This window comes from Flavobacterium sp. W21_SRS_FM6 (assembly GCF_052119645.1).
Classification (GTDB): Bacteria; Pseudomonadota; Gammaproteobacteria; order Enterobacterales; family Alteromonadaceae; genus Paraglaciecola.
Genome location: NZ_JBGQOM010000006.1, coordinates 1 through 115,343 on the forward strand (window position 1 = coordinate 1; position 115,343 = coordinate 115,343).

Genomic DNA, 115,343 nt, shown 5'->3' on the forward strand with positions numbered 1-115,343 from the left:
CCCCATGCGAGAGTAGCACACCGCCAGGCTCCCATTAAGAACAAAGCCCGACTCGATGAGTTGGGCTTTTTTCGTTTCAGGGAATAAGAAAGATAGTGGAGAGATGCGAGCTACGGGCTCATCACCTGAGCGTACTGTGCGTCCTCCTTGCGGTGCTCCACCGCAAAAAAGACGCGGCTGTACCAGCACGTTATACCATTTCATATTAAGTGTTGCTCACCTCCAACCAGTCTCTATTGCACATTTGGGCGACGCGTTTCAAGTCACCAACAAAGTCATTCCATGCGACGGTCCAAGCGTCGAGTATTTTGTCATAGGATTCAAACAAAGATTGGCCAAATAAGGCTGCCAAACAATTGATAAAAACCAACAAATTAGCTAATTTCACTGCGTTAAATATATTAGCTTAGTTAAGTAAAGAATGAAGGAAAACGCCAAGCCATAAGCTTGGCGTTTGTCGAGCGATTTAAAACGCTAGCGACATAGACACTCGCACCGTGCGAGGTTCAAGCACATGATAGTGAATATCATCAATTTCATTACCACTTGGCTCATTGGCAAGTCTTGATGAATAGTAGTAGTCAATATCATGATCGTTACTGTCGAATATATTTAAAATATCCACCTTAAATGTAAGATCATCCATAGTATAACCGACTCTTAAGTTGGCCACTTTGGTCGGGTCGGATTTCACCGTTGCATCTTCAATCAAAGGGCGTTCACCAAAGTAACGAAGGCGCAAACTGCCAAACAAACCGTTATCAAATAGCGCACTTAAACCGGCTTGTAACACATTGTTTATTGCGCCAGGAATATGATTACCTTCCATCGCTTCATCAGTAAATTTGGCATCGGTGTAGGCATACTCTAAATCCGCTGTCAGATAGGGGCTTATCCTGTAGTAGGCAGTTAATTCTAAACCTTGACGTTGTGACTCACGACTTGCCTCAGTATTACCAGCATCACCAACAAACAATAATTCGCTGTCGAGTTTTAATACCCATAAGGCCACGGATGTATTGAGTTGCTCACTAATATGCCCACGTAGGCCAATTTCATAGCCCAAAGAAGCGACCAAAGGGTCAACTGGCGCGATATTCGTTCCATCAAGTGGGTCAACCTGAGCTATGGTGCCTCGTGCGTCGTTAGAATGGAAACCTTGACCAATAGAGGCGTAGCTTTCCCATTCGTCATTCAAGGTATAAATCAAACTGGCCTTTAAGGAGGTTATATCGTCGTCTTTTTTGCCACGATTGTCGCTAATATCAATACCGTAAAAATTAGTGTCGATGAGACTATTCACATCAAAGTTGAATGTATCGTAGCGCAGACCAACTTGTGTTCTGAGTCTATCGCTAAATTGGATTTGGCTTTGCCAATATAAACCGATACTTTGCTCGTCTACTGCGTCACTGCGGATCGCCCCAAGGCGAGCACGTTCATTAGTCCGGTAAAGGCCGACTTCAGCGATGTCGTCTACGCGCCACTGCACACCGAATTTATGTTGCGCTGTGTTGCCACCAAGCTGGTTATTAAATTGATAACTCGCTTCACCACCATATATCAGACGATCGTCCACTTGTTCAAATTGATCACCCTGAGTTTCATCATCCAAAAAATAAGTAAAATTTGACCATAAGTCGAGATCATAACTTATTGCGTAAAAGGACAGTTTGAGGTGTTCATTCTGCCACTGAGTATTGATGCTATAGCGGCTACTTTGGCCCCCTACAGTGGTATCCAATGAGCCAAGTTCATCAATCAAACCTTGTTCAACTGCCCGTTGTGGAATTTGATCAGCACTGTTCCAACTATTGTCATAAGCCATGCCTGAAATACTAAAGTCGCCGCCCGCCACCTTGCCCGAATACTTGAGTAATATATTGAGTTTGTTTAGGTCCTCGTTAATGTCGCTCCATGGGCCGTCGTAACGATTCAGTTCTAGGCCCCATAACACCTTACCTGAACCGGTATCTACACTGTCGACCGCCGCTAATCTTTGATAGTTGTTTTGGCCAAGAGTCAACTCCGCACTACCTTGTTTAGTTTGACTTTGGGTGATTAGGTTAGCACCACCTGCGCCACTAAAATCTCCATTCTCTGTATAATAAGCCCCTTTGTTATAGGCGATTCGTTCAATAGTTTCCGGAATAATAAAATTAAGATCGGTATACCCCTGGCCGTGACCATGGGTGCGCATATTGACCGGCATACCATCTATAAAGGTGGCGAAGTCAGTCCCGTGATCCAGATTAAAACCACGTAAAAAATACTGATTGGCTTTGCCCGTTCCACTGTGTTGCGTAACCACCATGCCTGGCACCCATTCTAGTATCTCACCACTACGTAACATGGGGCGAATTGCAATCTCGCTGGCGTTTACTTCTCCCTGAGAAGCCGACAGGGCTGTACCAATTAAGTTACTTCGCTGCTGCTGTATGGTTAAGGTTTCTATTTCAGCTTCTTTTTTTTCCATATCTGAAGCAAATGCTTGTGAACAGCCGGTGGAGTAAACAAACACGGCAAGATATACTGCTTTCGTTTTTGAAGTCATGTTAAGTCCTTTGTTAGCTAACTCACCTTGGATTGTTTTCATTTAAAATTAAAAAAGTGCATCCAATGTGTTGTGATGGACGTTAGTTTAAATACCTAAAGGGATACCGATAAGGGCTCGGTTTTGAATATAAATAATCGCGCAGCACAATTAGCCACATTTTTTGGCATCAAACAGAAACCGGCTCGCATGCCAGCGCTAGGGAGTCGAGAATTAGAAGTGCTGGAACTATTTTGGGCGAGGGCGCAAAATAGCTTATCGGTGCTGCAATCGTTGGATTTGTTGCAACTACAGCAAGGCGAGTGCATTGGCCTAAATACTATGCAAAGCACTCTTGAACGCTTGTACCGTAAAGGACTGCTGTTACGAGAAAAACAAGGGCGAGCTTTTGTGTATCGCGCAGCCTGCGCGAAGAAAGAAGTGATACAACGTTTATTTCATGATATCGCTGAAGACATGACCAATGGCGATATGTTGCCGATGATATCGGGTTTTATGGAATATATCGCTACACAAGATCCCGCTTTATCGACACGCCTCGAAAGTGCCTTGCAGCCCCGCCAAGCCGCTAGCTCTGCAAGTCAGGCTAGCACTGAAACCGAATGATCGATATCGTCGCCACTCTCGGGCAAAGTGTTTTCAGTGCGTTTTGTCTGTTGTTGTTTGCCTCTATGGTGAGTAGTTTTTTACACCCTATTTTTCAGCGTGTTAATCAAAGACTGCCTATAAATCACCAGTCGCTGGCAACTTTGTTTTTTGCTCTAATGGCACCTCTAAGTGCAATTTTAGCTGTTGTGGTACTCACTCATCCAGCCATTGCTGCAACCATCGTTTATGCTCATTGTCATGGTACAAGTTGCATACCTCATGTGCCTGCGCCCATTACGAGTTCTTTTTCGGGGGCCGTGTTGGTAGCATTAGCTGCTCTTGTTTCATTAATCGTTATTTATTTGATGAGCCAAACCCTGAAGTTAGCCCGCCGCAGACAAACTTACTTAGAAGCCTTGTCTCAACCCGGTGAAAAAAGTACAAGTAGCGCCTTTGCGTACTATAGACTTATAGAGTCAGATGCTCTCGCTGCATGGTGCGCTGGTTTGTTTTTTCCTCGCGTGTACATTTCTACAGGCTTAGTAAAAAAATTAACAACTGAACAGTTGCACGCAGTTTTAGCCCATGAATATGGTCATGTTATGAGGCGCGACAATTTACGCAAGTTACTTCTGAAATGGGCCAGTACATTTTGGGTGCCCAAAGCAAAGCATAGTTTACGACACAAATTTGCCGCTCAAATGGAAGAGCTAGCTGATTGTGATTCAGCCACAATTACTGGAAAAACAGAATTAGTCAAAGAGGTTTACGCGATGTTTCGCTCATCTGACGAAGTAACACAGGGCATTTATCAGCATCGGCATGTGTCTACTGGCAATATCGCGGGATTGAAAAGTGCAGCGCGTTTTTCGGTTGTACTGGTTTATCTATTGCTAGCGCTACTCTTTGTGGTATTAACGCTTGGTTTAACACTAGTGGCGCACGGATTACTCGAACAATTATAGTGTTACACACACCTAAGCCTTGTTATTAATAACCTGTAAGCTCTAAAAATCCTGTACCTGTGTGAGTGCCAGTGACGCTGACCATGCCTTCATAGTAGGCCATAAGGGCGGGATTCCATTGGTCATTTTTGGCTGTTTTAACCGCAATATCGACACCAAACTGCGGTATATTAACCTGCCAGTGCAGCGGTAATTCTAGTTGGTTTACTGCAATCATCGCACGGGGTGTAAGTGATAAATTCTCTTCTGTGAGCAGCGTTTGATTCCCGTCAGCGTGCACCAAGGTGCCGGTTATATAAGCTGGCTGGTCTTCAATGCGCATCCTAAAGGCCATTAACTTACTACCATCGTCTAAGTGCAAAGACAGCCAATCCCAGCCCAGTGTTTTACTATCAACCAGTTGTGAGGTCCATTCATGATCAAACCAGGCTTGTCCACTGAAGGATATGTGGTGCTTGTTATCTGTAGAATGGGCATTCTTAAAGGTAAACTTACCAGTAATATCGATAAACGGATTAGAATAGTAGTAGGAAGCATAGGCCCCGTCGGCCGATTTGATGCTATAGCCTTTATCACCTTGCAACACAAAAGGGCCATCTTGTTGCAACGTTGCCGAGACTGTCATAACAGGATTGCCTTTCTCGTTTTGAGTTATTAGCGGGAGAGTAAACGTTAAGTTTGCAGGCAGTAGGGCCTGCTGTTCACTTACAATTTGACTTGAGTTAGTCCAAGCCCAATCGTCAATAGTTAACGCAAAAGGGGCTAGGTTTACCCCTGCATTACCCACCTCACCACGGGCAAATTTTTCTGCAAACCAGTGTGAATCTAGGCTATTAACCGATGCATGTCCCATATAAATCTGATTGTTTGCCCAAGCAGAATGCCCAGCGCTGTGGGTTGGGTTTCTAAAGCGAAATAAGGTCCATTGCAAGCCATAGAGTCGACCTTGTTCGTCTTTGACATTTGCGGTCAGATACCACCACTCAATATCAAACAGCGGGTGTTCATTGTGATCATCGGGAAAGCGAACAGGGTAGTTTGCCACAACTTGTTGGCCGAGAGTTTCTGGTGCTGAGTTTGCAGGTAAGCCAAGGCGCTTGCTGCGTTCAGCTACCGCCTTTGGCGTTTTTGCTTGAGTATATCCCCCTTGTTTAATTAGCACAGTGCTAAGAGCTATCCCAAAGCTTACCAGCACGACGATAAGTCTATTTCGAGTTAGTTTAACCATCTGATATCCTCGATAAGGGGTTTACGGCTGGCTTTAAATGTGGGTATTAGTATGATGAGCAGTACTACGCTTAAACTAACAACATAAATATTCAGTAAGGTAAATACGTCAACTTTAAGAGGATACGTCCACTGAAAGGCGTGGTAATTGACGTCGTTAATTAATACCCAGCTAAGCAATATACCAAAGGGGGTAGCAAAAATTAATGCGACGAGACATAACAGTAAAAACTGAAATAGCCCCATGATTTGCAGTTTAAATCTCGAGACACCTAAACTTCTTATCAACATATTTTGCGGCTTTAGATCTTTGCTTAATACCACAATGGCACAGGCTAAAGACAATGCCGCCACTAATAGAGTGACTACGTTTAAGCCGTCGGTAATTAAAAAGGTTCGATCAAAAGTTTGCATTGACCTTGCTAATAACTCTGCTGTTTTGATTAAGTTATTTTGCACATCAATACCGTACGAACCTAGTTGTAAGCTAAACGCCCTGATTTGCTCTGGGCTGCCCTCAAGGGCATAAAGTGATGAAGCAGAAAGCTTTGCGTCAAAGCTGCTGATAGGCAATAGAACCTGTTTATTGGGGCTACCAAAGTCGTACACCACACCTTCGATTTTATAAGATGTAAGTTGTTCTGATATGGGGTGTGATAGACGAACAGTGTCGCCAAGGCCAACGTGATAATAAAAGGCAAATTGCTGGTTAACAAATACGCCCTGATGGTTTTCAAAGTTTTGCCATGCCTGCGTTTTATCATTTATCTGATAAAAGACCATGGCGTGTTTAAAGGTATCGGTGCTGGGGTAGCTATATAGCTGGATGCGTAAACCTTGATAGTCAATGTACTTCTCATATCGTTTACTAATACCAATATTTTCTTGTTTTGCGAGTTGGCTAAGATCTGTATCGCCGGTGTAATACAAATAATAGTCTGCCACCAAGCGAGTATCTAGCCAGCTCAATGTGGCTGCACGAAAACTATCTACCATTAAATTCATGCCAATATTACTGGTTGCTGCAATAAAAAACGCACAGCAGGCAATTTTGGCCTTTGATGAAAGCGCAATGCTTTGTTTAACACTAAGGCGAAGTAAGACTAAGCGTGCTGGGATAAAACGGCAAAAGATCGATAACATAGCCGAATAACTGATAAGTAAAAGTGCACATCCACATAAAATCAGACAAGCAACGGCAATTAATAGCAGCCAAAGTTGAGTGGCAAAAGACAGTAATAAAAAGCTAACAAGTGCCAAAAGCAGGCCAAGTCCAAAGGTGACTATTTGCCACTGTCGTTGTTGCTTGCTACCTAATGGCGGTGTTTTAACATGGCTTAATGTTTTATTGAGTTGTATAACAGGCAAGGCGAGGGCTACGAGCGAGCCAAGTAAGCTAATAGCTAATACCTGAATGAATAATGACCAAAACGAGACATGCCCAAATCCGACATCTACGTTATACAGGTTTGCTAAGGTGGCTTGTACGGTAGGAGAAACGAGATTAGCGAGGTATATTCCCAGTACTATTCCTAGACTACAGGCCACAAGGTTAAAGAGTACTAACTCGGCTATTTGCACCATAAATACGGCTCTGCGACCTATCCCTAATTGGCGACTGATTTTAAGCCAAGGCATTCTTGCATTGAGCAGTAAATTAACGGCGTTGAGTACAATAAATAAACACACCACAAACATCAGCAAGGCCATGGCGAATAAATTGAGGTGAAAGCTCTCAGTTAACTCACCTTGTTGCTCACCTGATGTCATAGCAAGCACCGTAAGGTGCTTGGGCAGTTGCGCAGACAACGAGCTTAATCGTGCATCATTATGTTGAGGCGATTGGCTCACCCATAGCAAGCCACTAAGCTCAGCCTCAGGGAGTAGGCTAAAATAGCGGTTAATATCAAGTACCACATCATTACCTAAGCCTGCATTATCAAGGGCTTGTAGCCTAGGTAAAATAGGGCCTTGCGGGCTGTCTAAGGTTAATTTAGGATTTGTTGTACCACTAGCTGGCGCTAAATTGGCGAGTAAACGTGGATGACTAAAGGCGATATCACTTGAAAATGCCAAGCTCAGTAAATTTGCGTCAGGGGAAGTTTGCTTGCCTTGCATGCCCTGTTGAAACCCCAGCATGGTCAATGCGCTAACAAAATCTATCCCAGTAACAGACACTCTGTTGTCGAGTCCCAATGCATTATTGTGGTAAATACGATGTTTGCTAGTGGCATAAGCCACTAATTCATTAAATCCGCGTTTTTTTAGTTCTGCGTAATCTTGTTTGGTGAGTTTTTGGCTTGAATTTACGGCCACAATTTGATGACTAACATTAGGCAGTAAATAAGTATTGTCTTGTTGGTAACTTTGCTTGGCACTGTGATTGATGATTAGTACGGCTGATAAACCGCTGGTGGCAATTATTAAAGCACCCATTAACATCAGCACACTAAATGTTGTTTGCCGGTAGCTTTGCAGCAGTAAACGGGCAAAGTAAAAATAATCGGTGTTGATGTTCATCGCAATTATTTACTACTACTTAACTGCAGGGCGCCATTCACCAAGCGATATTGATAATCTGTTAAGTTGGCAACTTTTTCGCTGTGGGTGACTAATACCAAAGTGGTATTTAATTGTTTGCAGGTATCTACTAATAAGCGGCTAACGATTGCAGCGTTTTTGTGATCGAGGTTTCCTGTGGGTTCGTCGGCTAGTACCAATTGAGGTTGGTGTGCAAGGGCGCGGGCAATGGCAACTCGTTGTTGCTCTCCGCCTGATAATTGTTCTGGCAGTTTATGTATATAAATGGCAATCCCAAGGGTGCTTAACAGACCTTGCAAATAGCTGGGATCAAGTTTTTGACTAAGGTGCGCTGGTAGCAGCACGTTTTCATAGACAGAGATGCAATCAATCAAATTGTATTTTTGAAAAATAATGCCTAATTGGCGTTTTCGATATTCATCTGCTTGTGATTCACTCAAGTTGAGTAAATTGAAGCGCTGATCGCCGCTTTGCACGATCAGTTCGCCGCTATCGGGTTTATCGAGAGTGGCTAACAAGTGTAAAAGAGTGGATTTTCCTGAGCCAGACTCACCTTGTATTGAAATACTGGCGCCCTGAGCCACTTCAATACTTAGGTCTTGCAAAATAAGCCGTGTTTCTTCGGCGTCTTGGTAACTTTTATACAGATTTTTAATGCTTAACATGTATTCTTCGTATGTAAAGTAACAGAGGCTATCTGCTTGGTGGGTTTAGCCTAGCAAAAGAATACGTGGTTTGGATAATTAAAGATTTTAAATTTACTGTAGATTTTAAGGCACAAAAAAAGGCGCTGAGTAAGCGCCTTCTTTAGGTACAACAAACTATTATTCAGCACTTGTCTTTTTAGACAAAGCAGTAAAACGTTTGTTGAATTTCTCGATACGACCACCGGTATCAACGTTACGCTGTTTGCCAGTATAGAACGGGTGGCAAGCAGAACATACGTCAAGATTGATTGGCTTTTTAAGAGTTGAACGAACTTTGATTACGTTTCCGCAGGCACAAGTTGCAGTCATTTCTTGATAATCGGGATGAATACCTTCTTTCATGGGGTTACCTCTCAGTTAAGGCCGTATCGCTAACCAACCCGAAGTTGGACACCATACGAAAATTAAATTCAAATAGGAAGCTTTGTGGCTTGCCGCAAAGTGGCGCGCATATTAATGTACCTGCCTCAAGTGATCAAGGGCTTTGCTGCTTTTTACAGCAATAATGCCGCTGAAAACCCCGGTTTTGTGTTTTAAAGTGAGTTAGTAGCAAGTTAGATGACAATTCTGCGTATCGCCCTGCCTATTCCTAAACGGCAACTATTTGATTATAGCTATCAAGGCCCAGCGCCAGAGCTTGGGGTGAGAGTGCAAGTGCCCTTTGGTCCCAGAACCATGGTGGGGTTGGTGTGGGAAATTGCTGACACTTCGCAGTGGCCAGAAGCTAAACTCAAACCGATTATTCAACTACTCGATGACAAACCGGTATTTAATACTACACAAATCACATTGTGTAATTGGCTTGCCACTTATTACAAGCACCCTATTGGCGATGTGGTTCAAACGGCCTTACCTGTGGCATTACGCAAAGGGGGAAGTAACGAATCTAAGCTGCTGCAATATTGGACGGTGACTGACTTAGGTCAACAAACAGACCTCAATGACTTATCCCGCGCGCCCAAGCAACAAGCCTGCTTAGTACAATTAAAGGCAGGCGAGTTAGAAAAATCACAAGCTAATCAGCAATTTGGTCCAGCAAGTTTAAAAGCACTGGCTGCCAAAGAATATATTACCCTTAAAGAAAAAAAACGAGAGCAACTTGAACCATGGGCAAAACAAATTTGCATTAGTGATAAACCACAAGCCAATACTCAACAAGCCTTAGCCATTAGTTGCATTGAAGCTAGCATCGGTAAGTTTGCCAGTTTTTTGTTAGAAGGCATTACCGGCAGTGGCAAAACTGAAGTGTATTTGCAGGCTATTGAATCGGTATTACTACAAGGCCAGCAAGTACTGATTTTAGTGCCTGAAATCGGCTTAACCCCGCAAACAGTTTTTCGTTTTAAACACCGTTTCGGCATTGAGGTTGGTGTATTGCATTCGGCCCTGACGGATAACGAAAGATTAGCGGTATGGCAACAAAGTGCAGCGGGACAACTGGGTTTAATTATCGGTACCCGTTCAGCCATTTTTACTCCTATGCTCACGCCCGGTTTACTGATTGTTGATGAAGAGCACGACGCCTCGTATAAACAGCAGGATGGGTTACGTTACCATGCGCGCGATTTAGCGGTTATGCGAGCCCACACCGAGAATATTCCGCTAGTACTTGGTACCGCAACGCCAGCCTTAGAAACCCTCAATAATGCCTTAACAGGCAAGTATCAGCATTTACATCTGCCCTTGCGTGCCGGTAATGCCGTGGTGGCCAAACAGCAGGTGTTTGATATTCGTCAGCAACCGCTCGAATTTGGTTTAGCCAAAGGCATGCTTGAACGCATCGCCTTGCATTTAAAACAGGGTAGTCAGGTGATGCTGTTTATTAACCGTCGGGGCTACGCTCCAGCGTTGATGTGTCATTGTTGTGGGCACGTTGAGCAATGCCACAGCTGCAACAAACCTTTTACTTTGCATAAGAGTTTGCACAAATTGCAGTGCCATCACTGTGGCGGGGCCAAAGGTATTCCCAAAGTCTGTGAAAATTGCCATTCAAGTGAATTGACTTCGCAGGGCGTGGGCACAGAGCAACTTGAACAAGGTTTAGCGGGGTATTTTCCGCAATATAAAAGTGTGCGTATCGACAGCGACACCACCCGTGGTAAAAACAAACTCGATAAGATGCTTAACCTTATCAACAACAATGAATACCAGATTTTAATTGGTACGCAAATTTTATCGAAGGGTCATCATTTTCCGAATGTGACCTTAGTGGTGATCATGGATGTGGATGGCGCTTTGTTTAGTGCTGACTATCGCGCGGCAGAGCATTTGGCTCAGCTGATTACGCAATTAGCAGGCCGGGCAGGCCGGGCGCAGAAGCCCGGCGAAATGTGGTTGCAAACCTATGATCCTGCTCATCCTTTATTACAAGACTTGATTAATAATGGCTACGGTCATTTTGCGCGCTATGCTTTGTTAGAGCGTCAGCAAGCTAACTTACCCCCCTATACTTATCAGGCCTTGTTTAAAGCCCAAGCTTTAAGTGCTCGCGATGCCCACGAATTTTTACAACAGATTGCCGACTTGTTTGTTCATGAAGCTAGTGTTGCGTGTTTGGGGCCTATTCCTGCCTTAATGGAAAAACGCCAAGGCCATTATCGCATGCAGTTGTTATTACAAAGTCAACAACGCAGCACCTTGCAGCAAGCCATTAACCAACACATTAATCAAATAGAAAATCTAGGTTTAGGCCAAAAAGTACGTTGGGCTTTAGACATCGACCCACAAGATTTTAGTTAATAAGAATTCGGATTCATTATTGTGATCATACTGCGTGACTACCAAAAATCAGATGCCCCATTATTGGTTGAGTACCTTAATGATCCTAAGGTGCTGCGTTATTTAACCAGTAGCATTTCTTCGCCCTTTACTGAAAAAGAAGCCCGCTGGTGGATTAAAGACGGCACTTTAAATAAGTATATTCGCGCCATTGAATATAAAGGTACTTTTGTCGGTACGATTGGTGCAGTGCGCGAAGAGTTTGAACGGTCTCGCTCAGCCGAAGTCGGCTACTGGTTGGCCACCCCTTACTGGGGTAAAGGCATCGCTACTGAAGCGCTACAACAATTTAGCCAAAACCTATTTGAGCAAACAGACTTAATGCGTTTGTTTTCACAGGTGTTTGAAGGTAATAAAGGCTCGTTGAAAGTGCTCGAAAAAAACGGTTTTGAACTCGAAGGACGCCTTAAAAAAGCGGTCTACAAAGACCATAAATTTTGTGATGCGTTTTTGTACGCCAAAATCCGACCTTATACCCTTCACCCTTGAAACTGCAATTGCAATGGTTTTGGATATAAAATAATTATTGCGGACTAACGACTTTAACCAAAGCTTGCTAGTATACTGTTTTTTTATCCAGTTTATTTTTTATGATCCTCTATATCGCCGAAAAACCGAGCTTAGGCCGTGCCATTGCCACGGGTTTTGATGGTAATCAAAAAAAACACGACGGTTATATTGAACTTGCTAATGGCGATTGCATTACCTGGTGTATCGGTCATTTATTAGAGCAAGCCGAACCAGATAAATATGATGCCGCTTACGCCAAGTGGTCTTTGCAGCACCTGCCCATCGTGCCCCACAAATGGCAACTGGTACCTAAAAAGAATACCCAAAAACAACTCACCGTGGTCAAACGCCTACTGAAAACCGCCAGCCATATCGTTAACGCTGGCGACCCTGATAGAGAAGGTCAATTGCTGGTAGATGAAGTGATTACCTATTGCGGGGTTAAAGCAGCGTTAATTGAAAGTGCTGGGCGCTTATTAATTAATGACTTAAATACCTCTGCTGTTAAAAAAGCCTTGCAAAATATGCGTGCTAATCGAGAGTTTTTAGGTTTATCTGTCTCGGCCTTGGCCCGCTCCCGTGCCGATTGGTTATACGGTTTAAATCTTACTCGGGCTTATACTTTGCTCGGACAGCGCGGTGGGTACAGCGGCGTATTGTCGGTCGGCAGGGTGCAAACGCCAGTATTAGGATTAGTGGTGCGCCGAGACGAAGACATTGCAAATTTTGTATCGAAACCCTTTTTTGAGGTTATCGCTACCTTAGAAACTCACAGTAAAACGAGCTTTAAAGCGAAGTGGCACCCAAGTAAAGCGTGTGAACCTTACCAGGACGAAGAAGGCCGGGTGTTATCGCGCAAATTGGCGCAAACTGTGGTCAATAAAACCGAAGGCCAAGCGGCGGTCGTGACCGACTACAAGGTACAAAACAAACAAAGTCCGCCGCCACTGCCTTACAGTCTATCCATACTGCAAATTGATGCGTCTAAACGTTTTAATTTATCGCCCAAGGCAGTGTTAGATATTTGTCAGTCTTTGTATGAAAAACACCAATTGATCACCTATCCCCGCTCCGATTCACGGTATTTGCCCAAAGAACAATTAGCTCAAGCGCCTAAGGTACTCAGCGCAATTAAAAGCAATATACCCAGTTATGCAAGTGCGGTTGATAATGCCAATCCTAAGTTAAAATCTAAAGCGTGGGATGACAGCAAAGTGGATGCGCATCACGCTATTATTCCTACTCATCGAAGTAAAGCCATCAGCAGTTTAACGCCTGACGAGGCCAAGGTTTATCAACTGATTGCCACCCAATACCTGATGCAGTTTTATGGCCCGCATAAGTATTCGGAGCAAATTGTCAAAATTGATATTGCTGGTGGTGAATTTGTTGCCAAAGGTAAAGCTACTCAGGAACTCGGTTGGTTAGCCTTAAACAAGAACGACAGCAAACCCGAAGTGGTATTACCCACGCTCACCAAAGGCGAAGCCTTACGATGCAGCAACTCCGAGCTCTTAGAAAAACAAACCTCGCCTCCTAAACATTTTACCGAAGCCACACTGCTCGCCGCCATGACAGGCATCGCCCGTTATGTACAAGACAGTGAAATCAAAAAAATCCTCAAAGACACCGACGGCCTAGGCACCGAAGCCACTCGGGCTTCTATCATCGACTTATTATTTAAACGCCAGTTTATGCAAAAAGTCGGCAAAGACATCCGTGCCACCGATACCGGCAAAGCGCTAATAAACGCCTTACCCAGTGAAACCACCCACCCCGATATGACCGCAATTTGGGAAGCCAATTTAGACAAAATCGCCCACAAGCAGATGCGCTATGAGGCTTTTATGTTGCCCTTAACCAATTCAATTACCCAATTAATCAACAGCAGTCAAAAACTGGATACCAGCCAATTTGCGGGGTTAAAGAGTAGCAAGCCTGCAGGTAAGAAGAGCTGGGGTAAAAGGGCTGTTAAGAAAAAGAGGTAAAGGATTTCTAAAGCTAAAAGGCTAGCGTGCACAGAGCATGCGCGTTGCTTACTAAGCTTTTAGAGCATGACTCGCGCGGCGACCGCTGAGGCCACTAAGATTATCGCTGCGCGACCGCCATCCGTGGCTATGTATCAAGCCAAGTCCCTAGGCTCAACTCACTTCTTTTCAACAGCAAAAAGAAGTAAGCAAGAAAGACCGCCCCACTAAGCGTTCTAATCCTGACTGGTTTGAATTGACCAAGCCGCTTTAACTTGTTCCCGACAAGGCAAGGCTAAACTGGCTATCCTTGGCAGTTTGCATAGCCAATTTAGACGCAACTCAGGGAATGTTTATATGGGGATAGAAAGCAAGTTTTCTTCGGATTAATCGAGCATTAAGCTACTCATATTGTTATGCATGGCGTTTCTTAGTGATATAACATTCGTTTTAATTAAAGAGGGTCGCAACTCCTTTTTGCTGGATAAGTATTATCGACTCAATAATTTAAGGGAAGTATTATGGATTTAAAATCACTAGAAAATACCTTGCCAACTGTGTTGTAAATAGCTTTGGTTGCATCAATTTTTGACCAAGATTGACGTTATAAACAACATGAAAGTTGCTAATGTCATGGGCTTATGATCTGCCGTTGATTATGGATTGATTGGACCAAAAAATATAAAATTAACACTCTGGTTTATCACTGACAAAAGGACATGTTAATGCGTTATTTCCCCTCCTCTGTTTTACTCATTTTGTGTCTTTTTAGCTGCTTTGCTCCTCTTTTTGCGCAAGAGTCTGTGGTATCACCAGAGGCATTTAGACAAACATTCATTGCTACTTTAGCAGAAAAAATTCCTGGCGTGAAAACCGAAATTAAGGGGGAGATGGAGGTGCACATCCTTGAACCTGAAGAATTCGCTTTTATCAATTACTTGGATAACGTGTATATCCGCTATCAAAACAACCCGCAAGATCTGGCTATTTTAATGGAGGAATATATCGATTCCATTTTAGCGATGAATCAGCAAAAAGCATCGAAAATGGTGTTAGAAGACTTAGTCCCAATTTTAAAGGATATGGCCTACATCGAGACTATTAAGCAAGTCATGGGTAGCAAGACAAATAAGAAGGGGCAATCTAATCCGACGTTGTTTTACGAACCTATTAATAGCGAATTAGTCATGTTATTTGCCTTTGATTCACCAAGCAGTTTGCGTTTTGCTAGCGTTGATGACCTTGCTGAATTTAACTTAGATACTAAAGCCTTAAAACAAGTGGCCATCGAAAACTTATTTAATCGCTTGCCTGATATTCACATTCAGGGAAATGACGATATCAAGTACTTGGTAGCTGGTGGCATGTTTGAAAGCTCCTTACTGCTAGTGGACGCAATGTGGAACAAAGACAATTTTCCCTTCGAAGGTAATTTGCTTGTATTTGTTCCGACTCGCGATGTGGTGTTAATTACCGGCTCCAAAAATCAAGCAGGTATTGCGCAAGCACGTAAAATTATCATGGAAAATCAATTTGCTCATATGGTGAGCGAACATGCCTTCGAGTTTGTTGATGGACAGTGGCGCTTATTTATTGAATAGCGAAAAATACTCCCCTTGTTTTTAGGAATAAAGGCTACATCTTCCCCGTAGCTTGCTTTCTTAAATGGATGATAGTTATGCATCATGTTTTCGTTTTCTTTTGTTTTTTCATTACCTTTAGTGTTTCAGCTACTGCGCTGCCTGACAGCAAATCACATCATCGAATGCTTTTTGTGGGCAACAGCTTGACGTATGTTGGTAATTTACCGGCTGTTTTTGATGCGCTAGCGGCTAAAAATAACGTTTTGACTGAAAGCGATATGATTGTACGAGGAGGCGCAACTTTGACAGAGCGGGTTGCTGACCATTCAGTTGAACTAGCTTTAAAATCAAAGGTTTATGATTTTGTTGTTTTGCAAGAAAGAGGCGGTGACATCATTTGCGGCTTTGGGCCTGAAACCTGCGAAAATGCGGATTCAGCTATGGCTGAACTAAGCAAAATTGCCTTACAAAATAACGCAAAACCGATATTACTTGGCACCTACCAAAAGCCCGCCCATGTTTCTGAAGAGCTAGTTGCGGAAGAAGCAAAACTAGCAAAACGATACTCTGCAATTTATGTTTCTGTGTCAGATAAATTACAAAAAGCCATGCAACACGCACCAAATGCAAATTGGTTTTACACAGACAATGGCCACCCTGGTCATGACCTAGTGTTGTTAGAGGCTATGCTGTTATATAAGCAGTTATTTTCAGTGCAAGATTTCACTGGCGAACTTATTGTTAATGCACCTTTGTACAAACCCAATACTCAATTTTCAGTTCCTTCACCCTTGAGTCTGCCGATAGCTTCAGATGACTCACCCTTCGGTTACACATACACAAAAAAGCAATTGTCTAAGGTGCACTCTCTTATCTCAAAATAAGAAATGTACAAAAATAATTGAAAAAAAGTAATGCAAAAGCCATTTTATCAAAAGAACGCTACCGCTTTTACAATCAGTATCGTGGTGCTTTATTCTATTATTGTTACTGATGTTGAAATTGAAAGGATACACATGCTTTTTATGATAAATCTGAGCAGTGTTTTATTCGCATTACATACCGAGAAGAAATTAAACACGCATTACCCCAATATGGTCGAAAATCCTCTTCGTTATGTGCGGTTTGAGAATAATTTACTTTGGATCGGCGATACCTCAGTTAATGCACGTGAGGTGCAAAAAATTGCCCTAGATTCCGCCGGGAAGCTGGGTTATTGCTCTCTACCGTTTAATCAAGAATCAGGGGGGGTTCCGCAATTTAGCTTTCCTGCTGAAGACATAGAACGCCTGCGGGCTCATTTTAAGCAGGTTCTAGCTAATGTGGAGTTTATTACCTAAAGAAATATATTTGAATAACCTTAAACAACAGCCCTACGCAGTTAACTGCTTTAACTAAAAGTAAGCTGAATTAATAGGAGTGAGAGATGAAAATTCGATTACGTTTAGTGTTACTGATTTGCTCTTTAGTATCTTTTGCTGGTTACTCCAATGACTCGATCTTACGTCAAGCCTATCAGCAGCATAAAAGTGATTTGCAAGTTAAGGGGGCGGGAGTGGTAGAGCGATTATTGCCAGACGACACTCAAGGCGATAAACACCAAAAATTCATCATTCGCTTGGCTAATAGACAATCTATTTTAATAGCGCACAATATTGATTTGGCGCCCCGGGTTGCCAATTTGCAAGTAGGCGATGAGGTTGAATTTTATGGAGAATACGAATGGAGCCAACAAGGTGGAGTGATTCACTGGACGCACCACGATCCCAAAAAATTGCACGTTGGCGGTTGGTTAAAACATAATGGAACGACTTACCAGTAAAAACGAGTTGAACAGCAACTACGTTCACTGGGGTAATTACTACCGAGTAAAAAATATTTCGTACGAATGTCATTGAGGATTTCCGTAGCCTAGGTAGAATCGTTCGCCCTGTAGTAACAATGACTTTTGGATTTTTTGATTCGTATGGCGCACAAAGATTACGTAGCTCGTGGTCGTGGTAAAAAAGCGGCTCCTCCACCCCCACCAAAACGTTCCCTACCTTGGTTACGCATTATAGTGACTTTATCTTTAGTTGCGGGTTTTATCGTTTTTTTGTGGTCTATCAAAGGCACGTCACCCGATTCGCCCGAAACTGAGGTAGTCACTAAGGTTGCACCGCCTAAAGAGGATGCCCTGCCTGACATGCCTGAAGAAGAGTGGGAATTTATTAAATCGTTGCCAGAGTACACCGTCGAGGTTGAGGTGGAAGAGCAGGCCAAGTCGACTAAGCGATATTTAATGCAGTGTGGCTCATTTAAAGTGGGCTCACAGGCCGAAGAATTGAAAGCAAAAATTGCGTTTCAAGGCTTAGAAGCGCAAGTTCGTAAAAGTGAAGGTAGCTCGTGGTACCGCGTTATTTTGGGCCCATATGAAAGTAAACGCAAAGCAGAAACGGACCGTCATCAATTACAAAAATCAAAAATAAACGGCTGCCAAATCTGGAATTGGAATTTATAGACCAAACTCATTCGGCGAAATTGCTAAGCGAAGCGTAAGCAAAATTTCAGAATGACGTTTGGTCTTTCTTTGCTTTGGATTTTACTCATTCGGCGAAATTGCTAAGCGCAGCGTAAGCAAAATTTCAGAATGACGTTTGGTCTTTCTTCGCTTTGGTTTTTACTCATTCGGCGAAATCGCTAAGCGAAGCGTAAGCAAAATTTCAGAATGACGTTTGGTCTTTCTTTGCTTTGACTTGTGCCAGAGGCTTATCGCTAGTCATTACTATTAATATGTAAAAGGTGGGTTCGTACGGTGCAAAATAAGATTGAGTTTCGTTTTTTGCAACTTAATAAAATGCAGGCTATTACCCTGAGTAGAGAAATTCAGGGGGCAACTTATGCGGCACATGAACATAATTCTATTTTTATTGGCAGTGTACCGTTACACGAAAAATACTTGGATGATATTAATCATTTTTTTATCCGCCAAAAAGTGGTGGAAGCTCAGTGTGACATTTTAATTTCGACCCAGTCGGCAGTTGCAAACACCATCATAAACGTGCCTCCCATCGTTAATCGTATATTAAAGGACATCGATTGCCCCCTCACGATTTCGTTGACTCTGGCCTAACATCTTCAAAGCCCATAAATAGTGATGTATCTATTCGTTTAGAGTAAACCTCGATTTAACGCTATACCCTGCTCCTTGGCGCACGTAAAAGTCTACACCTTTGGTGTTTTCAACGGGTGTCTGCCATTGGATTTGTTTAAGATTGAGGGATGCAGCGATACTTTTTACCTCTGTAAATAACCGCGAGCCAAGGCCTTGTTGACGATAGTCTTGATGTAAAAAAAGACAATCGAGATGCAAATACGGCTCAACTGACCAGCTTAAGTAATTTTGAGTAACAGAAAAGCACCCTACCAAGGCGCTATCTAAAGTAGCAAGCCAGAATTGTATGATTGAAGCATCACTTAATATGCTAACTCATTTATCTATTGTGATAGAAGGTTCAGAGGCTTGTTCAAACTCAGCATGCTGATGCATTAATGCTAATAAAGGGGCGCCATCATCCGGCATGGCCGGACGAATATTAACGGCGTTTGCTGACACCACCTTACTCAGTTTTTGCTAATTCAAAGCCTTCATCGAGCCAACCAGTAATACCGCCAGCCATCAGTTTTACCTTTCTGCCTAATTTTGCCAAGCGCACTGCGCCTCTGGCTGCGCCATTACAATGGGGCCCGGCGCAATAAGTCACAAACAGAATATCCTGTGGCCATTGACTGAGTTTCGATTCAACGATTTTTCCGTGTGGCAAAGAGACTGCACCGGGCACATGGCCTTGGTCGTAAAGCGCTTTGCTGCGTACATCCAGTAATACAAATTGCTCAGGTGATATTTTTAAACCCTCATGGGTATCCCAGCAATCAGTTTCAAACTCAAACGCTTTACTAAAATGTGCCAGGGCATCTTCTGATGATGCGGCAGGGATGGCGATAACTGGATTTTGCATTTTATGGCTCCGTTGAAAGTTGACGGACTCATCATTACAGAATCATGTGCAATTGAATATTGGCAATAATGCCATTAATCGTAAAAAAAGCGCCAAAATGTGCCAAAGTCGATGATAGGGCGAGATATCACTACTTTTCGCTATGGTGGGACAGGGTTGCTGGCTGTTGTTAGATAAACAGCCAAAGCATGCTTAGCTCTACTCTACGCGATTAGCGAAGGTCTCGCCATTCTCCGACTGGTAAGTCAGCTAAGGTATATTGCCCAAATTGTTCCCTGTGTAGCGAAACAACGTGATTGCCACATGCAGCAAACATTCGTCGAACTTGATGGTACTTACCCTCGTTCAGCGTCACTTTGGCGGTGTGGCTATCAATGATGTTTAATGTGGCGGGTAAACATACTTCGGTTTCACTAATCAGGGCCACACCTTGGGCAAATTGCTCGACTAAAGCGGGTTCGAGTGGGCGCTCAACAGTGACTAAGTACACCTTATCAACATGATGTTTCGGAGACGTAAGTTGTTGCACTAAGGCTGATTGGTCGGTAATTAAAATCAAGCCCGTAGTGTCTTTATCGAGTCGTCCGACACTGACGACTTGTGGATTTCTGGCTTGCCAACGCTTGGGCAATAAATCATAGATGCGTTGGCCTTCGCGGGTATCGTGTGAGCAAACATAGCCCAAGGGCTTGTTTAGCATAACTAAGATGTCGCCAGGGTGATCTAGGCTCTCACCATCTACACTAACCGATGCGGGGTCGACCTTTTGCGCAGGGTTTGTTGCTAACTGCTCTGCTATCTTAATACGCTTGTCTTTCAGCCAATATCGCACCTCGCGGCGAGAACAGTAACCAAGGTTACTTAATGTTTGATCGAGGCGTTTGAGTGCGGGCATTAAAGCTTATCCATATGAATCACAGTAAAGTATAAGTTTACATGGTTTAACGCGCTTTTGTCTGAATCTCATTGTTGCTTAAGCCAGTATTTCGTTACCATAGACGTATTTAAAGCGAAAATAAGGTGATGCATGCAATTTAGTGGTATTGGTACTAAAACAATTGAGCAAGCGTTAGCTGAACTATCGGATATGAGCCTTTGCGCAATCCCTACTCAAGAAGGTGAATACCGCGCAAGGATGGCAAAGGCGCAGGTCTATATGCGTGAGCATAATATTACAGCAATTTATCTGAATGCGGGTACTAACCTTAGGTATTATACTGGTCTACGTTGGTATGCCAGTGAACGTATGGTAGGGGCGGTTTTGCCTGCCCAAGGTGAGGTAATTTATATCGCACCGCATTTTGAGATTGATACTATTAATGATTACATGGTCATAGCGGGTGAAATTAGAGGCTGGCAAGAACACGAAAGCCCCTACGCACTTTTCTGCCACATTATTGCTGGCATTAGCGAAGCGACTGAGGTCAAAGTGGGGATCGACGAATCCACCGCATTTTTCATGGTGGACGGAATTCAAAAACAGCAACCTGGAATGCGTATAATTAATGCCAGCGAAGTCACGGCGCACTGCCGCATGCATAAATCTGCGGCCGAAATTGCCTTAATGCAGTGTGCTATGGATATGACCATTGCGGTACATAAAGCAGCGGCTAGTATTTTAAAAGAAGGCATCTCGACTAAAGAAGTAGAAGACTTTATACACCAGGCGCACAAAAAAGTGGGTGCAGCCAATGGGTCGTATTTTTGTATTGTGTTGTTCGGTAAAGCAACATCATTTCCTCATGGGGTTAAAGATCCTCAAATATTAAAAAAAGATGATTTGGTATTGATAGATACAGGCTGTCAATTACATGGTTACATATCAGATATTACCCGAACTTATGTATTTGGCACTGCAACTGAAAAACAAATCGATATTTGGTCTAGTGAAAAGCGCGCCCAACAGGCGGCATTTGCCGCAGCTTCAATCGGCGCGCGTTGTGGTGATGTGGATGCAGCAGCGAGACAGTCCCTTGAACAAGATGGCTTAGGCTCAGACTATAACCTACCGGGCTTGCCCCATCGCACAGGACACGGCATTGGCATGGATATCCATGAATGGCCTTACTTAGTGAAGAACAATCCCTTACCCTTAGTTAAAGGCATGTGTTTCAGCAATGAACCAATGATAGTGGTGCCAGGTGAGTTTGGCGTAAGATTAGAAGATCATTTTTACATGACAGAAACTGGCCCTGCTTGGTTTAGTCAGCCGTCAAAATCTATTTATGAGCCGTTCGCGTAATAGCCTCTTCATTCCAATACCCTAGTTTAGGGCATTAGAGCCTATGTTATGCATGATGTTTCACATTAATTTTGTGACCACGTATCTGGATTAACACACGTATCTGGATTAACCAGCACGCAATCTGACAGAGAAATATGTTCATTTACCGTTCGTATTCCGACGTAATGAGAACGATCCCAAATAGCAGAAAGCAGACATAACTATCAAACTGAGGGACATTGTTTTCTAATCCATCAACCTTTTTAATGCCACGTAAAAACAAGCACCCCAACTAATTAGGATGTCTTAAGTCAAAATAGTATATTAGCGAAAAATAAGCGTGTTGACCTGATTATGCTTTATAAAACCACTATTAAAAAAGGATTTTATTAATGAAGCATCTTATTTTTGTACTAGTAATTTTGCTGTGGTCTTGTACTCCAGATAACAGGCCCGAGTGGGTAAAGCCTAAATCCGTTGTCGTTAGTTGCGATGAATACTACAACTTAGAAACAAAATATGGCGTTTTAACAAATAATGTTTGGAATAAGCATGCCGCAGAGAACGATTCGTGGGAACAATGTATAGAGAAGCTGAATATTGATGGCATTGTACAATATGGCTGGTCTTGGTCATGGCCTTTTGAGCGAAGAGTCATTTATTCTCAACCACAAATTAAAATGGGCGCTTCACCTTGGGCCCCAGAACCAAAATTTAACGATTCGTTTCCACTTAAAATAAGTAAACTAGAAAAACTAATAATAACCCATGAACTTGATATTTCATCCAATGGTGAGCATAACAATGTCACCACCATGTGGTTGTTGTCTGAAGCTTATAGAGGGGATAAGGTTAGGCCTGACCTTATTAAGGCTGAAGTCATGATCTGGACCTATTCGACAAAGAATCATTTTGATCCCGCTGGCAAACGACATGGTGAGCTGAAGATAGGAAGCGATGTTTGGGAAGTGTGGTATCAAAAAGATTGGCACGATAAATCAGGTGTAAACGATAACCAATGGATAAGCCTATCTTTCAAAGCGCAAAAATCATCTATGAAAGCCTCTATACCAGCGCTTGAACTTTTGCAATTTGCTGTCGATAAAGGGCTAATAAGTAAAGATTTATATATCGCAGATATAGAGTTAGGAAACGAGATAATGAGTGGTTCTGGCATAACTTGGATTAAAGAACTCTCGGTTTCGTTTAACTAAAATCTAACATTTTCGACTGTCTGCTTCATCAGTAAACCAGTAATGGCTTTGACAACCTTTTTATCGCTCAAATGGTCTTGTCAAATTGAGCTAAGACTTATCAGTCCAAATTATTAATTATTACAACTTATCCTATTTTCGCTTTTACTGGGCTTGAGCCGACAGTTCATCCTTGAAAATAATACATTCCTCCCCACATCTAGCTCATGGTGCGCTTTTAAGGTGGGTAGGGGTCGCAGCTCATTCTATTATTTAGCGTTAATCCGACAAACTATTTGTCTAAAATTTTTAAGGAAGTCTAGTGACTACTATCGTATCAGTACGTCGTAATAATCAGGTGGTTATTGCTGGAGACGGCCAAGTATCGCTTGGTAATACCGTAATGAAAGGCAATGCCAAGAAAGTGCGTCGCCTGTATCACAACAAAGTGTTGGCAGGGTTTGCTGGTGGTACCGCCGATGCTTTTACTTTGTTTGAACGTTTTGAATCAAAACTCGAGATGCATCAAGGGAATTTAACCCGTGCGGCTGTTGAACTGGCTAAAGACTGGCGTACCGATCGCATGTTACGCAAGCTCGAAGCTTTACTTGTTGTGGCCGATGAAACGGCTTCTTTTATTATTACCGGTAACGGCGATGTGGTGCAGCCCGAACAAGACTTAGTTGCTATTGGCTCGGGTGGAAATTATGCCCAAGCTGCGGCTACTGCTTTGTTAAACAATACCGACTTGTCGGCTAAAGAAATCGCTGAAAAAAGTCTTACCATTGCTGGTGATATCTGCGTATTTACCAATCATCATCACACTGTTGAGTTACTCGAGTACTAATTAGCGCCAGCTGGTTTGCAAAAAACGAATCATGGCAAACCCATTATTTACGCTCACAAAATATAGGTTGAGATTATGTCAGAAATGACCCCCAGAGAAATTGTTCACGAATTAGATTGCCATATTATTGGCCAGAAAAATGCCAAGCGAGCAGTGTCTATTGCCTTGCGTAATCGCTGGCGCAGAATGCAATTGCCGGCTGAGCTTCGCCAAGAAGTTACCCCAAAAAATATTTTAATGATTGGTCCAACAGGTGTAGGTAAAACCGAAATTGCTCGTCGTTTGGCTAAACTCGCCAATGCGCCGTTTATTAAGGTAGAAGCCACTAAATTTACTGAAGTGGGTTATGTAGGTAAAGAAGTCGACTCTATTATTCGAGATTTAGCGGATATCGCGGTAAAGATGACCAAAGAGCAAGCTACCACACGCGTTAAATTCCGCGCAGAAGAAGCAGCCGAAGAGCGAATTCTTGATGCTTTGCTGCCACCTCCGGAAAACGTTTGGGGGGAAAAAGAAGAAGCTCAAGGCAAAAATACCCGTCAGATTTTCCGTAAAAAATTACGTGAAGGTCAATTAGACGACAAAGAAATAGAGATTGATGTTGCTGCGCCACAAATTGGTGTAGAAATTATGGCGCCTCCTGGTATGGAAGAAATGACCAACCAGTTACAAGGTATGTTTCAAAATCTAAGCTCTGGTTCGTCGAAGAAAAAGAAAACCTTAAAAGTGAAAGATGCCTTTAAGTTATTAATTGATGACGAAGCGGCCAAATTAGTGAATCAAGAAGAGCTCAAGCAAACCGCCATTGAGTCACTTGAGCAAAACGGCATTGTGTTTATTGATGAGATAGACAAAATCTGTAAGCGCGAAGGTGCCGGTGGCAGCGGTGGTGATGTATCACGTGAAGGTGTACAACGCGACTTACTCCCTTTGGTTGAAGGCTCTACGGTGTCAACTAAACATGGCATGGTGAAAACTGACCATATTTTGTTTATCGCGTCAGGGGCGTTTCAAATGTGCAAACCCTCTGACTTAATTCCTGAGCTACAGGGGCGTTTACCTATTCGTGTCGAATTGTCAGCGCTCACCGCGCAAGACTTTGTACGTATTTTAACTGAGCCTAACGCTTCACTGACTGAGCAGTATATCGCACTAATGAAGACCGAAGGGGTAGATATTGAATTTACCGATGAAGGTATAGAACGCATTGCAAATGCCGCTTGGACTGTGAATGAACGTACCGAAAACATCGGCGCACGTCGGCTGCACACTGTGATGGAAAAACTCATGGAAGATATCTCTTTTGATGCTTCAGAGAAAAACGGTGAAGCACTGACCATCGACGCTAAATATGTGAATGATCATTTGGATATGTTGGTAGAAGACGAAGACTTAAGCCGCTTTATTTTATAAGACGTGTTGTTCGCTAAAAAATGCCACTCAACTTGAGTGGCATTTTTTTATCGATGATTACTTATTAATAATTTCTAGCGCTCTACATTCAAAAATAATGATCGTAGGCGCTCTGGCTCAGGCCAATCTCCCTTGATTTTGAGCGTCTTAAATGGCGTCAATTTACACCAATTAAACATAAAAATACTACTTGGCAAAAACTTGCACACGGCGGTAAATAGTTCATAATGTTGATAAATTTTAGTAACGAGCTTCCTTAAATGTCCTTAAAAACGAAACATTCAAGCACGCGAAATACTGTAAAGATTTATTCCAAATTAGCGTGTGTCATTGCCGTTCTGCTATCTGTATCACTGTCAAAGGCAAATGCTGTCGAAGTACTGACTGCTCAAGAATTAGCTTCTCATTGTGCACTGCTTAGTAGCAATCCAGAAGGGGCCGACGGCCAATACTGTGTGCGTTACATTCAAGGTTTTATTGATGGGGCAATCGCTACTGATGCTCGGGTAATGTTAAGCGCTGAAAATGCCATTTCTGGTAATGAAACCTTCACTGAGCGTGCGATGCGTACTCGTATGCCGGGCCGAGTTGATCTTTCTCGGGCAGCGAAATTGGCAGGCTTCTGTCTTGGTGATCCCTTGCCACTGCGTGACGTAGTCGATGTCATTGTTGTAGATTTAGCGGCAGGTTTAGCCACAACGGCAAAAGATGAGCCGGCGATGGAAGTTGTCTACAAATCACTTATGAAAAATTATCCTTGCGAACAATGAAACGTATGAGAGCTAAACGCGTGCTACAACGAGGCGAGGCACGACTTTCCTCTATCTTACTATTATTGCTTGTTCTTGCCATTTCGTGGTTGCTTTGGTCAGGCCTGTATAAGCCTTTGGTTATGGGCTTGGGTGCATTTTCTTGTGTGTTGAGTGTTTACCTAGCCCATCGAATGGGCTTTTTTAGGCATCATCAAGCGATGTTTAAAGTGTTACATCGTTTACCGGGTTACTGGTGGTGGCTATTAAAAGAGATTGTGACGTCCAGTATCGATGTGGCCAAGCTGATATTGAGCCCCTCATTACCCATTAGTCCTACCGTGGTTGTGCTAGATGCAGCGACCAAAACAGATGTGGGTCATGTCATCTTAGGTAATTCAATTACTTTGTCTCCGGGCACAGTTACGCTAGATGTTCACGAAGGAAAGTTACTCATTCACTGCTTAACCATTGAAGGCGCCAAAGAAATACAAAAAGGCGAGGCAAATCGTCGGGCCGCTGCTTTGGAGAAGAAATAAACATGTATTTTGTTGTCTCTATCGCTATTTTGGTCACTATGGTGCTTGCGTTGGTCCGGGCATTGATGGGGCCTAGTGTTTACGACCGAGTGTTGGCGGCCAATGTGTTTGGCACAAAGACAGTGTTACTCTTGTCGGTTATTGCATTTTTGTACGGGCGACCAGATTTCCTTGACCTTGCGCTGGCCTACGCCTTGGTGAATATGGTGGGGATACTTGCCGTTTTAGAGTATTTTCAAAATCGCGCCAAAAAAACGAGGGCAAAAGATGATTGATCTCGTGCTAGATATACTGAGTTGGATACTTCTAGTATTAGGTGGAATGTGCGTATTGATTGGCGGTATTGGTGGGCTGCGTTTACCTAACTTTTATACCAGAATCCATGCTGCCAGTTTGACTGATACCATGGGCACTATTTTAATTTTTGTAGGCATGATGCTGCAGGCTGGCTTATCGCTGGCTGCGTTAAAGTTGTTTGCCATCATGTTGTTTCTCTTACTTACCGGTCCAACTGCCACTTATGCGCTGGCAAATGCCGCGCTCTTATCTGGGCTTAAACCTGATGCAGGCTCTGCAAGCGATGACCCCAAGGAGAAAGAGTCACAATGATAATTATCTTTGCGGTTTTTCTGCTGTCTTTATTGGTTATTACTGCCGTTGCTATTGTACGTGCCAAAGATTTGTTTGTTGCGGTAATGCTAACCTCTATCTTTAGTTTGCTTATGGCGGCAAATTTTTTCATCTTAGATGCCGCAGATGTGGCCTTAACCGAAGCAGCAGTGGGTGCGGGTATCACTACCGTTATTTTCCTGTGCGCCTTGGCTTTAACTGACGATCGGGAAAAACCCCGAGAAGGCGGGCGTTGGATCACCTATGGCACTGTGGGAGTATTGGCCTTACTGATTATTTATGCCACCTTTGACAAACCAAGACTTGGCGACCCTGATGCACCAGTACATCAGCATGTAGCGCCTTGGTATATTGAAAAAACAGCTGAATATATTGATATTCCCAATGTGGTAACCGCAATTTTAGGTAGCTTTAGAGGCTACGATACTCTCGGCGAAGTTTTTGTGGTTTTTGCTGCTTGTATCGGCGTGTTATTTATTCTGGGGGTAAAACCGGCGCGAAAACCTCAGATAAAAGAACAGAGCCTTGGGCTGCGGCATCATTTGATTCCTCAAGTGGTTGGTCGGTTCCTGATCCCCTTTATTATTTTGTTTGGTCTCTACGTGCAATTTCATGGCGAATATGGCCCTGGAGGGGGGTTTCAAGCCGGTGCCATTGTAGCCACTGGTGTCATTCTTTATGCGCTTCTTGAAGGTGAAACCGCTGCCTTACTTGCAATTCCTCGCGGTGTACTGTTGGGCATGGTTGCTGGTGGAGCTTTGTTGTATGGCGGCGTCGGCGTCCTATGCATTATAAAGGGAGGCTCCTTCCTCGAGTATTCTGTGTTGGCCGCAGACCCTATATTTGGGCAACATATGGGCATTTTGTTTATTGAAGCAGGTGTAGGTATGGCTGTATGCGGCGCGCTGTTGTCGATTTACCATGCTTTTGCATCTCGGGAGAATTTTTCATGAAGCTGTTGGAGCTGCTGGGTTATTTCAATTATTGGGTTTTTGCCATCATTCTTACGGTGGGTTTGTACGCAGTCATTAGTAAATCAAATTTAATTAAGAAGTTGATTGGTTTGTCTATTTTTCAATCAGCGGTTTTTTTAATGTACATCACCATGGACAAAGTCGAAGGCGGTACTGCGCCAATTATCCAAGCTGGTGTAAAAGATCAGATATTTTCCAACCCCCTGCCTCAAGTTTTGATTCTGACTGCTATCGTTGTGGGGGTATCAACCTTAGCTTTAGGTTTAGCAATGGTGGTACGTATTAATGAGTGTTACGGCACCATAGAAGAAAACGAAATTTTGGACGCTGACTGAATACTATGGATTTATTAGCACATCTTCCTGCTTTGCAAGTGATCGTGCCGATGTTATCGGCTCCTCTAATCGTGTTGTTGCAGCCTCGAGGTTTAGCGTGGGCAGGGGCGACGGCATCAGCTTTAGTCAGTTTTGCCATTGCTGTCACTTTAACCTTGGCGGTTCTTGACGGACAAACTCTCGAATATGCAATGGGTGGCTGGCCCGCTCCGTTTGGTATTACGCTTGCTGTTGATGCGTTAACGGCTTTGATGTTGCTTATCGTGACAGGTGCGAGTGCAGTAGCTTTGTTAGCGGCTAAACCCAGTATTGATCAACAGATTGAACTTGAACGCCAACCGCTGTTTTATTCGGCTTGGCTACTCGCGCTATCTGGCTTGGTTGGTATAGTTGTCGCAGCTGACGCATTTAATATCTTCGTGTTCATGGAAATATCGTCACTGGCCAGTTATATATTGATTGCCGGTGGTCCTGACCGCCGCGCTCTGCCAGCAGTGTTCAAATATTTGATGATGGGTACGATCGGCGCCACCTTTTACTTAATTGGTGTAGGCCTAATTTACATGATGACCGGCACCCTAAACATGGCAGACATGGAAGTTCGCCTTGGTGATGTGACCGATATCAATCCTGTATTAGTTGCCGCTGGTTTTATCACTATTGGCTTAGCACTGAAAGCGGCTGTGTTTCCTCTGCATGTATGGGTACCCAATGCCTATACCCATGCCCCCCATATGGTAACGGTGTTTCTTGCAGCGTGTGCCACCAAAGTGGCCTTATACGTGCTGATTCGCTTTGATTACATGATATTTCAAGCGGCACTTGATGACCATCAAATCCAGTTTGCCTTGTTTGCCATGCCCTTGGCCATTTTAGGCATATTGGTGGCCTCCGCAGTGGCGATGTTCGAGGGGCACCTCAAACGGCTACTGGCGTCATCTTCCATCGCACAAATTGGCTACATTTTGCTTGGTGCAAGTTTTGTAAGCATAGCTGGTCTTAGCGCAAGTGCAGCTCACCTGTTCAACCATGCATTGGCCAAAGGTGGTTTGTTTCTCGCGGTTGCTTGTCTTGCCTATCAATATCGCGATTTACGTTTAAGTCAATTAGGTGGTGCTTCTACGAGAATGCCTTGGACCTGTGCTGCTTTTGTGGTGTGTGGTTTAAGCCTTATTGGTGTGCCAGGTACCGCAGGATTTATTAGTAAATGGCTACTCATTAATGCGGCTTTGGGAAGTGGCGCTTGGGGATGGGCCTTAGTGGCAATTATTCTGCTCAGCTCTTTGATGGCGGTGGTTTATGTCTGGCGTATTGTCGAAGCTTTGTACTTTCTGCCACCCAAAGAAGGCGAGGTTGCGGTTTCTGAGGCGCCCATGCAATTACTGATTATTACCGGCTTCGTCGCTGTGCTTAATATTTACTTCGGTTTGTTTCCGCAGGTGCCTTTAGATCTTGCAAATAGTGCGGCAGTTCTACTTGTGGAGGGCACAAAATGACACCAGAAACCGCTATTTTGGTGGCTATTATTGTGCCCTTGGTTGGCGCATTAGCCATTGCTCTTGCAGGGCGTTTCAGTGCTAATTTACGTGAAACCGCTACTGCTATTACGTCGATATCGTTAATATGGGTTGTGTGGGGTTTATTACCAACGCTAATGGACGGTGGTCGTCCGTCAATTGAAGTCAGTGAGATAATGCCCGGACTCAGTATTGCCTTCACCGTTGAGCCCCTTGGTATGTTGTTTGCTGCGCTGGCATCCGGACTTTGGTTGATTAACTCTATTTATTCTGTTGGCTATATGCGAGGCAATAAAGAGAAAAACCAAACACGGTTTTTTGCTTGTTTTGCATTGGCCCTATCCGCCACAATGGGTATTGCTTTTGCTGGTAATTTATTCACTTTATTTTTGTTTTACGAGCTCCTGACTTTATCAACATACCCGTTGGTTTCGCACAAAGGTGATGCCGCGACAGTGCGCTCAGCGAGAATTTATTTAGGGGTTCTACTGAGTACGTCTATTGGTTTATTCCTACCCGCTATTATCTGGACTTACAGCCTTGCTGGTACGGGCGACTTTACAGCTGGGGGGATCCTCGCTGGCAAACTCGATGATCCTGAAATAGGCTTACTCTTAGGCCTATTTGTATTCGGTATTGGTAAAGCAGCGGTCATGCCCGTGCATAAATGGCTGCCAGCAGCGATGGTGGCGCCTACCCCAGTAAGTGCCTTATTGCATGCCGTAGCGGTGGTTAAAGCGGGTGTGTTTGCCATCACTAAAATTATTGTTTACGTGTTTGGTATCGACTTTTTGTTTGATGCGCCGAGTTCTCAATGGCTTGTTTATGTTGCGGCGTTTACTATCGTTACTGCCAGCCTTGTGGCCTTACGCCAAACCAACATCAAACGCCTGTTGGCCTACTCTACTATTGCCCAACTATCCTATGTGGTTATGGCCGCCGCGATTCTTAAACCGTTGGCTGAAGTAGGTGCTTCACTCCACATGGTTGCTCATGCGTTTGGTAAAATTACACTGTTTTTTGCCGCTGGTGCAATATATGTTGCGTCGAAAAAAACTGAAGTTCACCAGCTAAGAGGCATTGGTCGACGAATGCCGTGGACCATGGCAGCCTTTACGATTGGCGCACTGAGTATGATAGGTGTGCCACCTACTGGGGGCTTTGTTTCAAAATGGTACATACTGGCTGGTGCTTTTGAGGCCAATAATCTTGTTGCTATATTTACCATTATTGCCAGTACTGTACTTAATGCAGCATACTTTTTACCCATTTTGTATATGGCTTGGTTTGAACGAGAGCCTGTTGGCGGTAAAGAGCACGGCGAAGCCCCATTTCTGGCTGTGTTAGCCTTGTGTATCACCGCTATATTAACACTCGCTTTTTTCTTGTTTAACGGCCCTGTTATTGAATTAGAAAGCCAAGTTGTAAAGGGGCTTAACTAATGAATACTGATGAAAAGCAATTACATTGGTTGGTTCGTCCTTCTACCATTCGCAAGCTTTGGATAGGATTCATTATTGTGCTTGCCTTAGTGGTTGCGGCGCAGACTGTGGTTTACATCAAAGGCTATTTTGGTTTCGATGCGTGGTTTGGTTTTGGTGCTGTTTACGGCTTTGTAAGTTGTTTAATTATGGTGTTAGTGGCTAAATTATTAGGTTTTGTATTGAAACGTCCTGAAAACTATTACGATCAGCCCTTTGCTGGGCCCGACGTGGAGACAAAAAACGATACAGTAAAGGAGGACGGTCATGGGGTTTGATGTTTTTCCACCTGCATTTGTCCTACTCATTGCTGCTGCCCTGATAGGTTTGGTCAGAGGGCACGCTAGAACCGCTGTTATTTTGATAGCGCCTTTACTTACATTGTGGGCGATTTGGCAAATTCCTGATGGTGTACAAAGCACGGTTAAGTTTTTATCGTATAATATTGAGCCTGTTGAAGGCAGTCCATTAAGACGGCTGTTTGCTACTGTATTTGCCATTATGGTTTTTGTCGGTGGATTGTATTCATTTCGAATAGCCAAATGGTATGAACTTGCTGCGGCCTTTGCATATGCCGCTGGTGCCATTGGGGTTTGCTTTGCTGGAGACCTGATTACCCTCTTTTTGTATTGGGAAATGATGGCTATATTTTCCACTATCGTGGTGTGGTGTGGCGGTACTCCTGGCGCTCGGGCCGCTGGAATACGTTACGCCATCATGCATCTTCTTGGTGGCGTGATATTAAAAGTTGGCATCGAAGGCGTTGTCGTAGGGACAGGCTCTATTCAAATTCAGGCCATGCTGGCAACCGACTTTAGTACGTGGATGATACTAATAGGTATTTTAATCAATGCGGCTGCTCCACCGGTATCGGCCTGGTTGTCTGATGCCTACCCTGAATCAAGCCCCACCGGTTCGGTGTTTTTATCCGCATTCACCACTAAGACGGCAGTCTTAGCGCTCATTTTGTTATTCCCAGGTGAACCGATATTAATTGGCCTTGGCTTATTTATGGTGATGTACGGCATCATCTACGCCCTTTTAGAAAATGATGTACGGAGAATTCTGGCTTACTCTATTGTTAACCAAGTCGGCTTTATGGTTGTTGCGGTGGGTATTGGTACTGAAATGGCGCTTAATGGCGCGGCAGCGCATGCCTTTGCCCATATTGTATACAAGGCCTTACTGTTTATGAGTGCGGGTGTAGTGATTTATCGCACCGGTAAAAACAAATGTATTGAGTTAGGTGGATTGTTTCGCACCATGCCAGTGACGGCTGTTTGCGGCATCATAGGCGCCTTAGCCATTTCGAGTTTTCCGCTGACTTCAGGATTCACCACCAAGAGTATGATTTCTCAGGCAGCCGTTGATGGCAATCTTATGTGGGTTTACATGGCACTTACTGCGGCATCTGCTGGCGTATTTTTACACGCAGGGATTAAGTTTCCGTGGTTTGTGTTTTTCCAGCGTGACTCAGGACTAAGACCTAAAGATGCGCCTTGGAATATGAGCCTTGCAATGATTCTGTTTGCCGGCTTATGTATTCTTTTGGGTGTCTTTCCTGAATTGCTATATGCCTTATTGCCTTATCCGGTTAATTATGAGCCTTACTCTATTGGTAAAGTGCTGTTCTATTTACAATTATTACTTTTTTCTGGCTTAGCATTCTTCGTATTGTTGCCTTTAATGAAACGTACCATGACAATCAGCTTGGATACCGACTGGTTATGGCGTCGTGTGGCTTTTTCACTGCTTAAGTTAGTTGAAAAGGTCTTGAACTTTATGGGCGAGTTACTGGCTCAGCAGCGTCATCGTTTGCAGCAGTTCATGCACCGGATGGCAGTGCGTTATTTGGGGCAACCTCATACGGCTGATAGTAAAGAACGTGGGATGTTTGCTCGTTCATGGCCTATCGGTACTACGGCCCTATGGATAGCTGGCTTACTCTCGGCCTATGTTCTGCTGTACTATTTTTAGTATTTGCAATGAGGGTTGGAGCTGGTATTAAGGATCACTAAACAAAGTCATAAATTAGGTTTTAAGTGATTTTTATCAACAAGATAACTACAAAGAATTAACGTAATTGTTTCTTTAGTCGTACTTTTATCTGCAACAAACCCTGATAGTAAAAAACAGCACAAATATTAACCAGTTCGACTCGACATTTTGCCCATCTTTATATATAGTGCGCGCCGTTTTGAACTGAGTTGTGTTGCACGGTAAATCCGGCATTTCAAGTGTACCTTAGTTTGTTTTAGTCTTTTTACTATCTGGAATTCCGTTTTGATATCTACCGCAAACATCACCATGCAGTTTGGCGCTGAGCCTTTATTTGAAAATATTTCAGCAAAATTTGGTAATGGCAATCGCTATGGCCTAATCGGAGCTAATGGCTGCGGTAAGTCTACCTTTATGAAAATCCTGACTGGGGACCTTGTGCCTTCATCAGGTAACGTCTCAATCACTCCTGGTCAAAAAGTTGGTAAGCTAAGCCAAGACCAATTCGCCTTTGAAAAATACTCCGTAGTTGATACGGTGATTATGGGTGATATGGAATTATGGAAGGTTAAGCAGCAGCGTGACGAAATTTACGCCAAACCTGAAATGAGCGATGAAGATGGCATGTTAGTAGGCGATTTAGAGTCTCAATATGCTGAAATGGACGGCTACACCGCAGAAGCGCGTGCGGGCGAAATATTATTAGAAGCAGGCATAGAAGAAAGCTTTCACTATGGCTTGATGTCGCAGGTTTCTCCCGGTTGGAAAGTTCGGGTGTTATTAGCGCAAGCCTTATTTGCAAACCCTGATATTTTGTTACTCGATGAGCCAACCAACAACTTAGATATTTACACCATCAACTGGTTGGCTGAAGTACTTAATCAGCGTAAATCCACCATGATTATCATTTCGCACGACAGGCACTTTTTAAATTCTGTGTGTACCCATATGGCAGATATCGACTACGGTGAATTGCGTATTTATCCGGGTAACTATGAAAAATTCCAAGAAGCGTCTTCGTTGATTCAAGAGCAGTTGTTGCGTGAAAACGCCAAGAAAAGCGATGAAATTGATGAGTTAAAAGCCTTCGTAGCGCGTTTTTCTGCCAATGCTTCAAAAGCAAAATTAGCCACTTCACGTGCTAAAAAAATGGACAAAATTCAACTAGATGAAGTGAAAAGTTCGAGCAGACGTACACCACGTCTTAGTTTTAAACAGCATCAAAAACTGCATCGTCAAGCCTTGATTTTAGAAGACATGAGTTTTGGTTTTGAACAAGAACCTTTGTTTAAAGGTGGCAATGTTTTGTTAGAAGCAGGTGCACGCTTAGCTATCATTGGCGAAAACGGCGTGGGTAAAACCAGCTTTTTGCGTTGCCTCATGAATGAATTGCAAGCTGAAGGTGTGGTTAAGTGGTCTGAAAATGCCGCTGTAGGATATTGTCCACAAGACAGTACAGCTGATTTTGATGGCGATCTCACATTGTTTGATTGGATGTCACAATGGCGTACCCCTAAACATAACGACTTAATGGTGCGTGGTTTGTTAGGCAGTTTATTATTTAGCGCTGATGACTTTAACAAAAAAGCCAAAGTATGTTCAGGTGGTGAGAAAAACCGTCTGTTGTTTGGTAAGTTAATGATGGCCGATTTAAACGTATTGGTCATGGATGAGCCCACCAACCACATGGATATGGAAGCCATCGAAGCCCTAAACAATGCCTTAAAGCAGTTTGATGGTACATTGATTTTTGTCAGCCATGACCGTGAATTTGTATCGTCGTTAGCCACTCGTGTAATTGAAATTAAAGATCAGAAGATCATTGATTTCCAAGGCACTTATGATGAATATCTATCTCATCAGGGTTTGCAAAAAGCCGTTGCCTAATACTTGCTTCTATCATCAATAAGCCGTCATTTGACGGCTTTTTTGTGAGCCTAATTAATTATGGCCACTGATTTAATTTGCGCCCAAACCTGCATACCTACGCACAGCTTGAGTTGGCTGAATGAACGTTGAGTAATCCGTGCCAACAGGCTGCAATTCTCTATTTGCAACTTTACTAATATCATGGCGTCATCTGGGTCGCTTTGTGTGGCAATGATGTTACAAGCGATGCGATTAGCTATGCTGCTATCTCGATGATCATCAAGAGCAATGCTCAAATCTTTGGCTAGTAGTCTGAGTCGTAAGGTTTGACCAATTTCTTCGCCACTATCTCGCAGCCATAAATAACTTTTTGGGCTATTAGTCAACTTCACTTGGAGCAGGTGCCACTGCGTATCACGGGCGAGCACCTCTGCGCTTAATACCACCGAGGCTTCTTCTGCTAAGCCTTGCAGTTGAGATATATGCGGCAATACTTGCCCAACTGGGCCTTGCATCGCTACTTTGCCGTGCTCAAGTACTACCACATAGTCGGCCAACCGAGCCACTTCATTGATGTCATGGCTGACATAAATAATTGGCACGTGAGTCGCGGTTTTTAGTGTTTCTAAGTAAGGCAGTATTTCTTGCTTGCGGGCTGTATCTAGAGAAGCCAGTGGTTCATCCATCAATATGAGTTTTGGCTGTATGATAAGACTACGTGCCAAGGCTACTCGTTGTTTTTCACCCCCTGATAATTGATCCGGAAATTGCCTCAGTAAGGGCCTTAAACCCATTAAGGTGATGATTGCAGTTAGATTCTCAGTTGCCAGTTTTGAGGCGCGTTTAACGGCATAATGGAGATTAGCTTGAACGGTTAAATGGGGTAACAGGCTGGCTTCTTGGAACACATAAGCGAGTTGGCGTTGATGGGTCGCAATAAACGCATCAGCGTGTTGCCACACTTCACCATTAACCGTTAATTCACCCTGTTGGCTATATTCTAAACCGGCAATACAGCGCAAAAGGGTGGTTTTACCTGAGCCTGAGTGGCCAAACAACGCAATAATGCCTGAGCCTGGCAGTGCCATATCTACATCAAGCGCAAAGCCCTGTGCGTTGCCGTTGTAAAAGTCGACAGTAAAGCGGGCGTTGATAGCGGCGTGTGTCATGTTGTACTCGTAAGCTATTTGGTTGGTATAGGGTTCTAATGATTATTGTCACCAAAGAGGCATATCATTCAACTCATTAGCCTCAATTGCAACATTCACTGTCGGATAATTGAAAATATCATGCTAGAAGGTTACGGTATATTAAACCGTGATTAACCGTGGTTAGTAGATTTTACATAACCTTAGAAGAGAGCTCATGCCCAATTCAATCGACCCAAGAGTACTATTTGCAGCAGAACGCACCATATTGGCGTGGAACAGAACCAGCATTGCCCTCATTGCATTTGGATTTATTGTCGAACGCTCGGGTTTGTTGTTAATACTGCTCATGCCAGAGCGCATGGGCTCATTGTCGCTGCACTTTACCTTGTGGACGGGTCTAGGTTTTATCTTATTAGGCGTAATCAGTGCACTCTATTCATCTAAACAATATGCCGGTGTACTCAGAGTGTTAGACCCATCAGACATCCCTCAAGGTTACAACCCTAAGTGGGCCATGTTGGTTAATGCGGTGGTGGCCTTTTTAGGTACCTTGCTGATTGTGGCTTTGTATATTGGCCATCGTTAGTTTTACAAGCCAAATCGCATATTGGCACCGGCCTTTTTGTACTGCGAATAATATAAAAACAGCAACACCATAAACGAAAAGAGCAACATACTGCCAGCTAACCAATGAGCTTGCTGATATTGCAAAGCCTCGACGTGATCGTAAATTTGAATAGAGACGACCCGAGTTTGACCGGGAATATTGCCACCTATCATCAAAATCACGCCAAACTCACCGATGGTATGGGCAAAGCCCAGAACCGATGCGCTAATAAAACCAGGTTTACTCAGTGGTAACACAACCGTAAAAAAACGGTCTAAGGGGCTGGCGCCAAGGGTTGCAGCAACTTCGAGAGGGCGTTGACCAATGGCCTGCATGGCGTTTTGAATAGGCTGTACAACAAAGGGTAGGGAATAACACATTGAAGCTATCACTAAGCCCCAAAATGTAAAAGGCAATAACCCTATGCCTAATTGTTGAGTAAGTTGGCCCAGCCAGCCGTTTGGGCCCATTGATAGCAGGAGATAAAAGCCTAATACGGTGGGTGGTAAAATTAAGGGCAGGGCAACTATCGCCGAAACAAAACCGCGAAATTTAGAACGACTAGTAGCCAACCACCACGCCAACGGCGTACTAATCAGTAGCAACAAAATAGTAACGGTGGTGGCTAACTTTAAAGTTAAGCCAATGGCTTGCCAGTCATCATTTGACAAGCCAATCATGACGCTGGGCCTTGCTGATAGCCAAAGTCACGCAAAATCGATAGTGCTTCAGGGCTTTGTAAAAAACGCATAAAATGTGACGCCCCTTTTTTATTGTTGCTACGAGCGAGTACAACGCCATCTTGTTTAATCGGGCGGTGTAATGCGCTAGGTACAATCCATGCTGAGCCATTGCTCAACTTTCCTTGATACTTAATCTGCGATAAGGCCACAAATCCGATATCCGCATTTTTGGTAGCAACAAATTGGTAAGTTTGGCTAATGTTTTCGCCTTGTACCCAGTGACTTCGACTTGCATCAAGTAAGCCCAAACTTTCTAAGGTATCGAGAGTTGCTAAGCCATATGGCGCGAGATTGGGGTTGGCAAGTGCTAACTTATTGTACTGCCCACTGAACAAAATATTGGCGTTTGCATCAATTGCATCGGCAGACGCCGACCATAGTGCGAGTGCACCGTAAGCATACGTTAAGCGGCTATTGGGCTCAGTAAGTTGCTGGTCGATTAACGTTTGTGGTTTATGTTGGTCGGCAGACAAAAAGATATCAAAAGGTGCACCGTTGACGATTTGTGCATACAGTTTACCCGACGATCCATAAGACACGCGAAGCTCGATATCATTTGTTTGCTTGTAGGCATCCACTAATTGCTGCATCGCCAAATTAAAGTTAGAGGCCACCGCAATTGTCAATGACTCCGCTTTAATAGAGTTGATAAAACAGAGCGTGAATAACACAGCGAGGTAACGCATTTGTAAGGGTTTAATTACCATGAATGTCTTTTATAAATTTAACAATTGCTGGCCAAATGACTAACAAAACTCTATATATAATCAATCACATAGGGGTTTAATGCTACTTTTTATTGAGCATTTTAGCATGGCGATTAAGTACCTATCCTAGCCACTTGCTATGATACGCGTGTTTACGTGTATGTGAATATTTAACTAAGGAAAGAAGATGCAACACCACGACGCTTGCCCCTTAAACGATTTTATCGAGTATGAACCTAAGATCATGCTTGAGCGTTCAGCGCAATTTTATGAACAAATTAAACGTCGGCACAGTATTCGCCAGTTCAGTAGCCGTAGCGTTGATCAACAAATTATCGAAAATTGTATTAAGGCAGCAGGCACTGCGCCAAATGGTGCAAACCATCAACCTTGGCATTTTGTGGCAATTAGTTCGCCTGACGTCAAACAACAAATTCGCCAGCAAGCAGAAATCCATGAACAGGGTTTTTATGCTGGGCGTGCCAACGAGGAATGGCTCGATGCTTTAGCGCCACTTGGAACCGATGCCGATAAACCTTTTTTAGAGCATGCACCTTGGCTGATTGCAATTTTTAGCCAAAAAAACAGCGTTGAAGAAAATGGCCATAAACAAAGTAATTATTACGTGCACGAATCTGTTGGGATTGCGTCGGGCTTTTTAATTAATGCTTTGCATCATTCGGGTTTAGTGACCTTGACCCATACACCCAAACCCATGAGTTTTTTATCCAAAATTTGCCAGCGTCCTGATAACGAACGAGCGTTTATGTTGTTGGTGGTCGGTTATCCCGCTGACAACGCAACGGTTCCCACCCATGCTCTAAATAAAAAGCCGCTTACAGAAATTCTCAGCGTATTATAGGATTAGTGATTTGCTTGAATTAAATCAGGGTAGACCAACTGATATTTTTGTACGAGCTGCTGGTACGCTTCGCTAACACTAAACTGTGTAAACGCGGTATCAAACTCAGCCATAAGTGCTGCATCTTTGAAGGCTGCCGAGTAACGAGTTGTCGGGAAAAAGCTTTGTACATTAACATTTTCCATTTGACTGCTTCCTCTTATAGCTTGACTAAAGTAGTTAAAAATATTGATGTCCATTACCACCACATCAACACTGCCAATGAGTAACATCTCAACCTGACGGCGTTGGTCGGGCAGTTCGATATAAAGTAGGTTTGACTCAACCGCATTGGCAAAACTACTGCCTAATATTTTGCTAGCATTTTGAAACGCAATCACACTTAAGGCTTTCAAATCGCTCAATTTGTCGAATTTAATGTTGGCGTTTTTTAAACTAATGGCCACATTTTGATATACCACATAGGGTTGGCTGAGGCTATTTGGGGGAACACCTGCCTTAACAGTAAGCGTTAAGCCGATGTCTGCGTTTTCATGTAAAAAGGTTTCGTAAGTGCGACCATAAGGCACATACAAAACGGTTATTGAGTGCTCAAGTTTGGCTAACACTTGGCGCATTAGCTCTATTTCAAAGCCCGCGTTTTCACTGGCGATAACATACGGTGGTTTTTCCCAACCTGCTACCAGCACCAGTTCTTTAGCTTGGCTATGAAATGAAAGGCCAACCACTAAGTAGCCCAATATTAAGAGGGACTCTTTAAATTTAAAATCTGCCCACGGCACCATGATAATTAGGATTCTTCCTTAGACATTAATGCCAATAACTGGCCTGCGGTCACTGTTGTACTTTCTGTCTCGCTCATCCGAAATTTATCCCTTTGTTGCACCCTTAGCAAATGAAATTGGCGCTATTGAATCTTAAAGGCTTGCCATTTTTTATACGTTAAGGAGCGCCATAACCATTCCAAAGGGCCAAAGTGATAAGACCTTAACCACCAACGAGATAAGGGAATTTGTACAACAATGATGGCGATGACAATCAGCATTTGGGGCGCTCTATCCACCTCACCATATAAGCCGCCAGCATAACCATAAAAAAGGCTTGTTAAAATGAGTGAATGCATCAAGTAGTTGGTTAACGCCATACGACCGAGGGGCGCTACATGTGACAAAATCTGATGCCAGCGTTCTACAAGCAATAGGCTCATGATCAAACCCAAATAACCTGCAGTCATAAATAGTTGACCTACAGCAAACAAAAAGCCTCCGACCAATTCAAATAAACCTAATTGTTCAGAGGCGGGATGTGAAGAAATTATTAAGCCCGCTACCGTGGTGAATAAACCCACGCCAAGACCAATGCGTCGCAGGCCAATGAACAAAAGCCTGTGTTGCTGGTAATTGGCCATGATGCCGGCAGATATTAGCCAATAGCCCAAAATAAAAAGGGGTAACAACATGCCAAAGGTAAATGCGGGTGTTAGCAAGAGGTGTTCGATGGCTTTTTCAGCGCGATATTCTGTTACCTGCCAATAGTCACCTTGTTTTAAGGTGGTTTGTTCTTTTTCTACTGCTTGTCTATTTTCTTCATAGAAATCAACAATCTCTTGCGCTTTTTGTGCGGGGGTTAAATCAGCTGCTGAGTCGACGCCAGATAGCGCTTGCTGGGTCGATTCGTTTGTTTCACTAGCTTGGGTATCGCTATCTTGTTCATCGATAGGTGTAGACGCTATTGAGCCAAAATCCTCAGGCTCATTATCAGTTGCGAAGTGCTCAGTTTGTTCCACTGCGTTAGCGAGTAGAGTTTGCTCTTCTAATTGTTCAACTAAGGTTTTTACATGCTGACTTTCTTGCCATTGGCTGCGAAGCGACTCTTTATCGTGACTAACACTAAAACCAATGCCCACAAACATCCCGATGAGCATTGGCGCGAGTAGCCACCATAAGCCCAGCTTTAAAAATGTGTTTGGATGGTTATATTTTTGCAGGCGCTTAGCACGAAATAAATAAACTAACAGCAGTAACATTAAACCTGCAAACGCATAGTCATGCAGAATATCGCCTTCCCATAAAAACACTAAGTGCAGTAACCCTATGATAAATAGCACTATCATGCGACGAACAAACCAAGCACCAAAAGGTCTGCTTTTTTCAATAGCATTATTGAGCATAACCGCAAAGCCCATACCAAACAGCAAGGCAAATAATTTATAAAATTTGCCTTCAACAAAACACCTTATCAACCACCCCACAGCATGGTCTATACCACTCAATGCACTGTTAAATGAACCGAGTTCGCTTATCGGTCGGTTAAACCACTCAATATTCATCATTAATATGCCAATAAGGGCAAACCCTCGCAGTATGTCCATGGCATCGATGCGCTTTACCGCACTTATTGGCTCAAGCTCTATAATTGGTGTATCAGTGGCATGTGGCTGCGCAATGATCTCTGGAGCTGGCGTCATTTTTCATCCTTGCATGGGCGTGTTCACTGTTTGGTATAAAGCAGGTTATGCTGATTGAAGAAAAAAGTCAGGGCTTTGCCGCAAATAGTTTCTGATTGACCTTTTAATAAGCATGGGCTTAGATACTGGCTCACAACACAACAAGTAAAATTAACTATGAAAATTAGCATCGAAATGGACATTAATGCCTCATTGGCGCAAATATGGTCGGCATGGACCACGCCAACACACATTACGCAATGGAATTTTGCCTCAGAAGATTGGTGCTGTCCCAGAGCACAAATTGACCTACAAGTAGGACAAACGTTTAACTACCGTATGGAAGCAAAAGACGGCAGTATGGGTTTTGACTTTGAAGGTGAATTTACAGAGATTAAGATCCAGCAGGGTATTGTTTTTAAACTAGAAGATGAGCGCGAAGTCAGCATTGAATTTAGGCCAACAGCACATGGGGTAAAAGTTGTTGAGACCTTTGAAGCGGAAAGCGCAAATACTGCTGAGTTGCAACGACAGGGATGGTTAAATATTTTATCAAATTTTAAGAAACATGTTGAAAGCTTGAGTAATTAAGGCTTGAGCGACACACAAAATTAACGTTGAGGGGTCTCGCTCCTGCGGATGTCAAACATTAAAAATGGAGATTTACATGAAAAGTTGGCTGTTTGCTTTGCTGTTTTTTGTTTTTTCAATGTCAGTCGTCGCTGAAGATGAGCGTAAATTTGATCTCAAACAGTTTGCCCAAGTCTACTTCTCGACCATGGTTTCTACACAAGCTCCTAATGCTACCGAGAAAGAACTTGAGGCGTATTTGGCTTTATTAACCGATGATGTGGGGCATGCTCATTTACCCTACGTAACCGACGATTCACGCAGTCCTGATGGTAAACAAGCCATGCGCAACGGCATGACGTTTTATTTGGGCGCCCACACTGAGTATCAGGCCGAGTTATTAGATGTGTTCATCTTTAATGATTCTGCGGTCGCGATTCGCTACAAAAACAGTGCGAAAGGGTTTCATCCTCAACTGAAAAAAGCGTTTTCATTTACTCAGACCATGATGGAAGTATTGGAAATAGAAAACGGCAAAGTAGCTGTTATTCGTAAATACCATGAATAATTAACCTCACACTGGCTGCATTTTTTTAATCAAAGGCTCTTAGCCTGCTTAGGTTATTGTGTAACTTCATATTGTTGCGCTTGATCTAATTGTCATCAATTGTCTTATAAAATACGCAAACTAATATGTAGGTGTTTCACTGGCCGATTGCTCATTTAGCGTGGTTTTTGCAAATATTGGTCTGCTAATTTGCCAAATAGCCAATGCTGGTCAACTATCTAAGGAGGGTAAACAAGAGTTAACAACTGGCTGTTTATCAATAAAGCAGTCAAGAAAAGCAGTTGAGAACGTATGCAGACAATCAAAGCGCTCATTAATCGATACAGACTTCATAATCCCCAATATGATGATTTACTTAAACAGTTTGTAGAGTCGGTTGCGACCTTATATAGCATGCCTTGTGCCTTTTTAGCGATAGCTGAAAACGATCATTTTTGGTACAAAGCAAAAGCGGGAGTAACAATAGACAGAATCGACTTAGCGAATTCATTTAGCCACCAAGTCGTAACAAGTAATCAATCGCTACTTATCGAAGATACCCTCAATAAACCTGAGCACCAAAACAATCATTATGTGGTAAACCCTCCCCATATTCGTTTTTACGCCGCTGTTCCATTTCGACTCAACGGAGTCGCAGTAGGAAGCTTTGGCTTGTTTGATGACGCACCTCGTAAGGGTTTTCAAAAAGAACTCATATTGTTAGAAAACCTAAGTCAGCATTTAAGTGAATGTGTTGAGCTAATTTCTAATAATTTGCGCACCAGTGAAGAACACCAATTGCTGAATAACTCACCTGCTGCGCTGATACACTGGCAAGTGCGGCCCCGATTAAGTACGACTTTTTTGTCTAATAACGTGGGTACGTTGCTGGGCATAGCGTATCCGGAAGACCTTGGGGCTTTTAAATTAGACGAACACATCAAAGAAAACGACCTCGACGCTTTTTTGTTTTCAATAAAAAATCATCAACAAGGGGCGCTTAATTGTGAATGCGATATTCGAATAAATCGAAGTTCAGGCCAAGCCCATTGGTTTAAAATGATTTCTCGAGGTGTATTCGAAAATAAAACTCTGGTGGCGATTCAAGGTTTACTCATTAATAACGCCGAACAAAAATACCTCGAAAAACGAATTTTAAACACTAATGAACGCATGAGTTTGTTGTTAGAGGCATCCGGATTGGGCACCTCAGATTGGGACATTCAAAATGATAACCTCAGGGTAAACAATCGCTGGTGCGATATTTTGGGTTTGCATCCCGACAGTGTGGATTCCAGTGTGCTATTTTGGAACCAATTGGTCCATCCGGCAGATAAGCGCAGATTGAGTGAGATAGTGCAGGATAACTTACGTGGTCATTCTGAGTTTATGAGTTTTGAATATCGCATTAAACATGCAAGGGGTCATTGGCTTTGGGTAGAAACCTACGGAAAAGTAGTAACCCGAGATGAAAATGGTAAGCCACTGCGCATGGCGGCCACACACCGAGATATTACCGAAAAGAAAACGGCAGAATTACAAACTGAGCGTCAACGACGCTTATTCAGCTTTATCAATCACGCGCAAAATTTGTTTGTTGCTCAGCGCGATATACAGCAAGCTTGTGAAAAGATTTTTCCTGAGTTACTTGAGCTTGCTGACAGTGACTATGGCTTTATTGGTCGAGTGCTTGAAGAAGATGGAGCGCCTTGTTTACATATTCATGCCATCTCTGATATCAGTTGGAGTAGCGACTCCGCCAAAGAGTACGCGCGTTTCAAAGAAGGCAATTTGCGTTTTACAAATTTAAAGAATCTGTTTGGTCATGTTGTCACATCACAAGCCCCAGTGATTGCCAATCAGCCGTCTAAACATCGTTCCTCGGTGGGCACACCTAATGGCCACCCACTTTTAAAACGATTTCTGGGCTTGCCTATTTCCCGTGATGGGCAAACAGTAGGAATGATTGGTTTAGCAAATAAATTAGAAGACTATACCCAAGCTGACGTAGATTTTTTGTCACCATTGACCAACACTTTGGCGTATTTGTTTAAGGCTGTTGATGTTGAACAAGCTCGTTACGATGCTGAAAAGCGCCTAGAGTACTTAGCGGCCACAGATCCTCTGACTAGTTTGATGAATCGTAGGGCGTATTTCGCCCAAATTGATAATATTAGTCATTCACGTAATACAGAAATATGTATAGCAATCTTTGATGTGGATAATTTTAAACATTTAAATGATACCTATGGGCACCCTGTAGGTGATATTTGTTTAGTTGAAATTTCTAACGCTATTAGGCAGCTTGTTCGCGAATCAGATGTAATAGCTCGCTTAGGTGGTGAGGAATTTGGTTTGTATATCGACAGCCAGAATCAACAATTTTGTCAAACCCTGCTCGATGAGCTTCGAGAAAGCATTAAAAAGGTCGTTATTGAAACGGATAAAGGCCCATTAACAGGAATATCTATCAGTATTGGCGCAACCATGGTACCAAGTTTAGCCAATGAATATGGCGTGCCGCACATTGAAGAGCATATGAAAAATGCCGATGACGCCCTGTATATTGCCAAGAGTGAGGGAAAGGATTGTGTGCGCTGGTTTGTCACTAGCCAAACTACTGAAAATGCTCATCCTAACAAGAAAAGCATGAAATAAATGAGCCCCTAATCCATAGTGCGGATTAATTCATCTTAAAAAAATCGCGAGTACGTCAGCATGACCCTGATGCTGCTGTCTGTGTCGGTCAATGGACTGTCGGCGATGGCATCGTCGTACCAAATATTCTCAACTGAAAATCGCGTCATTCCGTTAAAAAAGACGGGGGTCATGACCGATACACCAATCGTTTTATTCAGGGCACTTTTGCCAGTGTACTGCGCACGGGTGCTGGTGGCTTCACTGGCCTGAACGCCATAGTAATAATCAACATAATGACTGTCTTGATAACCTAGGCTGACTGAAGGCTCGATAAACACTGGGCCGTGACGATACACTTTGCTCATGCTAAACCCCATTTCATAACCGTCTGAACGATTAAGTACATCGTGGGCGCCATTTACTTCAAACTTGAGATCGCCGAACTGGTAACTCGCCCCTAAACCCAATGCCAACGAAAAGTCTCGGTCTTGCATACCAATAAATACATCGCTATCGGACTCATCATAACCTTCAAACACTGGCACAAGGCGGGCCGAGAATTCGAAACCTGCTTGACGGTAAAAATGATAATTCACAAAGGGGCCAAATACCGTCAAATTTTCGCTTCGATAACCAATTAAAGGTAGGGGCAAAACACGGGTGTCAAAGCCTTTATACACACCTTGGTCAAGAGCAACTCCTAGACCATACAACCAGCCGTGCTGTTCAACTTGACGGCGATTCTCACCTTCACTTTCTTGCGCCAAAACACCGCCACTCAATAATACATGTGTGAATAATACAGCGCCTAATTGCTTGTATGTCATGTTTGCTTCCTTGGTTTTTATTGGGCAGCGAATAATATGACAAAAAAATTGCCTGACTCAATCGCGACTCAGTACATTGAACTGCTAATTAACATTACCCCAAGGGATAGTAGTTAGATCATTGTTCGGCAAAATGAACCCAATATTGTATGCCGATTAAAACACATGCCATATTTAACATGTTGAGTGATACCATTCCATTTAAATACCTTTCTAGCTGATATGGCGGCATAGCAATGAATCTAAGTGACAACCTACTAAGTGACTGGTTACCCGTTGTTATAACCTTGCTGTTTTTTGCAAGTTTGACGTGGCTGGCTCAAGTTTTTTTATTTAATAAACTCAAGCATACCGGTAACGAAAACATATTCGCTCGTCAGTTAGTCATGTTGTTATTAATGCTAGTGGGGCTAATTAGCGTAGTAATAGCCTTACCCTTGTCTGAAAACCTTGAACTGCAAATTCTCAGTTTGATAGGCTTAGTCCTATCGGGTTTATTGGCTTTTTCGTCTACCACGATATTTGGTAACTTAGTCGCTGGGGCCATGATGCGTTTTACCCAGCCTTTTCGGACCGGTGACTTCATTCGATTTGACGACACCTTTGGACGAGTCACCGAGCTAGGCTTATTTGATTGCGAGATTCAAACCGAAACCCGTGAGCTAGTTTCTATCCCCAATAGCATGTTGATCAGTAAAGCGGTCAGCGTTAAACGCCGCTCAGGGACCATTGTTTCAGTTGAGTTATCATTAGGCTACGATTTACACCACAGTCGTATCGATGAGTTATTGCTGCAAGCCGCCAAACAAACCGGACTTGAAGAGCCTTTTGTTCACGTAACTCAACTTGGTGATTTTTCGGTAAGTTATAAAGTCAGCGGTTTACTGGTAGAGATTAAGAACCTGTTAACCGCTCGGTCGAACTTGCATCGTAATGTATTGGATTGTTTGCATGACAAAGATATTGAAATCATGTCGCCTAACTTTATCAGTCAGCATGCAGGACCTGATGCCAAACGCATGATTGCGCATTCTCCAAGCTTTAAAAAAGCAGTGAGCGAATCAAATGCTGAAGATCTTATCTTTGATAAAGCAGAGCAAGCGCAGCAGCTTGCGATGGATAAAGAGCAATTAATTCAGCAGATTGAAGCACTTGAGTTGCAACTTTCAAGTGCTGATAAAGACCAGCATGAGGCGCTAGAAACACGAATGGACCAACTAAGAGTGAAAATCAGCGAAATAAAAAAGGTAGTAGACGTACCCGAAGATAAATAATGATATTTTTTATTGAATATCAATTTTGCGCCCCCATTTTTAGCCCCCGGTGCGGATGGGGGTGCGCAGTGTAGTACCCCCTTAGGAAAAGGAAGAGAATAAGTGATTGAAGTTGTATTTTTGGCAATTGCCTTAAGCATGGATGCCTTTGCCGTCTCTATTGGCTTGGGTGCGAAGCAAAAAATCTCACCATTGGGTTTAGCACTCAAAGCAGGTATCTATTTTGGTCTTTTTCAAGCACTTATGCCATTAATTGGCTATATGGCTGGTAAAGGTGTTTTAGGCTGGATTGAAGATTATGCCCATTGGGTGGCCTTTGTCTTATTGGTGCTTATTGGCGGCAAAATGATTTACGAATCGTTTGCAGAGGGTATTGAAGAAGATATCGCCAAGATCACCCACCGAGTGATGTTAATACTCGCTATCGCCACCAGTGTTGATGCAATGGCAGCAGGTTTTAGTTTAACCTTACTTGAAATTAACCCCTTTGTTGCCTGCGCCATGATTGGAGTAGCAACCTTCGCTTTTAGTGTGTTTGGCGTGTTTATTGGTACCAAAAGTGGTACATGGCTTGAAAGTAAAGCTGAGCTGGTAGGGGGGATCACGCTTATATTGATTGGCGTCAAAATACTATTTCTTTAATAAAGGGTACGAGATCGGTCAGCCCTCGTTTACTCGTTTTGGGCTGACCTAATGAGCAAGAAATAGAACCTTAAAAATTAGGTTTATAGTCAAAACCCGCTTCGGCTTCACTGTCGTTAAAGGTATGCAACGTGCTCTTTTTGTTCAGTAAACTGTTGACCAGTGAATGAGGAAACATCTCTATACCGTTATTAAACGCTTCTACGTTTTGGTTAAAAATACGAATGGCAGCGCCGATATTTTCTTGTTGTTCAGCTATTTCACGCATCAATTTGCCAAACAATTCGTTGGCTTTGAATTCGGGATAATTTTCTACCGCGATGTGCATGCCTTGTACTAGATTGCGGGTTGCACTTTCAACTTCTGCAAGTTTGGCGGTGTCCATTTTTTCACTGCTTAAACCACCAAGCGCACTGCGTAGTGCGGCGATTTTTTCTTGTACTCCCGATTCGAACTGTTGGTATTGATCTGTGATAGTTTGTAAGTGAGGGATAATCTTATTCTTTTGCCGCTCTTGGGTAATTACATTGGCCCACGCGCGCTGCGCGGCATTGGCGCGGCTGATGATGCCGTTGTAAATTAAAATGACAGCTAAAATCACTACACCAAACACGATCAAAAATACCAAACTGCTGTTCATATCAAGCCCTATTGTTTAAAAGTTGTTGTCACTGTGACGCATAAGAGTGTGAATTCGCTCTAGTGTTTTCTGTAGTGTAGCCAGTTTTTGGTCGCCTTCTATTTCCTGTAAAAAGGCATCCGGCTCATCTAAACCATGTTGGCGTTGCCACTGACAAATATTCTGTTCAAAAGAAATACAAAGCTCACTCGCGGCATTAAATTCTAGGTTTAGTCCTGATAAGGCTTTGCCCAAATCTTCAATTTCAACCACCACTGCGGGTTTTAAAAATTTCGCGGCGGCTAATTCGTCAGACGCGCTTACTTTAAACTTGCGATTAAACTCTACCGAAGCTGGTTTATAGCTGCTACTAAAAAAACCTCCAAACCAACTATTATTGGTAATGGCGATATTTCGCGCAAAGCGAAAAGGTAAATACAGACCGTAACGGTGAAAATGGTCGTAAACTGTGCGGGTAGTGACGCGTACATTGCCTTTTGAGTCTCTACTTGTACTGGTGACTTGTCGTTGGTCAACATAATGAAAGTGATAGGCGTGGTAGTCAAACTGATGATCTGTTCCTTGGTAAGTGCCTTTTACCAACCATTCAATTTCTCGCGAGTGATTACCCCGTTTAAACTCGCTAAATTGGCGGCTAAGTTGGGCAGCCAGTTTTTTGCCATGATAGGGCACACTTTGCCAATTGTTGTCTAAATACACATCTTGTTTAAATAAAGCGTCAGACAAGTCATTAACTTTACTGCGGCGCATATAGATTAACACGGCGAAAATTACACTAGTGAGTCCGCCAGCACCAATTAACCAGGGGGCTGACACGCTGCTTGGATACCAATAGGCATACAATATGGCGAGCAGGCCAAGCAATATGCCCATGCTAAAACCCAGCCAATAAGATGTATTGTTGTAACACAATGGCCGGCCAAAAGACCGCACGGTATGCAATACATGGCGCAAATCCTCACGGGTTTTCGCGTGATAAATCTGGGTACGAAGCGATTGTAGAAAAGTCGCTAGTTGCTTATTCTCAGAAGACGGTGAAGCCTTATCCATACTGATTAACTATGCTTTTATGAGATCCAACTATGCGCTCAACAGTATCATCACGATGAAGCTTAACCAAGCGTGTGTGTTAATGAAATATCAGTGCGCAAATGAGCCATCGCTAATAAAACACCTTATCTAGCCATAGTAGTTTTCACTGGATTAAGGTTTTGAAGAATGTATCCACGTCCTGCCCTGTATTAACCTCGCCGGCAAACCAAGGATGCAGTTTCAACAAAATATTGATGTGATTAATCTGTGTACCATACACCTTAGTTTGTACTACTTGCCCCTTTGATTGCAACGCCGCTGCCAGGTCTTGCTGATTAAACAAACCCACGGTGCTGTCGCCTTGTGCATGCAGCAACAACATAGGCGGTTTATTACCGTCAATGTGAGAACTCACCTTCATGGTTTGAAAATTCTCTTCACCAAAGGTGGCAATATATTGTGCTGATTTTGGCGTAAACGTATAAGGCCCAGCCAGTCCAGCAAAGCCTTTGATGTCATCAATTGACATACCTACATCGGCTAAATACTGCTGATCACTTACGAGTAGCGCCCCAGTATGAGCGCCCGCTGAATGCCCTGCTATAAATAATTGATTTGGGTCTCCATTATATTGGCCGATGTTAGCTTTTACCCAAGCCAGGGCCAAAGCGCCGTCTTTAATAAAATCAGGAAAATGACCTTGCGGGTATTTTATGTAGTCTGGGATCACAACCGTATATCCGCGTTTAACAAAGGCTTGAGCAACAAAATAATTCATTTCTTTATTGCCCCAGCTCCATCCGCCGCCGTAAATAAACACCAGCACGGGAGCTTTGATTTTTGTGTTGGGGCTGGGATAAACATCAAGCTTTTGCCAAGGCTGTTTGGCAAACTCAAGGTCTCTAACCACCTCGATGCCTTGGCTTATTTTTAGTGCAGAATTAAGGATAAATAAGCCAGTGCGACTGCTGTCTTTATAAAGGCTAATGGCTAAGCCAATGAGTAAGGTGATCAGAATGAAAAGTAGGGCTTTGAGCATGTTTTTGATAGCTTCCTTTGCGAGTTTATCTCTGATTATTACTTAATTGACTGGGGATAAGATCGCAAGCCTGACAAAAAGAACGCGTAAATCCTTAGCCTTTATCGCCCTTGGCCGATGTTATTTGCATTCGGCAAACCCACGAATATCTTGTGTCTAGGTGCTAAAAACCATTTGAGTAAACCGCAAACGAAGTTTAATACTTAGCATCCTCAAACGGCTTTGTTAGACTCAATGAATATACAATAGCCTTGGAATGATGATATGAGTAAGTTAACAAGAAGACAGTTTATTGCCGCCAGTGGCGCTGCATGTTTGGTTGCATCTGCAACAGGAGAGGAAGTCATGAGTACAAAAACTCAATTAATACACACTGCTTATTTTTGGTTAAAGAACCCTGATTCTGTTGCTGATCGCGAGCAACTTATTGCAGGTTTACAAACACTTAGACAAGTACCCACTGTCAAAGCCCTGCATATTGGCTTACCGGCTTCAACTGAAAGCCGCGACGTGGTTGATAACAGTTTTCATGTTTCAGAACTGATGTTCTTCGATGACCTCGCCGGACAAAGTGAATACCAAGATCATCCTATTCATCAGGCCTTTGTTAAAAATTGCGCTCATTTATGGGCTAAAGTTGCAGTTAAAGATTCTATTACTGTTTAGCCGGTACAAAGCCACCGTTCCTACTAACGCTCCATGACAAGTAACAAACTCTTGTATGGGGCTTGTTGCGCGAGTTCCCTGCTAAACAAGCGCTTGCTTTCGCTATCACACGCCCTCAGATCTTACTCCATGCAAATATGTAGTAATCCTTAAGACAATGAGAATACGCGTTTCATACCGCTGACTGTCTATTGTCTAGGACACATGACAAAGGAGAGCAACGATGAGCAAAGTGAGAATTGAACAAGACAGTATGGGAGAGCTAGAAGTTCCTCAAGATGCGCTTTATGGTGCGCAAACTCAGCGGGCCATTAACAACTTTCCAGTCAGCGGGCAAACGATGCCAGAGGCTTTTATTCAAGCCTTAATCCTGATCAAAGATATGATTGCTCAGGTCAATGTCTCACTAGGTGAGGTGCAAGCTGATACAGGGCAAGGGATCTCAGCGGCTTGCCAAACATTGTTGGCTGATCCACAGCTGATGCGCCACTTTCCGGTTGATGTATTTCAAACGGGTTCAGGTACCAGTACCAACATGAACGCTAATGAAGTTATTGCTAAGTTAGCCAGTCAGCTTTCAGGCTTAAGTATCCATCCCAATGATCATGTAAATTATGGTCAAAGCAGTAACGACGTTATTCCCACGTGCATCCATGTGAGCGCCGCTTTAGCGCTTGAACAAAAACTCCTTCCCGCTTTGCAGCACTTACTAGACACCATTAACAGCAAAGCCAAAACCTTAGAATCGTTTTGCAAAACAGGTCGCACCCATCTAATGGATGCTATGCCCGTTAGAATGGATCAAAGCTTGCTCGGTTGGGCTGCGCAAATCCAGCAACAAATAAGCACCTTAAAAAGCATCCAATCTGCGATACAAACTTTGGCGCTAGGCGGCACAGCGGTGGGTACAGGGGTGAACGCCCCCAAACACCTTGCAATAAAATTCAGCCAAGTGCTAAGTGAGCACACCGGTTTGCAATTTACGGTGGCTGATAATTTTTTTGCCTTAATAGCCTCTCAAGATACTGCTGTGACCTTGTCAGGAATGTGTAAATCCTTAGCCGTGACATTGATGAAAATCGCCAACGATTTGCGCTGGATGAACTCAGGCCCTTTAGCGGGCTTGAGTGAAATTTCTTTGAAGGCTTTACAGCCAGGCTCGTCAATTATGCCCGGAAAAGTGAATCCTGTTATACCCGAAGCGGTAGCCATGGCAGCGGCACAAGTGATGGGCAATGACACAGCCATCACCCTTGGTGGCCAGTCAGGTAATTTTGAATTAAATGTGATGCTACCTATGATTGCTCATAACCTGCTAAGTAGTATGTCATTGTTAAGTCATAGTGCCACCTTATTGGCTGATAAGGCTATTTGTGATTTTACGGTGAATCAAGAGCAAATAGCACACGCGCTGCATCGCAATCCAATCCTAGTAACGGCACTCAATCCTCTAATCGGATATGCCAAAGCGGCAGAAATTGCCAAGCTGGCCTACCAACAAAAACGCCCGATCATCGATGTGGCCGAAGAACATACTGATATTTCACGGCAAGAACTGGAGCAATTGCTCGACCCAATGCATTTAACTAAAGGAGTGAATTAAGCTTAGCCTCACTATTATCAGATAAGGAGTAAGTGAGTTTTTATTGTTCACCCAAAGGGAATAACGCTTTGTCGAGCATACCCGTGAGTAAAACTTCACCTTGTTGATTAACTCTAAATTTACCGTATTGCGCAGCGTCATAAATGTCAGCACTGCCTTCTGCGAAAAAGAAGGCATTAGTAGCAAATTTGACTTGGCCATTGCGCACACGATATTGCAGTTTGCGCTGCTTATCGCCAAGCGCTTGTCCTGAATCTAAAGCAACAAAGCGGGCTATTCCTTGGGTATCTATTTCTACAATGACCCTGCCATCAAGGTTAGCGAGACCTGAGTCCCAAAACGTCTGAGATTCTAGTTTGGGCAGGGCTTCATAAATGGCTTGCGACAATTCAAAACGCAGGGCCATGTAGTCGCCTTGCATCAAAGATCGCGGATCAACCGGTGCTAATTTTAATTTGACGATATCGCCGTGGATGAGGTGCTGTTCTTTAACATAAATCGACCAGTTAATTAATCCAAGGGCTAAAAGCAAGCCCAACAGCGCAATGATTTTATTCATGCTGTGATGATCCTCGGCTTAGCCACCAATTTAAGGTTTTACTCATGGCTATCAAGGTCACCCCCACCAAGGCTAAGCTAAGGGCCTTTTCGTTTAGGCTAAGCTCGAGTGAATAGTAGTACTTTGATAGGTAAAACAAGCCAGCGATAGTGCCCAGCCCCATGAGTGTTGCATGACTGGACGAATACCCTAATATGATGAGCATCATGGCAACGGCCACGCCAGGTGTTTGCAGCGACGCTAAACCAAGCAACAAAGTTGCAACTAAGACTAAGTTAGCGTGAGCTGAAGGAATAGCGATGTCATAGCGTTGTAATAACTGCCAACTGATATACAGCAAAATTAAGCAATTTAGCCCCTCGTCTATCCATTGGTTAATCGTTGCACTTTCGAGTTCTGGCCACAAGTCAGAGGTGTTGCTTGAGGCTTTTATGGCGATTAAGCCAAGGGTAATACCATAGGCAATAGCCCGAGTGCGTGAAAGCGATTTAAGTCTAAACTCGTGTAACCACAGCCAGGCCGCGCCCATCATTAATATACTGCTAAACAAAGAAGAAAGACCGAATATTGCCAGTAATAGGCTCAGTGCAAAAGCGGCGGCGAGGGTTGAAAATAAACGGTGTAAGAAACTCGGCATGAGCCATGCCAGAGCTGATTGAAGCACCAAAACTATGGCCCATAGCAGCGTGTCTTGGGAGGCAAAATAATCAAACAAGGCCCAGCCTATTAAAGCCTGGCCGTTTAAACTCACCGCCAAGCCAATATGTTCAAAAAATTCTGACTGTGGCGCTTTGAGAATAAAAAACGCTCCGAAGATAGTGATGACTCCAATAATGGCTCGCACCACGTTATTATCGACTAAATCAAGCAAGGTAATGGCAAAAAAGCCAAAGCAAAACAAAGCAGCCAACCAGCCAGCAATGGCTAAGAGTACTTTGATAAACCAAGGAGATTGGTTGTCGTTGGTCAGCGTTATAGGTGGGATAATGAGTTGCTTTTCAGTTAGCAAACTTAACAGCTTAGCTGGCTCATGCATGGCTAAACTCCTTCATTAACTTTTTAAGCCACATTGTTGCTGCGGTTGTTAAGCCGATTGTAAGTAAAAATAACAGTGAATAAACGTCAAGCGCGTTTTCAAGCAGGTGAGCAAACCAAGCAACTACAACAACGATAGTTGATAAGCAACACAGGGCTAACATGAATAAGTCGGGGCGCCGTTTCCAGTAAAACCAAAATGCGAAGGCCATCAGAGCTATCCACAGCAGGCCGCCGAAACTTGAAGTATTAAACGAAAAAATGGCCATCATGGCTAAAGCACTAGCGTTGAACACCGTTGCCACGGCAAGGGTGCGACCAAACCAGGTTTGATTGAGCCATGGGTGAACATGCCGGCGTAATTCCCAAACCAGTAAACTGCTATTATTCAGTAGCCACAGACTCCAAATTAAGCTGTTTTCTCGGCCGATGCCAAAGGGTAAAAGAGCGCCAAGCGCATCGTGATATAAACTCAGACTTAGATTAAGTAGCACTAAAAACAGCAGCCACAAGGGCGTGAAGCATGCAATGATTACCCACGGTAAACCAAGCAAAGCCCAATTAAAAAACAGTTGCCAAGGGTCAGCGCCGGTTTGATAGGTTTGGCCGAAATAAGCCATTAAAGCGCCCAGCAAAATAAAGGCGCTGGTGAGTGCAACTTGGCTAAATAAGGTTTTTTTTTCTAAGCGTAAATAGGCAATCACGCTGATGACAATCAAACTTTGCAAAAAAACAAATTTGACCACACGACCCATATCTTGCCAATTAGCCGCGATAAAAAATATCACGCCACACACTACGGCTAAGCTGCCAAACCATAGCAGCAGCTGAATAATGAAGGCCGGCCATGCATGGGCCGAAGGGTAGACTTTACTGGTATGTAAGGCCTGATCAATATCGTGGTCAGCGATTTTTTGGTGTTCGACTAAGTGACTCAACACTTGACGTTGCGACATGTATTGTCCTGTACGAAGAAGGTTTCCTGCCCCTAGGATTGCAACTGTGATAGCAACGTAATGAAAAGTCAATTAAGCAACAAGATCAGACACTCATTTAAGAAGAACACCGCTTGAGTTGTTAATCAAAAAAGCCCGCATCGACGCGGGCTTGATATAATTTACATGGTCACAAATTCTTCAGAAGAGGTGGGGTGAATGGCGACGCAAGCATCAAAATCAGCTTTAGTTGCGCCCATTTTCATGGCCACGCCAAATCCTTGAATAATTTCGTCCATCGCAAAGCCAATACCGTGTAGGCCCACCACTTTTTTCTCTTTGCCAGCGCACACCAGTTTCATTTTGGTGACTTGACGGTGAGACGTAACGGCGGTGTACATAGCTGCAAAGCTTGAATTGAACACTTCGATATTATCTTCACCATATTTTTCAATGGCTTCTAATTCAGTCAAACCAATAGTGCCAATTGGCGGGTGACTAAATACCACCGTTGGGATCAACTCATAATCCATGTGGGCATCGGTTTTGCCATTAAATAAACGTTCTGACAATAAGCGACCTGCTTTGACGGCCACCGGCGTTAATTCGATTTTGCCAATGTTATCACCAACCGCATAAATATTTTTAACGCTGGTATTTTGAAATTTATCGACCTTGATATACCCTTTTTCATCGAGCTCAACGCCGATCTTATCTAAGCCTATTTTGTCGTTTGCAGGGCTACGACCAATGGCCCAGATGAAGCAGTCAGTTTCGATGACTTCGCCATCAGATAAAATCACGGTTAAGCTGCCATCATCATTTTTGATAATTTCTTGAATGACTTTGTGCGTATGCAGGGTGGGGCCTTCTTCTTTCATGATGTCGACTAAGGTTTCTGAAATCATCATATCGAAGTTACGTAAGGGCGAGTTTTTACGTACAACCAAATGGGTTTCGCTACCCAAACTATGTAATACGCCTGCAAGCTCAACAGCAATATAACCTGCGCCTGCTACCACTACGCGCTTGGGTTGTTCTTCTAAAGCAAAAAAGCCGTCAGAGGTAATGCCATGCTCTGCTCCAGGTACATCATCAATATTAGGACGACCACCGGTAGCAATTAAGATGTGTTTTGCCGTGTAATGTTTACCATTCACTTCAACGGTATTTTTATTAACGAAGGTGGCAAAGCCGTTAATAACGGTAACATTATTATTGCCTAATACGCGATCGTAAGAGCCGTGTATGCGTTTGATATAGGCTTCGCGACTTGCTACCAGTGTTTTCCAGTCAAAATTATTCACGGTAATATCAAAGCCATAATCAGGAGCGTAAAGATTAATCGCTTCAGCGACTTGTGCTCCGTACCACATGGCTTTTTTGGGTACACAACCTACATTCACACAGGTACCACCAATGGCTTTGGCTTCAATGATAGCGACCCGTTGACCGTACTTAGAGGCGCGATTTGCCGATGCGATACCACCGCTACCACCGCCGATACAAATATAGTCAAAATCGGTTGTTTGATTGTCTGCCTGAGTTGTCATTGTTTTTACCTTATAAAGTGATCTAAAAATCTGTGTCCAAGATAATGGTCTTGGCGTAAAAATAATAGTGTAATTAATCAATCAAGCTAATCGCTTTCATTGGAGCAGTGGGTTGGCAGCAAGTGAATTTTGCTTCATACCTTGAGTTTTCACCGTATTATCCCAACTTCTAAGCCACTAGGACTGAATAAGAGCCCACTATGACTGAACAAACACGCAATCCCTTACGAGATTTATCTGGCTTACCCCGTTTTTCTGAAATTAAGCCTGAGCACATTCAACCGGCCATCATGCAGGGAATAGAAAACTGCAAAGCTAAAATTAACGAACTGCTCACCCAAACAACATTTACGTGGGATAACTTAGTTGCTCCTCTTGAAGAAGTAGATGACCAATTGAGCCTAATGTGGTCACCGGTATCTCACATGAACTCTGTTGTAAGTAATGATGACTTACGTGAAGCCCACGATGGTTGCTTGCCAGCCTTGTCTGAGTTTTCTACTTGGGTGGGGCAAAACACTGATTTGTACAATGCTTATGTGCAAATTCAGCAAAGTGCTGAATTTGGTCAGTTGTCACAAGCTCAGCAAAAAGTGATTGAGCATGCTATCCGTGATTTTAAGCTCTCTGGTGTAGCCCTTGACGGCCAGAAAAAGCAACGTTACGCAGAAATTCAAAGTCGCTTATCGGATTTAGGCTCAACCTTTAGTAACAATGTGATGGACGCCACGCTCGGTTGGCACAAGCACATTACTGATGAAAGTATGTTAGCAGGTTTACCCGAGTCAGCCTTAGCTGCCGCCGCGCAAGCCGCTGAACAAAAAGAATTAGACGGCTGGTTATTTACCCTGGATATCCCTAGCTATTTACCAGTAATGACCTACGCGGATAACCGTGATTTACGTGAAGAAATGTACCGAGCCTATAGCACACGTGCATCTGAGCAGGGCCCCAATGCTGGGCAGTGGGATAACACCGATATTATCAATGAAACCTTAGCGCTGCGCCAAGAAGAGGCCAGACTACTGGATTTTGCCAACTACGCAGACTATTCCTTGGCCAGCAAAATGGCTAATTCAACTGAACAAGTTAACGGCTTTTTGCTCGACTTAGCCAAGCGTTCTCAACCTCAAGCTCAGCAAGATATGGCGGAACTGCGTGCGTACGCACAAGAATTGTTTGGCGCAAGCGACCTACAAGCGTGGGACATTGCGTATTACAGCGAAAAACTTAAAGAACAAACCTATAAAATTTCTGATGAACAATTACGTCCGTACTTCCCTAAACCAACAGTACTAAAAGGCTTGTTTGAAGTGGTATCTCGCTTATATGGATTGACCATAACTGAGCAGCAAGATATTAATACGTGGCACCCTGATGTCAGTTTTTATTCAATTACTGACAGTGAAGGCGAGCTGCGCGGTAGCTTTTACTTAGATTTATACGCCAGAGCAAAAAAACGCGGTGGCGCGTGGATGGATGTGTGTCAAACCCGTCGCATTAAAGCCAACGGCGAATTACAAGCACCGGTAGCATATTTAACCTGTAATTTTTCAGGTCCGGTAGGGGGTAAACCTGCCCTATTTACTCATGATGAAGTGGTGACCTTGTTCCATGAATTTGGTCACGGCATTCACCACATGCTGACAAAAGTTGAAGTGGGCGGTGTATCAGGTATCAGTGGTGTTGCCTGGGATGCCGTTGAATTGCCTAGTCAGTTTTTAGAAAACTGGTGTTGGCAGCCAGAAGCCTTAAATTTTATATCGGGGCATTTTGAAAGCGGTGAGCCTTTACCGCAATTGTTGCTCGATAACATGTTAGCGGCGCGGAATTTTCAATCGGCCATGCAAATGGTGCGTCAATTAGAATTTAGTTTGTTCGATTTTAATTTGCATGAGCAATTTATTGATGCTGAGCAAACGCCGGTACAAGACCTATTAAACAAGGTACGTTCACAAGTTGCAGTGAATATTCCACCAAGCTTTAATCGTTTTCAAAATAGTTTTGGACATATTTTTGCTGGTGGCTACGCTGCAGGTTATTACAGCTATAAGTGGGCCGAAGTACTATCGTCCGATGCCTTTAGCCGCTTTGAAGAAGAAGGTATTTTTAATCCGAAAACGGGCCGTGACTTTTTAACACACATTTTAGAAATGGGTGGCAGTAAAGAGCCGATGGAATTGTTTGTGGCCTTTCGAGGCCGTGAGCCAGAAGTGGATGCTTTGTTGCGTCATAGTGGGATAGCTGCCTAATTTACGCGTCATACTTGACCTTGCAACTGCATTGTCTGCGTTCACTCACCCCAATCGAGCATGAAAAATACACTCAGGGGGGGGAACTTGACGGCTTTGTTGCAAGGCCAACCACTTAGTAAAAAGAACTAACCTATTATTTAAGCTAAAAATAGCGTGCTTGTTAAAAGCTAAAAATATTGTTGGACATATGCAAAAATTAGAAAAGTTTCAGGCGATTTATCAACGAGCATGCGAGCGCAAAGGCGGCCCAAAGGTGCTTGATAGCCTCTTGAGTAAACCGCTGAGTGACAGCCAACTGGCTAAAGTAGGGGATGACCGTTTTTTAGCTGAATTGACTAAAAAAGTGTTTCAGTCAGGGTTTGTATGGCGCGTTGTGCGCAACAAATGGCCTGATTTTGAACGAGTGTTTTGGCAGTTCGACATTGACAAGTTGTTAATGATGCCTGATGAAATGCTGGAGTCCAAGGCGCAAGACCCTGCCATTATCCGTAACTTTTCCAAGGTAAAAACAATACGTGAAAATGCCTTGATGATAGACAGTATCAGACGTGAACACGGCAGTTTTGCAAAGTTCATTGCCAAGTGGCCCACCAATGACATCATTGGTTTATGGCATTTTTTGAAAAAAAGCGGTGCACGCTTAGGTGGAAATACAGGGCCTTATGCCTTGCGCGCTTTGGGTAAAGATACGTTTTTACTTACCAGAGATATTGAAATGTATTTTCGTCAGCGAGATGTGATTTCGGGCGGTTTACAAACCAAAGGAAGCCTTAACGCTATTCAGGATAGCTTTAACGAACTACAGCAACAAAGCGGTCGTTCTTTACAAGAAATCAGTATTATCATCGCTAATAGTGTGGGAGATAATTACGCTTAGCTATGCGCTACCATAAGGCGAGGCGAATTTAATTGGCATTCGTTGCCAATAACATCGCTTTTAAAACAAAGCCTATATAGCGCGATAGGGCGTAGAGTATTGATTTAGCGATTGATAATATGCATTGGCTAGAGTCGTAGGCCAGGGCCGAATAATGATTGCAGCCCTTTACTCCTAAAATGGACGTTTAGCCATCGAGGCTCTTGCGCCTAATGGTGGTTCGACAAAGACCAAGTGCAGCGCTGCAATTAATAAGGCAGGCCGGCAATTGGGCTGTCGATGGTGAACAGTTTGCCACCGGCAGTTAGCAGTATGGTTTTATGATCGGGGCCGCCAAAGGCAATATTGGTTAGTTGCGGCGCAACATCGATGACAGCTAACGATTGTCCTTGTGGAGAAATGACATGTAATTGCCCTGCAGCATGACTGGTAACATACAAATTACCTGCGCAATCCATGCCCATGCCGTCGGGACCGTCGACCTTAGCAAATTCGTCTCGCTGCCCAGTGCTCCCATCGCCCTCGATAGTGTAGCGACCAATTTTACCATCAACATCACCTACATACAGAACATGTTGGTCGATAGAAAGCGTGACACCATTGGGTTTTTGCAAACTTCCATCGACTACGGCAACCTCACCTTTGCCGTTGAGGTGATATACCCCTGTCATGCCCGTTTGATTTTCTCTGCTGCCTAGTTGCCAATCAGGATCACTAAAATAAATATCTCCTTGAGCAGAAATAGCTAAATCGTTGGGTGAATTAAACTGCTTACCTTGATAGCTATCGAGCACTTCAGTTCGCGCTTTGTTGGGTAGACTGTAACGAGTTAAACCCTGATCATCGTGGGTGGTTGCTAATAGGTCTTTACCATCGGTAGCAAGGCCATTACTGCCGGCATTATCAATAAATACCTCTATTTTGTTTGGCAAGCTTAGGCGATGAATCACAGACCGGGGGCCCTTGTCTTGCGGTCCGTTAAAGTCCATTTCAGAAAATAAAAAACTATTGAGTGACTCAATCCAAACCGGGCCTTCGAGAAAGACAAAATTATCAGCTACCAGATTAACGGCGCTGTGCGAATTGACCGTACCTGAGCCTGCGTCATGACAAAAAAGAGGTAAAGGGCTAGCCATTGATGCATCAAGAGCGGAGCTAGGTTGGCAAGCGCACAGCACAAGACTGGCAACAAAACAGGAGTAGATTGATTTCATGGATTTACATGTCTTAAGAAAACGATTTCTTAAGCTTAAGTGTTTTGCACTAGTTCGCAACGGTTTTGCAAAACTAGTGCAATTTATAAGAAAAAAAGACCCTTACGAACCAAATATCACAACTAGGATGGCAAAAATAAACCCTGCACCTGCGATTTTAAGGCCATTTTTAAACAAACTGCTGCGGGGCATAAACATTAAAAATGCCGAGATAACAAAAAAGAGTAGGGTTACACCAAAACTAATATTGAGCCAATAAAGCGGGCTGTTGGTGGTCGCTTTGTGCAGTTTAACCAGATGTTTGATAACCGGTGGGTAGTCTTTAAGTTGCAGGGTGGCGATGCCTGAATTGCGATCATAACTGCCTTGATTAAAACGGATAATGCCGTCTTCTTGGCCCGTGACACTAAAATTTCGTAAGCGTAGTTCACTTGCTAAGGCATCAGCGTTCAAATTGACTGCAAGTTGCTTTATTTCTTGTTGATCGTATTTGAGCGTATCCGTGTTTCTAAAGATAAGTAGTACACCGCTGCTAGCGTAAACCATCATGATGCCTGCAAGAAAAAAGCCCAACCAACGATGCAGTTGACGAAAAGTATTATGAGTTTTAGGGGATGCCATAGTGAATAGTGTTTTTTACAAATTAATGATAGCGCTAGGTTAGCGTAATTTAGGGGGGGAATCGATGACCTTTCCACCCGCTCTATCATCGTTATAGGAATAATATATGTCAGTGTATTTGTTTCACTTATTGTTTAGCAGTAATAAAGATGATTTGGTCAGCGCTCTACTCAGTGGTTTGATGTCGACCGAGATAGTTATTTAATAGGAGTTGCAGAATGTTTAGTCATGTCATGATCGGTGCAAATGATGTTGCCGAATCAAAAGTGTTTTATGACGCTATTTTAGGTGCCTTGGGCCATAAACCTGGTGTAATTGACGATAAGGGCCGTTGTTTCTATTTTACTGAAGCAGGTATTTTTGCCCTGAGTAAACCGATTAACGGCGAAGCAGCCTGCCATGGTAATGGCAGTACGATCGGATTTGCCGCAAGCTCAACAGAATTAGCTGATGCTTGGTATAAAGCAGGTTTAGAAAACGGCGGTGTGAGCTGTGAAGATCCTCCCGGTATACGCAGTGGTGGTGGGCGTCAGTTGTACCTTGCTTATTTACGCGATCCTTCAGGCAACAAAGTATGTGCTTTACACCGCGTGGTTTAAGATAGTAAGCCCCAAAGGGGAAGCAATGTCTGTTTCCCTGCTGCTTGTGTGACACTGCTGGTTTTATTTCAATTTTGATTTTTCTATGCTTCGGCGGTTGACGTATCAGCCCCAGTTAATCTCTTTCCGACAAATTTCATTCTTCACTGTTGACTGACTCGCAATTTGGGTAAACTAGCCTCTCGTTTAGGAAGGAAAAGTCATGATCGTGAGTAATAACCCACAAGCAACTGAACAAAACAATCAAGAACAAACTCACTTTGGTTTTAAGACGGTTGATAAAACCCAAAAAGTGAACATGGTAAAAGACGTATTTCAGTCGGTTGCGGCTAAATATGACATCATGAATGATCTAATGTCTATGGGCATTCACCGTTTATGGAAACGTTACACCATTGATTGCAGCGGTGTACGCGCCGGTCACAAAGTGCTTGATTTAGCGGGTGGAACCGGTGACTTAACGGCCAAGTTCTCACGTATTGTAGGCGAGTCGGGACAGATTGTCTTGGCGGATATAAACGATGCAATGCTCAAGGTAGGTCGCGATAAACTGCGCGATTTAGGGGTGGTAGGTAACGTTGATTATGTACAAGCTAATGCCGAAGAATTGCCTTTTCCAGACAATACCTTTGATATTATTACTATCGCCTTTGGCTTACGTAATGTCACCGACAAAGATAAGGCTTTGGCGTCAATGTACCGTGTTATCAAGCCTGGCGGACGTTTATTAGTACTAGAATTTTCTAAACCGACCAACGAGCTGTTGAATAAAGCGTACGATGCGTATTCATTTCATTTGTTGCCTAAAATTGGACAATTGGTGGCCAACGATGCAGATAGTTATCAGTATTTGGCTGAATCCATTCGCATGCACCCCGAGCAAGAGGTGCTAAAAAGCATGATGGAAGCGGTGGGTTTCGAGCAAACCACTTACCAAAATCTGACCGGAGGCATTGTTGCCTTGCACCGAGGGTTTAAGTTTTAATGCCTTTTGCCCAGTTAGTCAGCTCGGGTCTAGAGCGTGCCCTGAATAAATTACTGCAACTTGACCCTGACAGCGCCGCTAAATTGCGAAAGCTTAAAGGGCGCAATCTACAGGTGCGAGTACGTGAATTACCTTGGCCTCTCATTTTCCACTTTTCTGATGAAATCAGTTTGGGTGTAGTTGTATCAGAAGGCAGCGAAAGTGCCCGTCCAGATTGTTTAATTGAGCTGAACCTTGAGACGTTACCGTTGTTACAAGACAGCAGCCAATTATCGGCGCTTATTCAACAACAAAAATTGATTCTCATTGGCGATATTTATGTGGCCCAGAGCTTTAGCAACCTTATAAAAGAACTGGATATTGATTGGGAAGAACAATTAGCAAGAGTGACCAATGATGTGTTTGCCCATCAAACTTTCCACAGCGCTAAATCAGTCATGTTGCAAAGTCAGGATTTTATTCAGCAAAGTCGTGAAATTTGGGCAGAGCGTTTAACCAAAGAAGGGGCTGTGGGCATTAATCAACAGACCCTCGATCAATTTAGTGAAGATGTGGTTAAGTTGCGCAGCGCCACCGACCGTTTAGCGGCCAGATTGGCAATTCTTGAAAAAGCACACAAGGCATAATTCTGCAATGCGAATTTTACGTTTATACCATATCAACAAGGTGCTTCTACAACACGGTTTAGATGAACTTATTCCACCCAGTTGGCTGCCTTGGTATGCCAAATTAGGGCGTTACGGCTTTTTTTGGTTACGCAATAAGCACCCTGAAAAATCTCAGGGCGTAAGAATTCGTTTAGCGCTGCAAACCCTAGGTCCGGTGTTTATTAAATTTGGTCAAATGCTGTCTACTCGCAAAGATCTACTCTCCGTAGACATCGCCAGTGAATTAAGTATTTTGCAAGACAAAGTGGCGCCTTTTGATAGTGCTGTCGCTGAGCAAATTATTTTAAAATCTCTTGGTTTGCAGCAAATCACGGATTTGTTTACTGATTTCGATCCTAAGCCTTTAGCGTCGGCGTCTATAGCCCAAGTTCATACTGCCACTTTGGCCGGTAACGAAGTGGTAATCAAAGTGATACGCCCTGACATTAAGCGCACCATTGAATCTGATATTGAGCTGATGCGCACGGTGGCGGCTGCCTTACAAAATTTGCTGCCTGACGGTAAACGTTTGCGCCCAGTAGAAGTCGTTGAAGAATATAAGCGCACCATAATCGATGAACTTGATTTAAGCCATGAAGCGGCCAATGGCATCCAATTTAAACGTAATTTTGAAGGCTCAGAAGCCTTGTACGTGCCTACTATTTATAGTGACTACAGCCATAAAAATGTGATGGTGATGGAGCGAATTTACGGCACGCCCATTTCTGATATTGCTCAATTGAACGCTCGCAATACCAATATGAAAAAGCTAGCCGAGCGCGGGGTGGAAGTATTTTTTACCCAAGTATTTCGTGACAGTTTTTTTCATGCGGATATGCACCCGGGCAATATCTTTGTTTCGCCTTTAAATCCTGATGACCCGCAATATATCACCATTGATTTTGGCATAGTCGGCACCTTAAACAGCGAAGATAAACGCTATTTGGCTGAAAACTTTATTGCCTTTTTTAATCGCAATTATCGAAAAGTGGCTCAGCTGCATGTCGATTCAGGTTGGGTGCCATCGAATACTGATATCGATGATTTTGAAGCATCAATTCGCCGTGTATGTGAACCTATTTTTCAAAAGCCGTTGGCTGAAATTGAATTTAGCAACGTGCTGTTGCAACTGTTCAATACTGCGCGGCGCTTCAATATGGTGATCCAGCCACAATTGGTCTTGCTGCAAAAAACCTTGCTCTACATCGAAGGTTTAGGCCGGCAACTGTATCCTGAGTTAGATTTATGGAAAACCGCTAAACCCTTCCTTGAAAATTGGATGAGAGAGCAAATTGGCGTCAAAGCCATGTACAGTAAAATTAAAGCGAACTTGCCTTATTGGTCTGAAAAGCTACCTGAAATGCCTGATTTAATTTATGACACTTTAAAGCAGGTTAAAAAATTGCCAGAGCAACAAAGGCAACATTTTGAAATATTACAAGCTCGGCAACGTCAGCAAACTAAGCGCATACAGTACTTATTGATTGGCGCTACGATGTTTATCGTTAGTGCCATCGTGCCCCTTTATCAAGACCATTGGTGGTGGTGTGCAGCGCCTGCAATGGCAGGGCTTGTTAGCTGGTTTATTGCGCTTAATACCCGTATCGATTAGCTTTGGCCAAAGTAGCCTGCTACTCGTAAACCAATGCCATAAGACGCTGAAAAAGCTTCGTCTTTACGCCATGTAATGTAAGGCTCAACTTCAAAAAATAGCCAGTCTCGTAAGGCATTAACACGCCAACGTGAACTGGCTAGATATTCATTTAAGTGGTAACTCGGCTGACTCAGCCCTTCAATATACAAACCACAAATTAGGGCATTTTTTTCGTCAAGTTGTACTAAGTGCTGCCAACTGTGCTGCCACAGCCAGTCATTGGTCTCATCCCGAAAGTAAAAATGATTATTAAAGCGAAACATTGAAGCCGGGTTAATAACATAACTGTATCGCCCTGAAAACTCAGCGCCAAAACCATCACTACTGTAGTAGTAAACGGAGCTTTCTAAACGAATGTCAGCCTGTGTTCCTATGCCTGCCACAATGCGATAACGACTTTTAACAAAGGGTTGTAAACGACGGCCAATACCGATGCGATGCGACAGACCACTGTCGGGTTTGGCTTTCCATTGTAAGGCTAAATTAAAACGGTTTTGCTCATTACGGCTGTCTATTCTGGTGTTTTGTAGCAGGTTATCTGGCTGTTCGTCATCGTAATCTGATAAGACCAAGTCCACCCGATTTTTTAAATTGGGTAACTTGTAACGTATTTTAAAACGGTTCTCGAATTGGTTTAATTCGCGACTACGTGGGTTCCAGCCTAGTTGTATTCTTGCCTCTCCCAAGGCTTTTTCAGATAAGCTATTTTGGTCAATCATAAAAAACTCATCAAACCACAAGGCTGACTCATTAACTGATTCTGATATGTTTTCATGTAAGGCGTCCAGCCATGGCTTTTCTTGCTCATCGCCCAAGCAAGGTTTACAAAAAAATGTAATTACAAAAAGCGGGAAAAACGTGATTAACGGTTTCACTTTGTTACTGATCCTGTATCGTAAGCGCTTCTTTAGACTATCTTATTTTTTTATTAACGTTTAGAAATATTATTAAACATCAAATCCAGTGACGTTTTGATAATGCTACGTATAATAGGTTCCAAGTGAATTAGGAGTGACTTATGTTTGGAATTAGTGTTCCGCAATTATTGATTATTTTGGGCATCATTGTCCTTTTATTTGGCACTAAAAAATTGCGCAGTTTGGGCGGTGATCTAGGCTCTGCGGTAAAGGGCTTCAAAAAAGCGGTCAGTGATGATGATAAAGACGACAACGATGATGCCGATTTTCCATCAAAAGAAAAAGTGGAAGACAAATCTAAAGTCGCTGCTGATACAACTCAAACCCAAAAAAGTGCACAAAAAGAGCATAAGTAATGTTTGATATTGGCTTTTTTGAGCTGGTTGTTATTAGTGTTGTGGCCCTTGTCGTACTTGGGCCCGAAAAACTCCCTGGCGCGATTCGTTCAACACTCAGAACGGTTCGCTCAATTAAGGGTATGGCCAACGGCTTTCGGCAAGAAGTTGAACAGCAATTCAAAATTCAAGAATTGCATGAAAATTTGAAGAAGGCTGAAGAGCAAAATATGCAAAATTTATCACCTCAGTTACAAGAGTCGGTAGATGAACTGCGAAATGCGGCGAAGTCCGTACAAAAACCCTATTCAAAAGAGTAATCCAAGATGGCTGAACCCAATAGCTTGATTGCTCATTTAATTGAGCTAAGAAGTCGAGTGCTCAAAGCGGTAGCCAGTGTGTTTATCGTTTTTTTGTGTCTTGTTTATTTTGCCAATGATCTCTATCACTGGTTAGCGACACCTTTGCAAGACGTGTTACCCGCAAATGCCCAAATGATTGCAACCGACGTGGCCTCATCATTTTTTGCCCCCTTCAAGTTAACTATCGTATTGTCGTTTTTTATCGCCATACCAATGGTGCTGTATCAAATTTGGGGTTTTGTGGCGCCTGGGTTATATAAAAATGAAAAACGACTCGTTGCACCGCTATTGCTTTCGAGTACCTTACTTTTTTATGCCGGTATGGCATTTGCTTACTATGTGGTCTTTCCGCTGGTGTTTGCTTTTTTCACCAGTGTTGTTCCGGAAGGCGTGGTGAATAATACCGATATCACCAGTTACCTTGATTTTGTATTAAAGATGTTTTTTGCCTTTGGTTTGTCATTTGAAATCCCGGTAGCCATTGTACTGATGTGCTGGACAGGCATGACAACACCAGCGTCATTAAGAGCAAAACGCCCCTATGTCATCGTTGGTGTTTTTGTGATGGGGATGTTGTTAACGCCGCCAGATATTATTTCACAAACCTTGTTAGCGGTACCTATGTGGATACTGTTTGAATTCGGTGTGATTGTTGGTGGTTTTTACACCAAAAACGCAGAAGCCGAGACGGACGAAGAAGAGGAAGTGTGATATGAAACGAACAATCTATGCCTTGTTTTTGCTTGTAAGTGCAGGCGCTTTGAGTCAAACACTTGATAAGCAGTTGGCTGATTGTCGTATTATTAATGATGCTACAAAACGCTTGGTCTGTTATGACAATATCGCAAAACCGGCAACGCCGGTAGAGAACCCTCGGCCAGTAGAGGCGCTAACTGAGTCTGCTTCGGTTAAGCAAGTAGAAGCACAGAGCCGCACTGACGAAAGAGTAAAAAACTTCGGTCTAGAGCAGAAAATAGCCGCAGAGCAAGAGCTTGATGAAAAGTTATATTCTACGATCAGCAAACTTAAAACCGACTTGCGTAAAAAGCTTATTTTACAGTTAGAAAATGGTCAAGTTTGGCAACAATCAGACTCCCAAATTTTTAGAATCAAAGAAGGGGATAAAATTTATCTTGAAAGGGGAGCGCTAGGTTCGTTTTTCTTAGGTAAAGAGGGTATAAATAAAAGAATACGTGTGAAGCGAATTTCGTAACGATGGGCTGGGTCGACGTAGGCGTTAACATCACCGAAAAACCATTAGCATTTGATGATGTAGTGCAGCGTTCGTTTGAAGCGCAAGTAAGTAAGTTGATTCTTACTGGAACCAATGTACTAAAGAGTAACCAGGCTATCGAATGGTGCTCTAAATATCCGCAGAACCTTTACTGTACTGCTGGTGTTCACCCCCACTATGCCAGTGACGTTAGTGCTGATGTTATGCAGCAACTGCAACACTTAGCCACTCATGAGTGCGTCAAAGCCATAGGTGAGTGTGGTCTTGATTTTAATCGAAATTTTTCCACCAAGGCTGACCAACTCAGGATATTTGAACAACAACTGGAACTTGCGGTGCAGAGTAAAAAGCCCGTCTTTTTACATGAACGTGATGCGTTTGATGAACAAATCCGATTATTACAACACTATCGCCCTCAACTCGTTGGTGGAGTCGCGCATTGTTTTACTGGCAACACCGCGCAAATGCAGGCCTATTTAGATCTGGATTTATATATCGGCATAACAGGTTGGGTATGTGACACCAAGCGTGGACTCGACTTACAAGCGGCAGTTAAAACCTTGCCATTAGACCGTTTATTGTTAGAAACAGACAGTCCGTATTTGCGTCCTAAAGGCTTGCCAAACAATCGTAAAATAGACGGTGGAAGTAACGAGCCTGCCTACTTACCATTTATCGCCGAGCAAGTCGCGCAATTGATGGGTGTGGAGATTGAGGCGATAAAAAGCCAGAGTATTATAAATAGCCATACTTTGTTCAGTATGGCCTTATAAGGCTACCACCATGCAATCAGCCCCACTACAGATAAAAATAACCAACAACTGGCTATTTGTTGTGGTAGCACTGTTTTGTGTGATCATGGGTTTTATTTATCCCAGCATTCAAGCTTCAACAAGTTCCGTTTATAGCCGGGTAACAGGTATCGAATATATTGTTGATGATCACAGTCAATTTACCTTAGATTCCATTATTAAGCAGCGCGGCCAAGTGTGGCAAAGTGACTCTCAAGGAAATTATTCTTTCGGAATGGCCGCTTCACCTCATTGGTTTAAATTGACCTTACCGCAGATAGATGTGCAGCGAACATGGTTACTGGAGGTGGGTTATCCATTGCTGGATAACGTTTCAGTCTGGTTCGAAGATAACGGTCTTGTATTAGCTGAATATCATAGTGGTGATCGCTTACCTTTTAACCAACGACCCATCGAAAATGAGCGTTTTATCTTTCCTGTCCCCCAAGCTAAGCAGCTTATTACCGTTTACATACGCGTAGAAACAACGGGGGCCTTACGTATGTCAGTTGATGTATGGCCACAAGCCAGCTACCTGAGTTTTGCGAGCGAATACAATATTGTTATGGGGCTGTTTTTTGGCTTTATGTTAGCAATGGGCATTAGCAGTTTATTTAATTTTGCTACCACTAAACTCGGTGTTTTTGCAGCTTATTCTGGATATGTTTTCTTTTTGGCTTTGTCTTTAGCGGCTTTACATGGTCTTGGCTATAAACATCTATGGCCAAACTCACCGTGGTTTCAACAACATGCTTTGCCTATTTTTGCCAATTTAACTGTGGCTTTTTCTATTATTTTTTGTGATTTATTGCTTGATGTTAAACGCTATAGCCTGAAATTAAGCCGTTTATTACGCCTATTAGCACTGTTGTATTTTTTATCAGTGTTGCTCAGCTTATTTGTGCCCTTACCCCTATTAAATAGTGGCTTTTTGTTCATGCTGTTGGCCAGTGGCGCGCTAATTTATGGCGTAGGTATTTGGCTATGGACAAAAGGTGTGAGTTTGGCTGGGGTCTACACTTTGGCGTGGAGCGTATTATTTTTTGCCGGGTTTATCATCTGTTTAGATAATTTAAATATCGCTAAATTTGACCTGCCGTCTGACTACCTAATGGTGCTTGGAGCCGCCATTGAAACGTTGTTATTAGCGCTGGTGTTGGCCATTAATAACAACCAACAAAGACTAGCCTTGCAACAAACTCAAGATGAGTTACTGGCAAAGACGATAGAAGAAAAACAAACCCAAGAAAGCATGCTGGCTTTACAAGAAAACACCCAAGAAGAACTGGAGTACAAGGTTCAAGAGCGCACGCTGGAACTTGAAATTGCCTTACGAGAGTTATCTGAGATTAACCGTGAGCTGCAAGAGAAAAATACCTTAGACGCGTTAACAGGTGTGCGTAATCGCAGCTACTTTGATAAAAAATACATCGCAGAAACTCGCCGTAGTCGCCGCGAGCGAACGCAATTATCTATTGTCATGTTAGACATCGATCATTTTAAGAGCGTTAATGATAAATACGGCCATTTGGCCGGTGATGAATGCATAATAGCCGTTGCTCGCATGCTTAAAGGCGCTTTAAAAAGGCCCAGTGATGATTTATGCCGTTACGGTGGCGAAGAATTCGTGCTGATCTTACCCAGTACTGAACTAGCTGGTGCGACTGCTCTGGTTGAGCAAGTAAGAGAAAAAATTGAAAAACAGATAATCCAATTTGATGGTCAGAATATAAGTTTGACTATTAGTGCGGGAATTGCCACGGCAGTAGTTAATCCGCAAGATGCTGAAGACACCCTTTTAGCCGCGGCTGATCAGCAGCTTTATTCAGCTAAAAAGGCAGGCCGCAATAACGTTAAAGGCATCTTTTTAGATGCTAATGATGAATACCTATAGGACACAATCATGGCAGAACATTTTCCTTCGACCCGAATGCGTCGACTTAGACAGCATCATTATACTCGCCAACTGATGGCAGAAAATATATTAAGCGCGCAAGACTTAATATATCCGATGTTTGTTATTGAAGGCACAAATCAGCGTGAAGCAATCCCGTCTATGCCCGGAATTGAGCGCGTGACGATTGATTTGCTTATAGAAGAGGCAAAAGAATTAGTGCAATTGGGTATTCCTGCGCTAGCGCTCTTTCCCGTCACCCCAGCTGAATTAAAAACCTTGTGTGCCAGTGAAGCTTTTAATCCGCAGGGTTTAGCACAAAAAGCAGTACGAGCGCTGAAAAAGGCTGTGCCAGAGATTGCAGTGATTACAGACGTTGCTCTTGATCCGTTTACCATCCATGGTCAAGACGGCATTATCGATGACAATGCTTATGTATTAAACGACACCACCATTGAGATATTGGTCAAGCAAGCCTTGTCGCATGCTGAAGCGGGTGCGGATATTGTGGCCCCTTCAGATATGATGGACGGCCGGATTGGGGCTATTCGTCAAGCACTGGAAACCCACGGTTATATTAATACCTGTATCATGGCTTATTCGGCCAAGTATGCTTCAAGCTACTATGGACCCTTTAGAGATGCTGTTGGCTCGGCAGGTAACATTAAAGGGGGCAATAAAAAGAACTACCAGATGGATCCCGCTAATTCTGATGAGGCGATGCGTGAAATTGCCTTAGATATTCAGGAAGGGGCTGACATGGTGATGGTTAAGCCCGGTATGCCATATTTGGATATTGTGCGCCGCTGCAAATCAGAATTTAAGGTGCCTACCTTTGCGTACCAAGTCAGTGGGGAATATGCCATGCATAAAGCGGCATTTGCTAATGGTTGGCTTAAAGAAGACGAGGTGATTTTGGAGTCTCTTTTAGCTTTTAAACGTGCCGGAGCCGACGGGATTTTAACTTATTTTGCCAAACAGGCAGCCACCCTTCTTAAAGCTTAATCCTTAAACTTAAACCAAGTCACCACATTGCTAGTTATTAGGTGATGGCTTGGTTTATACCAACAGATATTAGTGCCACAAAAACGCAGAAATCTGACGATCAAATAGCCAACCTGAAAATACTTTTTCAGCGCTAGTACTATGCTTTTTTGCGGCGCCAAAGCATACATGCAAAGGCATAAGATGTTCTTCACGAGCATGACAGTATCTCGCCGCTGGGGCCGCTTCCCAATTAAGCAGGCGCTGCGAAGTTTGCTCTACAGGCCGTAACAATAAGGTGCTGGTTAGCCATTCGTCAAACACGATACTGTGTTGTTTTGACGCCGCTCTACCATGAAACGACATACCAGACCCGACGATTAAGATGCCTTGTTCACGCAATGGGGCAAGGGCTTCACCTAACTTTATATGTTTAGCGGGGTCGAAAGATTTCAATAAAGAGACTTGCACCACTGGAACGTTCGCTAGCGGATACATCAGCATAAGCGGTACAAATGTGCCGTGGTCAAAGCCTCTGTGTTCATCCAGTTGACTAGCGATGCCTTTGTTCGCTAACAGCCTACTGATAGTCTGTGCCAGCTCAGGATTACCGGGAGCGTCATACCGATATTCATACGTTTCTGGCGGAAATCCACCATAGTCATACATCATGTCCGGAGCGGAGGATGACGAAATACGGACATCGTTACTTTCCCAGTGAGCACTGATCATTATAATGGCTTTAGGTACTGGTATCCGCTGTGGTATGTCACGCAAAAACGTCACCAAGTTTGCATGCCCTGGTTCACCGAGCAGAGGCATCGGCCCTGCTCCGTGAGGTAGGTACAAAACAGGCATTAGCTCAAATGAGTGACTCATCTTAGGCAGCTTGTTGCTTACGTAGAGCAATGATGCCACCTAGTAAGGCGATCAAAATTATCGCAGGCACTGCGTTTGCAACGCTTTCATAAGCAACGTGAAAGTAGGTGGCGCCTAGCATAATGATAATCAAGCCAGATGCTGCATAAACACTCAGTTTTCGTAACCATAAGCCAATTGCACCGGCTAATTCACTTGCACCAATAAAATAACCAAACCAAACGGGCAAGCCCATTAAGGCAAATGATTTATGTAATTCTTCAACGCCGGCTAACTTTCCTAATCCTGCGGCTAAAAAGGCAAGAGTGCTAAGGCCTAACAAAACCCATAAGGTGATTTTTTTTGCTTTACTCATAATTAATTTCCTAACGATTGAATCTGTTTTTAAAAAAAGTTTGGGTACAGCCTTATCGACCAAGTTACGTGTTGATGGATAAGTGTGAATACTTGCAACAGAGTGTAATGAAGTCATAACTTAAAAAATATTGAACATTTATTAATTAGTTATAAACTAAATATTTATGAGTTGGGGTGATAATGAAACTTGAACAGTTAGTGATGTTTAAGGCGGTAGCGGATTTCGGCTCTTTAAGCCAAGCCAGTCAAGCCTTACATAAAACCCAGCCCGCTATCAGTCAGGGAATTCGGCAATTAGAATCAATCTTAAATGTGCAATTATTTAGTCGTGCAGCATATCGTTTAACTTTAACTCAAGCGGGAAAAGCGGTGTATCAACATGCACAACGTTTGCTTGATGAAGCGGCGTCGTTAAAACAAGCGGCAAACAATATTGCTGCGGGCAATGAAATCAGTATTACTATAGCCATTGAAGCCGCTTTCGACTTAAAAGGCATATTGCCCTTACTTGAGAGTGTGCAAAGTCAATTTCCTAATACTCAAATTGTGTTAAAGCAAGAATACCTATCAGGTGCTTTGGATTTATTGCAGAAAAAACTGGCAACTTTATGTATTTCTCCCTCAGAAGGAGGCGTATTTCACCAAGGACATTTCGAATGTCATCTTCTTAACTCTGGTGTGCTGGTTAATGTTGCTTCACCCCGTTTAGTCGCGCGCCATCCCCAGCTAGCTACCCGTACTGAATTGATTAATGAATACCAGATAGTGGTGCAAGATTCTGGCAGCGGTACACGGGATCGAGATTTTGGGGTGCAAGTAGGTCAACGCCGTTGGTATGTAAATGATTATGCGACTAAGCGGATGTTGATAGAAAGCGGCATGGGCTGGGGTAAATTACCGGGCAACTATGCTGAACAAGGCTTACAAAATGGCAGTTTAGTAAAACTTCAACTAACAGACATACAAAACGAAATAAAACTGCATTATCAAATTATGAAAAACAAAGATCAAACCTTAGGACCAGTAGCACAAACTTTATGGGAGCGTTTCAGGGCCTATACCTTTAATCAATTTTAATGGTCTGTTATGACTGACAAAGTAGTTTCCAGCCGACTTTATGCTGCTGCCACTTTTCATTGGCCAGTTCCGCATCAATCAGTGGGTGCGCTTTTAACCACCCTTCAGGAAAGGTTAAAATCCAATCATTGTCTTCAATGGTCAGTTTAATCTTGGGTAACAATTTATCTTTACGTCGAATTGATAATAAACATGCCAAGCGACTGAGGCGCAAAAGCACAATAAGTTTTTCACGTACTTCACTTGCAAAGGGCTGAAAATCATTCAGGTTTATATCACCCCGGTGATTCAATACTAATACTCGTATACCATTTTGCAGTTGTTGGGTATAGCCCACCATTGGCACATGAGAGAGAATATAAGCGCCGTGTTTATGGTGTTGCTTGTATTCAATATGCAAACCCAATTCATTCAACATACTTGCCGCAATTAATGACGCTTCACAATCCACTTTCTTTAAATCTAACTGCTGCTGCACCTGTTTAAACAGCAGCAAAGCTAGATTTTTAACACGATGGGCGTGTTCTGCATCAATGTGAAATTGCTTCATCATCTGCTCTAGGGTTTCGGCCCTACGGTCATTCTGCTGCATATTATCCAACATGCCATAAATTAACCCTTCGCGCAGTGCGCCAGCAGAAATCTGCATGTTCTGAATATTAAGTTCTTCAAACAAGGCAATTAAAATGGCTAAGCCACTGGGAAATATCGCCCTGCGCGCTTCGGTCAGCCCAACAATATCTAATGCGTCAATGTTAACGCAATCAATACACTGCTGTTTAAGGTTATATAGATAATCTAAGCGTATAGAATCGCTAATGCCTTGAGTAATTAAGATTTCAGTGATCGCTTGGGGTGTGCCTGACGCCCCTAAACACTGTTGCCAGTCGAAACTGATAAAATCATCTTTAACAGGGGCAAGTAATGCTTTAGCGTTGTGAATTGCCTCTGTAAAGGCTTCGTCGGTCACCATGCCATCAGCGAAATAACGCTCTTTGAAAGTTACGCAGCCCATGTTTAAACTGGTAAGATGGATAGGAGTCATATCGTTACCAACAATAACTTCGGTACTAGCGCCACCAATATCGATGACCAAAGAATTACCTTGGTTAGCAGAAGTATAAGCAACGCCTAAATAAATTTGCCGTGCTTCTTCTTCGCCTGAGATAATATCGATTTTGTGTTGCAGTATGTCTTCGGCTTTGTCTAGAAACTGCTGGACATTAGCAGCGAGTCTTAAGGTTGCGGTGCCAACGACTTTAATATTCGCTAAAGGAATATCCTGTAATCGTTCAGCAAAGGTACTTAAACACTGCCATCCTCTTTCAAGGCTTGCCTCATCGAGATTCATGTTCTCATCAAGGCCAGCAGCTAATCTGACTTTTTGTTTAATTTTACCAATAATAGAAACACTGCCAGCAGCGACTCTGACGATAACCATATGAAAGCTGTTAGACCCTAAATCAACCGCGGCATAAAGTTGCTCTGGTTGATTAAATGGGCTGACTATTTCGTTTCTGTTGTTCATCTATTTCGCTGTGGTCTTGGTCCTGATGGTCGTTTATTGGGGTGATTTCGTCCGCTTTGCATACGCTTTTTAAAGCGAGGCGCTGGCGGCGTAACATCCCGGATTAAACTTGTAGGATCATATTCTGTTACTGGAATTGAATGTTCCACATAGGTTTCAATGGCCGGCAAATTTAAGGCATATTTCTCACAGGCAAAACTGATAGATTTGCCACTTTGTCCAGCTCGACCTGTACGGCCAATGCGGTGCACATAATCTTCAGCATCGTCAGGTAAATCATAATTAAATACATGACTTACCATAGGAATATGCAGTCCACGAGCTGCAACGTCAGTAGCAACTAATATGTCTAATACACCAGAGGTGAAGTTTTCCAAAATCTTCAGGCGTTTATTTTGCGGTACATCCCCACTTAACAAACCCACACGATGGCCATCAGCTTGTAGCCAATCGGCTACTTTTTCGCAACTATGTTTGGTGTTAGCAAAAACAATCGCTTTATCAGGCCATTCTTCTTCCATCAAACTAAGCAACAAAGGCATCTTGTCTTCGTCAGAAGGATAAAATAACTCTTCCTGTACGCGTTCAGCGGTTTTACGCTCAGGCTCAATTTGTACATGAGTTGGATTATTCATGTGCTCATATGCAAGTTCTTGCACGCGATACGATAGCGTGGCGGAAAATAACATGCTTAAGCGTTCAGTGGCTTTAGGCATACGGTTAAACAAAAAGCGTATGTCTTTAATAAAGCCTAAATCAAACATGCGGTCAGCTTCATCAAGTACAGCTACTTGTATACCCTCAAGGGAGAATATATTTTGTTTATAGTAGTCAATGATACGACCCGTAGTGCCGATAATAATATCTACACCTCGTTGCAAACTATCACGTTGACTTTCATAACCTTCGCCCCCATAAATGAGTCCAAGGGATAAGCCCGTGTGTTTGCTAAGCAATTCAGCGTCATTAAAAATTTGCACTGCTAGCTCACGAGTTGGTGCCATAATAATGGCCCGCGGTTGTTTTTTATTTGGCTGCGGATTTGCCAGTAAGTAGTGAAATGTTGCCACTAGAAAAGCAATGGTTTTACCTGTACCCGTTTGGGCTTGGCCTGCGATATCGTGGCCAGCTAATAAAGGTGGTAAACTTAATGCTTGAATAGGCGTGCAATGATTAAAATTCGCTGCACTTAGCGCCTTGACGACTTGCTCGTTAATCGGCAAGTCTGAAAAATTTGTTTCGGTTAAATGTGTTGTTTGCATAGCTTATAGCTTATCTGTGCTTGCATTAAAAACCAGTTTCTATATAACAATCATGACCGCGCTGAATAAAGTCAGCGAGAGAAAAAATTACGGAGAAAAGAATGAGCGACAAAATTATCCAGTTGACTGACGATAGTTTCGAGGCCGATGTTATCAATGCTGCTGGTCCTGTGTTGGTTGACTTCTGGGCGGAATGGTGTGGTCCGTGTAAAATGATTGCGCCAATATTGCATGAAGTTGCTGACGAATTCGAAGGCAAAGTAACAGTTGGCAAGCTTAATGTCGATGAAAATAACGAAACACCACCAAAGTTTGGTATTAGAGGTATTCCAACTCTTTTATTGTTCAAAGGTGGGAATGTCGCCGCTACAAAAGTGGGTGCGTTATCTAAGTCGCAATTAGTAGAGTTTATAAATAGCAATATTTAATCTCGTTAAAGCCAAATTACAGAGCCTAGCTATGCTAGGCTTTTTTATTCGAATGTATCTGCAATAATGTGCCGCTTGATTCTGCTATTTAATCTTGCACAACTCAAGATGTTTTAAATTTTGAACAGTTTATTTGACACAAGGCAAGACAAGGCGCATATTTTAGCTAGACGTTGCTGTTTTTTGGTGATAACTTTTAAACGTTCGTCCATGAACAGCCAGTTTTTGCTCAAATCAGAAATATGAATTAGTAAATACCCTTGAATTATTCAACCAAAGTTGCCAACAGGCAATCTTCAAGCATAAAGACCCACCAATATGAACCTAACGGAACTCAAAAAAAAACCGATCAGTGAACTTGTAGCCTTAGCCGACGAAATGAAGTTGGAAAATATGGCACGAGCTCGTAAACAAGATATCATTTTTTCAATTTTAAAATCTCATGCCAAAAGCGGTGAAGATATTTTTGGTGACGGCGTATTAGAAATACTGCAAGACGGATTTGGTTTCTTGCGTTCCAATGATGCATCATATTTGGCCGGCCCAGATGATATTTATGTATCCCCAAGTCAAATTAGACGCTTTAACCTGCGTACCGGGGACACCATTTCTGGAAAAATACGACCGCCAAAAGACAGTGAACGTTACTTCGCGCTGCTTAAAATCAGTGAAGTTAACTTTGACCGTCCTGAAAGCTCTCGTAATAAAATTCTTTTTGAAAACCTTACCCCTTTACATGCCAATGAACGTCTAACGATGCAACGTGGAAATGGCAGTAGTGAAGATATTACCGCTCGTGTATTAGATCTTGCCTCACCCATTGGCCGTGGTCAGCGTGGCTTAATAGTGGCACCGCCCAAAGCCGGTAAAACATTATTGCTGCAAAATATTGCTCAATCTATTGCTGCAAACCATCCTGAATGTGTGTTGATGGTATTGCTGATTGATGAGCGCCCTGAAGAAGTCACTGAAATGCAACGCCTCGTGCGCGGCGAAGTGATTGCTTCAACCTTTGATGAGCCAGCCAGTCGCCACGTGCAAGTTGCTGAAATGGTTATCGAAAAAGCCAAGCGCTTAGTTGAGCATAAGAAAGATGTGGTTATTTTATTAGATTCAATTACCCGTTTAGCCCGTGCTTATAACACGGTTATTCCTTCTTCAGGTAAGGTACTAACCGGTGGTGTTGACGCTAATGCGTTGCACAAACCTAAGCGTTTCTTCGGTGCGGCACGTAATATTGAAGAAGGCGGTAGTTTAACTATTATTGCCACTGCTTTGATTGATACCGGTTCTAAGATGGATGAAGTTATCTACGAAGAATTTAAAGGTACCGGTAATATGGAATTACACTTGAACCGCAAAATTGCGGAGAAACGAGTGTTTCCTGCAATTGATTACAACCGTTCTGGTACAAGACGTGAAGAGCTTTTGACTACCCAAGATGAGCTACAGAAAATGTGGATCTTGCGTAAAATTGTGCATGAAATGTCTGAAATTGATGCGATGGAATTTCTTATCGATAAATTATCGATGACAAAAACCAATGATGAATTTTTTGCCGCTATGCGCCGTCAAAAAAGCTAGTAGTCAAACATCAGTTAACTGATTTTAAAATCCGCTGAAATTAAATTTTCAGCGGATTTTTGCTTTTTGAGGCTGTAGCCTTTTACGTGTTTGCTTAAAAATCAAGCTGATGCGGACTTTAAGCTTTAAGCACACGGTCGACTTAGGCTACAATCTGCGTCCCTAAATTTTACTTAGTCAGCTAACGCTTCAATTTGCGGGCTAAACTTTCAACGTAAGTGAGAAGAATATGCCAAAAGTGGCAATAGTGATGGGCTCTAATTCAGATTGGCCAACCATGCAACAAGCGGCGATTATGTTAGATAATCTAGGTGTTAGCTATGTCGCCAAAGTCGTATCAGCGCACCGCACACCTAACCTTCTTACTGAGTTTGCAGAGCAAGCAGCAGAGCAGGGTTTCCAGGTCATTATTGGTGGGGCAGGCGGTGCCGCACATTTGCCGGGCATGATTGCTGCGCATACTCATTTACCGGTTTTTGGTGTTCCGGTGCGTTCTAGCCAACTTAATGGTATTGACTCGTTATTATCTATTGTTCAAATGCCTAAAGGCGTGGCGGTGGGTACGTTAGCCATTGGCGAGGCTGGGGCTGCGAATGCAGGTTTGCTGGCAGCACAAGTTGTAGCCTTACACGATAAAGACGTGCAACAAGCCATTATCAAATTTAGAGCTGAACAAACTGCCAAAGTGCTCGCTATCGAAGAATTAACGCTACCCCAACAATAACGTGGTGCTTTTGAAATGAGTATATTAATTTTAGGTTCTGGGCAACTTGCCAGAATGATGGCGTTAGCGAGTTTTCCTTTAGGATTACAAGTAAGAGCTGTAGATGTTAATACCCTTGAAGTTGTTGACCCTATTAGCAAAATAGTCAGTGAGCAAACTTTAACACAAGCAATAGATTCTGCTGTGGCCATTTCGGTTGAGTTTGAACATATTCCGCAAGATTTACTTGAAAAAGTGAATGCTAGCGGCAAGCTCAAACCGAGCATAGAAGCCATTATGGCAGGTGCAGACAGAGTTAAAGAAAAACGCTTATTATCAGGCCTCGATATCGCCAATTGTCCATATCAAGTTATTACTCATGTTGAGCAACTAGATGCAGCGGTTGAACTCTTAGGCGAAAAATTGATAATCAAAGCCAGTCGCGATGGCTATGATGGTTATGGGCAATGGCGCTTAAGTGCTACCAGCGAATTACCCGCGCTAAAAGCGCAGTTGTCCTCGCTAGATCTGGTAAAAGTGCCTTTAGTGATAGAAAAAATGCTGCACTTTGAACGTGAACTTTCACTTGTTGGTGTTCGCGATGGAAAAGGTAAAGTAGCCTATTATCCACTAGCAGAAAATTTGCATCATCAAGGCCAGCTCAGTGTCTCTGTAGCTCCAGCGCCTTATGTTGATGAAAAACTAGCAGAGCAAGCTAAAACAATTTTTAACAAGCTAGCCGAAGAACTGGATTATGTTGGTGTGTTGGCCGTTGAATTTTTTCAGTTAGGTGAGCAACTCTTGGTTAATGAAATAGCGCCCAGAGTACATAACTCTGGCCATTGGACTATGCAAGGTGCCGATACCTGCCAGTTTGAAAATCATATTCGTGCCATAGCCGGACTGCCTTTAGGCTCAACTGAAGTAACTAGCCCTACAGCGATGATTAATATTGTAGGTTGTAATGATTTCTCAAAAGAACTATTAAGCGTTGCTGGTACTCACCTGCACTGGTATGACAAAACAGTGAGACCAAAACGTAAAATGGGACATTTAAACATTTGCGCTAATAGTTATGCGGGTTTAGGTGAAAAACTGCAGAGTCTAACAGCCTATCTGCCAGCCCAGCACTTTCCGTTGCTTGAAAAAGAAGCAAACAGACTGATTTGTGTTTAAAAATTGAGCGAAAACTCGGAAAGGTTTTGACAAGCACAGCGTGATGAATAAAATGGCGCTCGCTTTAGGGCTACCGCCTTCGTTGGCAGTTACCAACATCCTAACGCAGCGTCACAAAGCGATATTTAATACGTTAATATCGCCAGTAAGGGTTACACCTTGTGCCGACTTAGCTCAGTTGGTAGAGCAACTGACTTGTAATCAGTAGGTCACCAGTTCGATTCCGGTAGTCGGCACCATTCCTCTCTCTTTTTAAAAACCAAGATATGCGCTGTGCGCACCAAACTTATCGCTTCGCGACACAGCATGCGCTGCGCTTATGGCATCTATGCCGTTTTTCAAACCTCGTCCCGAGGCTCGCCTCACTTTTTGCCAACAGCAGCAAAAAGTAAGCGTCAGCGCATAGATTTAGCGTAGCGTTTAAACTTACCGTTTTATCCCAGACACTCGTGCCCAATCCCCTTGTATCGCAATCGGTTCCATATCGAATTCTTGGCTGTAAAGGTCGTTAATTTCTTGTGCTTGGTTGTCGAGGATGCCTGATAACACCAGCTTGCCACCGGGTTTGCAGTAGCCACTAATGATGTGACGTAGTTCACGGATGGGCGCAGCGAGAATGTTGGCGAGTACTACGTCGGCTTGTAATTCTGGCTGGTTAGCCGGTAAATAGAGTTCTATTTGAGCGCCTACGTTGTTGCGGTTGGCATTGTCCTGACTGGCCAGAATCGCTTGGGGGTCGATGTCGATTCCGACCACCCGTTTGGCACCTAATTTTAAGGCTGCGATGCCCAGTATGCCGGAGCCACAACCAAAATCGACCACGGTTGAATCGTGTAACGTTAAGCCGTCTAACCACGTTAAACATAATGCGGTAGTTGGGTGTGTGCCTGTGCCAAAAGCTAAACCAGGATCTAACATCACATTAACTGCGTTTGGATCGGGTACTTCGCGCCAGCTTGGGCAAATCCATAAGCGGGTGCCAAATTGCATAGGATGAAAATTCAACATCCACTCACGTTCCCAGTCTTTGTCTTCTAACTGTTCGATTTTATGCGCAAAACCTTTGCCTAAAATTTTTGATTTTTCTAGGCGTGTTATAAGGGCCGCCATATCGTAATTAGCGTCATATAAACCTACCACCTCAGTATCAGGCCATAACATGACTTCGCCAGGTTTAGGTTCGTACATAGGCGTGTCTTTAGCATCAAAGAAACTAACGGCTTGAGAACCATTGGCGCTGAGCATATCGCCTACTTGTTCGGCGTATTTAGCTGGACTACTAATTTTTAACTGGATCCATGGCATGGCAAAATTTCACTGACTGGCAAAGGGCGTATTATATCAGGTCAAATTTAAAAATGGTTTTAAAGAAAGGGAAATACTGAATTGAGTTAGGGGGATAGGCAAAAACGCTAGGTAAAATAGGATTATGGTGCGTCAACACCATAATCCTCATTTTATTTAGTGACCACCCATACCGAGTTTTTTCTCAAGATAATGGATGTTAGCGCCACCTTTGGCGAAGGCTTCATCAGCCATTATTTTTTTCTGCAGTGGGATGTTGGTTTTTATGCCAGTGATGATTAATTCATCAAGAGCATGTCGCATTCGAGCAATTGCCACTTCACGAGTTTCACCGTAGGTGATCAGCTTACCTATCATCGAATCATAATAGGGAGGGACTTTGTAATCCGCATAAATATGCGAATCCCAACGTACGCCTAAACCACCAGGTGAGTGGAATTGGTTAATTTTGCCAGGACTTGGTATAAAGGTTTCTGGATCTTCAGCGTTAATACGACATTCAATAGCATGGCCGCGGATCTGAACCTGTGACTGATCAATTGACAGTTTATTTCCAGCAGCAATACTTAATTGTTCTTTAATTAAATCAATGCCGGTTATCATTTCAGAAACAGGGTGTTCAACCTGAATACGTGTATTCATTTCAATAAAATAGAACTCACCATTTTCGAATAAAAACTCAAAGGTACCCGCGCCACGATAACCAATTTCAACACAAGCTTGGCAACATCTTGCGCCAATTTTTGCTCGCATTTCAGGGGTAATGCCAGGCGCTGGCGCCTCTTCTACCACTTTTTGATGACGACGTTGCATAGAGCAATCGCGCTCACCTAAATGGATAGCGCCACCTTGGCCATCAGCCAATATTTGTATTTCTACGTGGCGTGGGTTTTCTAAAAACTTTTCCATGTAGACAATGTCATTGCCAAAGGCTGCGCCAGCTTCAGCTTGCGTGGTTGCTATTGCGCTAATCAGCTCAGACTCGCTGCGTACAACACGCATACCTCGACCACCGCCACCGCCAGCTGCCTTAACGATAATGGGGTAACCAATACGCGCTGCAGTTGCTTTGTTGACGGCTTCGTCACTGCCTAGTGGGCCATCAGAGCCCGGAACGCAAGGTACGCCTGCCGCTTTCATTGATTTGATTGCAGATACTTTATCGCCCATAAGGTTAATGGTATCGGCTTTAGGACCAATAAAAATAAAGCCACTTTTTTCTACTGCGTCAGCAAATGCTGCATTTTCAGCCAAAAAGCCGTAACCAGGGTGAATGGCATCTGCGTCAGTGATTTCAGCAGCGGCAATAATGCGGGGAATATTTAAGTAACTTTCGGTGGCCGAAGCTTTACCGATACAAATCGTTTCGTCGGCTAACAGTACGTGCTTGAGCGATTCATCCGCGGTTGAATGCACAGCAACTGTTTTTATGCCTAACTCTTTGCAAGCGCGAAGAATGCGCAAGGCAATTTCTCCACGGTTGGCAATAAGAACTTTTTTAAGCATGCTAATCTGCCTTTATTCAATCACAAACATGGGTTGATCAAATTCAACCGGGTCTTGGTTATCCACTAAAATCTGTTTAATCACACCAGCTTTATCTGATTCGATTTGATTCATCATTTTCATGGCTTCGATAATACATAGCGTATCACCCACGTTTACTTTCTGGCCCACTTCAACAAATGCTTTAACGCCTGGTGATGATGAACGGTAAAACGTTCCTACCATAGGAGAGCGTAATATATGGCCAGAGGGTGCTGCCGCTGCTGCGGTTTCAGCTGGTGCAGCAGGGGCGGCTGGAGCAGGTGCGGCAGAATATTGGGGCTGTGGTGCATACTGCACAGGTGCGTACTGAACGCCAGCAGACTGTCCGCGATGAATTCTTACTGACTCTTCACCTTCAGTGATTTCTAGTTCAGATATGCCTGATTCTTCAACCAGTTCTATCAATTTTTTAATTTTACGTATATCCATGATAATTCTCTCTGTTCAATTTGTATTTGTATTTGGTCTTGGTAGATCGTTATTTGTTCTTAAGGTACTGCTGCGCTGCTAATAAGCCAAATTCGTAGCCTTGAGTGCCAAAACCACACATGACCCCTTGGGCAACGTCACTTAAATAAGAATGGTGTCTGAACGATTCGCGAGCGTGAACATTAGAAAGGTGTATTTCGCTAAAAGGGATATTGACACTCAACAAGGCATCTCGTAATGCAATACTGCTATGCGTGAAGGCGCCAGGATTAATTAATATATAATCAACCTTGTTAAACGCAGCATGAATAGCATTGATAAGTTCATGTTCAGCATTTGACTGGACATGCTCAAGTTCAATACTAAGCTCAGTTGCTCGATGCTTTAGCCTAAGGACAATTTCATCTAAGCTCTCTGCACCGTAAATATGAGGCTCTCGCTTCCCGAGCATATTTAGATTGGGTCCGTTTATGAGTAATACTTTCACGCTGTTGTCACTTAATTAGATATCCTATTTTGTAATCAAAATAGCTGCTTGAACGTTCAAAGAGCAGCTATTATAGGGAGCATTTAGAATATAGCAGCAAAATACTGGTCTTATCAGCGAAGTTTACCGCAAAGTTTTAATTTTTTATCGTCAAATAGAGTACATTTTGAATTATATAGCACACATACATATCGCCAATCATACGCAAACCAGTTTGCTTGGTAATTTCCTTGGCGATTTTGTTAAAGGCTCGTCTTTGATTCATTTGCCTAGAGAGCTCGCTATTGGTGTGCAACTCCACCGTAAGGTCGATTCATTCACCGATAACCATGAGTTAGTCAAAAATTTGCGTAAAATGTTCCCTAGCGAACTGCGCCGAGTCGCGGGGATTATCATTGATATCACCTTTGACTATCTCTTGATGCAGCAATGGGACGGTTTAACCTTGCAAACAAAAGAACAGGTGTTAACGCGTTTTTATCATCAACTGAGCGTCTTCGATGGGATTGATACCCATCACTTTAAGCGCTTGTCTCATAGCTTAGTGACTGACCGCTGGTTGTTGGAATATCAGCAAGCTGATACTTGTTTGCGTGCTATGAAAAGTATTGAGCGAAGACTAAACAATAAGATAATTTTTGCTGATACCGCCTACGTTTTTTTCCTAGCAAATTTGCCAGAATTTGAAACGACTTTCACCGCTTTTTATCCAGAATTACTTATTCATGGAGTACACTACAGTCAGCAATTACGTTCTATTTAATTTAAACGAGTATTAACCATGGCTATAAAAGAAATCAATCATCCCTTAGTGCAACATAAACTTGGTCTTATGCGAGAAGCGGGCATAAGTAGTAAAGATTTTCGCGAATTGGCCAGTGAGGTGGGCAATCTACTTACTTATGAAGCAACCCGAAATCTAGAAACAGAGCTAGTAAGTATTAAAGGGTGGAATGATGAGACAATTGAAACGCGCAAAATAAAAGGAAAAAAAATAACCGTTGTGCCAATTTTACGTGCTGGTTTGGGCATGTTAGATGGTGTGATGAAGTTAATACCTAACGCTAAAATCAGTGTAGTGGGTTTATATCGTGACGAGGAAACTTTACAGCCGGTCGCTTATTTTGACAAAGTCGTCAAAGATATCGCCCAGCGCACCGCCTTGATTGTTGATCCAATGTTAGCCACTGGAGGCACACTGATTGCTACAATTGACTTGTTAAAACAAAAAGGCTGTACTGACATTATGGGTTTGTTTCTTGTGGCAGCGCCTGAGGGAATAGCGGCAGTGCAAGAAAAACATCCAGATGTCGATATTTATACCGCGGCCATTGATTTAAAGTTAAATGAGCAAGGCTATATCCTGCCTGGCTTAGGTGATGCGGGTGACAAACTATTCGGTACTCGCTAGGTTAACGTTGAGTTAGGCGAGGCGGGAAACCAAGGCGAATGATTGCCAAAGGCTGTTGCTGTAATGATTAGAATACGTGACATTTTTAGCCTAGTGGATTTTACTATTACAGGTTGAGTTATTAACTAAAACGAGAGTTATTAGAATTGATGGCAGCAAAACATCTGCGGTATCTACAATCCATAAAGCGGATTCGTTTTCTTCGTTACATTAAAAGTCCAGCCCCGAATTTTTTAGTGGCACTGTTATGTCTGGTTTTTTGTGCCTTTGCGCAGGCTAATCCTTTACTTTCTGAACCGACATTTCTTCGGGTATCTACTGAGCAGGGTTTATCTCAAGACACTGTTAATACCTTATTAATCGATCAAAATGGCTTTTTATGGATTGGTACTTACGACGGGCTAAACCGTTACGATGGATATAGAGTAGAGTCAATTGCGGGTAATAATAACGAGTTACTTAATGTGCCAATCAACAGTTTATTCCAAGATTCAAAGGGAAATCTATGGATAGGCTCTGAAGATAGGGGGGTCTTTCAGTTAAATTTACAGACCGGTAAAAACCAAAAAGTGGTCGATTTTCAGAGCCTTTCAGATCCCAATTTTCAGCAAGTCAATTATCAAATTTTTGAAGATAAACAGGGCGATATTTGGTTTGTGATGGAACAAATGGTGGTCAAATATTCTTATCAAACTCAGTCTCTAACGACTGTGTATCAAATGAATGATAAAGATATTGAGGCTTACGATATTTTTCGATGGGCTTTATTGCAAGATACCACCTTATTTTTAGCCACAGCATCTAAATTATTAGCTGTGGATAGTGAAACGGGCAAAGCGGTCAATGTTGACTATCTGCAGCAAGTCGCTCCTAGCTTAGATCAGTTAAACAGTAAATTTTTATACACAGACAAGCACCGTTTGTGGATAGGCACGGTGGAGGGGCTCTATAGCTTACCCTTAACAGAGACTCTGGCTTATGTGCATGGTAAGAGCGCTTTGCCACTTTCGACTCGTCATATTGAGCATCGCAATATTTGGCGTTTCGCACAAGCGTCAAACGGACTCTTTTATATCGCCACCGATCAAGGATTATATAGCTACAACCAACAAACGTCGCAGTTACAACATTTGTTTTTACCCACCGACAGTCGTGAAAGTCTGGCCTCGGATGTACTACTGGATATTCTTATTGATAAAAAACAAAATCTGTGGCTTGGTTCGGAAGCAGATGGCGCTCTTTATTGGTCACCTAAAACGACCTTATTTACTAATGTATTTAATGCTCGAGGGGGACGTGATAACAAAATACTTAGTAATAACAATGTTTTAAGTGTTTATTCAGACAACAATGATGAGTTATGGATAGGCACTCGAAATGGTCTTAATGTTTACAATCTGAATGAAGGTGAATCACAAAGTTTTCTCAGTACCTCTAATGAAAAGTCCCAATATTCTTCAGCAACTATCAGTCGTATTTTTAAAGACAAAGAGCAAAACCTATGGCTTTTTGCTGGCGCTTCAATTGTTCATTTTGATGCTAAAGCTAAGCGTACTATCCCCTTAAATGTTAAGAATCCTACGGATCAAAAGTTACTTAATGAGGGCGTGTATGGTATGCGTTTGCTACCAGATGGTGACATCCTATTTTTCACCGTAAACAGTCTCTATCGCTATAAACCCAAAACTGGAGAAGTACGGCCATTAGAAACACCCAGTGCAGTCAATATTGCTCAAGCGTACGCGCTTTTGCCGCCGTTAGCTGATAGGCCCAATACGACCTTGTTGAGTTTACTTGGCCAGCTATGGGAACTTGATAATCAAACAAGCCAGTTCACTTTGTTACACAGTTTAAAGGCAAAGCAGCATCGTGCAAATATATACCCTGATAGCGCCGTGTTAGATGAGCATGGCATAGTATGGATTGCCTATACTGGCTATGGCTTAGTGGGTATAGATAACAAAACGCATGAACAAAAGTTTTTTTATGACAAGGACAACTTGTTACCGACAAATTCTATTTATGGTTTGCAGTTGGATGAGTTAGGCAATATTTGGATGAGCTCTCATGCAGGTATTTTGAAATTTAATCCTGTGACTCAGTACTTACAGAAATTTGGTGTGGCACAAGGCTTAAAAAATCTAGAATTTAATCAGTTTACTAATACCACCCTACTTGACGGCAAAATGGTATATGGCTCGCCTAAAGGACTAACTATATTTGCTCCTAAAAAATTAACAGAATCGAGTTCAGATACTATTCAAAATCAAGTGCGCATTACCAATGTTGAATTATCTACCCGATTACTGAGTATGCCAAAAACCAGTCTTAATGGTCAGCATATTGAGCTAAACCATGAGGACGTGGGCTTAAAAATCTATTTTTCGACCCTGCAATACGAAAATCAAACGAGCACTCGCTACGGTTATCGTCTCTCAGGAGCCAGCGAAATTGCGTTTACCGAAACGCGAGTGCCAGAGGTCTTGTTTCCTAAACTGCGTCCTGGTGAGTATACCTTTGCCGTAGTGGCTTTTGATTCTGGAACAGGGGTTAAAGGAGAAGAAGCTTTTATTACTATTCATGTTGGCTATGCACCTTGGCTGTCACCGTGGGCCATCGCCTCTTATGTTGTGGTTCTAAGTTCGTTTTTATTGCTACTTGCATGGCGCAAACGTAAAAATGATCTCGCTTTGCGCGCGGCCCACAATGAAGTGGTTGAAAGTAAAAATAAGCTTACCCTTGCTCTGACTGCCAGTAATAGTGGAATTTGGGAGTTTGATGTGACCAAACAGTTATTTTTTACTCCAAGACTGACGGATGAGTTGGGGCACGGTAATGCGTCTGAAAAAGTAAAATTCCAAGAACACCTTGCTCTTATTCACCCTATAGACTGCGGCTATTATCAAAACCAATGGCAACGATTTTTTAGAGGGACAGATTCAGAGCTCGACGTGACATTTAGAATGCATGCCGCCGATGGAAGTTGGATTTGGTATCGAGACTTGGGCAGTATAGTGCAGTCAGATGCACAGGGTTTACCCTTAGTGGTTACTGGAACCTACACTAACGTAACAGACAATCTAGCCAACCAAGAAAATTCCAGACTGTTTGCTGAGGCCTTTAAACATACTCATGATTGGGTATTGATATACGACAGTCAGCAATTACCTATCGCCGCCAACGACGCTTTTAAGTCTGTATTTAATATTCCGAGTGATAATGCATTGCAGGCATCTTTGGCAAAAATTCGTGATGTTCAATCACCTGAGTCAATTAAGTTTTGGGATAAACTGCAACATTTAAAAGCAAACAAATACTGGAAAGGTGAAGACAAAATTGTCTTTTTAGACGGCTCGGTTTGCGACGTACTAATTCATATTAATGCGATAGCAAGCAGTCATGATGCCAGTCGCATTGAATACTATTTGCTGATTGTTTCAGATATTAGTGAACAGAAAAAAGCCGAAGAAAAACTCAGACGTTTGGCTAACTTCGATTCATTAACAGGTTTACCTAATCGTGCTTTATTGCTTGATCGTGTTGAACGCGGCTTAGAACACGCCAATCGACACCACCAAAGCATGGCTTTATTTTTTATTGATTTAGACCGCTTTAAGCAAGTGAACGACAGCTTAGGCCACAAAGCAGGCGATGAATTACTGAAAATTGTGTCTGACCGATTAATCAATAAATTACGCAAAGAAGACACTGTCGCGCGCTTAGGTGGTGATGAATTTGTCATCATGATTGAAGAGGTCAGCTCAGCTGAAGCGATCAGTGCCTTAGTGGTAGAAATAAGTGCATTAATAGACCTACCTATTGTAATCATGAACCAAACCGTGAGTGTGTCATCGAGTATCGGTATTGCCATGTATCCGGGTGATGGAGCAACTGCAGAAGAGTTGCTCAAAAATGCTGATATTGCGATGTACCATGCCAAGGAACAGGGAAGGAGTAATTTTCAATTCTTTACCGAACGCATGGATGCCATTGTTAAAGAACGCATGGCTTTGGAAAATAAATTAAAAGCCGCACACAAACAAAAGCGTTTCCAAAATTACTATCAGGCCATCGTCAATGTTGACTCCGGTCGGGTTGAAGGTTTTGAGATCTTAATGCGCTGGCCGACTCGCAACGGCATGGTGCCACCAGACAAGTTTATTCCAATCTCCGAAGAACTGGGCTTAATTGAGTACATGACCTTAGATGCTTTTGAGCGCGCGATGCCGGTGTTGAAAAAATTAAACAACCAAGGCTTTGACGGCTATTTATCGGTTAACTTGTCAGCGCGGCATTTTGAAACTCAGTCTTCTATTGACCGCATTATGTTCCTATTGGAAGCGCACGAGATCCCGATATCGTCTATTCGTTTTGAGATCACGGAAAGTGCCTTAATGAGAGACTACGAAAAAGCCCTCGATTACATGATGCAAATAAAACAAAAGGGCTTTTTGATTGCATTGGACGACTTTGGCACGGGCTTCTCTTCACTAAAATACTTGAAAGAATTCCCTATCGACGTCATCAAGGTGGATAAAAGTTTTGTTGACGATATTGGCAAAAATAAAAATAACGAAGCGATTATTTTAACCACCTTGAGTATGGCAAAACAGCTAAGTATGTCCTGCGTAGCAGAGGGCATAGAAGAGCAACACCAAGTAGACTTTTTCAAACAACATGGCTGCTATAACTTACAGGGTTATTTTTTCTCCAGACCTGTTCCTGCAGAAGAATTGGAACAAGTGTTAGAAAAACGGTGGTAGACACGCCAGCTAGTGCACACCCGGTAGCAAACAAGCGGACTCATGGCTTAGAGTCTGCTTACTACTTGTACTAGTTGAATATCTGATTAACGTGAGCTGCAAAGGGCTGGGCTTTCATAAAACCCGTGACGCGAGCTGATTCGACTTCTTCGCCCTGTTCATTAAAAAATAGAATGGTAGGTAATCCTAATACTGAAAAATACTCCTGAAATTGTAAGTTAAGCGGCGTATTGTCAGTTAGGTCAATTTGCATCCAAACACTATTACTCAGGGCTTCAACTACTGGTGGGGCGGGAAAGGTAAATTTTTCGAATTCTTTACAAGCCACACACCAATCAGCGTACAAATCTAACATCACGGTTTTGCCCTGTGCATTGGCAGCAGCGACTTTAGCCTTAAAGTCTTCGAGGTCTTTCACTAAGATGAAATCGGGGTGTTGTACTGGTGCCTGTTGAGATTTAACAGCGTTTGACAAAGTTTGATGACTAAAAATAGGCGCAATAGTGAGGTAGGCGTATAAACCTGATGCCATCAGCCCGACAAAAATAACCAAAGCTCGTAATCCTTTAAAGAAGGATAATTTGCTTTCTTGGTTCATTACAAAAAAGTAACTAAAACTGGCGAGTCCAAGCACCGCCCAAGCAAGATCAATCGCAACGTGTGGAACATAACTTTGTAAACGTTCAACAAAGATTAACGCCACGGCTAACATCATAAAACCAAAGGTCACCTTGACAATATTCATCCAGTTACCCGCTTTAGGTAAGAGTTTACCGCCTGTAATGCCAAATAATATGAGCGGAATGCCCATGCCTAAACTCAGCGCGTACAGGGCGCTAAAGCCAAGTACTAAATTACCACTTTGGGCGATATACAACAAAATGCCAGTAAGCGGAGCGGTGGTGCAAGGGGATGCAACTAAGCCAGAGATGGCACCCATAACAAACACCCCAATGTAGCTGCCACTTTTTTGTTTGTTACTCATGGCATTGAGTTTTTCTTGCCAGCTTGAGGGCATTTGCAACTCGTAAGCGCCGAACATTACAATGGCCAACAAGACAAAAATCACGATTAAACTGATTAATATAGCTGGGTGCTGCAAAGTTGCTTGAAACTGTACGCCAGCTGAAGCCACCACTAAACCCAATATGGAATAGGTCAGCGCCATACCTTGCACATATATAAACGACAAACTAAATGCCTTTGAGGTACTAATTCCCTTACCTTGTCCTATCACAATCCCGGACAAAATGGGGTACATCGGAAACACACAAGGGGTAAATGCTAAGCCAATACCCAACAAAAAAAACAAAAATAAACTCCAAGACATGCTTTTATCGCTGGCGAGTAAATCAGCAAGCTCGAACTGTTGAGATACAGGTGCGCTATCTTGGCTGTTAGTCGAAGGTGTCGATTTGGGTGTAGGATTTTCAGCCGAGCCGCTGGTTTGGGTTAAAAGGGCAGGCCCATCGACTTCATCTAAATAAACCACCTTTATGGTGGGTGGATAACATAAACCGGCATCGGCACAGCCTTGGTATTGAATTTTTACTACGCCATCTTGAACAGACTGGACGATGGGGTAAGTGATATTTAATTGGTGACGAAACACCTCTGATACACCAAAAAATTCATCTTCAATTTGTTCAGATTGAGGAAATTGAGGATCGGCTAATTCAGCATTTTTAACCACGGTTTTAAACTGCTTCTTATAAAGATAGTAACCATCGGCGACCGTCCAACTCAATACGAGTTGCTTATCCATTTGAGTAAATTCAAACTGAAACGCCTCATCTACGGGCAAAAACTCAGGCTCTTCAGTGAACAAATCAGCAAAGGCATCCGACTGCTGAGCGTTAAGGGGAAGAGCTAAAAATAGGTAGGCCAAACAGGCTAATAACCAGTAACTTTTTGTGTTTAACATTGTTTTATTCATTTCCGTCATTAAATAGTTTCGCGTTTAAAAAAATGAAAGTGCTGAGCTGACGTTTATATAGCCTCAATACCTTTAACGGCCTTAGTCTACTCTTTGATTACTTAACACAAAATTAAATGTGCGTAATTTAAAGTCTCACCGCATTATCATCTACGTTTGTCTGTGACTTTTTCTTTTCAGACCAAGGTGACCCGCTTAACCGCATTGAACTTTCATCTTATTTTAGGCTCTCTTGTATGTTACCTTCTTAACAAAGCGCTTTTGCTTTTTTGTTTAATTCACTTTAGCTAAATTGAGACCGCCGTGGGCAAATTATTCCTGTTATTCGCCATCCTTCCAATATTAGAAATTACCTTACTTATTCATGTAGGCGAAATTATTGGCGGGTGGAACACCGTTGCTATCGTTATTATTACCGCCTTTTTAGGTGCGCATTTAGTCAGGCAGCAAGGCTTGCATACCTTAATGACTGCCCAACAAAAAATGCAGGGTGGTACATTGCCCGGTCAAGAAATGGCGGAAGGGCTATTGTTGGTTATCGCCGGCGTGATGTTGGTTACCCCAGGATTTATTACTGATATTTTTGGTATCGTACTGTGCTTGCCCTTAACGCGTCCTTTGATTGCTAAAGCCATGTTAACGCGCTTAGTAGTCAGGGTGGTGCAAAACGGTTCCGCTCAAACAAATTACAGTCACTCGCAAACTGAATATACCAGCAGGTCTTCGAATGAGGGTGACATCATTGAAGGTGAGTATGAAACAAAGGACGAGTCGATTAAGCAAGGCTTAAGAAAACCAGACTAATCTATCCCCCTGTTTCGTGATTGGGGTGGTCGTTGATTATGTTGTGCCGCGTATGTTTGATGTGTCTATTCATGGCGCAGAGCCTTAGTGTTTGGGCCCATGACGAGGCGGTGTCTGCATTGTATGAAAACTGGCAGAATTCTACTGTCTTTAATTCCCAAGAGCTTGATAAAACGCTGTTGCAACAGTTTGTCAAAGACGCACAAATTTTAAGTAAGCAAAATCCCAACGACCCCCAAGCCTCAGCTATCAGTGGTTTAATAAAAGCATTTTACGCCAGTCAATTTCCCGGTATCGAGGGGCTAAAGCTCGCTAAACAGGCCCGCGATGAATTGCAACATGCTCTACGTTTAGATCCCCTAGTGTTTGCCGAGTTAACCTATGCCGAATTGGGCCATTTATACCACAATACTCCAGGGTGGCCGTTCTCTTTCGGCAGCCAGCCTATGGCAGAAAAATTGTTAGAAAAAGCCTTGGAAGTGGATCCTCAAGGGATCATGAGTAATTTACGAATAGGGGAGTATTGGTTCGATCATAAAGCGTATCCGCAAGCGCAAAAATACTTGCAAACAGCGATAAATATAGCGGATCAGAACCCCCACATCAGTTGGATTGACTTTGAATTACTTCGTGCTAAACAAATGTTGGCAAAAATTCACAAGTAATTGACCTCATTTTTTGCACTATCCTGTTAATATTGTTCAAATTTAAAGAAATAACGACGTAAGAGAACAGCATGCGAATACTGTTAGTGGAAGATGACATGCAATTAGCCAGAGGCTTACATCAATCATTACGTGCGGAAGGATTTACCGCTAATCACGTTAATAATGCTAAATCTGCTTGGCTGACGGTACAAACCAACGAATGCGACATGTTGGTATTGGATCTGGGTTTGCCTGATATGGATGGTTTGAGTCTGTTAAAAAGAATTCGTCAGCACAATAACCGAATGCCCGTGTTAATACTGACCGCCCGGGATTCCATAGAAGACAAAATTAAAGGCTTGGATCAAGGCGCTGACGATTATTTAAGTAAGCCTTTCGATGTGGCTGAGCTCATCGCACGCCTGCGTGTTATCGAACGTCGTCTGGGTACAGCGGTCAGTAGCATTATAAAAATAAAAGACGTGAGTCTTGATTCAGCCTCTCATGTGGTGAACATTGCTGACACCACGTTAGAACTTCCCCGTAAAGAGTTTATGGTGTTAAAAATTCTCATGGAGCAAGCAGGGCGCATTCAATCTCGTGAGCAATTAGAGTCTAAGTTGTACGAATGGGGTGAAGAAGTCGCCAGTAACGCCATTGAGGTCCACATCCATCACTTACGTAAAAAACTACCTGATGGGTTTATCAAGACCATACGTGGGGTGGGGTATAGTGTGGCTAAGGGCAACTAGACTTTGTCAATTCGCCGCTATCTCACCTTAATACTGATTTCAGTGATTACCCTGGTGACCTTTGCTTCAGCAATTCAAGGGTATCGCAGTAGTATGTTAAAAGCGGCGTCAGTGTTTGATGACGAGCTGAAGTCTTTGGCCTTGATTTTGGCATCCACCTCTTTGCACTCTTCAAGCAAGATTGACCTGGACCAAAGTGCTTTTACTTTTCAGATTTGGCAAGATAATCATGTATTGGTTTCTTCTAATCAGCAGCTCACATCAGCAATAGGTAATTTTTCGGAGGGCTTTGGCGAAAATAATTTTTTAGCCCAGCGCTGGCGTACTTACAGCCATTGGCTTGCTGAGCAAAATCAATGGATTATCGTGGCTCAGCCACTGAGTTACCGTTTTGAATTAGCAGAAAACGTGATTTTGGCTGCGGTAACCCCTTTGGTTATTTCCATTGCTATTTTGGCGGCATTGACCTTTCTAATTATTAGCCGAGGGTTATTGCCACTTAATTTATTGTCTGAAGCCTTAAAAATTAAAAAAGCTGATGATCTTCGTCCTTTATCTGCCATTCCTCAAGCCGCCGAGTTAGTGCCAGTCGTAAATACCTTAAACCAATTGTTTGAACGTTTGGAATCGGCTTTTGTGCGTGAAAAACGTTTTGCCTCTGATGCAGCTCACGAGCTGCGTACGCCCTTAAGTGTTTTGAAAATAAACGCACACAATCTGGCCATTGAATTACAAGCCCAGCAACAACCAATGACTAATATGACATTTTTACAGCAAGGGATAGAGCGTATGAGTCATGTGGTTGAGCAAATATTATTACTGAATCGCACCAATCCCGAACAGTACAGAGGCAAATTTGTCAGGTTGGATTTAACAACCTTGTGCCAAAATGTGATTGCTACGGTGTACCCGCAAATCGCGCAAAAACAACAAGAGATTGAGTTATTGGGTGAATGTGGTCATGTGGTGGGTGATGAATTTGCGCTAGAAATTTTACTGCAAAACTTAATTTCAAATGCCAGTAAATACACGCCCGATTTTGGACAAATTCGGGTCACCTTACGTCAACTCAAAGGTGAAATCGTGGTTAACGTGGAAGATTCAGGCCCTGGTATGGCCCCATCCGAATACGCCCTTGTTTTTGAACGTTTTTATCGCATCGGTGGGGACAGACACGCGAGCAATGTGCCCGGCTGTGGCCTAGGTTTAGCGATTGCAAAACACATTGCTCAATTACATCATGCTACACTTTCTCTCAGTCATTCAGAGACATTAGGCGGCTTAGCCGTTGAGCTTAGGTTTTCACAAAAAGGAGCCGAGCTTGTTTAAGTTGAGTCGCTACTTTTTATTGCTACTGATGGTATTCAGCTCGTCCTTATTGGCAGTCACTGAATATGAATTAGTGCTAAAAGACCATTTGTTTTTTCCTTCTCGGATCACCATTCCTGCAGGCAAAAAAGTCAAACTGATTATTCACAATCAAGACGATACCCCTGAAGAATTCGATAGTTTCTCTTTGAACCGACAAAAGGTCATTTTTGCCAAACGTAAAACCTATATCTTCATTGGGCCATTACAGCCTGGAGAGTACGATTTTGTCGGTGAATACAATCCTAATTCTGCCAGAGGTACGGTGGTTGTTGTAAAAGAAGCGGGAGGCGGTGATGTTAATTAATACCGTTATTTTATTTTTACGGGACGCCTTACCCATATTTGTATTGATTGGTTTATTACTGGGTCAAGTTCAATTGTCTAAACGGGTTTTTATTGGATCCTTGTTTGCAGGGTTAGCTTGCTCACTTATTTTTATTCAACAAGTGGATGTGCTCGGTGAAATGTTTGCAGGCACGGGCTTAGAGATCACCTTGTGGTGTTTACACTTTTTTATATATTGTTTGGTGGTTTTGCTAGGGGTTTCACCCCTTCTTTTTTCCAGCCATGATATTTCTCGTGTTAATCAAATTATGGCTTGTGGTTTATTGGTGCTAATTATTGTAGCCAAGGGTACAAACTTTCTATTGTATTTTAATGGTTATTTAAATCAGCAAAATGCCTTGCAGTCGATGTTGATTGGCACGCTTTTAGGCTTAGGAATTTGCTTGAGTTTAGCGATTTTGTTGTATTTCTTTACTCATTGGTTAAACCGCAAAAACGGCGTTTTTGCACCTTGGCTGGTATTGCTTGTTTTTGCTACAGGGCAGCTAGTGAACGCCATCAATTTACTGGTGCAAGTGGATGTTATCAGTGACGCAGCACCGATATGGAACACACAATGGCTGGTAGATAATGAGTCAGAGTATGGCCATTTATTAAATGTACTCATTGGCTATGCCGCCACCCCTACAACGCTGCAAATTGGCTTGTATTTGCCGCTCATTATATTCCCGATCATTGCTCGGTACTGGTGGAATCGAATCGCCACCCAAACACATAGAGGTGAAAGCCAGTGAAAACCAAGTCAAAAATAATGTGCTTAGTGATGAGCATCTGGGGGGGAATTACGCAGGTTTGGGCTGACGGAAATCCGGTAGACAAGGTATATCATCCTTTAGTGATAGCCAATGAACGTAAATTTGAGTGGCGTTTTACCTCTCGTCAAACTGATGATAAAAATGTCTTGGCCCAACGTTTTGCCTATGGACAAGCTGTGTCAGAGTACCTGATCATCGAAGCGTATATTAGCGGGCAGCGCGATGAGTCTGATGATTACGGTTTACAGGGGATAGAACTAGAAGCGCGTTACATGTTAACTGATCAAGGCCAATATTGGGCAGATTGGGGCCTATTGTTTGAGTTTGAAAAACAGCACGATGATAATAATTTTGAATTTACCACTGGTGTATTGTTTGAAAAAGAATTTGTCCGTACCAGCTTAACATTAAATGCACTGCTTATTTATGAGTGGGGTGAAAATGTACCCAATGAATTCGAAACCGAATTTAGGTTGCAGTATCGTTATCGGTTTATGCCCGAAGTACAACCCGCTATCGAAATCTACACCGGTGAAGATTTTGTGGGTATAGGCCCTGCGTTTATGGGCGTCCATCGCTACAGTGGTATTAAACAATTAAAGTGGGAACTTGCTGCTATTGCAGGCTTTAATGGCAACAGTAAAGACAGGACACTGCGTTTTGCAATTGAATACGAGTTTTAACTAGGCATTTTAAATTAACCTCGATTCAACAAGGAATCTGATTTGGAAACGGCTGTCATCATTTTAATCACTGTGTTGTTGCTTATTTTGATCAGTGCCCCTGCGTGGTTAATGTGGTACGCAGCAGAGTCTTTACTGCCACGAGCATACTGTTTTTCATCGGCGTGGATGACGGTGATTACGCTAGTATTAGCCCTTATTACCAGTGCAATTATGAGCACATCAGCGGCGATACAAGCCGCTGAAGGCTTAATGAGCGTGCTGGTCTATTCTATTATTTGGTCATCTGCGCTCATTCCGCTGGTAAGTTTGAGCTTATTTCTATTTAAAAGACAAAGTGATATTTGAGTATAAACATTGTTTTTGAACTTCTGCTGTGTTTAAACATAGCGTTTATCCAATCAACTAAAAAGTAATCACCATGATGAAAGCCTGTGCCTGCCACATATTAGTAAAAACCGAAGCTGAAGCGCTCAAGATTAAAGCCCTATTAGACAAAGGTGGTAATTTTCAGCAGTTAGCCAAAAAACATTCTTTGTGTCCCTCTGGCAAAAAAGGCGGCGATTTAGGTGAGTTTCGACCGGGGCAAATGGTCAAGGCATTCGATAATGTGGTGTTTAAAAAAGCAATTTTAGAAGTGCATGGTCCAGTAAAAACCCAATTTGGCTATCATTTAATAAAAACGCTATATCGCAATTAAAAAAACAAAATATTACATGGCTCACTTATCTTATTTACAATCTAATAACATCCTGCTTGTTTATTGATGTCATTTGCGTAAAAAGGGGTGTGAAATGAAGCTGTGTTATTTAGGGTGTGTAGTTTGGCTGTTGTTAGTTGCCTGTGGTAGTTCGGGGGACGGAAATACCCCTACCGTAACCGCCCCACCGCCTGTTGCACCGCCGTTAACACCACCTCCTCCAACACCTGTTAACATCCCTGCGGGTGGTGAGTTGCTCATCTCCAGTAGCGAGGCTTTACAGCCAATATCTTATTTAGGTGATGCTGCTAATCCCGTGGCTAAACTGAACGTAGTGGACGCCACTCACGCTAATTTTAACCAAGCCTTGAAAATAGAAGTGCTAAAACCAGAAGGTGATTATTGGAATGGTCAGATCCTGATCCCCTTGAACAAAGCGGTCACTAAAGATGATGTTATGTTGGTTCATTTGTATTTTCGAACCACTTTTACTACCTCAGAAAGTGGTAGTGGCTTTGTTACCGTATTTATGGAGAGTCCGGCTCCTGACTACACTAAATATGTGGAGAGGGAAATAACCAGTGACAGTGAGTGGCAAGAATATTTAATACCGGTTCAAGTTGCACAGGACTTTGCCAAAGGGGAGCTCCAGCTAAAATTTGGCGTAGGTGCAGGGAATAAAGCGCAAACTTACGAAATTGGTGGTATTGCTTTATACAATTATGGTCAGTCAGTGAGTCTAGAAAGTTTGCCAAAAACGGAGTTGAGTTATGATGGCAGAGCGTCCGATGCAGCTTGGCGACAAGCAGCAGAGGAGCGCATTGAGGCCGTTCGTAAAGGTGACTTTAGCTTGACCATCAAAGACGGTGCTGGCAATGCGCTTACTAATACAAACCTACAAATCAATTTTTTGCGCCATGCTTATCACTTCGGCTCTGTGGTAGCGGCAGACATGCTGATGCAGCAATCCTCTGATGGCGACAAATACAGAGAAACGCTGCTGGCAAACTTTAATCAGTCAGGCACCGAAAACGATTTGAAATGGGCGCCGTGGGCAGGAGAGTGGGGCGAAAGCTTTAATCAACAGCAAACAATTGCTGCACTCAATTGGCTAAAAACGAACAAGGTTTATACACGAGGACACGTTCTGGTATGGCCCTCAAAACGCAATTTGCCTCTTCTTGTTCAGTCCTATTTACCCGACGATCCTAGTCAAGCCGATCCAGCAGTGAAGCAAGTGGTTTTAGATCATATTGATGACATTACGCAAGCTACTAAAGCTTATGTAGATGAATGGGACGTGCTAAATGAGCCTTTTGACAATCACTATTTAATGGATGCTTTTGGCAATAATGTCATGCTCGATTGGTTTAACCAAGCAAGACTCAACTTGCCCGAGCAAGCACTGTATATTAATGATTACTCAATTTTATCTGGCGGCGGGCGTAATAGTGCTCACCAACAACATTATCAAGACACCATTGAATATCTTAAAACCAACAATGCTCCTATCACAGGCATTGGTTTGCAAAGTCACTTTAGTGAAAACCTCACGGCTATTACGGCAATTTATGACTTAATTGAACGCTACCATCGCGCCTTTCCAGAATTGGCTATCCGCGCTACAGAATTTGACGTCAATACAGCAGACACTTCGCTACAAGCAGACTTCACTCGCGACTTTTTAACTATCTTTTTTAGTCATCCAGCCACAGTTGGCGTGCAAGCCTGGGGGTTTTGGGCTGGACGTCATTGGCTACCGAAGGGGGCCATGTATTCGCAAAATTGGCAAATTAAGCCCAATGGCGAGGCGTGGCAAAATCTCATATATAAAACGTGGTGGAACAACTTCAGTGGTCAAACCAACGAAGCGGGTGTGTATCAGCAACGTGGTTTTTACGGCGACTATGAAGTAAGCGTTACTGTTGCTGGAGTGGTACATACTTTTGACTTTAGTATTGGGGCTGACAGCAACAATAACCTTGAATTTGTTATACCCTAGTTATCGATAACACCAAAATTGCACGTTTTGACTTTGTAAAAATGACTCAGCAGCAGGGCCTTGTAACAATGCTAAAGTAGCAAGTAGTCCTGCTTGTATACAATGTGACGCGACAACCGTGACTGAGCGCGGTGCATCCTCAATGGGATAACCCGTTAAAGGATTCAAAATGTGGCTGTACCGTTTGCCATTTTTTAGCAAAAACCGCCGAGAATCCCCGCTAGTTGCTAAACCACCACTCTTTATTTTCAGCAGTTTGGCCGCTGCGCCGTCGTCAGTAATGCTCTCAATACCAATGTGCCAATACTGCTCGTTTACGCGTGCTTGGGTAACTTGGATGTCGCCACCAAAGTTAACCACCACAGATACACCTGCTGCTTCTTGTGCGCACTGTTTTGCAACACTATCGACAGCATATTCTTTGCCAATTCCCCCTAAGTCGAGTTCCATTCCTATGGGTAGCTGAATATGCTTAGTTGAAAGTTTCACTTTAGACCAACCAATCAAGGGCAATAACTGATTAACGGTATCGGCGCTGGGGATACGGTCTGAGCCATCAAACTGCCAGGCTTTGCGCAACACGCCAGAACTTAAATCAAACATACCATCACTCAGGTGATAACAGGTATCGGCAAATTTAAGCAGGCGGTGGGTTTCGTCATCTATTGCTACTTCAAGACCAGCCGCATGATTGATTTGATGTAGTAAATTGTCAGCCTTATACCGACTAAACTTCTGCTCAATGCGCTTGCTTTCACCATAGGCCAGTGATGTTAGATGATGAGCGAGTTGCTCGTCGGTCGAATCAATTAATAATTCACAAGGGCTGCCCATGGCAAAAAAGCGACCACAAAAGTGGTCGCTTTTTCTTTCAATGGTATAGCCGTGTTGAGTTGATTTCGTGCTCAATGTCTTGCCTGTCAGTTATCACTGTAATGATAGCTTAAAACCGATAACTCACTTGGGCAATCACCGCTTTCAAACTGGGATATAAGTCAACATCTTGTAACGCGCCTGGTTCATTAAAACCGGCATTTTTAGGCGTTTGTTGATAATATTCTAGTCTAAAGGCTAATTCATCACCATTGTCCAATTCCATGCCGTATTTTAAACCCACCGTATAGGCGGTCATCTCACCTAAGCGATAGTCAGCACTGGCAAATTCAGGCACGTTATCTCCTTCCATTAAGAAGGGACGGTAAAATTTTGCTGCGCCTTGTTGATAGTAGCGAAAGTGCGGTTGTAGGTAGCTGGTGTCAGACAAGTTAATACGCAGACGTGAGTCAATCGTGTGCGAGTCAATTTTCCAATCATCAGTGGCAAAACGATAAGAGATATCAGCAACACCAAAGTCTAAGGCGTATTTTGTTTGCCAATAAAAACTGTTGCGTGTGCGGGTATCGGGCCGGTTTTCATATAACAAATCTTGAGTAAGCCCTTGCTCGTTCACCACCGACAATATTTTAAAAGGATCAGTGGTATAGCCATCTACCAGCGACAAGCCATAATTAAACTGCATGATCATGCGTCGATTAATCACTTGGGTCAGCCCTAACATTAAGTCTATGGTATTTTTGTTATCTGAATCGTCAACGCGGGTACGGTTAAAGTCGTCTTCATATTCGTCTTCATTTTCTTGCTCATTTTCACTGTCATCGCTATAGGGCTTAATCGCTACTGATGAAAATGCTAAAGGAATCCCGCCCTCTGGTTTAATTGTGTCAAAGGCATAAGATAAGCCAAGAGATAGAGTTGTATTCTTTTGATTTAAGTCATAAGCCACAGAGCCATTCACGGCAAACGACATATAATCGTATTCATTTGAAAAATTGACCCCGACACTGGCGCGCATATTCTCGGCAATAGGTTGAGTCCACTGCGCAGTTAACTGCACACGCGTATCATGAAAGGTATCATCTAAAGGCGTTTCACCTGCGCCTGTTACATAATTGCCGTCACCTGAAGGGCGGGTAAAGGTTTGTGCAACAGGCTGCGCTACCGCACCAGTGGCAGAGGCGCCAGTTAGGCCATCGATAGTCACTTTACCGCTAAAAATGTGCTCGTCACCAAAATCTTTAGTGGCACCTATAATGGCCTCTACTGCGGTAACACGGTCGACTTCACCATAGTACATTAACGCGGTATCAAACTTCCAAAGCTCATCTGTGTCTGCCGCATTGGCATTAGGCGCACCCAAAAGTGCACACGTGGCTGCCGCTAATGCGCTGCTGATATTGATTGGTTTATTCATTAGTTGCATCCACAACCTCCACCGGCAAAGGCTCTACCGCCGCTAGTGGCTTCTTTACTAAAATAAATATGGTCGTCAAGAGCAAGGTCGACACCTTCAGCGTCAAGGGCCATTTCGTCTTTTGCTAATAGATCTCTTTCCCAGGGTTGAACACCAAGACTGGCGCAGCCCGCAAGCTGGACTAATAATAAAAGTAAGCTAATTTTTAGAACCTTATGACGCATTGGGTCTACTCCTGTTCGTTGATTAAAGTGGTAATTTCATGTTCATACAGGGCTTTTTTCTCAGTGAAAAAGCCCTTGTGTGCTAAACGTAAGTTGCCCTTTTTATCTATTAGATAACTGCTTGGCATACCTAAAAGCTGATAGGCTGAAGCAATTTCGCCTTGAGGGTCATAGACAATGGGCATGGTGGCCGGTACGTTATCTAAAAACGCGGCGGCCAATTCGGGTTCGGCATCTAAGTTTATCGCTATGATTTGTAACTTTTCTGGGTACTTGGCTTGCATTTCGTTCATCCAAGGAAACGATTTACGGCAGGGTTTACACCAGCTCGCCCAAAAATCAACATAAACGACCTTGCCTTTAAGGTCTGTCAAGGAGCCAGAAAGTTGCTCAGTTTGAATAGTAAAGTTAGGCGCAGTTTGGGCCTTTTGAGGTAAATCTTGAGCAGCAGATGTTGTGGCCATAGAAAACCCAAGGCTACAAATAACAAGGGCAGATTTAATAAACTTCAAGGGGATGTTCCTAAGTATCACGTATAGGAAACACAATAGGGGCTGAAACTTAAACCAAGCTTAACAAAGAAAATTAGGCATTAAAAAAGCAGCCAAAGCTGCTTTTAAACAAACATAAGGTGGTTGTTTGCTTATGCGTCTACCGAACCACAAAAACGATAGCCTTCACCATGAATGGTGACAATCAAATCATCTGCATTAATTTCTGATTCAAAATGCTTACGTATACGACGTATTGTGACATCTACGGTACGGTCATTCGGACGTAATTCACGACCAGTCATTTCTAATATTAATTGTTCACGAGTAAGAATTTTACCTGGGTTGCTTAAAAACAAATGTAAGGCACGGAATTCACTGCGTGGTAAGCGGAATTCTTTACTGCTTGGAGAAATCAAACTACGGCTATCGCCGTCCAATACCCATCCATTAAAGTTTACACGACTGGGTAAGTCATCATCTTCATTAGTATTGCTGGTACGGGCTAATAAATTACGTGCTCTGATAGTTAGTTCACGAGGATTAAAGGGTTTCGTTAAATAATCGTCTGCACCGATTTCTAAACCAAGTATACGGTCAACATCGTTATCACGGCCAGTAAGGAAAATAAGGCCGATATTTTTACGACCGCGCACTTCACGAGCTAAGATCAAGCCGTTTTTACCCGGTAAATTAATATCCATAATAACGAGGTTAATGTTATTGTTTTCAAAAAAGTCATGCATTTGCTCGCCATTTTCAGCTTCAAATACGTTATAACCTTCCGCTTCAAACAAACTTTTTAGCGTCGTGCGGGTAACGACTTCATCTTCAACAATTAAAATATTAGGAGTCTGCATAATTTAACGCCATGTTAATAAATTTGGTTAAAAGTTTATCAGAAAATATCTAAAAATCAGGGTTTTATCTAGATAAAATTTATAAAAACACGAGATTATTACGCATATTTAGCGCAAATTCGTATTATTCAGTAAATTTCATCCTTGATTACGCCCCATCCCTTGTTTTAAAACAAGGCGCTGCGAGGCATTTCTGACGGATCCACCCGTTTGACAGGGAAAATTATTTTAAATTCAACACCCTTGTCATTTTCACTTTGCACAGAAATTGAACCATTCAGTGCTTGTGTCACGAGGTTATAGACCAAATGCATACCCAAGCCACTGCCACCTTGCCCTCGTTTGGTGGTGACGAAGGGATCAAAAATACGTTTACGTAATGGCTCTGGTATACCTTTGCCATTATCCTTGAACGTAATACATACTTTTTTCTCATCTTGCATCTCGATGTTGATATCGATAATGCCATGTTCGATAAATTCAAAGCCGTGAATAATGGAGTTCATGATTAAATTGATCATGATTTGGTTAATAGGGCCGGCCTTTGATTCTATGTACAAACTGTCATCACAATGGATCTTTATTTCATGCTCTACGCGTTTTAACTTAGGCCGCATTGACATTAAAATTTCGTCCATCAACTTACTGAAACAAAAAATGCGATTATTTTCAGAGGTTTGATCAACCGCCACTTGTTTAAAACTCGAGATAAGTTCGGCAGCACGATTTAGGTTTCGATAGATAATATTTAGATTTTCTTCACTTTCAGCAATAAATTTAGCAAGAGAGCTGGCTTTGAGCGTTTTATCTTCAAAGGCCTTACGCAGGTCTACTAGCCTGTCTAACATCATAGTAGAGGCTGTTACGCCAAGACCAATAGGCGTATTAACTTCGTGTGCGACACCTGCTACCATATCGCCCAAAGATGCCATTTTTTCGTTCTGGACCATTTGGCGCTGAAATTGATGGAGCTTTTCTAAGGTTTGAATGAGTTCAGCATTTGCTTCTTTTAAGGCTAAGGTACGATGATTGACTTTTTCTTCTAAACTGACATTGAGAGTGCGGTATTCATTTTCTGCGTCAGCTTGGCGCTGAATATGACCTTGAGTTCTTTCTAACATACCATTAAAGGCTTCAATCAGAATATCTAACTCTTTTATACCGTTAAGTTCGGCTCGATTTGAAAAGTCTTTTTGCCGGGTAATACGTTGCACCAATACGACCAAATTTTTGATAGGGTGAGTGATGGCTCGTTGCAATCTAAGGGTGAGGATAAAACACACCACAACACAGGCGATTAGCACAAACAAGGTTTGTATGATTGACTCACTGATGTGCTCATCAACTTCTTCAGCAGAGGCTCTGAGGTAAATATAACCAATGAGTTTGCCTGTTTCATTTTCATAAATTGGTTTAATTACCTCAGCAAGGTTGCCAGTTATGATGACGTCTGCTAGCTCTTCACTTTGCTCTGCGCGCGACTTTACTGGCGCAATACCTGTCTTGTTATAGCTGGCAAAAAAAGCGGGCTCGCCGTTTTCCAGCAGTCTATAAATATGAGCATTTTCAATAAAGTTGACTGCGGCAAGTACCTGCAATTGTGATTCTAATGCGTCGCCAGCGTCGTTTTGTATATCGGCAACTGAGGCATTAGAGATCAAGGCCGCCATCACTTGGATGTCGCTAATTAAGGTTTCTTTGTATGAATTGATTTGCGAATAAAGATTAATACTCGATGCGACAATAAGTGATAGGGTGGTGATAGCCATCACAACCCAAATGATCAGGCTTTTAATTGATAAAAACTTTGTTTTATTGGTCATACCTGAACTAGTCATCACTCTCTTTTTTGCTGTTGTTACATTTCAAGCAATTGCAGGCTCTGTCTTTTCACTCTTGCATACAATGACTGTATACAAATAATGATAATTGGACAAATTCAATCTCTGATTAACGCTAAAATTTCGTCTTTATTCAGCTGATAACGCTCAGTTAAGGCTTGCCAGGTTAACTCGTGGTCAATTTTTTCAGTGGCACTTGGATTAGGCTTAATTAAAGGTTTAATGTCAGTCAAGCATATACACAAGATGTCATTGGCGTTTAACGCAAGGCTAGGAATAGCGATTTTGGTTTTTTTATATAATAGCTGAGGGCATGCTGTTGTGCGACTCGGCGATTGTAAACACAATTCTGGGAGTGCCAGAGCGAGGAAGCTAAATGTCCCTAAGATACTGACTAACACTAACCTGTTTAGCAAGCGATGCAAATTAATATAAGGCCTCAAGATAGAGCTTTTCATATTCTTGCGCAGCCGTTTGCCAAGTAAAACGGGTATGCATGGCACGCTTTTGCGTGGCAACAAAATTTTCTGGGTATTCATGATAAAACAACAGTGCTCGTTGAACGCAAGCTAACAAGCTGGCACTATCTGGTTGCTCAAAAATAAAGCCCGTTGCCGCAGTCGGGTGTTCAGCAAGATCCACTACCGTATCTTTCAGTCCTCCCACCGCCCTAACAATAGGCAAGGTGCCAAAGGCTAAGCTATACATTTGATTTAAACCACAGGGCTCAAATAAAGATGGCATCAAGAAAAAGTCACTGCCTGCTTCGATCATATGAGCTTTACGGACACTAAAGTCTTCGTGAAACGCTAACTTGGCGGGATGTCGTTGTGCAACCTCGTTTAAAAATCGACAAATATCGGGATCGCCCGTGCCGACAATCACTAACTGCACCTCGTGTTGCATTAGCTTTTCAAGCATGGGCAAAATAAAACTGAAGCCTTTTTGTTCAGTTAAGCGGCACACCATGCCAATAAGTGGAATATTCTTTTCGTTTGGTAACTGCATTTCCCGTTGCAAATCGGCTTTACAAATTGCTTTACCGTGAAAGCTATCAACGTCATACCGTTCAACGATGTGGGGATCATTGATAGGGTCCCATTGCGAATAATCACAGCCATTTAAAATGCCTGATACATCTTGGCGGCGTTGAGTAAATTCATTAAACAAATGATGAGAGCCTAATGGCGTAAGCAGCTCTTGGGCGTAATTAGGGCTCACCGCATTGATCTTGTTAGCATAACGGATACCCATCCGGATAAAGTTGAGGGCGTCACCATCAAGTTGATGTTGTAACTGATAATGAGGTCTTAAGTAGGGGATATCGTCAAAGCGATGTGTACCCTGATAAGCGCCATTATGAATGGTAAAAACAGAACGTGATTGGTTAAAAAAGCCGGAATCGTCAATGCTTAAGAAATAAGGCGTGAGCGCCGTATGCCAATCATTGCAGTGCACAATATCAGGCTGAAAATTTATCGCTTGCGCTGTTTTTAAAGCAGCATGAGCAAAAAAAGCAAAACGTTCTGCGTTATCAGCATAGGCGTGATAGTCGTCAGAATATAAGCCCTTACGCGCAAAAAAGGGCGGATAATCCACACAAAGCACGCGTAAGTGTGCTAAATGTAGTTCACGAATGGCAAATTCGTAAGCGCGTTGCTCAGCAAACAAGGTTTGTTTGGCTGCGCATTCAGATGCATTAAATCTGTCAGCTAGTGTTTGGTAATAAGGCATGACAATTGTGACCTCATGGCCCAATTGATTCAGAGCAAGTGGCAAAGATTTAGCAACATCTGCCAAACCACCTGTTTTTACTAAATCTTCAACTTCTGACACAACAAACAATATTTTCATTAGCATCCTATTAATCGGCCCTGGGCCACCATATTGCAGAAACAGCTCTAAACTTACGTCATCGCAGAGCCCAGTTTTGTTGCCCTGGGATTTACACTATTGTGTCGCTCACGTTTTGAATAGTTTTTATATCAACGGGCACGTAAACATGAATAGACACTAAACTTGGTTGTTTGTTGAACTAAGGTAACGTTTTTAAATTGTTTTTCCAATAACTCTGCGTAACGCAAAAATTGATTTGCCACTAAAATTAACGCGCCTTCTGACGTTAAGTAGTTTTTGCAATCGCTAATAAATGTTTCAGTGACAGAATAATCGGTTTGGATGCCGGTATGAAACGGTGGATTAGTAATAATTGTCGTAAATTTAGCGCTCAAAGCTTTCAAGCCGTTTGAGGGCTGGACATCAACATTCAGTTTATTCAGCAAGGCACTTTGTTCTGAACAATAGACAGCGAGGGCGCTGACATCAGCCATGACCACTTTACTTGTAGGCTGGGACAAAGCCACAAAGCAACCAATGATGCCGGCACCACAACCAAAATCTAATACTCGTCCAGAATGATATCGAGGTAAATTTTCTAATAAAACGCGAGTGCCAATATCAACTTCACCATGGCTAAACACGCCAGGCAAAGAACATATCTGATAGCTTAAACCTGCGACATCAATAGTTTGCACAGTTTGCCAGGCGATAATGTCAAAGGGCTTAGCCGTTTGAGTAAGCTCGCCACCAAAGAGCGCACAGTGCCGCGCGGAGTCAATTTTGTTAACCTGTTTGCAGTAGGGCTCAAGTAACTTGGCCGCACTTTTAACGCCGCTCTTGTTCTCGCCAACTAGCATTAATTGTGCGCCGGGTTTTAAGCAGGCAGCCACATTGGCCAATAGCATTTTTGCGTGCTCCTTGGCTTTAGGCATGTAAATAACGGCCCCATCAAACAGCTCGTCAGAGGTATAGCTAGCTCCAAAGCGATGTTTGGCAGCTTCACCTAAGCGCTGACTTTGTTGGTAAATATCAAAAAATTGATGAAAGACTGAAACGTCTGAATCACTAAGGTCCTGACAAATATGCGCGTCAGCTGGATTAACAAGTAACCATCTTCCCGACGTAAAAATTTCGCTATTTCTAAGCAATACCTGACTGGTTGGCGCTAACATTAATTTACCTTCTCAAACATTAAATCCCACACACCGTGGCCCAAACGATGGCCTCGTTGCTCAAATTTGGTTAGCGGCCTTTGGTCGGGACGGGGCACATAGTCACCACTTTCTGACTGATTAACAAAACCGGGCGCAGCAGACATCACTTCTAACATGTGCTGTGCATAATTTTCCCAGTCTGTGGCCATATGAAAAACGCCGCCAAGAGCTAACTTGGTTCTTAAATTTTGTACAAATTCTGCTTGCACGATACGTCTTTTATGGTGTTTCTTTTTATGCCAAGGATCAGGAAAAAATAACTGCACTCTGGCTAAGCTGGCATCTGCTATACAGTCGGCTAATACAGCGACCGCATCGTATTCGTAAACACGTAAATTAGTCACTTGATGCTCGGCCGCCTCGGCTAAACAAGCTCCCACACCTGGCCGGTGTACTTCAATACCAATGAAGTCTTTGTCAGGCTCATTCTTGGCCATTTCAACCAAAGATTTGCCCATGCCAAATCCAATTTCCAGCACAAGCGGAGCTTGGCGACCGAAAGTGTACTCAGTGTCGAGTTTGCCATCTGTGTGCAATAAACCCATGCTAGGCCAATATTGTTCGAGTGCTTTGGCTTGGCCACTTGTGAGGCGTCCTTCACGTTTTACAAAGCTTTGAATTTTACGAATGTAGACACCGGACTCTGCGGCTTCTTGTTCAGATTTAAACTGACTCATGTTACTTACTCTTAAGGACTGATTTGATCATATTATCTTTTAAGCGCGCATTATCCGGCGCATATCCTTGATTGCAAGGACTTCATTGGTTTAACGTCTTGGCTAAGTGGTCTGCAAGTACCTTTGGTTGCTCTAAAGGTAGCATATGCCCCGCAGCGGCAATAATCTCTAATGTGCTGTCTGGTATTTGCTGTTGAGTCGCTTTTAATTGGCTCGGGCTCGCTAGTTGATCATGCTCGCCAGCAACAAAATGACAGGTAAAGGTACTTTTGGCGAGTTGTGGTATCAGGTTTTTTCGTTGGTTGGTCGCCTTCATCTGACTGGCTAGTGTAGCTATGCCTAAGTCTTGCTCCATTTCTCGGATAATACCTATGATGGCTGCTCTATCAGTGTCTTGTTCATGCAGCATCGTCAAAATTTGCGTATCACTCATGCCTTTATACTGACCTTGCTGTAAGGCTTTTAATAGATTTTTTCGCTCGATTAATTTTGCATCAGGTAAGGCTTGGCAGGTGTTGCCAATTAAGGTCAAAGAAGCAATTTTGATAGGGTTTTGCAAGGCAAGTAAGGCGGCAATATAGCCGCCCATCGAGAAACCAACTACATGCACCGGCGAATCAAAATAATCGAGTCTGTCAGCGCCTAAGGCTAACATTTGAGAAAGATCTTCAGCCCACTGCAGCGGAACATACGCTTGATAGGGTATGTCGAGGTATTGCCAACAGGGCATGAAAACACGCTCGTCGCAGAGCGTACCCGGTAAAAAAACCACGGGTTGAGCAATCTTATGTACGGGGTAAGAAGAAATCACTGGATGTAAACTAAACCAAATCGTCAGGGATAGGGTATTATCCCGCATATCTGTTCAGAAGCAAAATAAGCATCATTGTGACCTTAAATAAAAATTCAGACCTAGCTACTTTCGCCCAACGTATTCTCTCTTGGTTCGATAAATATGGACGAAAAGATTTACCGTGGCAGCGAGCTAAAACGGCTTACTCCGTTTGGATTTCAGAAATAATGCTGCAACAAACGCAGGTCACGACCGTTATTCCTTATTACCAGCGCTTTATGCAACGCTTTCCTGATGTGCTGAGTTTAGCTGAAGCTAAAGAAGATGATGTGTTGCATCATTGGACTGGCTTAGGGTATTACGCCCGAGCAAGAAATTTGCATCAGGCAGCAAAGAATATTGTCGAACTTCATGCAGGCACGTTTCCGAACACACTTGAGCTAGTCATGGCTCTGCCTGGCATTGGTCGCTCAACGGCCTCTGCAATATTGTCTTTGGCGCAAGGCCAGCATCACAGCATATTAGATGGCAATGTCAAACGGGTATTAGGGCGCTATGCGGCGATTGAAGGTTGGCCTGGCAATAAACAAATTGAGACGCAGATGTGGTTGTTGGCGGATAAGTTAACTCCTGCACAGCGCACTGCTGATTACAATCAAGCCATGATGGACATGGGCGCAACACTTTGCACTCGCAGCTCGCCTGCGTGCAGTCGATGTCCAGTGTCACAAGATTGCCAAGCTACTATGCTGGGAAGGCCAACAGACTTCCCCGGTAAAAAGCCTAAAAAAACGACACCGGTTCGGTCAACCTTGATGGTAATACCTCTTTGGCAGAACTCGGCCTTGATTTATAAAAGACCGTCTACTGGTATTTGGGGCGGTTTATGGGGCTTTTATCAGATTGATTCTTTGGACCAACTAGAGCAGCAAGCCCGCACTCTGGGTTTAGAGAATTTTAGCGTAAAATTCTTGCTGCCTTTTCGCCATACCTTTAGTCATTTTCATCTTGATATTCAGCCAATTGTACTGCTGCTCAGCACTGCGCCCAAAGCACAAGGGATTGGTGAAAATCAAGACCTTTGGTATGACTTAGGCAATCCGCCTGCTCTAGGATTAGCCGCACCTACTCAGCAACTGTTAACTGCACTACGAGAAGATCCGTTTAGTTAATATCAGCTAGTCTAAGGTGCGGGCTGTTACTTAGCATAAAAAAATAACTATCGACTAGGGACTCGGCATTTTTTGCCAAATCATAAGTTTGGGGATGGAACAGCCAATTGTTCATAATGCCACTAAAAAAGGCGTGTTTAGCAAAAGCGGCTTTTTTAATATCTAAATTCACAGGTAGCTGCCCCCGCTTAATGGCATTGTTAAAGGTTCGTTCAATTCTGCTGGTGACTTCTTGAAATGAAAGTAGTTGCTTTTCTTCTAGTTGAGTAACTTGGCCGTTATACTCAAATTTATGCATCATTACTGAAAAAACTTGCTGTATGCGTCTATCTGACGCTATTTGCTGCAGAAATTCTATGGAAAATTCACGAAACTTCCCAAGAGGATCTGGTTCATTTTCGTCAGCGCATGCTTCTACCAAAGACTCCAAAGGCAGATGCACTCTCTCTATCATGGCTTCAAATAGTTCCATCTTATTTTTGAAATGCCAATAAATCGCGCCACGCGTCATACCTGCATGGGTCGCAACATCCATCAAGGTTGTTTGAGAATAACCTTTGTCGAAGAAAATCTGCTCTGCTGAATCTAATAATATATTTCGCGTTGCAATAGCGTCTTCTTTGGTTTTTCGGGCCATAGATACCTCGTTATGTGCCTAAATTGTTTCTGCTGCGTAAAGAGATGTAACAAAATTCGTAATTCTCTTTGCAGCGGTTGCAATTGTAGCGGTATAACCAGTAGAATACAATACATGCATGAATGTATGTAAATATTTTGTAAATAAAACTTATTCTTATTCTTATCTTGTTTCATAATTAGCCGCCTTTAATGTCCGCTAAATTTGAACAGCTAGTAATCAAATTGAGGTCTTAATGAAACTTTCTCGCTTTTTTACAACATTGGTTTTACTGGGTGGTAGTGCTTTATTTTTAAGTGCCTGCTCATCAGAAAAAAATGGAGCGGAAAGTCAACAAAGGCCTCCTCAGGCCGTCGATGTTGTTACATTGGTTACACAAGACGTACTGTACACTCAATCGTTACCCGCACGGTCTATTGCATCGAAGAAGTCACAAATTCGACCTCAAGTAAGTGGCATTATTATGCAACGCTTGTTTGATGAAGGCTCGGTAGTAGAAGCGGGCCAACCTTTATATCAAATCGATCCTACCGTTTATGAAGCAAATCTACTTTCAGCAGAGGCAGAAATTGCTGAGAACAAAGCAAACTTGCAAGAAGCTAAAGCGGATTTAAGTCGTTATAACAAGTTGATTAAACAAAAGTTGGTGAGTCAGCAAGATTTGGATATTGCTCAAGCTCAGTTTGATGGTCTTGAGGCAAAAGTAGGGGTGCTTGAGGCTGCTCTACATAAAGCCAAGTTAAATATTAAATACACCAAAGTGTTAGCGCCTATCGGTGGCCGCATCAGTAAGTCCAGTGTAACCGAAGGGGCGTTGGTTGTTGAGCAGCAAGCTGCTGCCCTAGCTGAAATTACTCAGCTTGATCCTATTTATTTTGACCTACCCATGGCAAATGATGATTTGCGCAGAATTAAGCAACGTATTGCCACTGGTGAACTTCAGTCTGTTGACCCTGTCGCAGTGTTAACCTTCAGTGACGGCGAAAAGTACGTGTACGATGGTGAGGTTAAATTTAACGAGGTTCAAACAGACCCTTCTACTGACACCGTGTCTATCCGCGTTGAGTTTTCTAATCCTGAATATATTTTATTACCCGGCATGTTTGGTAAAGTCACAGTGCATCAGGCAAAACGTATCAACTCTTTGTTGATTCCACAGAAATCATTGCTGTTTAGTCAGGACAACAAACCCTATGTTTACGTTGTAGATAATAATAATACGGTGCAGCAGCGTTTTGTCACTATTGACCGCGCTTTTGATGCTTCATGGTTAATTTTGTCAGGTTTAACAGCAGGCGAGAGAGTGATAGTGGCTGGCCTGCAAAAAGTGGCTATTGGTATGACGGTAGCGCCTAACGATATTAATCAGCAGCAGAAGGCGGCTTAATCATGGCAAAGATTTTTATCGAACGACCCATACTTGCATGGGTAATTGCGATTATGATTATGTTAGGTGGTACCTTAGCAATGATGCAACTGCCGGTATCGCAATATCCAAATGTAGCGCCTCCCACCGTGACGATTTCAGCGTCTTACTCGGGGGCGTCTGCGCAAGTGGTGCAGGACACTGTTATTCAAGTTATCGAGCAAAACCTAACGGGTATCGATAACGTTCAATATATAAGTGCTAATAGTGATTCAACGGGTAACGCCAATATCACGGTGACCTTTGAGGCGGGCACGGATCCAGATATTGCCCAAGTTCAAGTGCAAAATAAATTACAAACGGCGATGACCTTACTACCCGAAAAAGTGCAACAAGCTGGTGTTCGGGTAGC

115 protein-coding genes, 1 tRNA gene and 1 pseudogene (1 of these 117 running past the window's edge) are annotated in these 115,343 nt (G+C 42.9%); 70 read left to right on the top strand and 47 right to left on the bottom strand.

Annotated features, from left to right (window positions below):
- The coding region (locus tag ACEN2L_RS11225; protein ID WP_441743778.1) for a hypothetical protein at positions 1-204 on the bottom strand (204 nt) is incomplete at its 3' end.
- A 262-nt stretch (positions 205-466) separates the two neighbouring features.
- The gene (locus tag ACEN2L_RS11230) at positions 467-2,554 is read right to left on the bottom strand and encodes a TonB-dependent receptor (protein WP_441743780.1); all 2,088 of its coding nucleotides are present in this window, start codon (positions 2,552-2,554) and stop codon (positions 467-469) included.
- 123 nt (positions 2,555-2,677) lie between these two features.
- On the opposite strand from ACEN2L_RS11230, the gene ACEN2L_RS11235 reads away from it, so the two are divergent.
- Positions 2,678-3,160, top strand: coding sequence for a BlaI/MecI/CopY family transcriptional regulator (locus tag ACEN2L_RS11235; protein ID WP_441743781.1), 483 nt, complete (start codon positions 2,678-2,680; stop codon positions 3,158-3,160).
- Positions 3,157-4,107, top strand: coding sequence for a M56 family metallopeptidase (locus ACEN2L_RS11240; protein ID WP_441743783.1), 951 nt, complete (start codon positions 3,157-3,159; stop codon positions 4,105-4,107). Before ACEN2L_RS11235 ends, ACEN2L_RS11240 begins: the two co-directional genes overlap by 4 nt.
- Before the next feature lie 25 nt (positions 4,108-4,132).
- Here the strand turns inward: ACEN2L_RS11240 and ACEN2L_RS11245 are convergent, their stop codons facing one another.
- The 4 genes from ACEN2L_RS11245 to rpmE form a co-directional block, all read right to left on the bottom strand.
- Positions 4,133-5,335, bottom strand: coding sequence for a lipocalin-like domain-containing protein (locus ACEN2L_RS11245; RefSeq protein ID WP_441743785.1), 1,203 nt, complete (start codon positions 5,333-5,335; stop codon positions 4,133-4,135).
- Positions 5,323-7,854: an ABC transporter permease gene (locus ACEN2L_RS11250; RefSeq protein WP_441743787.1), complete on the bottom strand. Its 2,532-nt coding sequence runs from the start codon at positions 7,852-7,854 to the stop codon at positions 5,323-5,325. Before ACEN2L_RS11250 ends, ACEN2L_RS11245 begins: the two co-directional genes overlap by 13 nt.
- A gap of 5 nt (positions 7,855-7,859) precedes the next feature.
- Complete coding sequence (locus tag ACEN2L_RS11255; RefSeq protein WP_441743789.1) at positions 7,860-8,540, bottom strand: ABC transporter ATP-binding protein; 681 nt, start codon at positions 8,538-8,540, stop codon at positions 7,860-7,862.
- 159 nt (positions 8,541-8,699) lie between these two features.
- Positions 8,700-8,924: a 50S ribosomal protein L31 gene (rpmE, locus tag ACEN2L_RS11260; protein ID WP_441743791.1), complete on the bottom strand. Its 225-nt coding sequence runs from the start codon at positions 8,922-8,924 to the stop codon at positions 8,700-8,702.
- A gap of 216 nt (positions 8,925-9,140) precedes the next feature.
- Between rpmE and priA the strand changes: the two genes are divergently transcribed.
- The 9 genes from priA to ACEN2L_RS11305 all read left to right on the top strand — a co-directional run bounded on the left by priA (position 9,141) and on the right by ACEN2L_RS11305 (position 18,532).
- Positions 9,141-11,321, top strand: a complete 2,181-nt coding sequence (gene priA / locus ACEN2L_RS11265) for a primosomal protein N' (protein ID WP_441743793.1) — start codon at positions 9,141-9,143, stop codon at positions 11,319-11,321.
- Between the two features lie 21 nt (positions 11,322-11,342).
- Positions 11,343-11,849, top strand: a complete 507-nt coding sequence (locus tag ACEN2L_RS11270) for a GNAT family N-acetyltransferase (protein ID WP_441743794.1) — start codon at positions 11,343-11,345, stop codon at positions 11,847-11,849.
- Between the two features lie 101 nt (positions 11,850-11,950).
- On the top strand, positions 11,951-13,858 hold the full coding sequence (locus tag ACEN2L_RS11275; RefSeq protein WP_441743796.1) for a DNA topoisomerase III: 1,908 nt from the start codon (positions 11,951-11,953) through the stop codon (positions 13,856-13,858).
- 704 nt (positions 13,859-14,562) lie between these two features.
- Entirely contained in the window at positions 14,563-15,438 is an 876-nt protein-coding gene (locus tag ACEN2L_RS11280; protein ID WP_441743798.1) for a DUF1444 family protein, read from the top strand.
- Between the two features lie 77 nt (positions 15,439-15,515).
- Complete coding sequence (locus tag ACEN2L_RS11285) at positions 15,516-16,304, top strand: hypothetical protein (RefSeq protein ID WP_441743800.1); 789 nt, start codon at positions 15,516-15,518, stop codon at positions 16,302-16,304.
- Between the two features lie 30 nt (positions 16,305-16,334).
- The gene (locus ACEN2L_RS11290) at positions 16,335-16,760 is read left to right on the top strand and encodes a hypothetical protein (protein WP_441743802.1); all 426 of its coding nucleotides are present in this window, start codon (positions 16,335-16,337) and stop codon (positions 16,758-16,760) included.
- A gap of 86 nt (positions 16,761-16,846) precedes the next feature.
- On the top strand, positions 16,847-17,242 hold the full coding sequence (locus ACEN2L_RS11295) for a DUF3465 domain-containing protein (protein ID WP_441743804.1): 396 nt from the start codon (positions 16,847-16,849) through the stop codon (positions 17,240-17,242).
- A gap of 144 nt (positions 17,243-17,386) precedes the next feature.
- Positions 17,387-17,920, top strand: a complete 534-nt coding sequence (locus tag ACEN2L_RS11300; RefSeq protein WP_441743806.1) for an SPOR domain-containing protein — start codon at positions 17,387-17,389, stop codon at positions 17,918-17,920.
- Positions 17,921-18,214: 294 nt separating this feature from the next.
- The gene (locus ACEN2L_RS11305; RefSeq protein ID WP_441743808.1) at positions 18,215-18,532 is read left to right on the top strand and encodes a hypothetical protein; all 318 of its coding nucleotides are present in this window, start codon (positions 18,215-18,217) and stop codon (positions 18,530-18,532) included.
- 30 nt (positions 18,533-18,562) lie between these two features.
- On the opposite strand, the gene ACEN2L_RS11310 is transcribed toward ACEN2L_RS11305, so the two are convergent.
- From ACEN2L_RS11310 to ACEN2L_RS11325, 4 genes are all read right to left on the bottom strand, one after another.
- Complete coding sequence (locus ACEN2L_RS11310) at positions 18,563-18,883, bottom strand: GNAT family N-acetyltransferase (RefSeq protein ID WP_441744174.1); 321 nt, start codon at positions 18,881-18,883, stop codon at positions 18,563-18,565.
- A 6-nt stretch (positions 18,884-18,889) separates the two neighbouring features.
- The gene (locus ACEN2L_RS11315) at positions 18,890-19,015 is read right to left on the bottom strand and encodes a hypothetical protein (protein WP_441743810.1); all 126 of its coding nucleotides are present in this window, start codon (positions 19,013-19,015) and stop codon (positions 18,890-18,892) included.
- A gap of 4 nt (positions 19,016-19,019) precedes the next feature.
- Positions 19,020-19,418 (bottom strand): rhodanese-like domain-containing protein, encoded by a 399-nt coding sequence (locus ACEN2L_RS11320; protein WP_441743812.1) that lies wholly within the window; start codon positions 19,416-19,418, stop codon positions 19,020-19,022.
- 211 nt (positions 19,419-19,629) lie between these two features.
- Positions 19,630-20,313, bottom strand: coding sequence for a pseudouridine synthase (locus ACEN2L_RS11325; RefSeq protein ID WP_441743814.1), 684 nt, complete (start codon positions 20,311-20,313; stop codon positions 19,630-19,632).
- A 132-nt stretch (positions 20,314-20,445) separates the two neighbouring features.
- Here ACEN2L_RS11325 and ACEN2L_RS11330 point away from each other — a divergent pair, with 132 nt between their 5' ends.
- From ACEN2L_RS11330 to ACEN2L_RS11400, 15 genes are all read left to right on the top strand, one after another.
- Complete coding sequence (locus tag ACEN2L_RS11330) at positions 20,446-21,660, top strand: M24 family metallopeptidase (RefSeq protein WP_441743816.1); 1,215 nt, start codon at positions 20,446-20,448, stop codon at positions 21,658-21,660.
- 374 nt (positions 21,661-22,034) lie between these two features.
- A complete protein-coding gene (locus tag ACEN2L_RS11335) occupies positions 22,035-22,856 on the top strand; it encodes a GH12 family glycosyl hydrolase domain-containing protein (protein ID WP_441743818.1) in 822 nt (273 codons plus the stop codon).
- Positions 22,857-23,157: 301 nt separating this feature from the next.
- Complete coding sequence (gene hslV, locus ACEN2L_RS11340) at positions 23,158-23,682, top strand: ATP-dependent protease subunit HslV (RefSeq protein WP_306021152.1); 525 nt, start codon at positions 23,158-23,160, stop codon at positions 23,680-23,682.
- Positions 23,683-23,757: 75 nt separating this feature from the next.
- Positions 23,758-25,095: an HslU--HslV peptidase ATPase subunit gene (gene hslU, locus ACEN2L_RS11345; RefSeq protein ID WP_306021151.1), complete on the top strand. Its 1,338-nt coding sequence runs from the start codon at positions 23,758-23,760 to the stop codon at positions 25,093-25,095.
- A gap of 260 nt (positions 25,096-25,355) precedes the next feature.
- Positions 25,356-25,865: a Rap1a/Tai family immunity protein gene (locus ACEN2L_RS11350; RefSeq protein ID WP_441743821.1), complete on the top strand. Its 510-nt coding sequence runs from the start codon at positions 25,356-25,358 to the stop codon at positions 25,863-25,865.
- 5 nt (positions 25,866-25,870) lie between these two features.
- Positions 25,871-26,383 (top strand): Na+/H+ antiporter subunit E, encoded by a 513-nt coding sequence (locus tag ACEN2L_RS11355; protein ID WP_306021149.1) that lies wholly within the window; start codon positions 25,871-25,873, stop codon positions 26,381-26,383.
- A 2-nt stretch (positions 26,384-26,385) separates the two neighbouring features.
- Complete coding sequence (locus ACEN2L_RS11360) at positions 26,386-26,658, top strand: monovalent cation/H+ antiporter complex subunit F (RefSeq protein ID WP_441743823.1); 273 nt, start codon at positions 26,386-26,388, stop codon at positions 26,656-26,658.
- Complete coding sequence (mnhG, locus tag ACEN2L_RS11365) at positions 26,651-26,992, top strand: monovalent cation/H(+) antiporter subunit G (protein WP_306021147.1); 342 nt, start codon at positions 26,651-26,653, stop codon at positions 26,990-26,992. The genes ACEN2L_RS11360 and mnhG overlap by 8 nt, the downstream gene beginning before the upstream one ends.
- A complete protein-coding gene (locus ACEN2L_RS11370) occupies positions 26,989-27,966 on the top strand; it encodes a DUF4040 domain-containing protein (protein WP_306021146.1) in 978 nt (325 codons plus the stop codon). Before mnhG ends, ACEN2L_RS11370 begins: the two co-directional genes overlap by 4 nt.
- Positions 27,963-28,322, top strand: coding sequence for a cation:proton antiporter subunit C (locus ACEN2L_RS11375; protein ID WP_306021145.1), 360 nt, complete (start codon positions 27,963-27,965; stop codon positions 28,320-28,322). The genes ACEN2L_RS11370 and ACEN2L_RS11375 overlap by 4 nt, the downstream gene beginning before the upstream one ends.
- Before the next feature lie 5 nt (positions 28,323-28,327).
- Positions 28,328-29,818: a monovalent cation/H+ antiporter subunit D family protein gene (locus ACEN2L_RS11380; protein ID WP_441743826.1), complete on the top strand. Its 1,491-nt coding sequence runs from the start codon at positions 28,328-28,330 to the stop codon at positions 29,816-29,818.
- Positions 29,815-31,281, top strand: coding sequence for a monovalent cation/H+ antiporter subunit D family protein (locus tag ACEN2L_RS11385; protein WP_441743828.1), 1,467 nt, complete (start codon positions 29,815-29,817; stop codon positions 31,279-31,281). Before ACEN2L_RS11380 ends, ACEN2L_RS11385 begins: the two co-directional genes overlap by 4 nt.
- Positions 31,281-31,598, top strand: coding sequence for a hypothetical protein (locus ACEN2L_RS11390; RefSeq protein ID WP_441743830.1), 318 nt, complete (start codon positions 31,281-31,283; stop codon positions 31,596-31,598). The genes ACEN2L_RS11385 and ACEN2L_RS11390 overlap by 1 nt, the downstream gene beginning before the upstream one ends.
- Complete coding sequence (locus ACEN2L_RS11395; protein ID WP_441743832.1) at positions 31,588-33,297, top strand: Na(+)/H(+) antiporter subunit D; 1,710 nt, start codon at positions 31,588-31,590, stop codon at positions 33,295-33,297. The genes ACEN2L_RS11390 and ACEN2L_RS11395 overlap by 11 nt, the downstream gene beginning before the upstream one ends.
- A gap of 306 nt (positions 33,298-33,603) precedes the next feature.
- Positions 33,604-35,205, top strand: coding sequence for an ABC-F family ATPase (locus ACEN2L_RS11400; RefSeq protein WP_306021140.1), 1,602 nt, complete (start codon positions 33,604-33,606; stop codon positions 35,203-35,205).
- A gap of 50 nt (positions 35,206-35,255) precedes the next feature.
- On the opposite strand, the gene modC is transcribed toward ACEN2L_RS11400, so the two are convergent.
- On the bottom strand, positions 35,256-36,356 hold the full coding sequence (gene modC, locus ACEN2L_RS11405) for a molybdenum ABC transporter ATP-binding protein (protein ID WP_441743833.1): 1,101 nt from the start codon (positions 36,354-36,356) through the stop codon (positions 35,256-35,258).
- A gap of 196 nt (positions 36,357-36,552) precedes the next feature.
- On the opposite strand from modC, the gene ACEN2L_RS11410 reads away from it, so the two are divergent.
- On the top strand, positions 36,553-36,924 hold the full coding sequence (locus tag ACEN2L_RS11410; protein WP_306021138.1) for a YidH family protein: 372 nt from the start codon (positions 36,553-36,555) through the stop codon (positions 36,922-36,924).
- Between the two features lie 2 nt (positions 36,925-36,926).
- Here the strand turns inward: ACEN2L_RS11410 and modB are convergent, their stop codons facing one another.
- Together modB and modA are read right to left on the bottom strand one after the other, a co-directional pair.
- Entirely contained in the window at positions 36,927-37,625 is a 699-nt protein-coding gene (gene modB, locus ACEN2L_RS11415) for a molybdate ABC transporter permease subunit (protein ID WP_441743835.1), read from the bottom strand.
- Positions 37,622-38,395 carry a molybdate ABC transporter substrate-binding protein gene (modA, locus tag ACEN2L_RS11420; RefSeq protein ID WP_441743837.1) on the bottom strand — a complete coding sequence of 258 codons (774 nt, stop codon included), beginning with the start codon at positions 38,393-38,395 and terminating at the stop codon, positions 37,622-37,624. The genes modB and modA overlap by 4 nt, the downstream gene beginning before the upstream one ends.
- A 187-nt stretch (positions 38,396-38,582) precedes the next feature.
- On the opposite strand from modA, the gene ACEN2L_RS11425 reads away from it, so the two are divergent.
- Complete coding sequence (locus ACEN2L_RS11425; RefSeq protein WP_306021136.1) at positions 38,583-39,257, top strand: nitroreductase family protein; 675 nt, start codon at positions 38,583-38,585, stop codon at positions 39,255-39,257.
- 2 nt (positions 39,258-39,259) lie between these two features.
- On the opposite strand, the gene ACEN2L_RS11430 is transcribed toward ACEN2L_RS11425, so the two are convergent.
- Entirely contained in the window at positions 39,260-40,042 is a 783-nt protein-coding gene (locus ACEN2L_RS11430; protein WP_306021135.1) for a substrate-binding periplasmic protein, read from the bottom strand.
- 122 nt (positions 40,043-40,164) lie between these two features.
- On the bottom strand, positions 40,165-41,724 hold the full coding sequence (locus ACEN2L_RS11435) for a DUF418 domain-containing protein (RefSeq protein ID WP_441743840.1): 1,560 nt from the start codon (positions 41,722-41,724) through the stop codon (positions 40,165-40,167).
- Positions 41,725-41,880: 156 nt separating this feature from the next.
- Between ACEN2L_RS11435 and ACEN2L_RS11440 the strand changes: the two genes are divergently transcribed.
- The 3 genes from ACEN2L_RS11440 (at position 41,881) to ACEN2L_RS11450 (ending at position 45,478) form a co-directional block, all read left to right on the top strand.
- Positions 41,881-42,294: an SRPBCC family protein gene (locus ACEN2L_RS11440; protein WP_441743842.1), complete on the top strand. Its 414-nt coding sequence runs from the start codon at positions 41,881-41,883 to the stop codon at positions 42,292-42,294.
- Between the two features lie 76 nt (positions 42,295-42,370).
- The gene (locus ACEN2L_RS11445) at positions 42,371-42,841 is read left to right on the top strand and encodes a hypothetical protein (RefSeq protein ID WP_441743843.1); all 471 of its coding nucleotides are present in this window, start codon (positions 42,371-42,373) and stop codon (positions 42,839-42,841) included.
- 291 nt (positions 42,842-43,132) lie between these two features.
- Positions 43,133-45,478, top strand: coding sequence for a sensor domain-containing diguanylate cyclase (locus ACEN2L_RS11450; RefSeq protein WP_441743845.1), 2,346 nt, complete (start codon positions 43,133-43,135; stop codon positions 45,476-45,478).
- 35 nt (positions 45,479-45,513) lie between these two features.
- Here the strand turns inward: ACEN2L_RS11450 and ACEN2L_RS11455 are convergent, their stop codons facing one another.
- Positions 45,514-46,287, bottom strand: a complete 774-nt coding sequence (locus ACEN2L_RS11455; RefSeq protein WP_441743847.1) for a MipA/OmpV family protein — start codon at positions 46,285-46,287, stop codon at positions 45,514-45,516.
- Between the two features lie 236 nt (positions 46,288-46,523).
- Between ACEN2L_RS11455 and ACEN2L_RS11460 the strand changes: the two genes are divergently transcribed.
- Together ACEN2L_RS11460 and ACEN2L_RS11465 are read left to right on the top strand one after the other, a co-directional pair.
- A complete protein-coding gene (locus ACEN2L_RS11460) occupies positions 46,524-47,561 on the top strand; it encodes a mechanosensitive ion channel domain-containing protein (RefSeq protein ID WP_441743849.1) in 1,038 nt (345 codons plus the stop codon).
- Positions 47,562-47,663: 102 nt separating this feature from the next.
- Positions 47,664-48,203, top strand: a complete 540-nt coding sequence (locus ACEN2L_RS11465; protein ID WP_306021129.1) for a manganese efflux pump MntP — start codon at positions 47,664-47,666, stop codon at positions 48,201-48,203.
- A gap of 70 nt (positions 48,204-48,273) precedes the next feature.
- Here the strand turns inward: ACEN2L_RS11465 and ACEN2L_RS11470 are convergent, their stop codons facing one another.
- The 3 genes from ACEN2L_RS11470 to ACEN2L_RS11480 all read right to left on the bottom strand — a co-directional run bounded on the left by ACEN2L_RS11470 (position 48,274) and on the right by ACEN2L_RS11480 (position 50,914).
- Positions 48,274-48,843, bottom strand: coding sequence for a LemA family protein (locus tag ACEN2L_RS11470; protein ID WP_441743852.1), 570 nt, complete (start codon positions 48,841-48,843; stop codon positions 48,274-48,276).
- A 15-nt stretch (positions 48,844-48,858) separates the two neighbouring features.
- Positions 48,859-49,893: a hypothetical protein gene (locus ACEN2L_RS11475; RefSeq protein WP_441743854.1), complete on the bottom strand. Its 1,035-nt coding sequence runs from the start codon at positions 49,891-49,893 to the stop codon at positions 48,859-48,861.
- 145 nt (positions 49,894-50,038) lie between these two features.
- A complete protein-coding gene (locus ACEN2L_RS11480) occupies positions 50,039-50,914 on the bottom strand; it encodes an alpha/beta hydrolase (protein ID WP_441743856.1) in 876 nt (291 codons plus the stop codon).
- 264 nt (positions 50,915-51,178) lie between these two features.
- Between ACEN2L_RS11480 and ACEN2L_RS11485 the strand changes: the two genes are divergently transcribed.
- Together ACEN2L_RS11485 and ACEN2L_RS11490 are read left to right on the top strand one after the other, a co-directional pair.
- Complete coding sequence (locus ACEN2L_RS11485; RefSeq protein WP_306021125.1) at positions 51,179-51,580, top strand: Dabb family protein; 402 nt, start codon at positions 51,179-51,181, stop codon at positions 51,578-51,580.
- Between the two features lie 223 nt (positions 51,581-51,803).
- Positions 51,804-53,183: a class II fumarate hydratase gene (locus tag ACEN2L_RS11490; protein ID WP_441743858.1), complete on the top strand. Its 1,380-nt coding sequence runs from the start codon at positions 51,804-51,806 to the stop codon at positions 53,181-53,183.
- Positions 53,184-53,223: 40 nt separating this feature from the next.
- On the opposite strand, the gene ACEN2L_RS11495 is transcribed toward ACEN2L_RS11490, so the two are convergent.
- The 4 genes from ACEN2L_RS11495 to gorA all read right to left on the bottom strand — a co-directional run bounded on the left by ACEN2L_RS11495 (position 53,224) and on the right by gorA (position 57,265).
- Entirely contained in the window at positions 53,224-53,742 is a 519-nt protein-coding gene (locus ACEN2L_RS11495; protein ID WP_441743860.1) for a GDYXXLXY domain-containing protein, read from the bottom strand.
- The gene (locus tag ACEN2L_RS11500) at positions 53,735-54,778 is read right to left on the bottom strand and encodes a DUF4401 domain-containing protein (RefSeq protein ID WP_306021122.1); all 1,044 of its coding nucleotides are present in this window, start codon (positions 54,776-54,778) and stop codon (positions 53,735-53,737) included. The genes ACEN2L_RS11495 and ACEN2L_RS11500 overlap by 8 nt, the downstream gene beginning before the upstream one ends.
- Positions 54,771-55,733: a DUF2157 domain-containing protein gene (locus ACEN2L_RS11505; RefSeq protein WP_441743861.1), complete on the bottom strand. Its 963-nt coding sequence runs from the start codon at positions 55,731-55,733 to the stop codon at positions 54,771-54,773. Before ACEN2L_RS11505 ends, ACEN2L_RS11500 begins: the two co-directional genes overlap by 8 nt.
- 161 nt (positions 55,734-55,894) lie before the next feature.
- Positions 55,895-57,265, bottom strand: a complete 1,371-nt coding sequence (gene gorA / locus ACEN2L_RS11510) for a glutathione-disulfide reductase (protein WP_306021120.1) — start codon at positions 57,263-57,265, stop codon at positions 55,895-55,897.
- A 200-nt stretch (positions 57,266-57,465) separates the two neighbouring features.
- Here gorA and prlC point away from each other — a divergent pair, with 200 nt between their 5' ends.
- Together prlC and ACEN2L_RS11520 are read left to right on the top strand one after the other, a co-directional pair.
- The gene (gene prlC / locus ACEN2L_RS11515) at positions 57,466-59,517 is read left to right on the top strand and encodes an oligopeptidase A (RefSeq protein ID WP_441743863.1); all 2,052 of its coding nucleotides are present in this window, start codon (positions 57,466-57,468) and stop codon (positions 59,515-59,517) included.
- 190 nt (positions 59,518-59,707) lie between these two features.
- Positions 59,708-60,397 carry a DNA-3-methyladenine glycosylase I gene (locus ACEN2L_RS11520; protein ID WP_441743865.1) on the top strand — a complete coding sequence of 230 codons (690 nt, stop codon included), beginning with the start codon at positions 59,708-59,710 and terminating at the stop codon, positions 60,395-60,397.
- Between the two features lie 248 nt (positions 60,398-60,645).
- On the opposite strand, the gene ACEN2L_RS11525 is transcribed toward ACEN2L_RS11520, so the two are convergent.
- On the bottom strand, positions 60,646-61,611 hold the full coding sequence (locus ACEN2L_RS11525; protein WP_441743866.1) for an SMP-30/gluconolactonase/LRE family protein: 966 nt from the start codon (positions 61,609-61,611) through the stop codon (positions 60,646-60,648).
- Positions 61,612-61,713: 102 nt separating this feature from the next.
- A complete protein-coding gene (locus ACEN2L_RS11530; protein ID WP_306021117.1) occupies positions 61,714-62,232 on the bottom strand; it encodes a PepSY domain-containing protein in 519 nt (172 codons plus the stop codon).
- A gap of 218 nt (positions 62,233-62,450) precedes the next feature.
- Here ACEN2L_RS11530 and ACEN2L_RS11535 point away from each other — a divergent pair, with 218 nt between their 5' ends.
- From ACEN2L_RS11535 to ubiB, 4 genes are all read left to right on the top strand, one after another.
- Complete coding sequence (locus ACEN2L_RS11535; RefSeq protein WP_441743868.1) at positions 62,451-62,831, top strand: VOC family protein; 381 nt, start codon at positions 62,451-62,453, stop codon at positions 62,829-62,831.
- Between the two features lie 202 nt (positions 62,832-63,033).
- Positions 63,034-63,816: a bifunctional demethylmenaquinone methyltransferase/2-methoxy-6-polyprenyl-1,4-benzoquinol methylase UbiE gene (ubiE, locus tag ACEN2L_RS11540; RefSeq protein WP_441743870.1), complete on the top strand. Its 783-nt coding sequence runs from the start codon at positions 63,034-63,036 to the stop codon at positions 63,814-63,816.
- On the top strand, positions 63,816-64,442 hold the full coding sequence (locus tag ACEN2L_RS11545; protein WP_441743872.1) for a ubiquinone biosynthesis accessory factor UbiJ: 627 nt from the start codon (positions 63,816-63,818) through the stop codon (positions 64,440-64,442). Before ubiE ends, ACEN2L_RS11545 begins: the two co-directional genes overlap by 1 nt.
- Positions 64,443-64,449: 7 nt before the next feature.
- Positions 64,450-66,075 carry a ubiquinone biosynthesis regulatory protein kinase UbiB gene (gene ubiB, locus ACEN2L_RS11550; RefSeq protein ID WP_441743873.1) on the top strand — a complete coding sequence of 542 codons (1,626 nt, stop codon included), beginning with the start codon at positions 64,450-64,452 and terminating at the stop codon, positions 66,073-66,075.
- Here the strand turns inward: ubiB and ACEN2L_RS11555 are convergent.
- On the bottom strand, positions 66,072-66,992 hold the full coding sequence (locus ACEN2L_RS11555; protein ID WP_441743875.1) for a hypothetical protein: 921 nt from the start codon (positions 66,990-66,992) through the stop codon (positions 66,072-66,074). The two genes, ubiB and ACEN2L_RS11555, sit on opposite strands and share 4 nt — an antisense overlap.
- A 143-nt stretch (positions 66,993-67,135) precedes the next feature.
- On the opposite strand from ACEN2L_RS11555, the gene tatA reads away from it, so the two are divergent.
- From tatA to hemB, 7 genes are read left to right on the top strand one after another with little or no spacing between them, the layout of a single operon-like run.
- On the top strand, positions 67,136-67,390 hold the full coding sequence (gene tatA / locus ACEN2L_RS11560) for a twin-arginine translocase TatA/TatE family subunit (RefSeq protein WP_441743877.1): 255 nt from the start codon (positions 67,136-67,138) through the stop codon (positions 67,388-67,390).
- On the top strand, positions 67,390-67,689 hold the full coding sequence (gene tatB, locus ACEN2L_RS11565; protein ID WP_306021110.1) for a Sec-independent protein translocase protein TatB: 300 nt from the start codon (positions 67,390-67,392) through the stop codon (positions 67,687-67,689). The genes tatA and tatB overlap by 1 nt, the downstream gene beginning before the upstream one ends.
- 6 nt (positions 67,690-67,695) lie before the next feature.
- A complete protein-coding gene (tatC, locus tag ACEN2L_RS11570; RefSeq protein WP_306021109.1) occupies positions 67,696-68,442 on the top strand; it encodes a twin-arginine translocase subunit TatC in 747 nt (248 codons plus the stop codon).
- 1 nt (position 68,443) lies between these two features.
- Positions 68,444-68,944, top strand: coding sequence for a hypothetical protein (locus ACEN2L_RS11575; RefSeq protein ID WP_441743879.1), 501 nt, complete (start codon positions 68,444-68,446; stop codon positions 68,942-68,944).
- Between the two features lie 2 nt (positions 68,945-68,946).
- Complete coding sequence (locus ACEN2L_RS11580; RefSeq protein WP_441743881.1) at positions 68,947-69,738, top strand: TatD family hydrolase; 792 nt, start codon at positions 68,947-68,949, stop codon at positions 69,736-69,738.
- A gap of 10 nt (positions 69,739-69,748) precedes the next feature.
- On the top strand, positions 69,749-71,650 hold the full coding sequence (locus tag ACEN2L_RS11585; RefSeq protein ID WP_441743883.1) for a sensor domain-containing diguanylate cyclase: 1,902 nt from the start codon (positions 69,749-69,751) through the stop codon (positions 71,648-71,650).
- A gap of 9 nt (positions 71,651-71,659) precedes the next feature.
- Complete coding sequence (gene hemB / locus ACEN2L_RS11590) at positions 71,660-72,655, top strand: porphobilinogen synthase (protein ID WP_441743884.1); 996 nt, start codon at positions 71,660-71,662, stop codon at positions 72,653-72,655.
- Between the two features lie 69 nt (positions 72,656-72,724).
- Here the strand turns inward: hemB and ACEN2L_RS11595 are convergent, their stop codons facing one another.
- Together ACEN2L_RS11595 and ACEN2L_RS11600 are read right to left on the bottom strand one after the other, a co-directional pair.
- A complete protein-coding gene (locus ACEN2L_RS11595; RefSeq protein WP_441743886.1) occupies positions 72,725-73,513 on the bottom strand; it encodes a DODA-type extradiol aromatic ring-opening family dioxygenase in 789 nt (262 codons plus the stop codon).
- 1 nt (position 73,514) lies between these two features.
- A complete protein-coding gene (locus tag ACEN2L_RS11600) occupies positions 73,515-73,868 on the bottom strand; it encodes a DoxX family protein (RefSeq protein ID WP_306021103.1) in 354 nt (117 codons plus the stop codon).
- A 182-nt stretch (positions 73,869-74,050) separates the two neighbouring features.
- On the opposite strand from ACEN2L_RS11600, the gene ACEN2L_RS11605 reads away from it, so the two are divergent.
- On the top strand, positions 74,051-74,947 hold the full coding sequence (locus tag ACEN2L_RS11605; protein ID WP_441743889.1) for a LysR family transcriptional regulator: 897 nt from the start codon (positions 74,051-74,053) through the stop codon (positions 74,945-74,947).
- 7 nt (positions 74,948-74,954) lie between these two features.
- On the opposite strand, the gene ACEN2L_RS11610 is transcribed toward ACEN2L_RS11605, so the two are convergent.
- Together ACEN2L_RS11610 and rhlB are read right to left on the bottom strand one after the other, a co-directional pair.
- On the bottom strand, positions 74,955-76,475 hold the full coding sequence (locus ACEN2L_RS11610) for a Ppx/GppA phosphatase family protein (protein WP_441743891.1): 1,521 nt from the start codon (positions 76,473-76,475) through the stop codon (positions 74,955-74,957).
- Positions 76,472-77,737 (bottom strand): ATP-dependent RNA helicase RhlB, encoded by a 1,266-nt coding sequence (gene rhlB / locus ACEN2L_RS11615; protein ID WP_441743893.1) that lies wholly within the window; start codon positions 77,735-77,737, stop codon positions 76,472-76,474. Before rhlB ends, ACEN2L_RS11610 begins: the two co-directional genes overlap by 4 nt.
- Positions 77,738-77,838: 101 nt before the next feature.
- Between rhlB and trxA the strand changes: the two genes are divergently transcribed.
- The 5 genes and pseudogenes from trxA (at position 77,839) to ACEN2L_RS11640 (ending at position 81,867) form a co-directional block, all read left to right on the top strand.
- On the top strand, positions 77,839-78,165 hold the full coding sequence (gene trxA, locus ACEN2L_RS11620; RefSeq protein ID WP_306021099.1) for a thioredoxin TrxA: 327 nt from the start codon (positions 77,839-77,841) through the stop codon (positions 78,163-78,165).
- Positions 78,166-78,474: 309 nt separating this feature from the next.
- Positions 78,475-79,749 (top strand): annotated as a pseudogene (rho, locus tag ACEN2L_RS11625) (transcription termination factor Rho); the annotation flags it as partial.
- A 229-nt stretch (positions 79,750-79,978) separates the two neighbouring features.
- Positions 79,979-80,473 carry a 5-(carboxyamino)imidazole ribonucleotide mutase gene (gene purE, locus ACEN2L_RS11630; RefSeq protein WP_306021097.1) on the top strand — a complete coding sequence of 165 codons (495 nt, stop codon included), beginning with the start codon at positions 79,979-79,981 and terminating at the stop codon, positions 80,471-80,473.
- Between the two features lie 15 nt (positions 80,474-80,488).
- The gene (locus ACEN2L_RS11635) at positions 80,489-81,628 is read left to right on the top strand and encodes a 5-(carboxyamino)imidazole ribonucleotide synthase (protein ID WP_441743894.1); all 1,140 of its coding nucleotides are present in this window, start codon (positions 80,489-80,491) and stop codon (positions 81,626-81,628) included.
- Positions 81,629-81,791: 163 nt separating this feature from the next.
- Positions 81,792-81,867 (top strand) — tRNA-Thr (locus ACEN2L_RS11640).
- Between the two features lie 187 nt (positions 81,868-82,054).
- Here the strand turns inward: ACEN2L_RS11640 and prmA are convergent.
- From prmA to aroQ, 4 genes are all read right to left on the bottom strand, one after another.
- Positions 82,055-82,933 carry a 50S ribosomal protein L11 methyltransferase gene (gene prmA / locus ACEN2L_RS11645; RefSeq protein ID WP_441743896.1) on the bottom strand — a complete coding sequence of 293 codons (879 nt, stop codon included), beginning with the start codon at positions 82,931-82,933 and terminating at the stop codon, positions 82,055-82,057.
- 156 nt (positions 82,934-83,089) lie between these two features.
- Entirely contained in the window at positions 83,090-84,439 is a 1,350-nt protein-coding gene (gene accC, locus ACEN2L_RS11650; protein ID WP_306023766.1) for an acetyl-CoA carboxylase biotin carboxylase subunit, read from the bottom strand.
- Positions 84,440-84,451: 12 nt separating this feature from the next.
- Positions 84,452-84,910, bottom strand: coding sequence for an acetyl-CoA carboxylase biotin carboxyl carrier protein (gene accB / locus ACEN2L_RS11655; RefSeq protein WP_441743898.1), 459 nt, complete (start codon positions 84,908-84,910; stop codon positions 84,452-84,454).
- A gap of 49 nt (positions 84,911-84,959) precedes the next feature.
- Positions 84,960-85,397, bottom strand: a complete 438-nt coding sequence (aroQ, locus tag ACEN2L_RS11660) for a type II 3-dehydroquinate dehydratase (RefSeq protein WP_441743900.1) — start codon at positions 85,395-85,397, stop codon at positions 84,960-84,962.
- Between the two features lie 166 nt (positions 85,398-85,563).
- Here aroQ and ACEN2L_RS11665 point away from each other — a divergent pair, with 166 nt between their 5' ends.
- The 3 genes from ACEN2L_RS11665 (at position 85,564) to ACEN2L_RS11675 (ending at position 91,571) form a co-directional block, all read left to right on the top strand.
- Entirely contained in the window at positions 85,564-86,160 is a 597-nt protein-coding gene (locus ACEN2L_RS11665; RefSeq protein WP_441743902.1) for an ACP phosphodiesterase, read from the top strand.
- Positions 86,161-86,178: 18 nt separating this feature from the next.
- A complete protein-coding gene (gene upp / locus ACEN2L_RS11670) occupies positions 86,179-86,808 on the top strand; it encodes a uracil phosphoribosyltransferase (RefSeq protein WP_306023770.1) in 630 nt (209 codons plus the stop codon).
- 149 nt (positions 86,809-86,957) lie between these two features.
- Entirely contained in the window at positions 86,958-91,571 is a 4,614-nt protein-coding gene (locus ACEN2L_RS11675; RefSeq protein WP_441743904.1) for an EAL domain-containing protein, read from the top strand.
- A 70-nt stretch (positions 91,572-91,641) separates the two neighbouring features.
- On the opposite strand, the gene ACEN2L_RS11680 is transcribed toward ACEN2L_RS11675, so the two are convergent.
- Positions 91,642-93,495, bottom strand: coding sequence for a protein-disulfide reductase DsbD (locus ACEN2L_RS11680; protein WP_441743906.1), 1,854 nt, complete (start codon positions 93,493-93,495; stop codon positions 91,642-91,644).
- Positions 93,496-93,810: 315 nt separating this feature from the next.
- On the opposite strand from ACEN2L_RS11680, the gene ACEN2L_RS11685 reads away from it, so the two are divergent.
- The 10 genes from ACEN2L_RS11685 to ACEN2L_RS11730 all read left to right on the top strand — a co-directional run bounded on the left by ACEN2L_RS11685 (position 93,811) and on the right by ACEN2L_RS11730 (position 101,566).
- Positions 93,811-94,311, top strand: coding sequence for an FxsA family protein (locus tag ACEN2L_RS11685; protein WP_441743908.1), 501 nt, complete (start codon positions 93,811-93,813; stop codon positions 94,309-94,311).
- 71 nt (positions 94,312-94,382) lie between these two features.
- Entirely contained in the window at positions 94,383-94,976 is a 594-nt protein-coding gene (locus tag ACEN2L_RS11690) for a hypothetical protein (RefSeq protein WP_441743910.1), read from the top strand.
- Between the two features lie 71 nt (positions 94,977-95,047).
- Positions 95,048-95,710 carry a response regulator gene (locus ACEN2L_RS11695; RefSeq protein WP_441743912.1) on the top strand — a complete coding sequence of 221 codons (663 nt, stop codon included), beginning with the start codon at positions 95,048-95,050 and terminating at the stop codon, positions 95,708-95,710.
- A gap of 3 nt (positions 95,711-95,713) precedes the next feature.
- The gene (locus tag ACEN2L_RS11700; RefSeq protein ID WP_441743914.1) at positions 95,714-97,039 is read left to right on the top strand and encodes an ATP-binding protein; all 1,326 of its coding nucleotides are present in this window, start codon (positions 95,714-95,716) and stop codon (positions 97,037-97,039) included.
- Entirely contained in the window at positions 97,032-97,385 is a 354-nt protein-coding gene (locus ACEN2L_RS11705; protein ID WP_441743916.1) for a cupredoxin domain-containing protein, read from the top strand. The genes ACEN2L_RS11700 and ACEN2L_RS11705 overlap by 8 nt, the downstream gene beginning before the upstream one ends.
- Entirely contained in the window at positions 97,375-98,160 is a 786-nt protein-coding gene (locus tag ACEN2L_RS11710) for a hypothetical protein (RefSeq protein ID WP_441743917.1), read from the top strand. Before ACEN2L_RS11705 ends, ACEN2L_RS11710 begins: the two co-directional genes overlap by 11 nt.
- Positions 98,157-98,864, top strand: coding sequence for a hypothetical protein (locus ACEN2L_RS11715; protein WP_441743919.1), 708 nt, complete (start codon positions 98,157-98,159; stop codon positions 98,862-98,864). The genes ACEN2L_RS11710 and ACEN2L_RS11715 overlap by 4 nt, the downstream gene beginning before the upstream one ends.
- A 42-nt stretch (positions 98,865-98,906) precedes the next feature.
- Positions 98,907-99,212 (top strand): hypothetical protein, encoded by a 306-nt coding sequence (locus ACEN2L_RS11720; protein WP_306023778.1) that lies wholly within the window; start codon positions 98,907-98,909, stop codon positions 99,210-99,212.
- 73 nt (positions 99,213-99,285) lie between these two features.
- On the top strand, positions 99,286-99,564 hold the full coding sequence (ppiC, locus tag ACEN2L_RS11725) for a peptidylprolyl isomerase PpiC (protein WP_441743921.1): 279 nt from the start codon (positions 99,286-99,288) through the stop codon (positions 99,562-99,564).
- A 94-nt stretch (positions 99,565-99,658) separates the two neighbouring features.
- A complete protein-coding gene (locus ACEN2L_RS11730; RefSeq protein WP_441743923.1) occupies positions 99,659-101,566 on the top strand; it encodes an endo-1,4-beta-xylanase in 1,908 nt (635 codons plus the stop codon).
- Here the strand turns inward: ACEN2L_RS11730 and ACEN2L_RS11735 are convergent, their stop codons facing one another.
- The 11 genes from ACEN2L_RS11735 to ACEN2L_RS11785 all read right to left on the bottom strand — a co-directional run bounded on the left by ACEN2L_RS11735 (position 101,567) and on the right by ACEN2L_RS11785 (position 111,822).
- The gene (locus ACEN2L_RS11735; RefSeq protein ID WP_441743925.1) at positions 101,567-102,475 is read right to left on the bottom strand and encodes an FAD:protein FMN transferase; all 909 of its coding nucleotides are present in this window, start codon (positions 102,473-102,475) and stop codon (positions 101,567-101,569) included.
- Positions 102,476-102,509: 34 nt separating this feature from the next.
- On the bottom strand, positions 102,510-103,817 hold the full coding sequence (locus ACEN2L_RS11740; RefSeq protein WP_441743927.1) for a DUF3570 domain-containing protein: 1,308 nt from the start codon (positions 103,815-103,817) through the stop codon (positions 102,510-102,512).
- Positions 103,817-104,041, bottom strand: a complete 225-nt coding sequence (locus tag ACEN2L_RS11745; protein ID WP_441743929.1) for a DUF4266 domain-containing protein — start codon at positions 104,039-104,041, stop codon at positions 103,817-103,819. Before ACEN2L_RS11745 ends, ACEN2L_RS11740 begins: the two co-directional genes overlap by 1 nt.
- A 5-nt stretch (positions 104,042-104,046) precedes the next feature.
- A complete protein-coding gene (locus ACEN2L_RS11750) occupies positions 104,047-104,553 on the bottom strand; it encodes a TlpA disulfide reductase family protein (RefSeq protein ID WP_306023783.1) in 507 nt (168 codons plus the stop codon).
- Between the two features lie 131 nt (positions 104,554-104,684).
- The gene (gene arcA / locus ACEN2L_RS11755) at positions 104,685-105,392 is read right to left on the bottom strand and encodes a two-component system response regulator ArcA (RefSeq protein WP_306023785.1); all 708 of its coding nucleotides are present in this window, start codon (positions 105,390-105,392) and stop codon (positions 104,685-104,687) included.
- Positions 105,393-105,559: 167 nt separating this feature from the next.
- Positions 105,560-107,230 carry an ATP-binding protein gene (locus ACEN2L_RS11760; protein WP_441743931.1) on the bottom strand — a complete coding sequence of 557 codons (1,671 nt, stop codon included), beginning with the start codon at positions 107,228-107,230 and terminating at the stop codon, positions 105,560-105,562.
- Between the two features lie 101 nt (positions 107,231-107,331).
- Entirely contained in the window at positions 107,332-107,466 is a 135-nt protein-coding gene (locus tag ACEN2L_RS11765; protein ID WP_441743933.1) for a hypothetical protein, read from the bottom strand.
- A gap of 193 nt (positions 107,467-107,659) precedes the next feature.
- Positions 107,660-109,087 carry a glycogen synthase GlgA gene (gene glgA, locus ACEN2L_RS11770; protein ID WP_441743935.1) on the bottom strand — a complete coding sequence of 476 codons (1,428 nt, stop codon included), beginning with the start codon at positions 109,085-109,087 and terminating at the stop codon, positions 107,660-107,662.
- A 131-nt stretch (positions 109,088-109,218) separates the two neighbouring features.
- On the bottom strand, positions 109,219-110,244 hold the full coding sequence (locus tag ACEN2L_RS11775) for a methyltransferase (RefSeq protein WP_306023788.1): 1,026 nt from the start codon (positions 110,242-110,244) through the stop codon (positions 109,219-109,221).
- A complete protein-coding gene (gene trmB, locus ACEN2L_RS11780) occupies positions 110,244-110,963 on the bottom strand; it encodes a tRNA (guanosine(46)-N7)-methyltransferase TrmB (protein ID WP_441743937.1) in 720 nt (239 codons plus the stop codon). Before trmB ends, ACEN2L_RS11775 begins: the two co-directional genes overlap by 1 nt.
- An 82-nt stretch (positions 110,964-111,045) precedes the next feature.
- Positions 111,046-111,822 (bottom strand): alpha/beta fold hydrolase, encoded by a 777-nt coding sequence (locus tag ACEN2L_RS11785; RefSeq protein WP_441743939.1) that lies wholly within the window; start codon positions 111,820-111,822, stop codon positions 111,046-111,048.
- Positions 111,823-111,851: 29 nt separating this feature from the next.
- On the opposite strand from ACEN2L_RS11785, the gene mutY reads away from it, so the two are divergent.
- A complete protein-coding gene (gene mutY / locus ACEN2L_RS11790) occupies positions 111,852-112,928 on the top strand; it encodes an A/G-specific adenine glycosylase (protein WP_441743941.1) in 1,077 nt (358 codons plus the stop codon).
- On the opposite strand, the gene ACEN2L_RS11795 is transcribed toward mutY, so the two are convergent.
- Complete coding sequence (locus ACEN2L_RS11795; protein ID WP_441743943.1) at positions 112,921-113,565, bottom strand: TetR family transcriptional regulator; 645 nt, start codon at positions 113,563-113,565, stop codon at positions 112,921-112,923. The genes mutY and ACEN2L_RS11795 overlap by 8 nt on opposite strands.
- A gap of 235 nt (positions 113,566-113,800) precedes the next feature.
- Here ACEN2L_RS11795 and ACEN2L_RS11800 point away from each other — a divergent pair, with 235 nt between their 5' ends.
- Positions 113,801-114,952, top strand: coding sequence for an efflux RND transporter periplasmic adaptor subunit (locus tag ACEN2L_RS11800; protein WP_441743945.1), 1,152 nt, complete (start codon positions 113,801-113,803; stop codon positions 114,950-114,952).
- 2 nt (positions 114,953-114,954) lie between these two features.
- Positions 114,955-115,343: the 5' portion of an efflux RND transporter permease subunit gene (locus tag ACEN2L_RS11805; protein WP_441743947.1), read on the top strand. The gene runs 2,752 nt beyond the window's last position; 389 of the gene's 3,141 nt are visible here — the first part of the coding sequence; the start codon lies at positions 114,955-114,957; its stop codon lies off the right edge, out of view.

Coding starts and splice junctions, on each gene's coding strand:
- ACEN2L_RS11370 (WP_306021146.1), top strand. CDS start 26,989: ATGATAATTATCTTTGCGGTTTTTCTGCTGTCTTTATTGGTTATTACT.
- ACEN2L_RS11600 (WP_306021103.1), bottom strand. CDS start 73,868: ATGAGTAAAGCAAAAAAAATCACCTTATGGGTTTTGTTAGGCCTTAGC.
- ACEN2L_RS11385 (WP_441743828.1), top strand. CDS start 29,815: ATGACACCAGAAACCGCTATTTTGGTGGCTATTATTGTGCCCTTGGTT.
- upp (WP_306023770.1), top strand. CDS start 86,179: ATGGCTATAAAAGAAATCAATCATCCCTTAGTGCAACATAAACTTGGT.
- ACEN2L_RS11485 (WP_306021125.1), top strand. CDS start 51,179: ATGAGTAAGTTAACAAGAAGACAGTTTATTGCCGCCAGTGGCGCTGCA.
- ACEN2L_RS11395 (WP_441743832.1), top strand. CDS start 31,588: ATGGGGTTTGATGTTTTTCCACCTGCATTTGTCCTACTCATTGCTGCT.
- accB (WP_441743898.1), bottom strand. CDS start 84,910: ATGGATATACGTAAAATTAAAAAATTGATAGAACTGGTTGAAGAATCA.
- ACEN2L_RS11525 (WP_441743866.1), bottom strand. CDS start 61,611: ATGAAATCAATCTACTCCTGTTTTGTTGCCAGTCTTGTGCTGTGCGCT.
- ACEN2L_RS11575 (WP_441743879.1), top strand. CDS start 68,444: ATGAAACGAACAATCTATGCCTTGTTTTTGCTTGTAAGTGCAGGCGCT.
- ACEN2L_RS11460 (WP_441743849.1), top strand. CDS start 46,524: ATGAATCTAAGTGACAACCTACTAAGTGACTGGTTACCCGTTGTTATA.
- priA (WP_441743793.1), top strand. CDS start 9,141: ATGACAATTCTGCGTATCGCCCTGCCTATTCCTAAACGGCAACTATTT.
- ACEN2L_RS11355 (WP_306021149.1), top strand. CDS start 25,871: ATGAGAGCTAAACGCGTGCTACAACGAGGCGAGGCACGACTTTCCTCT.
- ACEN2L_RS11320 (WP_441743812.1), bottom strand. CDS start 19,418: ATGCAAAATCCAGTTATCGCCATCCCTGCCGCATCATCAGAAGATGCC.
- ACEN2L_RS11350 (WP_441743821.1), top strand. CDS start 25,356: ATGTCCTTAAAAACGAAACATTCAAGCACGCGAAATACTGTAAAGATT.
- ACEN2L_RS11695 (WP_441743912.1), top strand. CDS start 95,048: ATGCGAATACTGTTAGTGGAAGATGACATGCAATTAGCCAGAGGCTTA.
- modA (WP_441743837.1), bottom strand. CDS start 38,395: ATGGTAATTAAACCCTTACAAATGCGTTACCTCGCTGTGTTATTCACG.
- ACEN2L_RS11425 (WP_306021136.1), top strand. CDS start 38,583: ATGCAACACCACGACGCTTGCCCCTTAAACGATTTTATCGAGTATGAA.
- ACEN2L_RS11450 (WP_441743845.1), top strand. CDS start 43,133: ATGCAGACAATCAAAGCGCTCATTAATCGATACAGACTTCATAATCCC.
- ACEN2L_RS11275 (WP_441743796.1), top strand. CDS start 11,951: ATGATCCTCTATATCGCCGAAAAACCGAGCTTAGGCCGTGCCATTGCC.
- arcA (WP_306023785.1), bottom strand. CDS start 105,392: ATGCAGACTCCTAATATTTTAATTGTTGAAGATGAAGTCGTTACCCGC.
- ACEN2L_RS11335 (WP_441743818.1), top strand. CDS start 22,035: ATGAAGCATCTTATTTTTGTACTAGTAATTTTGCTGTGGTCTTGTACT.
- ACEN2L_RS11710 (WP_441743917.1), top strand. CDS start 97,375: ATGTTAATTAATACCGTTATTTTATTTTTACGGGACGCCTTACCCATA.
- ACEN2L_RS11300 (WP_441743806.1), top strand. CDS start 17,387: ATGGCGCACAAAGATTACGTAGCTCGTGGTCGTGGTAAAAAAGCGGCT.
- trxA (WP_306021099.1), top strand. CDS start 77,839: ATGAGCGACAAAATTATCCAGTTGACTGACGATAGTTTCGAGGCCGAT.
- ACEN2L_RS11380 (WP_441743826.1), top strand. CDS start 28,328: ATGGATTTATTAGCACATCTTCCTGCTTTGCAAGTGATCGTGCCGATG.
- glgA (WP_441743935.1), bottom strand. CDS start 109,087: ATGAAAATATTGTTTGTTGTGTCAGAAGTTGAAGATTTAGTAAAAACA.
- ACEN2L_RS11495 (WP_441743860.1), bottom strand. CDS start 53,742: ATGAATAAAATCATTGCGCTGTTGGGCTTGCTTTTAGCCCTTGGATTA.
- ACEN2L_RS11490 (WP_441743858.1), top strand. CDS start 51,804: ATGAGCAAAGTGAGAATTGAACAAGACAGTATGGGAGAGCTAGAAGTT.
- ACEN2L_RS11545 (WP_441743872.1), top strand. CDS start 63,816: ATGCCTTTTGCCCAGTTAGTCAGCTCGGGTCTAGAGCGTGCCCTGAAT.
- prlC (WP_441743863.1), top strand. CDS start 57,466: ATGACTGAACAAACACGCAATCCCTTACGAGATTTATCTGGCTTACCC.
- ACEN2L_RS11230 (WP_441743780.1), bottom strand. CDS start 2,554: ATGACTTCAAAAACGAAAGCAGTATATCTTGCCGTGTTTGTTTACTCC.
- ACEN2L_RS11635 (WP_441743894.1), top strand. CDS start 80,489: ATGAGTATATTAATTTTAGGTTCTGGGCAACTTGCCAGAATGATGGCG.
- ACEN2L_RS11775 (WP_306023788.1), bottom strand. CDS start 110,244: ATGTTAGCGCCAACCAGTCAGGTATTGCTTAGAAATAGCGAAATTTTT.
- rpmE (WP_441743791.1), bottom strand. CDS start 8,924: ATGAAAGAAGGTATTCATCCCGATTATCAAGAAATGACTGCAACTTGT.
- ACEN2L_RS11745 (WP_441743929.1), bottom strand. CDS start 104,041: ATGCGTCATAAGGTTCTAAAAATTAGCTTACTTTTATTATTAGTCCAG.
- ACEN2L_RS11325 (WP_441743814.1), bottom strand. CDS start 20,313: ATGCCCGCACTCAAACGCCTCGATCAAACATTAAGTAACCTTGGTTAC.
- ACEN2L_RS11430 (WP_306021135.1), bottom strand. CDS start 40,042: ATGGTGCCGTGGGCAGATTTTAAATTTAAAGAGTCCCTCTTAATATTG.
- ACEN2L_RS11295 (WP_441743804.1), top strand. CDS start 16,847: ATGAAAATTCGATTACGTTTAGTGTTACTGATTTGCTCTTTAGTATCT.
- ACEN2L_RS11290 (WP_441743802.1), top strand. CDS start 16,335: ATGCAAAAGCCATTTTATCAAAAGAACGCTACCGCTTTTACAATCAGT.
- ACEN2L_RS11535 (WP_441743868.1), top strand. CDS start 62,451: ATGTTTAGTCATGTCATGATCGGTGCAAATGATGTTGCCGAATCAAAA.
- modC (WP_441743833.1), bottom strand. CDS start 36,356: ATGACACACGCCGCTATCAACGCCCGCTTTACTGTCGACTTTTACAAC.
- purE (WP_306021097.1), top strand. CDS start 79,979: ATGCCAAAAGTGGCAATAGTGATGGGCTCTAATTCAGATTGGCCAACC.
- ACEN2L_RS11580 (WP_441743881.1), top strand. CDS start 68,947: ATGGGCTGGGTCGACGTAGGCGTTAACATCACCGAAAAACCATTAGCA.
- prmA (WP_441743896.1), bottom strand. CDS start 82,933: ATGCCATGGATCCAGTTAAAAATTAGTAGTCCAGCTAAATACGCCGAA.
- ubiE (WP_441743870.1), top strand. CDS start 63,034: ATGATCGTGAGTAATAACCCACAAGCAACTGAACAAAACAATCAAGAA.
- ACEN2L_RS11440 (WP_441743842.1), top strand. CDS start 41,881: ATGAAAATTAGCATCGAAATGGACATTAATGCCTCATTGGCGCAAATA.
- ACEN2L_RS11520 (WP_441743865.1), top strand. CDS start 59,708: ATGCAAAAATTAGAAAAGTTTCAGGCGATTTATCAACGAGCATGCGAG.
- tatA (WP_441743877.1), top strand. CDS start 67,136: ATGTTTGGAATTAGTGTTCCGCAATTATTGATTATTTTGGGCATCATT.
- ACEN2L_RS11375 (WP_306021145.1), top strand. CDS start 27,963: ATGAAGCTGTTGGAGCTGCTGGGTTATTTCAATTATTGGGTTTTTGCC.
- tatB (WP_306021110.1), top strand. CDS start 67,390: ATGTTTGATATTGGCTTTTTTGAGCTGGTTGTTATTAGTGTTGTGGCC.
- ACEN2L_RS11740 (WP_441743927.1), bottom strand. CDS start 103,817: ATGAATAAACCAATCAATATCAGCAGCGCATTAGCGGCAGCCACGTGT.
- mnhG (WP_306021147.1), top strand. CDS start 26,651: ATGATTGATCTCGTGCTAGATATACTGAGTTGGATACTTCTAGTATTA.
- ACEN2L_RS11390 (WP_441743830.1), top strand. CDS start 31,281: ATGAATACTGATGAAAAGCAATTACATTGGTTGGTTCGTCCTTCTACC.
- ACEN2L_RS11285 (WP_441743800.1), top strand. CDS start 15,516: ATGCATCATGTTTTCGTTTTCTTTTGTTTTTTCATTACCTTTAGTGTT.
- gorA (WP_306021120.1), bottom strand. CDS start 57,265: ATGACAACTCAGGCAGACAATCAAACAACCGATTTTGACTATATTTGT.
- ACEN2L_RS11245 (WP_441743785.1), bottom strand. CDS start 5,335: ATGGTTAAACTAACTCGAAATAGACTTATCGTCGTGCTGGTAAGCTTT.
- modB (WP_441743835.1), bottom strand. CDS start 37,625: ATGATTGGCTTGTCAAATGATGACTGGCAAGCCATTGGCTTAACTTTA.
- ACEN2L_RS11595 (WP_441743886.1), bottom strand. CDS start 73,513: ATGAGTCACTCATTTGAGCTAATGCCTGTTTTGTACCTACCTCACGGA.
- ACEN2L_RS11530 (WP_306021117.1), bottom strand. CDS start 62,232: ATGGCATCCCCTAAAACTCATAATACTTTTCGTCAACTGCATCGTTGG.
- ACEN2L_RS11410 (WP_306021138.1), top strand. CDS start 36,553: ATGCCCAATTCAATCGACCCAAGAGTACTATTTGCAGCAGAACGCACC.
- ACEN2L_RS11690 (WP_441743910.1), top strand. CDS start 94,383: ATGGCGCAGAGCCTTAGTGTTTGGGCCCATGACGAGGCGGTGTCTGCA.
- ACEN2L_RS11280 (WP_441743798.1), top strand. CDS start 14,563: ATGCGTTATTTCCCCTCCTCTGTTTTACTCATTTTGTGTCTTTTTAGC.
- hslU (WP_306021151.1), top strand. CDS start 23,758: ATGTCAGAAATGACCCCCAGAGAAATTGTTCACGAATTAGATTGCCAT.
- ACEN2L_RS11435 (WP_441743840.1), bottom strand. CDS start 41,724: ATGACGCCAGCTCCAGAGATCATTGCGCAGCCACATGCCACTGATACA.
- ACEN2L_RS11505 (WP_441743861.1), bottom strand. CDS start 55,733: ATGTCGCAACGTCAAGTGTTGAGTCACTTAGTCGAACACCAAAAAATC.
- ACEN2L_RS11610 (WP_441743891.1), bottom strand. CDS start 76,475: ATGAACAACAGAAACGAAATAGTCAGCCCATTTAATCAACCAGAGCAA.
- ACEN2L_RS11675 (WP_441743904.1), top strand. CDS start 86,958: ATGGCAGCAAAACATCTGCGGTATCTACAATCCATAAAGCGGATTCGT.
- tatC (WP_306021109.1), top strand. CDS start 67,696: ATGGCTGAACCCAATAGCTTGATTGCTCATTTAATTGAGCTAAGAAGT.
- ACEN2L_RS11730 (WP_441743923.1), top strand. CDS start 99,659: ATGAAGCTGTGTTATTTAGGGTGTGTAGTTTGGCTGTTGTTAGTTGCC.
- ACEN2L_RS11360 (WP_441743823.1), top strand. CDS start 26,386: ATGTATTTTGTTGTCTCTATCGCTATTTTGGTCACTATGGTGCTTGCG.
- ACEN2L_RS11800 (WP_441743945.1), top strand. CDS start 113,801: ATGAAACTTTCTCGCTTTTTTACAACATTGGTTTTACTGGGTGGTAGT.
- trmB (WP_441743937.1), bottom strand. CDS start 110,963: ATGAGTCAGTTTAAATCTGAACAAGAAGCCGCAGAGTCCGGTGTCTAC.
- ACEN2L_RS11445 (WP_441743843.1), top strand. CDS start 42,371: ATGAAAAGTTGGCTGTTTGCTTTGCTGTTTTTTGTTTTTTCAATGTCA.
- ubiB (WP_441743873.1), top strand. CDS start 64,450: ATGCGAATTTTACGTTTATACCATATCAACAAGGTGCTTCTACAACAC.
- ACEN2L_RS11605 (WP_441743889.1), top strand. CDS start 74,051: ATGAAACTTGAACAGTTAGTGATGTTTAAGGCGGTAGCGGATTTCGGC.
- ACEN2L_RS11585 (WP_441743883.1), top strand. CDS start 69,749: ATGCAATCAGCCCCACTACAGATAAAAATAACCAACAACTGGCTATTT.
- ACEN2L_RS11795 (WP_441743943.1), bottom strand. CDS start 113,565: ATGGCCCGAAAAACCAAAGAAGACGCTATTGCAACGCGAAATATATTA.
- ACEN2L_RS11455 (WP_441743847.1), bottom strand. CDS start 46,287: ATGACATACAAGCAATTAGGCGCTGTATTATTCACACATGTATTATTG.
- accC (WP_306023766.1), bottom strand. CDS start 84,439: ATGCTTAAAAAAGTTCTTATTGCCAACCGTGGAGAAATTGCCTTGCGC.
- ACEN2L_RS11680 (WP_441743906.1), bottom strand. CDS start 93,495: ATGTTAAACACAAAAAGTTACTGGTTATTAGCCTGTTTGGCCTACCTA.
- rhlB (WP_441743893.1), bottom strand. CDS start 77,737: ATGCAAACAACACATTTAACCGAAACAAATTTTTCAGACTTGCCGATT.
- ACEN2L_RS11470 (WP_441743852.1), bottom strand. CDS start 48,843: ATGAACAGCAGTTTGGTATTTTTGATCGTGTTTGGTGTAGTGATTTTA.
- ACEN2L_RS11240 (WP_441743783.1), top strand. CDS start 3,157: ATGATCGATATCGTCGCCACTCTCGGGCAAAGTGTTTTCAGTGCGTTT.
- ACEN2L_RS11480 (WP_441743856.1), bottom strand. CDS start 50,914: ATGCTCAAAGCCCTACTTTTCATTCTGATCACCTTACTCATTGGCTTA.
- ppiC (WP_441743921.1), top strand. CDS start 99,286: ATGATGAAAGCCTGTGCCTGCCACATATTAGTAAAAACCGAAGCTGAA.
- ACEN2L_RS11250 (WP_441743787.1), bottom strand. CDS start 7,854: ATGAACATCAACACCGATTATTTTTACTTTGCCCGTTTACTGCTGCAA.
- ACEN2L_RS11330 (WP_441743816.1), top strand. CDS start 20,446: ATGCAATTTAGTGGTATTGGTACTAAAACAATTGAGCAAGCGTTAGCT.
- ACEN2L_RS11785 (WP_441743939.1), bottom strand. CDS start 111,822: ATGCGGGATAATACCCTATCCCTGACGATTTGGTTTAGTTTACATCCA.
- ACEN2L_RS11760 (WP_441743931.1), bottom strand. CDS start 107,230: ATGACTAGTTCAGGTATGACCAATAAAACAAAGTTTTTATCAATTAAA.
- ACEN2L_RS11255 (WP_441743789.1), bottom strand. CDS start 8,540: ATGTTAAGCATTAAAAATCTGTATAAAAGTTACCAAGACGCCGAAGAA.
- ACEN2L_RS11500 (WP_306021122.1), bottom strand. CDS start 54,778: ATGCATGAGCCAGCTAAGCTGTTAAGTTTGCTAACTGAAAAGCAACTC.
- hemB (WP_441743884.1), top strand. CDS start 71,660: ATGGCAGAACATTTTCCTTCGACCCGAATGCGTCGACTTAGACAGCAT.
- ACEN2L_RS11475 (WP_441743854.1), bottom strand. CDS start 49,893: ATGGATAAGGCTTCACCGTCTTCTGAGAATAAGCAACTAGCGACTTTT.